Here is a 115,343-nt window from a genome sequence, read left to right on the forward strand (position 1 = left end):
TCGGGCATCTCCGTTCCCGGGGGTTTTTTTTGCCCCACCGGGGGGCAAGAAGGACTCAGGGGGGGGGGAGCCGCCCCCCTGGGGAGGGGCCCCCAACCCTTCTGTTCGGCCCCCCTTCGCCGTTTCTCACCACTCCCGATCGGGGGAGTGAGGGCATCTTCACGTCGACGCAACGTGCGAAACCAGCTGGTGACCGACAGACATTCCGGCGCAACAACTTCCGCCTACTGTCTGCATCCAACGGATACCGGGCCGTATACAGCGGCCGGATACCGGATTCACTGGCCCGTCTCGCCCCGCACGTTCCTCGACCGAAAGGCCCGCCCATGCGTCACCTCTCGAAGCGCGCCCTCGCCGCGCCCGCCGCCGTCGCCGCCCTCGGCCTGGTCCTCACCGGATGCGGCAGCAAGGCCTCGGACACCGCTGCCGGCGACTCCGCGGCCGCGTCCTGCGTCGACACCAGCGGGGACACCGTCAAGGTCGGTTCACTCAACTCGCTGTCCGGCACGATGGCGATCTCCGAAGTGACCGTGCGTGATTCGATCGCGCTCGCAGTCGAACAGATCAACAACGCGGGCGGCGTGCTCGGCAAGCAGATCCAGGTCGTCGGCGAGGACGGCGCCTCCGAGCCGACGGTGTTCGCGGAGAAGGCCGAGAAGTTGATCAGCAGCGACTGTGTCGCAGCGGTTTTCGGTGGCTGGACGTCATCGAGCCGCAAGGCGATGCTGCCGGTGTTCGAGGACCGCAACGCGCTCCTGTACTACCCGGTGCAGTACGAGGGCCTCGAGGACTCGAAGAACATCTTCTACACCGGTGCCACCACCAACCAGCAGATCATCCCGGCGCTCGACTACCTCAAGGAGAAGGGCGTCACGTCCCTCTACCTGGTCGGCAGCGACTACGTCTTCCCGCAGACCGCGAACCGGATCATCAAGGCCTACGCCGCGGCCAACGGCATGGAGGTCAAGGGCGAGGACTACACGCCGCTCGGCTCCACCGACTTCTCCACCATCGTCAACAAGGTTCGCACCGCCGACGCGGACGCCGTCTTCAACACCCTCAACGGCGACTCCAACGTCGCGTTCTTCCGCGAGTACAAGAACGTCGGCCTCACCCCGCAGCAGATGCCGGTGGTGTCCGTCTCGATCGCCGAGGAGGAGATCGGCGGCATCGGGGTGGCGAACGTCGAGGGCCAGTTGACGGCGTGGAACTACTACCAGACCGTTGACAGCCCGGAGAACACGGCGTTCGTCGCGGCGTACAAGGCGAAGTACGGCCAGGACAAGCCCACCTCCGACCCGATGGAGGCCGCGTACACCTCGGTCTACCTGTGGAAGAACACCGTCGAGAAGGCGAACTCGTTCGCGGTCGCGGACATCCAGGCCAACGCCGACGGCGTCAGCTTCGCCGCCCCAGAGGGCACCGTCACCATCGACGGCTCCAACCACCACATCACCAAGACCGCCCGGATCGGCGAGATCCGCGGTGACGGACTGATCCACACCATCTGGGACTCCGGTCAGCCGATCGTGCCCGACCCGTACCTCGAGTCCTACCCGTGGGCCGAGGGCATGGCGAAGCAGTAGACGACGCGACGAAACCGATCGGTGAGGGAGGAGGTACGCACGTGGACGTCGTGATCGGGCAGTTGTTCACGGGCCTGAGCATCGGGTCGATCCTGTTGCTGGCCGCGCTGGGACTGTCGTTGACGTTCGGCCAGATGGGCGTGATCAACATGGCCCACGGCGAGTTCATCATGGCGGGTAGCTACACGGCATACGTCGTGCAGCAGGTGATCTCGAGCGCGACCGGGTCCCTGCTGGTGTCCCTGCTTGTCGGCTTCGTCGTCGGCGGTCTGATGGGTGTGCTGCTGGAGGTGACGCTGGTTCAGCGGATGTACCACCGGCCGCTCGACACCCTGCTGGTGACGTTCGGTGTCGGTCTGGTGCTGCAGCAGCTGGCGCGCGACATCTTCGGGGCACCGGCGGTGAACGTTGTTGCGCCGCCGTGGCTCTCGGGTGGCGTGGAGATCCTCGGCGCGGTGGTGCCGAAGACCCGGATCTTCATCCTGGTGCTCGCGGTGGTCGCGGTCGCCGCCGTCGCGGTTGCCCTCAAACGGTCGGCGATGGGACGTCGGATCCGCGCCGTGGTGCAGAACCGGGATCTCGCCGAGACCAGCGGAATCTCCTCGCGCCGCACCGATGTCACCACCTTCTTCATCGGGTCCGGGCTTGCGGGTGTCGCCGGCGTTGCCCTCACTCTGATCGGGTCGACCAGCCCGACGATCGGGCAGAGCTACCTGATCGACGCGTTCCTGGTCGTGGTCGTCGGTGGGCTCGGACAGATGAAGGGGGCGGTGATCGCCGCGTTCGCCCTCGGGATCCTGAACTCGTTCGTCGAGTACTCGACGACCGCCTCGATCGCGAAGGTGATCGTCTTCGTCGTCATCGTGATCTTCCTGCAGGTCCGCCCCCAAGGCCTGTTCGCCGTCAAGACGAGGAGCCTGGTATGAGTGTCCTGACACATCCCCGGCTGCGGGTGTGGGGCGGTTTCGCGGTCGCGGCGGTGCTGCTGTTCGCGGTGGCGCCCGCGGTCCTGTCCGACTTCCGGCTCGGCCTGCTCGGCAAGTTCCTGTGTTTCGCGATCGTCGCCGCCGGAATCGGATTGGCCTGGGGCCGCGGTGGAATGCTCACCCTCGGTCAGGGCGTGTTCTTTGGCATCGGTGCATACGCGATGGCGATGCACCTGAAGATCGCGGACGCGCAGCTGACGGGTCAGGATGTGCCGGACTTCATGCGGATCGCGGGCATCACCGAGCTGCCCGGCTACTGGCAGCCGTTCGCATCGCCGATCGTCGCGATTCTCGCGGTGCTGGTGCTACCGGGGTTGGTGGCGCTGGTGCTCGGCCTCGGGGTGTTCAAACGCCGGGTCAAGGGCGCCTACTTCGCGATCCTGTCCCAGGCTCTCGCCGCGGCATTCGCGATCCTGCTGATCGGGCAGCAATCCATCGGAGGCAGCAACGGGCTCAACCGGTTTCGCACCTTCTTCGGGTTCAACCTCGCCGACCCGGTGAACAAGCGAATGCTGTTCTTCATCGCCGCAGGAGTGCTGCTGCTGTCGGTTGCGTTGATCCGGCAGCTGATGCGCTCGCGCTACGGGGAACTCCTCGTCGCGGTGCGGGACCAGGAGGAGCGGGTCCGGTTCCTCGGCTACGACCCGGCCAACATCAAACTCGTCGCCTACGTGGTCGCCGCGTTCCTCGCGGGCATCGCGGGTGCGCTGTTCGTACCGATCGTCGGGATCATCTCCCCGGCGGACGTCGGAATCGTTCCGTCGCTGGCGTTTCTGATCGGCGTCGCGATCGGCGGCCGCGGCACCCTGCTCGGCCCGGTGCTCGGCGCGATCGGGGTCGCGTTGGCGCAGTCCGTGTTCTCCGAGTCGTTCCCGTCCGGCTGGACTTACGCGCAGGGACTGCTGTTCATCGTGGTCGTCGGATTCTTCCCGGCCGGTGTCGCCGGCCTGGCAACGCTGCTGCGGCGCCGGCGCGTCGATCCACCCTCGGCCGAGCCCGACGCACCCGCCCCCGCGGCGATGCCCGAACCCGTGAAGGTGCCGTCATGACCGAGATCCTGTCCGAAGCACGGACTCCCGAGCCCGGTGGCAACGCGGGCATGTCCAGCGAGTACCTCGAGGTGCGCGGACTCACCGTCACCTTCGACGGGTTCACCGCCGTCGACGGGGTGGACCTGACGCTGCTGCAGGGCGACCTGCGGTTCCTGATCGGCCCCAACGGCGCGGGCAAGACCACCCTGGTCGACGCGATCACCGGGTTGGTCCCGGCGACCGGGTCGGCGACCAAGTCCGGGGTCGAACTGATCGGAAAGAAGGTGCACCACATCGCCCGGCTCGGGGTCGGCCGCACCTTCCAGACCGCGAGCGTGTTCGAGGACCTGTCGGTGCTACAGAACCTCGACATCGCGGCGGGTGCCCGGCGGTCCGCCTGGACCCTGCTGCGCCGCCGCGGGCAGGTGCTTCCGGAGGTCGAGGAGGCGCTCGAGACGATCGGGCTGACCGCGCAACGCGACACCCCCGCCGGGATCCTCGCCCACGGGCAGAAGCAGTGGCTCGAGATCGGGATGCTGCTCGTCCAGAACGCCGACGTACTGCTGCTCGACGAGCCCGTCGCGGGCATGAGCCTCGAGGAACGCGAGGAGACCGGACAGCTGCTGCGCCGCATCGGTGGTGCGCGGACCGTCGTCGTCGTCGAACACGACATGGACTTCATGCGCTCGTTCGCGACCTCGGTGACCGTGCTCGCTGCCGGGAAGGTGCTGTCCGAGGGGACCGTCGCGCAGGTGCAGGCGGACCCGAAGGTGCAGGCGGTCTACCTCGGCGCCGCACACCATGAGAAGGGGGAGTGAGATGCTCGAATTCGTCGATGTCCGTGCCGGATACGGCCGCACCGAGGTCGTGCACGGAGTGTCGCTTACGGTCCCGGAGGGTGGGGTCGCCGCGGTGCTGGGGCACAACGGGGCAGGCAAGACCACGCTGCTGCGGGCGGCCGTCGGGCTGGTCAAGGCGTCGGCCGGGAGGATCCTGCTCGGCGGCGAGGACATCACCGGACTGCGGCCAAGCGCCCGCGTTGCACGGGGACTCGCCTACGTGCCGCAGGGGCAGCAGTCCTTCGGCCAGCTGACCTGTGCCGAGAATCTGCAGGTCGTCGCCGACGGCCGCAGACGGGGGCGGGCACTGATCGCGGAGGCACTGGACCTGTTCCCGGCGTTGGCCGGCCTGCTCGACCGCCGCGCGGGCCTGCTCTCCGGGGGGCAACGTCAGCAACTCGCGATCGCCAGGGCGCTGATCACCGAGCCTCGGGTGCTGATTCTGGACGAACCGACGGAGGGCATTCAGCCCAACGTCGTCGCGGAGATCGAACGCACCGTCATCGACCTGACCCGGCGCGGGGACCTGAGCGTGCTGCTCGTCGAGCAGCACATCGGCTTTGCCCTGCAGGCGGCGCAGCACTACAGCGTCCTCGCCGCGGGCCACGTCACCTCCACCGGGCGGGGTGGCGCCGATTCCGGCGACGCGGTCCGCGCCGCGATGGCGATCTGACCGTGGCGGCGACATCCGAGGCCGGACCGACCGGTTCCCGACGCGAGCAGGTCTATCGCGCACTGCGCGCCGACCTGATGAGCGGGCGGATCGGCCCGGCCGAGCGGCTCAGCGAGGAACGACTCGCCGAGATGTACGGCGTCTCGCGGACCCCGGTCCGCGAGGCCCTGCTCCGGCTGCAGGCGGACGGCCTCGTCCAACGTGACGTGCGGGGCCTGTTCCCGTACCGGCCGCGGCTCGAGGACCTTGCGGACCTGTACGAGCTGCGGATCACCCTGGAGGTCCGGGGTATTCGCCGGATCCTCGACGGTTCCGGCGATCGGCACGACCCGGAGGTTCTCGGTCCCGAGCTGGCGCGGTGGTACGCGCTGCGAGACGAGACCCCGGAACCGGACGCCGGCTTCGTCGCCCTCGACGAACAATTCCACACCACCCTGCTCGCCGCGGCGGGCAACCGGGCGCTCAGCGACGCGCTGGCCGGCGTGAACGCGCGGGTGCGCCCGGTGCGGATGTTCGACTACCTGACCCCGGACCGGATGAGCGCGACCGTCTCCGAACACATCACGGTCGCCGAACTGATCCTCGACGGACAGCTGCAGCGGGCGCACGACGCCCTGCTCTCCCACATCGACGAATCCCGCGCGGTCGTCATCGACCGCGCCCAGCAGGCGCTCGCGATGGCGCGGATGGCCAGCGCCGTCCGCGACTGACCGGGACGTGCCCCACGAAAGGCGGAAAGACAATGACCACCCTCTCGTTCGACACCCTCCTCGTCGCAAATCGAGGTGAGATCGCCTGCCGCATCATGCGGTCCGCGCATCTGCTCGGACTCAAGACGGTCGCGGTGTACTCCGACGCGGACGCGTCGGCCGCCCACGTCGAGATGGCGGACGTTGCGGTGCGCCTCGGTCCGGCGCCCGCCGCCCAGTCGTACCTGCGTGCGGATGCGGTGATCGAGGCCGCGTACACGTCGGGAGCGGGCGCGATTCATCCGGGCTACGGATTCCTTTCGGAGAACGACGAGTTCGCCGCGGCCGTGGAGGCCGCCGGGATCGCCTTCGTCGGTCCGACCCCGCAGCAGCTGCGGGTGTTCGGCAACAAGCACTCCGCACGGGAGGCGGCCCGGGCCGTTGGGGTGCCGTTGGTCGCGGGCAGCGGCCTGCTCGACACCGTCGCCGACGCGGTCGCCGCGGCCGAGGAGATCGGCTACCCGGTGATGCTTAAGGCCGTCGGTGGTGGCGGCGGCATCGGGATGCAGGCCTGCTTCGACGCGGCGGACCTCCGCGGCGCCTACGACCGGGTGCAGCGGCTCGCTGCCGCGAACTTCTCCTCGTCCGGGGTGTTCCTCGAACGGTTCGTCGCCAGGGCCAGGCACGTCGAAGTCCAGGTGTTCGGTGACGGCGTCGGCCGCACCCTGAGCCTCGGGACCAGGGACTGCTCGCTGCAGCGCCGCAACCAGAAGGTCATCGAGGAGGCCCCCGCCATCGGGTTGTCGGATTCGGTTGTCGAGCAGATGCTCTCGTCGTCACGGGCGCTGGCGTCGTCGGTCGGCTACCGGTCGGCGGGCACCGTTGAGTTCGTCTACGACGTGGACCGCGGTACGGCGTCGTTCCTGGAGATGAACACCCGGTTGCAGGTCGAGCACCCGGTGACCGAGGAGGTGACCGGCGTCGACCTCGTCGACTGGATGCTGCGACTGGCGGGCGGCGACTCGTCGATGCTGGACGCGCTGCCCGACACCGGGCCTGCGATCCGCGGCCATGCCGTCGAGGCTCGCGTGTACGCGGAGGATCCGGGCCGTGGCTACCGGCCGTCCGCTGGCCTGCTGACCGGTGTCGAGTTCCCCGCCCACACCCGGGTGGAGACCTGGGTGGAGACCGGCACCGAGGTCAGTGAGCACTACGATCCGATGATCGCCAAGGTGATCACCTCCGCGGGCACCAGGACGGCCGCCTTCACGGCACTCGGCGCGGCCCTCGACGAGACCGCGCTGTACGGCATTGCCACGAATCTGACACACCTGCGGGCGATCTCGGAACTGCCTGCGGTGCTGGCGGGTGACCACACCACCGGAACCCTTGCCGACCTGACGGTCGGCGGCGCTCGCGTCGACGTGCTCCGGGCCGGGACGATGACGACCGTCCAGGACCACCCCGGCCGGCTCGGCTATTGGGAGGTCGGGATCCCTCCGTCCGGCCCGATGGACGATCTGTCGTTCACGCTCGTCACCGCCGCGGTCGGCAACGCCGCCGATGCCGCCGGGCTCGAATGCACCCTGCAGGGACCGCGGTTGGAGTTCGCGGAGCAGACGGTGGTGTGTGTCGGCGGCGCGCCTGCGCCGGTCACCGTGAACGGGGCACCGGTGCCGATGTGGGAACCGGTGACGGTCCCGGCCGGGGGTGTGCTCGACATCGGCAGCCCCGAGGATGACGGGCTGCGCACCTATCTCGCGATCCGCGGCGGGGTCGCCGCGCCGACCTACCTCGGCAGCGCATCGACGTTCACTCTCGGCGGCTTCGGCGGGCCGACCGGACGCGCCCTTGCCACCGGGGACGTGCTGAGTCTGGGGCGGGCCGACGGCGGCACCGCTCCCGCGCCGGTCCCGGCCGCCGACCGTCCGGTGTTCGCGCACACCTGGCATCTCGCGGTGACGGAGGGCCCGCAGCCGTCCCCGTCGTACTTCACGGCCGAGGACATGGCGCAGTTCTACGACACCACCTGGACGGTGGCGGCGCACGCCAACCGGACCGGCATCCGGTTGGCGGGCCCGAAGCCGCGCTGGTCACGCACCGACGGCGGCGACGCAGGCCTGCATCCGTCGAATCTGCACGACAACCCGTACAGCGTCGGCGCGCTGAACGTGTCCGGCGACACCCCGATCCTGCTCGGCCCGGACGGGCCCAGCCTCGGCGGGTTTGCCTGCCCGCTGACCGTCACGAGCGCGCACCGCTGGAAGCTGGGGCAGATCCGGCCCGGCGACGCGGTGCGGTTCGTCCCGGTCACCGATGCCGCGGCCGCACGGCTGCGCTCATCGAATTTGCTTCGGGCGGCGACTCTTCCCCCGTCCGATGCCCGCTCATGGACCTCCGACGGCGGCATTCTCGGGCGCCGCGACGCGATCCTGGACCGCCCCGCGGTGGCCTACCTGCGCGGCGGTGACGACAACATTTTGGTTGAGTACGGCGCGATGGAACTCGACCTGGGGCTGCGGATGCGGGTGCACGCGCTATCCGAGGCGCTCGCCGAGCGCAGGCTTCGCGGGCTGATCGATGTCACGCCCGGGGTGCGGTCCCTGCACCTGCATTTCGACCCCGACCTGCTGCCCGCGGGCCGCCTGCTCGACGTGCTCCAGGACATCGAGGACCTGCTGCCCGCGACCGCGGACCTGGTGGTACCCAGTCGCACCGTCCGGCTGCCGCTCTCGTTTGACGACCCGTCGATCGTCGAGGCGATCGACCGGTACCGGGCCGGCGTCCGCGACACCGCGCCGTGGCTGCCGTCGAACATCGAGTTCATCCGGCGGATCAACGGCCTCGGCTCGGTCGAGGAGGTGCGGGACGCCGTCTTTGACGCCGAGTACCTGGTGCTTGGGCTCGGTGACGTGTATCTCGGTGCGCCGCTCGCGGTTCCGCTCGATCCTCGGCACCGGCTGGCCACCACCAAGTACAACCCGGCCCGCACCTGGACCCCGTCCGACGCGGTCGGGATCGGCGGCAAGTACCTCTGCGTCTACGGGATGGAATCGCCCGGCGGCTACCAACTGGTCGGACGCACCGTGCCGATCTGGTCCGGATACCGTCAGCAGGGGCCGTTCGAGCAGGGCAAGCCGTGGCTGTTCCGGTTCTTCGACCGGATCGTCTGGGAACCGGTCACCCCCGACCAGCTGACCGAGTACCGGGCGCAGGCGCGGGCGGGCCGATTCAACGCCGAGATCACCGACGGCACCTTCGCGCTCGCCGATCATCTCCGCTTCCTCGCGGACAATGCAGACTCCATCGCCGCGTTCAATGCCCGTCAGTCCGTGGCGTTCGATGCGGAGAAGCGGGCCTGGCACGAGGCCGGGGAGTTCGACCGCGTCGAGGCAGCGGCGCCCGAGCCGGAGCTTCCCACCGAGATCGTGCTGCCGCCGGGGGCGGTCGCGGTCGAGGCCCCGATGGTGGGCACCGTGTGGCGGGTCGAGGTCGAGCCGGGGCACACCGTCGAGTCCGGCCAGGACGCGGTGATTCTCGAAGCGATGAAACTCGAGATGCCCGTGACGTTCCCGTGCGCAGGCCGGGTCCTCGAGGTACTCGTCGAACCGGGCGCGAAGGTGCAGCCCGGTACCCCGCTCGTCGTGATGGGAGCCGCATGAACATGAGCACGGTCACGACTCCGGCCAGCGACGCCCTCACGCCCACCGACCGGGTCGAGCGAGCGTTCCTCCGGATCGCCGAGGTCGATCGACCCGAGGTGTGGATCACCCTGCGGGAGAAGGAGGACGTGCTCGCGGACGCGCGTGACGTCGAGGCACGGGTGGCCGCGGGGGAGCGGCTTCCGCTCGCGGGGCTGCTCCTCGCGGTCAAGGACAACGTCGACGTCGCCGGGCTGCCGACCACCGCGGCGTGCCCCGAATTCTCCTATCCGGCAACGGTCACCGCGAGCGGTGTGGCGCGACTGGTCGCGCAGGGCGCGGTGGTGCTCGGCAAGACCAACCTGGACCAGTTCGCGACCGGGCTGGTCGGCACCCGCAGTCCGTACGGCGCGGTGCGGTGCGGCTGGGACCCCGACCGCGTCTCCGGCGGGTCGAGCTCGGGGTCCGCGGTCGCGGTCGCGCTCGGCATCGCCGATATCGGGATCGGCACCGACACCGCGGGATCGGGCCGGGTGCCCGCCGCGCTGCACGGCATCGTCGGGCTGAAGCTGACGCTCGGGGTGATCCCCACGCACGGTGTGGTGCCCGCCTGCGTCGACTACGACTGCCTCACCGTCCTCGCCCCGGACCTGGGCGGTGCGGCCACCGCTGCCCGCATCATGGTGGGAGCAGAGCCACGAGATCCCCGCAGCCGGGAGTGGCCCGCCGATGTGCGCCTTGCCGCCCCCGCCGCGCCGGTCGTCGCGGTGCCGCGGATCGAGGATCTCGCCGACCTGTGCCCCGAGTACCTCGCCGCCTTCTCCGACACCGTCGCCGGGCTGGAGGCCACCGGCGTGGAGACCCGCTTCGTCGACATCTCCGGGTTGCTTGAGGCGGCTCGCCTGCTCTACGACGGTGCCGTCGTCGCCGAGCGGTACGCGGCGATCGGGACCTTCCTCGGGAGCGGCCCCGCCGGGGCGGATCCCACCGTCGCCGCCATCGTTGCCGCCGCGAAGACGCCTGCGGCACACGAGCTGGTCGCGGACCAGGACGCGCTGGTGCGGGCCAAGGCGATCGCGGCGGCGACCCTCGCCGGGTACGATGCCCTGCTGCTGCCGACCACCACCGAGCACCCCACCATCGCCGCGGTGCAGGCCGACCCGATCGCGATCAATCGGCGGATGGGGACGTACACCAACTTCTGCAACCTGCTCGACATGGCTGCGGTCGCGGTGCCGGGAACGCCGACCGCGCAGGGGAATCCGTTCGGGGTGATGGTCGTGGTGCCCGCCTTCGGCGATCAGGTGGCGGTCGACCTGGCCGCCCGGCTCGCCGCGGTGGACGCCCCGACGCTCGTCGAGGGCGGCGCGGAGCTCGCGGTGTTCGGTGCGCATCTGCGGGGGCAGGCACTGCACTTCCAGCTCGAGGAGATCGGCGCCCGGTTCGAGGGGGAGACGGTCACCACCGACGCCTACCGGCTGTACGCGCTGGACACGGTCCCGCCGAAACCGGGACTGGTGCGTCGCGGCGCCGGCCTCGGATCACCGATCGTCGGGGAGGTGTTCCGGGTGTCGCACGCCGGACTCGGCCGCTTCCTCGCGGCGCTGCCCGCGCCGATGACGCTGACCGCGGTCGAACTGTCCGACGGCCGCAGCGTCGTCGGGTTCGGCTGCACCCACGATGCCGTCGACGGCGCCACCGACATCACCGACCACGGCGGCTGGGCGGCGTACCGGACGGCGTAGGCGGGCGCCGCGGGCGCGCGGTGTGTCACGGATGGCGCACGTCTGGGGACATCGCCGATCGCGCATGGCGTCAACCTCGTGGTCGGGTGTGCGCGCCGCGATCACCGCACGGAAGGCGAACGTCCGCGACTTAGTGCACCCCGACCGGAGCCGTGTCGGGCAGGTCGGACTTCGTGGCGCGCACCAGGATCGCCACGATCGGCGCGATGACCAGCAGGAGGACCGCGGCCCAGACGAACACCTGGCTATACCCGGCGACCTCGGCGCCGAGGGCGACCTCCCGCAGCGCGCCGGGATCGGTGGACGCCGGGGAGTCCGCCGCGAACACGGTCTTCGCGGACACGTAGATCGTGGTGAACAGGGCGGTTCCGAGCGCCCCACCGATCTGCATGGTGGCGTTGACGAGCGCGCTCGCCGCGCCCGCGTCGTGGTCACGGACCCCGACCAGGGCCAGGTTCTGCATCGGGACCATCAGCAGACCGAGACCGGCTCCGAGGACCAGCAGTCCCGGCAGCACCGCGGTCCAGTACGAGCTGTGCACCTCGATCCGGGAGAGCAGCAGCAACCCGGCGGCCGCGACGACGGGGCCCGTCGTCATCGGAAGCTTCGGGCCGACCCCGGTACTCAGCTGCGCCGCGACTGCCGCCGCGATCGTGATGGCAACCGACAGCGGCAGCGACGCAACACCGGAGACGAACGGGCTGTAGCCGAGCACGATCTGCAGGTAGAACGTCAGGTACAGGGTGCCGCCGAGCAGCGCAGCGCCGACCATCACCGAGGCGAGGAAGCTGGGCCCGCGATTGCGGTGCCACGGAACCGACATCGGCAGCAGCGGATTCGCGGACCGCTTCTCGACGACCACAAACACCACGAGCGCCACCAGCCCGAGCGCGATGAAGCCGATTGTCTGCGACGAGGACCAGCCGTGCTTCTCGGCCTGGGTGAACCCGTAGACGAGGGAGCCGAGCCCGACCGCGACCAGGACGGTGCCGGGCAGGTCGTAGCGGGTGTCGCCGTGCGCCTTCGTCTCCCGCACGATCGGCGCGGTGACGGCGAGCGCGAAGATCGCGATCGGGACGTTCACCAGCAGGCACCAGCGCCAGTCGACGTACTGGGTGAGCAGGCCGCCGAGAAGCAGGCCGATTGCGGCGCCGCCGCCGGAGATCGCGCCGAACACGGCAAAGGCCTTGGCCCGCTCCTTCTCCCCGATGAAGGTGGTGGTCAGGATCGCCAGCGCTGCCGGCGCGAGCAGCGCGGCGAACACGCCCTGGCCGGCGCGGGCGGCGAACAGTTGGATGCCGTTCTGCGCGATGCCGCCGATCGCGGATGCGACCGCGAACCCGATCATACCGACCATGAACGAGCGCTTCCGGCCCCAGAAGTCGGCAATCCGGCCGCCGAGAAGCAGCAACGCGCCGAACGCGAGCGCGTACGCGGTGACCACCCAGTGTCGGTCGGAGTCGGAGATGCCGAGTGCGTGCTGCGCCTCGGGAAGGGCGATCGACACGATGGTGCTGTCGAGCACCACCGTCAGCTGGGCGAGCGCCACGATGCACAGCACCAGCCAGCGGCGGTCGTGATTGGGGTTCTCGTGTGGGGCCGCGGCCGGGCGCGAGGTGTCCTGAACCTCAGTGGACATCGAAGAGTTCCTACCGATCGGTGGCGCGGACGACTGTCACGGCCGAAAGAAGCCACGGTAGCCGCGTTCGCATCGGCGCCGCCAACCCACTGGCCGGATCCGTTGGCATCCTCACACCGGCTTGCCCCGGAGGCATCCGGTGTGAGCACCACTCGGTACGCCCGTCCGGAGTCAGTGGAAGGTGTCCCGCTCGATCCGCAGGGTGTCGATGGTGGTCGCGAGCATGTCGTACTGGCCGACGAGGAGGACGAACTCGATCATCCCCCGGTCGTCGAGGTGCTCCGCCAGCGCCGCCCAGGCGTTGTCGGCGATGTTCCTCGTCGCGACCAACTCGTCGACCGCGACGAGCATCGCGCGGTGCCGGGCGCTCCAGCCGTCCGCGTCCGGGCCGACCAGGACCCGCGCGAGGAGTTCGGCGGTGACGCCCGCGCGCCGCCCGAGCCGGATGTGATGGTCCATCTCGTAGTCGCAGCCGCGCAGGTGGGCGATCCGCAGGATCACCAGTTCCGTTTCGTGGCGGGAGATCCGGCCGCCAGGGCGCAGCACCGTCCCCGCGAAGTGCAGCCACCCGCGGTAGGTGCCCCCGGCCCGGCCGAGGGTGCTGAACACCTGGGCGTCCGGTGTGCGCGACGCGAGCGAGACCACCCGCCACACCATCCAGTTCAGCGGACCGAGTCTGCGTAGCCGTCCGGGGGCGATCCGCGCGGTCACCGGGTGCGCTCCGGGAGATCGGTGGTGAACCGGGCCCGCTCGGTGCGGGCGATCGACAGTGCCGCAGCCATTCTCGGCTGGCGGCGAAGGTCGATCACTCGCTGGGCGGGCACGCGCAGGTGTACCAGGCCGGCCACCCACCCCGGCGCATAGATCCGTCGGCGGCGCAACACAATTCCCCTTTCCAATGCGGACACCGCGGTCTCCAGCGGTGACACCGCGGTGAACATGCCCGACCACCGGATCTTGTCCGCGGCGGCGCTGTCGAACCCGATGCTGATCATTTCGGTGTCGATCTCCCCGAGATAGCCGACACCCACCCGGGCGCCGAGGTGCCGCATCTCCACCCGCAGCGTGTTGCCGAGCGCCTCCACCGCGGCGGCGGTGGCGCTGTAGGCGCCGATCAACGGCAGGTGGACGGCAGCGGCGCCGGAGGTGACGATCAACGCGTAACCGCCGGGATGACCGAGGTGCTCACCCGCCGCCCGCAGCGTGTGGTAGGTCCCCATCAGGTTCACGTCAACGGTCTGCCGCATCACCTCGGTGTCGCCGCCGATCATCGGAAGTTGCGCACCGACACCGGCATTCGCGACCACGACGTCGAGCCCGCCGAGCTCGGCGACCAGCTCCCCGATGGCGGTCTCGACCGCGCCCGCGTCCCGGACATCGCAGTACCGCCACGGTGCCCGGCCGCACGCGACCGCGACCTGCTCGAGCAGTTCGGGTTCGAGTCCGAGGAGCGCGACCCGGGCCCCGCCGCGGTGCAGTCGTCGCGCGAGGGCGGCGCCGATGCTGCGGGCCGCGCCGGTCACGATGATCCGGCGTCCGGACAGCCGCGCGTCCAGCAGGTCTCGCGGCATCACGGCCCTCCGCCCCGTCGCTTCCGGTGATTTCCACCATCCGGTAGGCAACGTAGCACCGGATCCGGCCCGCCCGGACCAACATCGACACCTCTCCTGCCGAACCGGACACGGGCGGTCGGTTCGCCTCCTCGGCCGGGGGGGCACCGGGCGGGGACGGCGGCGCGGCCGACCGGGTGTTGTTGACCGCGGGTCGGCGATCGCCAACACTGTGGAGCGCGCGTCGTGACCCGACGCGGTGCGTGGAAGGAACGGATGGCGACGCTGTCGATCGACCCCGCCGAGAATCCCGTCGTGTTCACCGCGAGCGGCGTGCGGGAACCGAAGCAGGTCACGGTCGGGTGGAGCACGGCTTCGCTGGCACCGGGCCGGGTCACCCGGCGGATCGACGGCGGTCCCGAGGTCGCGCTCGGCTCGGGGGTGTCGGGATCGGTGACCGGCGAGATCGAGTTGAATCAGACGCACACGTTCACGCTCCGGTCGGCGCTGGGGCAGGTGCTGGCGACGCTGGTGGTGACGACGGTCCTCGAGTCGGCGCAGGTCCCGGTGACACCGGCGCAGCGGATCGACATCAGCCGGGTCGCCGTCCGTGCCGACCTGGTGTACCTGCGCTGGCGCACCGCAGTTCCGGTGGCCTGCTGGGTGGAGGTCGTCTCCGCGGGACGCGAGCACGGGTTCGCAGGCACCGAGGCGGGCACCGTGCACCAGGTGCGGTTCGAGGGACTGGATCAGGACACCGAGCACACGGTCCGGATCCTCCCGGAGGGCGGCATGGCGCGGTACATCGGGACCGTGCACACCGGCGTCCGGGAGGTGTCCGTCCGCTCCAACGGGGCGCCGGCCGGGTGGGGGGTCGAGGTGACCATTCCCAAGGCGCCCCGGCACCTGTGGATCGGGCGGGACGGGATCGCGGTCGACGGCGGAGCGTCCCGGGAGCGGGTCGACCTGCACCCGGACCTGGGGCCGGTCGCCTCGGGGCTGCGCGGTGTGGTTCCGGAGGCGGATATCCCGATTACCCTCCCCGCCGGAAACGCCGATGGCACCGGGACCGTGCTGGCCCGGGTGTCCGTCACGGAGGGGACGTGGATGCCGGATCCGGAGGTGTTTCGCCGGATCCGGCTGCGCCGGGCGCCGGACGCCCGCGACACCCGGGTGACCGGCTCCACGACGGTCGATACCCCCGGGGGCGCGCTCCGCCTGGACCTCTCCCCGGACGGCCTCCTGCACGCGCACGCACCGTCCGGGCCGGATCCGGTACTCGGCGGACCCTTTCCGGCGGGGGTGCACGCCTGCGCGGTGGACGGGGGTGTCCTGCTCGTCGGCACCACACCATCCGATGAGGTCGTCGCCGCCGTCGTCGACCCGGGCCGGGTGGCGGACGCCGATTGGTGTCGGCTCGGGCGGGCGCGCTCGGTGGTGGTGACGCCGACGAGAGGCGGCGCCGAGCTGCTCACGCTGTCCGGCGGCGGGGACCTCGGGCACCTGCCGGTGTGGGTGGACGACGGGGTGCCCCGCGCAGCCGCCCGGTCCGATGTTGGCAGCGACTGCGTCGGCGCGTGCGCGGTGACCCACGAGCGCCTCGGTCTGGTTGTTGTCGCGGCATTGCAGGGCGGGCTGATGCGACACCGCAGGCGGCAACCGGACGGTGCCTGGGGTGGGTGGACGGACGTCGGCCGGATCCCGCCGAGTCACTGTGCGGTGCACTGGGAATCGGCGGACTGCCTGGCCGTCACCGCCGTCGACGCCGACCGGACCGTGCGCGTGCTCGCGTGGCCCGGCTACCCGGCGGCCCGAGCCCGCGGCGACTGGACGGAGGTCGGGACCCTGGCCGGGCTTGAGGATCCGGATCCGCCCCGCGGACCGGCCCCCGGTCGGTGACCGCTCAGGTCCCGGCGATCAGGTACGGCGAGACGGAGCTGCGGTGCTCGTTGATGTCGAGTTCCTTGCCGAGCGGAGGGAACGCCCGCTGGGGGCAGTTCATTCGCTCGCAGACCCGGCAGCCCGCACCGATAGGGGTTGCCGCGGCATCGGATTCGATGTTCAGGCCGTCCGCGTAGACGGTCCGGTGGGCGTGCCGCAGCTCGCAGCCGAGGCCGATCGCGAACGTCTTGCCCGGCTGCCCGTAGCGGGTCGCGCGGCGCTCGACGGTCCGGGCGACCCACAGGTAGCTCCGGCCGTCCGGCATCTTCGCGATCTGCGTGATGATCTTGCCCGGGTACGCGAACGACTCGTACACGTTCCACAGCGGGCAGGTGCCGCCGCTGGAAGAGAAGTGGAATCCGGTGGCGGACTGACGCTTCGACATGTTTCCGGCCCGGTCCACCCGGACGAACGAGAACGGAACGCCGCGCAGCTTGGGGCGTTGCAGGGTGGACAGGCGGTGGCAGATCGTCTCGTAGGACTGCGAGAAGAACGCCGAGAGCCGCTCGATGTCGTATCGGAAGTCCTCCGCGATCTCGTGGAACTGCCCGTACGGGAGCACGGTTGCTGCGGCGAAGTAGTTGGCCAACCCGAGCTTCGCAAGGGAGCGGGAGGAATCGGAGGTGAAATTTCCCTCGTCGACCAGCTTCTCGATCAGGTCCCCGCACTCGAGGTACGCGAGCTCGGCCGCGAACTTGAACACCTTCTGTCCGCCCGACAGGTGGGGGGAGATCTCCAGGACCCGGGCCTGCGGATCGAAGCGGTGCAGCACCCCCTCCCCGAGGTCGATGCGCTGCACGATCTGCACGTCGTGCACGGCCTGCAACCGGTTGGCGATCTCGCCAGCGACATCACCGCGGTGAAATCGCATGCGGGCGGTGAGATCCTCTGCCGCGGTGTCGAGTTCGTGCAGATAGTTCTGCCGCTGATAGAAGTAGTCCCGCACCTCCTCGTGCGGCTTGGTGATCGAGCCGGAGCCACTGCCGTCGCTGTAACGGTCCTCGGTCGCCGCCGCGAGCTGCGCGGTGGTGTTGCGGTAGCGGCGGTGCATGTTCACCACCGCCCGAGCCAGGGACGGGTGCGCGGACACCATCTCGGCGAGCTCCTGCGGGTCGGCGTCGATCCCCATCTCCTGGTCGAGGGCCACCTCCCGCAGCTCGGCGATCAGGCGGGTGTCGTCCTGGGAGGAGAAGAAGGTGGCGTCGACACCGAAGACCTCGGTGATCCGCAGCAGCACCGGCACCGTCAGGGGGCGGACGTCGTGCTCGATCTGGTTGAGGTAGCTCGCCGAGATCTCGAGCGTCTTCGCGAGCGCGGCCTGGCTCATGCCGCGTTCGGTGCGCAGCTGACGCAGGCGGGCACCGACGAACGTCTTGGACATTCCACGAGATTAGGACGTACCCCCAACCTTCGCAAGGAGGGGTTTGCACTCTTAGCTGTTGGTGCTGCCCATCCGGTCGATGAGCAGTTCGATCGTGTCGAGCAATGCGCCGATGCGCAGGTCGAACGGGGTTGCGGCGTCGTCGAACGCGCCGACGGTCCACAGGTGGGTCAGCGTCGGGTACCGGGCGGGGTCGAAGGTGTTGGTCCAGAAGTCGTTTTGGGGAGCCCAGTACGTCTCGTAGTCCGTACCCTGCGCGCGGGTGTCGGCATCCTCCGCGGCGGCGCCGCGCGCGAACCCGGACACCGCCTGGTTCACGATGGCGACCGTCTCGATCACCTGGCGCGGGGTCAGGCCGGTGTCGATGAGGATGCGGTAGCCTGCCTCTTCCGCGTCGAAGACGTGTGGCGCCAACGGCATTCGCCAGGTGTTCACCGTCAAGAGCCAGGGGTGCGCCCGCAGCAGGGTGAAGAGGCCGTGCGCGTACGCCTCGAGTGCCGGCCGCCAGGTCAGCGTCGGGTCGGGGAGCGGAAAGTCGGCGTATGCGCGGTCGATCATCGCGTCGACCAGGTGTTCGCGGGCCGGGACGTGCGAGTACAGCGTCATCGTGCCGACGCCGAGCGCGCGGGCCACCGACCGCATCGAGACCGCGTCCAGGCCCTTCTCGTCGGCAACCCCGACCGCGGCGTCCACCACCTGGGCGCGGTTCACCCGGGCCGGTCGACCCCGCCGGGGTGTCGGCGCGGGCGGGGCCCAGAGGACGGCGAACCGTCGGTTGTCCGCGGGGGCGTGCGACGCGGCGGCGGGTTCGTTGGTCTCGCCCACGGGTGGATCTCCTCTGGAAACTGCCTTGCACGGATTTCTCGTGCAGCGTACCGTAAATCCCGTGACTGAATCGGTACGCCGTACGGAAAACGCGATTCGGGCGAGGGGGCTCACGAAGACCTTTCGTCGCAAGAAGGAGACCGTCGAGGCGGTCAAGGGCATCGACCTCGACGTCCAGCAGGGGGAACTGGTGGCCTTCCTCGGGCCGAATGGGGCCGGGAAGTCCACCACGATGCGGATGCTCACCTCGGTGCTGAGCCCCACCTCCGGCACCGCGGAGGTGGCGGGATGTGACGTGGTGCGCAGGCCGGCCGAGGTCCGGGCCCGCATCGGATACGTCGGGCAGGGCAACGCGGGCGGCTACTCGTACCGGGTGGGGGACGAGCTGCGCAATCAGGCGCGGTTCTACTCGGTGCCGGGTGAGGTCGCCCGCCGCCGCGCCGCCGACCTGCTCGAGGCGCTCGAACTCACCGGGATGGAGAAGCGAACGGTGCAGTCGCTGTCCGGCGGTCAGCGCAGACGGCTCGACGTCGCGATGGGACTGATGAACCACCCGCGGTTGCTGTTCCTCGACGAGCCGACCACCGGCCTCGACCCGCACGCGCGGGCCAACCTGTGGGAGCACGTGCTGCGGCTGCGGGAGGAGAACGCGATGACGCTGCTCCTCACCACGCATTATCTCGACGAGGCCGACGCGATGGCCGAGCGGATCGTGTTGATCGACAACGGCACCGTCATCGCCGACGCGACTCCGGCGGTGCTCAAACGCGACTTCGCCGACGACGTCGTGACCATCGAGGTGGCCGCGGGTGAGGGTGTCGCCGCCGCGCGGTCGGTGCTCCCGTCCGACGTCACCGGCGTCACCGAGACGGTCACCGACACCGGCGCGGTGCGGCTCGCCCTCACCACCCACAACGGTCCGGAACTGGTGCCGCCGCTGCTGCGGACCCTCGACTCGGCTGGCGTGCCCGTCGCGTCCACCGACGTCAAGCCCGCGTCGCTCGACGACGTGTTCCTGAACCTGACCGGACGGTCCCTGCGCGAGGAGGCGGCATGACCGAGGTGATCAACCGGATCGCGGCGGAGCCCGAGACGCTTCCGGAACGCTCGCGGCTGGGCAAGTGGTTCCACGACACCGGGGCGGTGTTCACCCGCGAGATCCTCGTCGTGCTGCGCGACCCGTTCACACTGATCTTCTCGCTGCTGCAGCCGCTGGTGTTCCTCGGCCTGTTCGGGCCGCTGCTGGACGGGATGCTCGGCGCGGGCGGCATCGACGGCGAATCGGCGCTGCAGTGGTTCCTGCCCGGCGTGCTCGTGATGATCGCGATCTTCGGCACCGGGATGGTCGGCGGAAACCTGCTGTACGAGTTGATGACCGGGGCGTACGAGCGGATCCTCGCGACCCCACTGGACCGGTCCTCGATCCTGGTGGGGCGGGCGCTCAAGGAGTTCGCGCCGCTCGTCGCCCAGGCGCTGCTGATCACCGTCGTCGCGATCCCGTTCGGGCTGGTCTTCTACCCGCTGCACGTGCTCGTCGGACTGCTCATCCTCGGTGTCTTCGGGATCGGGCTCGGCGCGCTGTCCTACGCGCTCGGTCTCGCCTCGAAGAACCGGGAGTGGGTGTTCTGGGGTGTGCAGCAGTCGGTGATCTTCCCGCTGCTGCTCCTTGCGGGCATGATGCTGCCGCTGGAGGCCGGGCCCGGCTGGATGCAGGCGGTGTCGAAGGTGAACCCGCTGACCTACATCGTCGATGCCGAGCGGGCACTGTTCACCGGAACGATGTGGGACGCCGACGTCGCGTGGGGATTCGTCGCCGCGGCCGTGACCTGTGCGGTCGGGCTGTGGGTCGGGATCCGCGCGGTCAAGCGCACCATCTGATCCCGAGTTCGCTCCCAACACCCCTGTGCACACGGATTTTCCGTCGTGCGCAGGGGTGTTGGGCGTGCAGTGGGGGTGTGCGTGCTGGAGGCCCCGTGTGCACAGGGGTGTTGCGGGGTGCGCAGGGGTGTTGGGCGTGCAGTGGGGGTGTGCGTGCTGGAGGCCCCGTGTGCACAGGGGTGTTGCGGGGTGCGGAAAGCGGACCCGTCAGCGGTTTTCCGAACGCGGTGCCCCGATGCCCGGGTCGATCTGCACCGGCCCGGCCGCGGACGGCGCCACCGGGAAGTCGAAGATCGCGGTCGGCAGGTACACCGTCGAGCAGGAGTTCGGCACGTCAACGACGCCGGACAGCCTGCCCTCGATCGGGGCGGCCCCGAGCAACAGGTACGCCTGCTCGGGGCTGTATCCGAACTTGGTCAGGTAGTCGATCGCGTGCAGGCAGGCCCGCTGGTACGACAGGTGCGAGTCGAGGTAGCGCTGCTCGCCGTCGAGGGTCACCGACGTCCCGGAGAACGCCAACCACTCCGAATACTGCGGGTCGGTGTTGCCGGGCATGAAGATCGCGTTCTCGGAGACCCCGTAGGTATCCATCCCGCCCCTGATCAGATCGACGCGCAGGTCGATGAAGCCGCCCATCTCGATGGCGCCGCAGAACGTGATCTCCCCGTCGCCCTGGGAGAAGTGCAGGTCGCCGACCGACAGGTTCGCCCCGTCCACGAACACCGGATAGAAGACACGACTGCCCTTGGTGAGGTTCTTGATGTCCTGGTTCCCGCCGTTCTCCCGCGGCGGGGCCGTGCGCGCCGCCTCGCCCGCGACCCGATCGAACTCGCCTGCGGGCAGCGACCCCAGCACCGCGTCCCTCGGTTCGGGCGGAAGCGCCAACGGCGGAACCCGGTCCGGGTCGGTGGCGATCAGGGCCCCCTCGCGCGCGTTCCACTTCGCCAGCAGCGCTGCCGACGGCGCGGTCCCCATCAACCCGGGGTGGACGATGCCGGTGAACTTCACGTGCGGCACATGCCGCGAGGTCGCGGTCTGGCCCGCGAAGTCCCAGACCGCCTTGTACGCGTCCGGGAACTGCTCGGTGAGGAAGCCGCCACCGTTGCCGCGGGAGAAGATGCCGGTGTATCCCCAGCCCTGGCCGGCGAGCGGACCGGCATCCTCCTGCGGGATCGGCCCGATGTCCAGGATGTCGACGATCAGCAGGTCGCCCGGCCGGGCGCCCTCGACCGCGAACGGTCCCGACAGGGTGTGCACGGTGGTCAGCGGGGCGTCGCGGATGTCGTCGGCGGAATCGTCGTTGCGGATGGCGCCGTCGAACCACTCCCGGCAGTGCACCCGGAATGCGTCGCCCGGTTTGACGGTGACGGCGGCCGGAATGTCCGGGTGCCACCGGTTGTGGCCGACGATCGCCTGATCGGTGAACTTCCTCGTGGAATCGAGCGGGAACAGCAGTTCGGGCATGGTTCTCCTTCCAACGACGAACGGTTCTACGGGCGTGGCAGTGTCCGGTGGCGTGGGTCCGTCGACATCGGTGTGCTGCGACGGCGGGGCGGCGGCGCGGACACCGTGTCCGGTTCGTGGGCGGAGCGTGCGGTGCGGTCGAGCAGCGCCATCTCGGGCGACCCGAGGTGCCCGAGGCGGGGCGCGGAGACCCGGCGAGGTGCCGGGCCGTCGCACTCGATGCACCCGGTCGCGGCGGGGACGGCCGTCATTGGGTGGGACTGCTCGAACGGTCCGCAGTCGGGGCATCGAAATTCGTACAGCGGCATGGGCCTCACACTCCGCGATCGTCGGGGGTGCACGTTGGACGCCACGCTAACGGTCGACGCGGATCGAGGCGGGGTGCGACACGGCCGGGGCCGCCGCGGAGTCCGGGTTCGCCGACCTGCAAAGGCGCACCGACGGTGACTGCACTCACAGTTGGCCTCCGGGGGCGGTGAGTGTCGTGGCGCAACGGGGCGGCGGGGCGGACCCGGGGTGCCGCGCGGCACGCGCGCCCGGCGGGGCCGCGGCCTGCGGATTTGCTACTTGGCGGTAACTTTCCCCGCGCTAGAACCTGTGTCAATCGGCGTGGCGTTCTTTGCAAAGTTGGCAAGTGGATTTGAAAAGCTAGCGAAGGTTGGCATTTGCAACAGGTAGACGGGGGTTTCCGCGTGTGCCACTCTCGATACGTACACAGGAAGGGCCTGGCAAGGATGCGAAGCCGTACAGACGTACTGGAAGCGCAGTCCCCGAAAGGCAGCAGAGAGAGTGGAGTCTTGATGTCGACCACCGGCACCCCGAAGACCGCAGCTGAGATCCAGAAGGATTGGGACACCAACCCTCGCTGGAAGGGCGTCACCCGCAACTACACCGCCGAGCAGGTTGTGAAGCTCCAGGGCTCCGTTGTCGAGGAAGCCACCCTCGCCCGGCGCGGCTCCGAGATCCTCTGGGACCTCGTCAACAACGAGGACTACATCAACTCCCTCGGCGCCCTCACCGGCAACCAGGCCGTGCAGCAGGTCCGCGCCGGCCTCAAGGCCATCTACCTGTCCGGTTGGCAGGTCGCCGGTGACGCGAACCTGTCCGGCCACACCTACCCGGACCAGAGCCTCTACCCGGCCAACTCGGTGCCGCAGGTGGTTCGTCGCATCAACAACGCGCTGCTGCGCGCCGACGAGATCGCCAAGGTCGAGGGTGACACCTCCGTCGACAACTGGCTCGCCCCGATCGTCGCCGACGGCGAGGCAGGCTTCGGCGGTGCCCTCAACGTCTACGAGCTGCAGAAGGCCATGATCGCGGCTGGCGTCGCCGGTTCGCACTGGGAGGACCAGCTCGCGTCGGAGAAGAAGTGCGGCCACCTCGGTGGCAAGGTGCTCATCCCCACCCAGCAGCACATCCGCACCCTGACCTCCGCCCGCCTCGCGGCCGACGTTGCCGACGTCCCGACGGTCGTCATCGCCCGCACCGACGCCGAGGCCGCAACGCTGATCACCTCCGACGTGGACGAGCGCGACCGCCCGTTCCTCGACGGCACCCGCACCGCCGAGGGCTTCTACGGCATCAAGAACGGCATCGAGCCCTGCATCGCCCGCGCCAAGGCGTACGCGCCGTACTCCGACCTGATCTGGATGGAGACCGGCGTGCCGGACCTCGAGGTCGCGAAGCAGTTCGCCGAGGCCGTCCGCAGTGAGTTCCCGGACCAGCTGCTGGCCTACAACTGCTCGCCGTCCTTCAACTGGAAGGCGCACCTGGACGACGCGACCATCGCGAAGTTCCAGCGTGAGCTCGGTGCGATGGGCTTCAAGTTCCAGTTCATCACCCTCGCTGGCTTCCACTCGCTCAACTACGGCATGTTCGACCTGGCGCACGGCTACGCCCGCGAGGGCATGACCGCGTTCGTCGACCTGCAGGAGCGCGAGTTCAAGGCCGCTGCCGAGCGTGGCTTCACCGCCGTCAAGCACCAGCGTGAGGTTGGCGCCGGCTACTTCGACAGCATCGCCACCACTGTCGACCCGAACACCTCCACGGCGGCCCTGAAGGGCTCCACCGAGGAGGGCCAGTTCCACTAGGAACCGGCTGGTTCCCCAGGGAACCTCCCGTGTCACCGCGATGGCGCTTCCCCCGGCGCCCTCGCAACGGTTGACCGACTCACCGTTCACCCCGCCGCGGGGCCCACAGCCCGGGCCTCGCGGCGGGGCTGGACAACCGCGAGACATCCAGCACGACCTGCTTCATGACGATGACGATCCACCACACGATGAGGAGCTGACGTGACCAGCGAAAAGATTCAGCGCGTCGGCGTGATCGGCGCCGGACAGATGGGCGCCGGAATCGCCGAGGTGTGCGCCCGCGCACATGTCGACGTCCTGGTGTACGAGCAGACCCGCGAACTCGCTGCCGCCGGACGCGCGCGCATTTTGCGCTCGCTCGACCGCGGCGTGAGCAGCGGGAAGATCACCGAGCGGGAGCGCGAACAGGCCGCCTGGCGGCTGCGATTCACCTCCGACCTCGGCGACTTCGCCGACCGGCAGCTCGTCGTGGAGGCCGTCGTCGAGGACGAGAAGGTCAAGAGCGCGATCTTCACCGAGCTCGACCAGATCGTCACCGACCCGAACGCGGTCCTCGCGTCCAACACCTCCTCCATCCCGATCATGAAGCTCGGCATCACCACCAACCACCCCGAGCGGGTCATCGGAATGCACTTCTTCAACCCGGTCCCGGTGCTTCCGCTCGTCGAGCTGGTCACCACGCTCAAGACCGGCGCCGCCGTCTCCGAGCGGGCGGAGGCGTTCGCGAGCGAGATCCTCGGCAAGCAGGTCGTGCGGTCCAGTGACCGCGCAGGCTTCATCGCGAACGCGCTGCTGGTGCCGTACCTGCTCTCGGCGGTCCGCATGGTTGAATCCGGGTTCGCCACCAAGGAGGACATCGACAAGACGATGGTCCTCGGCTGCGCACACCCGATGGGGCCGCTCGCGCTGACCGACCTGGTCGGCCTCGACACCGTCAAGTCGATCGCCGACTCCATGTACGAGGAGTTCAAGGAGCCGCTGTACTCGGCCCCGCCGTTGCTGCAGCGGATGGTCGAGGCAGGCCTGGTCGGCAAGAAGGCAGGCCGCGGCTTCTACGAGTACGGCGAGAACGGGCGCGTCGCCAAGAAGGCCAGCTAGCCACCCAAGCACCTTCGGCGCCCGTGAGTGATTTTTACCCCAGCCGGGGTGAAAATCACGCACGGGCGCGAAGCGCATCACGGAAGGGTCGACACGAATGTCACGCAGCGCAGCTACCTACGGTTCCAGCGTCCTGGGCTACCCCCGGATCGGACCCCGACGTGAACTCAAGCGGGCCCTGGAGGCGTACTGGCACGGCCGGTCCACCCAGGCCGAGCTGATCGAGGTCGGGCGTGAACTCCAGGAGCAGACCTGGAGTGAACTGGCCGCGACCGGTTTGACGCAGGTCCCCGGCAACACCTTCTCCTACTACGACCACGTCCTCGACAATGCACTGCTGTTCGGTGCGGTCCCCGCGCGGTTCGCGCCGCTGCAGGGTGAGCTCGACGAGCTGGACTTCTACTTCACGATGGCACGCGGCAGGCCGGACTTCCCGCCGCTCGAGCTGGTCCGGTTCGTGGACACCAACTACTACTACCGTCAGCCCGAACTCGATGCGGACACCGCCTTCTCGTTGCACGCGGACGCGCTGATGGACGAGTTCGAGCGCGCCAAGGAGCGCGGCATCGAGCTGCGACCGGTGGTGCTCGGCCCGGTCTCGCTGCTGCTGCTGTCCAAGGTGGGACCGGGTGCGGGGGAAGGGTTCTCGCCCCTCGACCTGCTCGACTCGCTGCTCCCGCAGTACGAGGCGCTGTTCGAGCTCCTTGCGAAGGCGGGCGCCACCTGCGTCCAGCTGGACGAACCGATGTTCACCCAGGACCGCAGCGCCGCGGAACTGGCCGCACTCGAGCGTGCGTACAGGACGCTCGCCCACGCGCCGCTGCGACCGCGGATCCTGGTCACCGGTCCGTACGGCAATCTCGGGGAGGCGCTGACGATTCTCGCAGGCACCTCGATCGAGGCCATCGGTCTCGACCTGGTGTACGGCAAGATGAAGGCGGACGAGCTCGCGACAATCCCCGGCCTCAAGCGCAAGCGGCTCTACGCAGGCGTTGTCAACGGCCGGAACGTCTGGCGCGCAGACAATTTCGTGACCCTGACCTACCTGTCACAGCTCAAGGATGTGATCCCCGACCTGGTCGTCTCGACCTCGTGTTCGCTGATGCACGTGCCCTACGACGTGCTCGCCGAATGGGACCTCGACGGCGACGTCGCGGACCGGATGGCGTTCGCGAAGCAGAAGGTCGGCGAGGTGGTGTCGCTCGCGAAGGCACTGACCGAGGGCCCATCCGAGCGGTGGCGGAAGAAGCCGACGTCGGTGCACTTCAAGCAGAAGCACGAGGTCCGGTCCCGGGTCAACGCGATCCGGCCCGAACACCGGGTTCGGGCACCCTACGAGGAGCGGCGGGTCGCGCAGCAGGCCCGGCTGGACCTGCCACTGGTGCCCGCGACCACGCTGGGATCGTTCCCGCAGACCGACGAGATCCGCAAGGTGCGGTACGACCTCGGGCAGGGCCGTCTCGAATACCCGGACTACGTCAAGCGCATCCAGGAAGAGATCGAGCGCACCATCCGCCTGCAGGAGGACATCGGTCTCGACGTCCTCGTGCACGGTGAGCACGAGCGCAACGACATGATCCAGTACTTCGCGGAGCTGATGGACGGATTCGCGTTCACCCACAACGGCTGGGTGCAGGCGTACGGGTCGCGCTGTGTGCGTCCGCCGATCCTCTACGGCGACGTCCGGCGTCGCGGTCCGATGACGGTCGAGTGGATCGGGTACGCGCAGTCGCTGACCGATCGCCCGGTCAAGGGCATGCTGACCGGTCCGGTGACGATGCTGGCGCGCTCGTTCGTTCGGCAGGATCAGCCGCTGCACGAGACCGCCGACCAGCTGGCGTTGGCGATCCGCGACGAGGTCGCCGACCTGGAGGCGGCGGGCATCGCAATCATCCAGGTCGACGAGCCCGCGGTCCGGGAACTGTTGCCGCTGCGGGCCGGTGGCCGATCCGAATACCTCGGATGGGCGGTCGACGCGTTCCGACTCGCGACCGGCGGTGCGAAGCCGGAGACGCAGATCCACACGCACCTGACGTACACCAGCCGCGCCGAGGTGGTGGACGCGATCGAGCGGATGGACTGCGACGTCACCGCGATCGTGGCGACCCGGTCGATCGGGTGGGTGCTCGACGCGATCAAGGAGCGCAAGCTGACCCACGGCGTCGGCCCGGGCGTGTACGAGTCCCGTTCCGCCCGCATCCCGGACATCGACGAACTCGATGACCTGCTCACCGAGGCCGCGGAGTCGGTGGACCTGGACCGGTTGTGGGCGAACCCGGACGGTGGCCTCAAGACCCGCCACTACTGGCAGCTCGAGCCGTCCCTGCGGAACCTCGTCGCCGCGGCGCGCCGATTGCGGCGCCGGGCGGCCGAGCAGGGGTGACGCCGCGACAAGTCGTGCGCTGCCGTCCGTGGCCCGTGAGTGGTCGCGGCCACGGACGGAGCGCTTCGAGGGGCCCAGACTGCACCGTCGTCTGGGATGGAAAGGCCCCGAACCGATGTCGGTTCGGGGCCTTTCTGTGTCGAGACCGGTCAGCTGCCCGCGGATCCCGACAGGCTGCCTGCGAACAGACCGTCGGTGCTGCTCGTCGTGCCGGGCAGATCGGTGCCGTCGGAGTCCGGCCGGTGGATCGACACCGTCACCGTTGCACCGGGAGTCGCCCGCACCGTGACGAGGCGGGCGTCGGGTGCGGAGGTGATTTCGCCGCCCTCGACGGTCGCCAGGTACCCGTCGGGGTAGTGCAGGGGGGAGGTGTAGATCTCGGTGGGGGCCGCGGACGCCGCCGCGGTATAGGTGTACCGGAAGTCGCCGCCGTCGGGGTTGAACTGAAGCCTGCCTGGGGTTCCCGCCGTCGCACGAGGATAGGTGCGCACCAGTTGCCGTCCGGTCTCACCGGTGAACGGGTCGGGCCTCGGGGTGGGACCGAACCGGGACGAGTAGTGCCAGTAGTGCCACCCGACGAAGCGATCGTCGGCGCGGGATGTCGTTGCCGACAACATTTCCGGATCCACGTCCCCGAACTCGGTCACCAGCAGCGGCCGGTCGGTCCGGTCGCGCAGCGCATCGATGTTCCGCCAGGTCGTGTCGTACTGGACCGGGCAGGCCGCCGTCGCGCCGCCGAGCACGCCGCCGTAGATGCTCAGTTGACTGGGGATGCAGTAGTCGTGCACCGACATCGCGATGTTCGGGTCCGCGATCGGGGGGTCGCCGAGGAAGCTCGGCATCGCCTGGTTCCAGGTCACGTTCGGCTCCCAGAACACCGGGATCGTCGGGCTGACCGCGCGGATGTGGTCGGTGACCCGCTGCATGGCCGCCTGGTACTTGCGGTCGAAGTCGGGGCAGCCGCGAGGGAAGCAGGTCAGGAAGGGGGTGCCCGGCCACGGCTCGTTCAGCACCTCGATCCCGAGCACGCCGGGCTTGCCGTCGACCCGGTCGGCGAGCGCCGCCAGCGCGGTGCCCAGATGGTCGAGGACGCCGCCCCGGTTGTTCCACACCTCGTCCCACCCGGCCAGCATGCTCGGCATCAGGTAGTTCATCGGGAATCCGGGGTTCGGTTCGCCGGGTCGCGGCCGGGACTCGATCGACCAGGCGGGAAAGCCGTTCCCGCCCCATGGTTTTCCGAGCGAGTCCTGGTGGTTGTCGAACAGCACGTGCAGGCCGCGCTCGGCGAGCACATCCGCGACGCCGACCAGGCGATCGAGGTAGTCGGTGTCGAGCACCCCCCGCTCGGGCATCAGCGCCTCGAACTCGACGCCGAGTCGCACGGTGTTGAAGCCGTACCCGGCCAGCAGGTCCGCGTCCGCCGCGGTGAGGGTGAGGCCGTCGCCGGGGATCACGTACGGCGGATCCTTGTCGACGTTGTTGACGCCGTGCAGCAGCATGGTCCGCCCGAACTCGTCGACGAAGTCGCGACCCTCGACGTGGATCCGGGTGGAGGGCGGGGGTGGCTCCGCTGCGGTCGCGGGGGCGGTGGTGGTGAACAGCGCCGCGACCGCGATCGCCGCTGCCCCGAGGGAGGATGGCCTGCGCATCAGACTCCTTGACCCGACTCTGTAGTTGGACGTTCGTTCAGTTCAGGCGAGGCTACTCACCGCGGCGGCGTTTCGTTGGGAAATCGGACGAATCACCCATGGGGTCCGCGTTGCGCACGGCTCCGGTGCGGGGATAGACATAGGGGCATGCTCACCGTCTCCGCATTCGCCGCGACCGCCCCCGACGCCCCGCTCGAGAAGACCTCCATCGAGCGCCGCGACCTCGGTCCGCTCGACGTCCTCATCGAGATCAAGTACGCGGGCATCTGCCACTCCGATATCCACACCGCCCGCAACGAGTGGGGCGGCACCCGCTATCCCGTCGTGCCGGGACACGAGATCACCGGGATCGTCACGGGCGTCGGCGTCGACGTGACCCGGCACCGGGTCGGCGACCGCGTCGGGGTCGGCTGTTTCGTGGACTCGTGCGGCACCTGCGCGCCCTGCGCGGCGGGCGAGGAGCAGTACTGCGCCAACCGGGTCACCGCGACCTATAACTCCGTCGGCCGGGAGGACGGGCTGGTCACGCAGGGCGGCTACTCGACGCACATCGTCGTCACCGAACGTTTCGTGGTGTCCGTGCCGGACGGTCTCGCCCTCGATGTCGCGGCGCCGCTGCTGTGCGCCGGGATCACCCTGTATTCGCCGTTGCGGCACTGGAACGCCGGGCCCGGCACGCGGGTCGCGATCGTCGGGATGGGCGGGCTCGGGCACGTCGGTGTCAAGATCGCGCACGCGATGGGCGCCGAGGTCACCGTGCTCAGTCAGTCGCTGTCGAAGCGGGAGGACGGGCTGCGGTTCGGCGCCGATCACTACCGCGCGACCGCCGACCCGGCGGTCTTCAAGGAGTTGCGCGCCAGCTTCGACCTGATTCTCAACACCGTGTCGGTCAACCTCGACCTCGACGCCTACCTCGGGACGCTCGCGCTCGACGGCACCCTCGTCATGCTCGGGCTGCCCGAGCAGCCACTGACCCTGCGCGGCTTCTCCCTCGCCGGCAACCGGCGCAGCCTCGCAGGCTCCAACGTCGGCGGCATCCGCGAGACCCAGGAGATGCTGGACTTCTGCGCCGAGCACGGCATCGCCGCAGAGATCGAGGTCATCGCCGCGGACCGGATCAACGAGGCGTACGACCGGGTGCTGCGCAGCGACGTCCGCTACCGCTTCGTCATCGACGCGGCGACGTTCTGACCCGGGCGAACCGTGCGTGATTCGTACCCCTATTGGGGTGAGAATCGCGCACGGGCGGCGTAGCCGCATCGCCCGCCGAGGGGTCATACTCGTGATGTAGGTCACAGCATGAAGGGTCGGGGCGATGGGCCAGCAACTTCACGGACGCCGGGTGGCGGTGCTTGCCGCGGACGGGGTCGAACAGGACGAACTGACCGAGACCCGCCGCGCAGTCGAGGAGGCGGGCGGCCGCACCGCGCTGCTCTCGATCGCGCCGGGCGAGATCCAGGCGTACCGCGCCGACGTGATGCTCGGCGACCGGTTCCCGGTGGATCTGCTCGTCGGCCGGGCCGACGTCGACGACTACGACGCGCTGATCCTGCCGGGCGGAACGCTCGGTCCGGACCGACTGCGCACCGACGACCACGCGGTGGCGTTCGTGCGGCACTTCATGCACATCGGCAAACCGGTCGCCGCGATCGGGCACGGACCCTGGCTGCTCATCGAAGCGAGGGTCGTCGACGGCCGGACCCTCACCAGCTGGCCCAGCCTGCGCACCGACATCGTCAACGCGGGGGGCACGCACGTGAACGAGAAGGTCGTCGTCGACCGGAACCTGGTCACCAGCCGCGGCCTGCTCGACCTCGGCTGCTTCTGCAACGCGCTGGTCGGCAAGTTCACCCAGCACCCCGAGCTCATCGGCCGGGCGTGAGGTTCCGCCCGCGGCGGCGGGCCCTGTCGCGGGCGGGCAACCGGGCGTAGCGTCGGTCACACCAGCCGAACCTCGCGACGAGGAGGTAGGAACGATGAAGCTGCATCTGTTCTCCGAATGGGCTGGCTACGCGCTCGGACTCATCGCCGTCATCAGCCTCGCGATGGCCGTCGTCGCGGCGGCATCGGGCTACGCCGGCTGGGCGGTGATCGCCGCGGTGGTGTTCATGATCGCCGTCGCGGTCGGCCTCGGACTGGTCGGAGGCGCGGTGCGCCACGACCACAGACAGCGTCGGCATACGCCGCGGTTCCCGCTGCCGGGCGGAACCGCGTGGCCGGTCAAGGAGTGATCCGTATGAGCCTGAACATCGTTGCTGGCTGGGTGGGGTTCGCGTGCGCCCTGTTGGCCGTCATCTCGATGGGGACGTTCCTCGTCGCGGCGGGCAGCGGGTACGGCGGCTGGGCGGCGCTCGCGGGCGGGGTATTCCTGCTCACGGTCGCGACTGCGGTCACCGTCGTCGGCGGGACCGTCCGGCACGACCGCAAGCTGGGCCTGGACGTGCCGCACTTCCCCTGACCGGTCTGCCGGGCGCAGGTCAGGACCGCGCCAGGCGACGCTTCTCGGTCTCGACGTCGAAGTTGGCGGCGGGCCAGTCGAGGTCCAGCCGTTCCAGCGCGTCGATCAACAGTTCGGTGACGGCGAGGCGGCTGTACCACTTCCGGTCGCACGGCACCGCGTACCACGGGGCATGCTCGGTCGAGGTGCGGTCCAGCATCGCCTGGTACGCCTCCCGGTACTCGGGCCAGAAGCCGCGTTCGGTGACGTCGCCCGGGTTGTACTTCCAGTGCTTGTCCGGACGTTCCAGCCGCTCGGAGAGCCGCTTCTTCTGCTCGTCGAGCGAGACGAACATCGCGACCTTCACCAGCGTGGTTCCGGACTCGACCAGGTCCCGTTCGAACTGATTGATCTCGTCGTAGCGGGGCTCCCACTCGCCCGGCGGAACCAGGTCGTGGACCCGCACCACCAGCACGTCCTCGTAGTGGGAGCGGTCGAAGACGCCGATCTGCCCCCTGCGGGGCAGTTCCTTCCTGACCCGCCACAGGTAGTGGTGCCGCTTCTCCTCGGCGGTCGGTACCCCGAACGAGGCGTGATCGACGCCCTGCGGGTCCACGTGCCCGATCACGTGGCGCATCATCCCGCCCTTGCCCGCGGTGTCCATGCCCTGCAGGATCAGCAGCACCGACCGGTGCTCGTCGGAGCTGCGGCCGTTCGCGAAGAGCTTCTCCTGCAGGCCGGACAGGACGGCCCCACGCTCCTCGAGGAGACGCTCACCCAGCGTCTTGTTGCCCGCGAAGCCGGGCATGCCGTTCGTGTCCAGGTCGGCGACCCGGGTGTCGGACGTGACGCGCAGCGCCTCGGTTGCCGGAACCTGCCAGCCCTCGCTCGTGCCCATGCCGCGACTCTGCCATTCGGCGCGCGCATTCGGCGGGAACGGCGCGGATCTAGAGGCCGTCCCGCTCCTCGAGCAGCGGGTGCGGAACGGACTTGAAGCGTGCCGGCGAGCCGGCGACCGCGGCGATCCCGGTCACCCCACCCCACGTCATCATCGCCAGGTAGTCGATCAGATCCTCCGCGGTCATCGACCGGTTCGAGATCCACCAGTGGGTGGCCAGCTGGACGGCGCCGACGATGCCGTACGCCCACGGCAGCGCGCCACCGGAATCCATCTCCATCTGCCGCAGCTTCAGCCCGAGGACGGCGGACAGCGCCTCGGCGATCATCCGCTCCGACTCGGCGACCACGTCACGGCTGGCTCCGGAACTGTTCGCCATCACGTAGAGGTACACCTCGGTGTCCTCGGCGACCGTCTCCACGTAGGCGGTGATCGCGACCCGGACGAGCGCGTACTCGTCCATGTCGGCGCCGATCGCCGCGTACATGCGGGGGGCGAGGACCGTCTCCACCCAGCGGGTCATCGTCGCGCTGGTGAGATCGTTCTTGTCGTTGAAGTAGCGGTAGAGGACGGTCTTCGAGACGCCGATCTCAGAGGCGATCTCGTCCATCCCGACCTCGCGGCCACGGGCCCGGATCGCGGCGAGGGTGCCGTCGACCAGCTCCTCCCGGCGCGCGATCTTGTGCTCGCGCCAGCGGCGCTTGCGCCCGTCGGGCTTCTCCGCCTTCGCCTCGGGTGCGGAGCCGGCGGCCTCGGCGGCGTCGGGGGCTGTCTTGTTCGACACTGGTGTATGCCACATCCGTTCAGATCGATCTTCGGTTCAGCTTACGGCGCACGCCCCGCGCGGAGCCGGTCCTCCCCGGTGACTCGCCGAATTTCGGCACAATTGTCGAGGTGATGCAGTTGTTGAGCGTCGACGACGCGGCCAAGCGGCGTGATCTGCGGCGAATGAAGGCGGTGGCGACGGGCTTTCTCCTGTTCGCGACCGTGGTGTACCTGTTCTGCCGGTGGCAGGAGTCCCGGGGCGCGGGGGAGTGGGTGGGGTACGTGCGGGCCGCGTCCGAGGCGGGCATGGTCGGTGCGCTCGCGGATTGGTTCGCGGTGACCGCGCTGTTCCGGCATCCGCTCGGATTGCGGATCCCGCACACCGCGATCATCAAGAAGAAGAAGGACCAGCTGGGGTCGAGCCTCGGCAGTTTCGTCGGCGAGAACTTCCTCGCGCCCGACGTGGTGTCGCAGAAGGTGCGGTCGGCGGAGGTGCCGTTGCGGGTCGGCACGTGGCTGGCCGAGCCGACCCATGCCGAGCGGGTGGCTGCCGAGACCGCGACGCTGCTGCGCGCCTTCGTCGGGGTGCTGCGCGACGAGGACGTGCAGCAGATCATCGACAGCACCATCGTGCGCCGGATCGCGGAGCCCGCGTGGGGACCGCCGATCGGGAAGGTCCTCGAGGAGTTGCTCGCCGACAACCGGCAGCTGCCGCTGCTGGACATGCTCGCGGAGCGGGCCCACCAGTGGGCCCTTGCCAGCCAGCCGACGATCGACCGGATCATCGACCGCGACAGCCCGTCGTGGTCGCCGAAGTTCGTCGACCTGCTGCTCGGCGAGAAGATCCACCGCGAGCTCGTCGAGTTCACCTGGAAGGTGCGATCAAACCCGGACCACGAGGTGCGGGTGGCCGCGAACCGGTTCCTGATCGATTTCGCGCAGGACCTGCAGCACGATCCCGCGACGATGGCGAAGGCGGAGAAGATCAAGACCGAACTGATGGGCCGCAAGGAGGTCACCGGGGCGGCCGAGGCCGCGTGGAAGGTGGCCAAGCGGATGATCCTCGAATCGGTCGACGATCCCGACAGTGCGCTGCGCGGGAAGACCAGGGACACGGTGATCCGTCTCGGTGAGCGGCTGCGGGACGAGCCGGAACTGCGGGCGAAGGTGGACGGCTGGCTGGACACCGCCGTGCGCTACGTCGCCGCGAACTACACCACCGAGATCACCGCGATCATCACCGACACCGTCGCCCGATGGGACGCCGAGGAGGCGAGCCGGAAGATCGAACTGCAGGTGGGGCGGGATCTGCAGTTCATTCGGATCAACGGCACCGTGGTCGGTGCGCTCGCGGGTCTCGCGATCTACACGGTGTCGCAGCTGCTGTTCGGGTGACGTGAGCGCGCCTGCTAGCACGAGTGCTTGCAAGAGCTAGCACCCTCCCGTACCGTGGACGGCGCACACAGGGGAGGGAGGCAGAGCATGACCGACGACACCCGATCGACCGGTGACAGTGCCGGCGACGTCGCGGCCCGGGTGGTCAGCTCTGCAGCGCAGGACATCGGCGGCTTCATCAGGTCGCAACGCGAAGCCGCGCAGGTGTCGCTGCGCCAACTGTCGCAGTTGGCGGGGGTCAGCAATCCGTATCTGAGCCAGATCGAGCGCGGGCTGCGCAAGCCGTCCGCCGAGGTCCTCGGCCAGATCGCGAAGGGCCTTCGGATGTCGTCCGAGGTGCTGTATATGCGGGCTGGACTGCTCGAGCAACGCCCAGCCAGTCCGGTGCGGGACGCACTGCTGTCCGACATCTCCATCACCGAGCGGCAGAAGCAGGTGCTCCTCGAAATCTACGAATCGTTCCGGCGTGAGAACGAGCCGCGAACGGAAACCCAGCCCGATCAACAGGAGAACGAAGATGACTGACATCAAGGGTCTCGACACCGTGATCACCCCGCTCTACGCCGCGGTCGGCGCGGGCGACGTCGTCGTGCAGGCCGTCGCCGACGTCGTCGCGCAGGTCCGCGAACGCGCCGCCACCGCCGGTGACGACCTCACCGTCGACGGCGCCAAGGAGCGTTTCGACAAGCTGACCGGCGACCTGACCGAGGGCGTCGAATCGCTGCGGGAGCGGCTCGCCGGGCTGCCGTCCGAGCTGCCCGAGGAGCTCGCCGAGCTGCGCGAGAAGTTCACCGCCGACGAGCTGCGCAAGGTCGCCGAGGCCTACCTCAAGGTGGCATCGGACATCTACACCTCGCTGGCCGAGCGCGGTGAGGAAACGGTCGAGCGGCTGCGCAAGCAGGCGGCCGTCGAGGAGGGGCTCGAGCGCGCGGAATCGGCGTTCGAAGATGCCGCGACGCTGACCGAGGAGGCGCTGGGCACCGTGGCTCGGCAGACCCGTGCCGTTGGTGAGCAGGCCGCGAAGCTCGCGGGCCGCGCCGCGGAGAAGATCAGCGACGTGGCCGACGAGGTGTCCGATGCCGTCGCCGACGCGGGCGAGCAGGTGGCCAGCCGGTTCGTCGGGGCGGGCGAGAAGGCCGAGGCGACCACGGAGTCGGCCGCCAGCAAGGTGGCCTCCGCCGCACCGAAGCAGGCCGCGAAGCCCGCCCCGGCTCCCGCGGCCAAGCCTGCCCCGGCCAAGGCGACCCCGGCGAAGGCCGCGCAGCCCAAGACCGCGGCCGCGAAGCCCGCCCCGGCGAAGACCGCAGCCAAGCCGGCACCGGCGAAGACCGCCGCCAAGCCGACCGCGACCAAGGCGCCCGCCAAGAAGGCCGCGCCGAAGGCGACCGACGCCTGACCCGTCTCGACGGACGAACGCACGGCTCCCTCGCTGCACCCGCGGCGGGGGAGCCGTCGCCGACTAGGATGGATTCGTGACCACGGCCTACAACCTGACCGCGCTGATCATGATCGCTCTCCGACTCCTCGCCCTGGGTGCGGGTGCCTTCGCGCTGTTTCATGCCGTCCGGCAGCGCACGGACGCGTTCACCGCGGTCGACAAGCTCAGCAAGCCCATCTGGATCGGCATTCTCGCCGCCGCCATGCTCATGGTGTTCCTGTTCGGTGTCGTGTCCCTGTTCGGGCTCGTCGCGGTCGTCGCGATCTGCGTCTATCTGGTCGATGTGCGGCCGCGGGTCGACGAGGTTCAGCGCGGCCCCCGCTGGTGACCAACTTTCTGAGAATGTAAGTCACAGATACCGTTGACAACGGGTATCTCGACGACGCATGGTTGAGGTGTAGGTCGGCGTACCGGGAAGGCGCCGACGGCGGCTGGCACAGTCGGCCGAGGCACTCGACGAGGAGGTCGCCATGCCGATCGTCCACGACAGTCCCTCCACCGCGATGCGGGTGGGCAACCGCCAGGAGACCGCGTCGCGGTTGCTCGCGTCGGCCGCCCGCAAATCGTTCGACCCGCTCGTCGAGATCGACTGGGATGCGCCCATCCCCGACGACCTGTACGGCATGACACCGGAGTGGTGCAGCCTCTATGGCACCGACCTGTGGGAGTCGATGACCGAGGAGCAGCGCGTCACCCTGACCAAGCACGAGGCGGCGAGCATCGCGGGCACCGGCATCTGGTTCGAGATGATCCTGATGCAGATGCTGCTCCGGGACGTCTACTCGCACGACCCCGCGACGCCGCATTTCCAGTTCGCGCTCACCGAGATCGCCGACGAATGCCGGCACTCGACGATGTTCGCGAAGGCCGCCACCCGATTCGGGGTTCCGTCGTACCAGCCGCGGGCCTGGATCCGGCAGTCCGCTCGCCCGTTCAAGGCCACCGCAAGCGGCTCGCTCGCCTACGGTGGAACGCTGTTCGCCGAGGAGATCCTCGACATGATGCAGCGGGACTTCATGAAGGACGACCGGGTCCAGCCGATCACCCGCACGGTCAGCAGGATCCACGTCCTCGAGGAGGCCCGGCACATCAAGTTCGCCCGCGAGGAGGCCGCGCGTCGCGTCGTCGGCCTCTCCCGATTCACCCGCGCCCGGATCCGGTTCATGCTCGGCGTCACCGCCTACTTCGTGGTGACCAGCCTGGTGAATCCGAAGGTCTACGAGGCCGCGGGCCTTGACCCGGCGCGGGCCCGCGCGGCGGCCCGGTCGAACACGCACTACCAGGACAGGATTCGTTCCGGCAGCGCGAAGACGATCGAGTTCCTCGACGAGATCGGGCTGATCGGCGGTCCGTCGACCCTGCTGATGCGCCGCGCCCACATCCTCTGAGTCCCGCAAGAAACCTGCTGCCGGAAGCCCTTCCGGCAGCAACTCGCCGTGAAGGAGTTCCAGTGTCGGTCAGTTCACGCGCCTCGGCGCGACGATGGTTCGTCGGAGCCGCCGCCCTCGCCGCGGTCGCCGGAGTCGGCGCTGCCGTCCGCTCGCGGCGGGGCGCCGCGTCCGCACCGACCGACGCGCCGAACCCGGCACTGTCCGACCCGATCCTGCATCCGGAGACGGTGCCGGTGGTCTCCGCGGACGGGCATCCGATCCACGTGCTCGCCTACGGCGACCCGAGCGCCCCCGCGATCGTGCTCTCCCACGGCTGGACCTGCTCGACCACCTTCTGGCACCCGCAGATCAACGCGCTCGCCGACGACTACCGCGTCGTCGTCTACGACCAGCGGGGCCACGGCAGGACGGGCATCGGGCCGACGCCGCTGACCCCGGAACTGCTCGGGGATGACCTCGACGCCGTCCTCGCCGCCACCGTCACCGACGGGCGGAAGGCGGTCGTCGTCGGCCACAGCATGGGTGGCATGTCGATCATGTCGTGGGCGCTGAAGTACCCCGACCACGTCGAGGCCATGGCGTCCGCGGTGATGCTGGCGAGCACCGGATCCGATCACCTGGTCGCCGAGACGACGATCATTCCGCGGCCGAAGCGCGGCCCGGCGATCCCGGTCCCGGTCGGCACCGCGATCCTCGGCTCCAAGGCGCCGCTCATCGCGAGCCCGCTCACCCGCAAGGGGGTCCAGTACGTCGCGCTCGCGCCCGGGTCGACCCGGCAGGAGGTGGACTTCTGCGTGCGGATCGTCCGCGAGTGCAGCCCGGCCACCCGCGGCGGCTGGGGCCGCGCGTTGAGCACCCTGGACATTGGCGCGTCGCTCGATCACCTGACGGTGCCCACCACCGTCCTCGTCGGGACCGCGGACCGGCTCACCCCGCAGATCCATTCGGTGCGGATGAGCGAACGCCTCGACGCCGACGAGCACCTGTCCCGGCTGATCCGATTGCCCGGCATCGGGCACATGAGCACCGTCGAGGCACCTGCCGAGGTGAATGCGGAGATTCGCCGCCTGCGGCAACTCTGAGAGCGCCGCGGCACCCTGCAACTGTGCGTGATTTTCACCCCGACCGGGGTGAAAATCACGCACGGGCGGCGGAGCCGCGTCAGCTGAAGACGACGGTCCGGCGGCCGTGCACCAGTACCCGGTCCTCGAGGTGCCAGCGCAGTCCGCGGGCGAGCACCAGCTTCTCGATGTCGCGTCCCTGTCGGACCATGTCGCGGACCTCGTCGGAATGGTCCACCCGGATCACGTCCTGCTCGATGATTGGGCCTGCATCCAACTCCGCGGTGACGTAGTGGCAGGTGGCGCCGATCAGCTTCACGCCCCGCGTGAAGGCCTGGTGATAGGGGCGGGCGCCGACGAACGACGGCAGGAAGCTGTGGTGGATGTTGATCGCGCGGCCGGCCCAGTGCTCGCATAGCTCGGCGGGCAGCACCTGCATGAACCGGGCAAGGACGACGGCGTCCGGGGCGTGGACGTCGACGAGCTTGCGGACCTGCTCGAACGCCGGGCCCCGGTCGGCCGGGTCCTTCGGGAACGACACGTAGTGGAAGTCGATGCCGTGCCTGCGGGTGACCTCCTCGAGGTCCGGATGGTTGCCGATCACCGCGGCGATGTCGGCGGGGAGCTCGCCGCCCGCGGCGCGGCCGAGCAGATCGTGCAGGCAGTGGCCCTCCTTGCTGACCAGCAGCACGATCCGCTTGCGCTGACCCGAATCGTGCAGGGTCCACTCGGTGTCCGGACCCAGCTCGGTGGCCACCGCCGCGAACCGTTCCCGCAGCTCGTCCAGTCCGAGCGCGATCGACGACGCGCGAACGGCCTGCCGGGTGAAGAACCAGCCGGAGTCCGGGTCGGCGTGATACGCGGCCTCGACGATCGACCCGCCGACGTCGGCGAGGAACGTGGAGATGCGGGCGACGATGCCGGTCCGGTCGGGGGTGCCGAGGGTCAGGACGTAGCGGCGGTCGTCGGTTTCGGAGGGCCTACTCATGCGCACAGTCTGGCAGGTGTCTGACCGGTCCGGCCCCCAACCCGGCGATCGCCGTCAGTGCACCACCACCGCGGTCGCGACGAGTGTCCCCGCGTCGACGACCTCGACATCACGCTCGGTCAGCAGCGCGAGGAACTCGACCCGAACCGCAGCAACGGTGTCGGCGGCCAGGGCGAGCAGCGGTGCCCGCAACGCGGTCCCGAGCACCAGATCCCACGCCAGCTCCGGGGTTGTGGGCAGAAGATTCGATAGCTCGGTGACCTCGACGGATCCCGCGCCATAGGCGGTCAGCCAGGAGCGAAGAGCGTCCGGGGTGTCGAGCCGCGTCGACGCCGTCGGGGGGTCCGGCGGCCGGGACCCCGGCGCCAGCCGGGCCAGCGCGTCCGCGAACGCGGAGCCGACCTGGTCGAGCGCGCCCCGCCGCCACACCGTGACCCCGACCTTCGCGACCGGACGCAGCAGCCGCACCAGCCGGGCGACGGCCGCCGTCGGATGGGGCAGGAGGTGGACGCCGTGCGAACAGGAGAGCACGTCGTAGCGACCGCGCGGCACGCTGCTCGGTGGCTCCCACGCGGCGGCGTCGGCCCGCACGAAATCGATGTTGTGCAGTGCCCGGTCGGAGGCGGCGAGGCGCCCCAGCTCGAGCAGGTCGTCGGCCCGGTCGACCGCGTGCACCAGCCCCGTCGGTCCGACCGCGGCCGCGGCGGGCAGCGCGGCGGCGCCTGCGCCGCAGCACACGTCGAGCACCGACTCGCCGGGCCGCAGCCGCAACTGGAATGCCAGGGCCGCACCCGCCGGACCCCACACCGTCGGTGTCAGCCTGCTGAACTCGGTCGCGCCCGCATTGCGCACGGCGGTGAGATCGTCGGCACCCATGCAGTCACGGTAGTCCTCGGCCCTCGCGGGCAGAACCGTCAGAGAGCGTAGAACGCTCGCGGATAACGGAACTCGCCGCGCAGCTCGGGCGTCCACGCGTCGAGGGCCCGCACCTGGAAGTGGCTCACCCAGTCCGGAACCCCGGGATCGATCGACAGGTCGGCGGCGGGCACGAAACCGAATCGCGGATAGTAGTCGAGGTGGCCGAGCAGTGCGACGAGGGGCTCACCGAGTGCGTCGGCGCCGCCGAGTCCGGCGTGCATCAGCGCTGATCCGACACCGCCACCCTGCGTGTCCGCCGCGACCCCGATCGGCCCGAGCGCGAGCGCCGGGCGTTCGCCGACGGTGCCGCGGGTCAGGCAGACGTGCCCGACCACGCGTCCGTCGGCGCCCTCGGCCACCAGCGACAGGGCGGGAATCCAGGCATCCGACGCCCGCAGCGCGGCCACCAGGGCGACCTCGACCGGTTCGGTGGCGCCCGGCGGGGTTTCGTTGGCGAACGCCGAGCGGTGCACGGCGGCGATGGCGTCGATATCGGTTGCTCGTTCACGGCGGATCAGCACCGGTCGAGTCTGGCCTCTCGAGGCGCGGGCCGCAACGGAATTTCGGGCGCGGCTGGCCCTCAGGACAGGGCGTCGGTGGCCGCGTCGGTGGCCGCGTCGGTGAACCCGGCGGCGAACGAGGCGTCCGGCGCGATCGGCGTGATCACGTCGATCAACACCCCGCCGGGGCCGGCGACGATGAAGTGCCGCTGCCCGAAGGCCTCCGAGCGGAGCGGCAGCACCGCCTCGAGGTCGCCGTTCGTCACCAGTCGGCGATGCACGTCGTCGACGTCGTCGACCTCGATGTTGAGGATCAGGCCGCTGGTGCAGGTGCCGCGCAGCGCGGCGGGAACCGTCTCGTGATCGGCGTCGAGGACGGCGAGTTCGTGGCCGTCGCGGATCAGGCTGACGTACCAGTCGGCCTCGAACGCCGGGAGGAAGCCGAAGTGCTCCCGGTAGAACCGGGCGGTGGACTCGACGTCGCGGGTCATCAGGACGGGGTACACGCTGGTCACGGACATGGCGGGGTTCCTCTCGGAGGTTTACATACAGTGTGTATGTATAAATCCATACATACACGCTGTATGTAAACTGGGCAAGCAGGAAAGGGGTGACGGCATGGCGCGCGCCAGCAGGCAGCAGAGTGAGGCGACGGCCGCGGCGATCCTCGACGCGGCCCGCGGCCAGTTCGGTCGGCGCGGGGTCGCCGACGTCGGACTCGACGAGATCGCCGCGGGCGCGGGCGTCACCCGCGGTGCGGTCTACCACCATTTCGGCAGCAAGCGGGGAGTCTTCCTCGCCGTCCATTCCGACGCCCAGGCGCAGGTCGCGGCCGCGATCACGGAGGCAACCGACGGGATGACCGACCCGTGGGAGGCGCTGGGGACGGGGTGCCGCGCGTTCCTCGAGGCCTCGGTTCGCGACGACGTCCGGCGGATCCTGCTCGTCGACGCGCCCGCGGTGCTCGGCTGGAACGACTGGCGCGAGCAGGACCTGCGCCACTCCGGTCGGCTGCTTGCCGGGGTGCTCGCCGACCTCGAGGCCGCGGGCCTGATCGAGGTCGGGAACGTGCAGGCCTGCCAGGCGTTGCTGTCCGGTGCGATGAACGAGGCGGCGTTGTGGGCGGCGTCCCTCGGCAGCGCCACCGAGGGAATCGAGCAGGCGTGGCCGCTGCTGCGGCGCATGCTCGACGCGCTGCGACCCTGACGACGGGGCTGCCCCGATCCCGGCGCGCCGCATGCGAAGCTCGTCCGGTGACCGAGAACCTCACCCGCGCCCGGGTCGCCGCGATGGTTGACCACACCCTGCTCAAGCCGGAGGCCACCGCAGTCGACGTCGCGTCCCTGGTGGCGGAGGCGGGCGAGCTCGGCGCGTACGCGGTGTGCGTGTCACCCTCGATGCTGCCGGTGCGTGCCGACGGCCCGAAGGTGGCGGTGGTCGTCGGGTTCCCGTCCGGGAAGCATCACTCCCTCGTCAAGGGAGCGGAGGCCCGGCTCGCGGTCGAGCAGGGGGCCGACGAGGTGGACATGGTCATCGACATCGGCGCCGCCGTCGCCGGCGACTACAACGCGGTGCTCGCCGACATCCTCACCGTCCGCGAGGGCATCGCCGATGTCACGATTCTCAAGGTCATCCTCGAGACCGCGGCACTGCCCGACGCGGCGATCGTCGAATGCTGCCTGGCCGCGGAGCGGGCGGGCGCCGACTTCGTCAAGACGTCCACCGGCTTCCATCCGGCGGGCGGCGCGACCGTCGACGCCGTGCGCCTGATGGCGGCGACGGTCGGTGACCGGCTCGGGGTCAAGGCCAGCGGCGGCATCCGGACCGCGGACGCCGCCCGCGCGATGATCGAGGCCGGCGCAACCCGGCTCGGCCTGTCGGGGACCCGTGCCGTGCTGGACGGGTTCCCGCCCTAGTCACATCAGGATCGAGCAGCTATCCGGCACCGCCTGGGTCTGCGCGCCGGGCTGCGGCGCGGGCATCGTGTACGCGCCACCCGCGAGCGACAACTGCAGGCCGCTGTCGGTGACGGTGAGGGACTGCGCGGTCATCCCCAGCGGGAAGGACTGCAGGCTGCTGGTCAGCATGTCGACGATGCCGCTGACCAGGTCGGTCGGCAGTCCGAGGCCGAGGATCTCCGCGCCGACGGTCTCCACCTGGACGACGCCGCCGGACACCGTCGGCCGGACGGTCAGCTGCGCGAGGTTGCCGAGAACCTGGAACTGCAGGGTGCCCGCGGCCGCGTCCGAGGTGACGGCGCTGACGAGCGAACCGAACGACTCGCCCTGAATGGTGGCGGCGATGCCCTCGGTGGACCAGTCGATGTCCGCGGTTGAACTGCCGACCGTGCCGCCGGAGGTGGCGGAGGTGGTCAGGTCGAGGTCGTTGACCCTGGCCTCGACGTGCATGTCCTTCGCCGGGCCGAAGCTGGAGTCGTCGCTGGCGATCGTGACGTACGGGACCTTCTTGTCGATCGCCTGCAGCAGCACCGGCTTGGGACTGAGCCCGAGATCCACCTGGGAGCCGAGCTGGCTCTCGAACTGCGATGCCAGGCACTGCTTGACGTTGTTCCTGAGGTACAACTCCCCGCCGATCAGGACGGCGACGAGAGCGACGATGACGACCAGCGCGATCGTCAGCGCCCGGGTGCGCTTGGTCCGCGTGCTCGCGGTGGGGGCCTGCGTCGTGGAAGCCATTGCACGGATTCTTCCGTAGATTCCTGAGTCCGTTCTGAGAACACACGGGACGATTTCGTGTGGAATCACCCACGCGCGTCGATGTGACGCACACCACAATATGGCCGTAGTCTGTCGACTATGGACGAGACCCCGGTAAGGGATGAACGCGACGGCATCCTGCGGGAGCGGGCAGGCGCGCAGGACGGCTACTTCACCCCGGCGCAGGCCAGGGCCTGCGGGTATTCGGCGGAGGAGATGGCCGACGCGGTGGTCGCCGGGGTGTGGTCGCAACCCGACCCGGGAGTGTTCCGGCTGATGCCGTGGCGGTCCGGTGACCTCGACGACGTCGCGCGGTGCTGCGTCCGGCTCGACGGCGCCGTCGTCTCCCACCAGAGCGCCGCCGAGCTGCACGGGCTCGGCCATCTGCATCCCAGCTTCCTGCACGTGACCGCGGCCGACGACGGGCATCCGCGTCTGGAACGGGTCGCGGTGCACCACAGCGAGCTGGCCCTCGGCGACACCGAGCACACCGGCGCCTTCCGGATCACGACACCGCTGCGGACGGTGCTCGACCTCGCGGACGGCGGGGTGTCGCAGTGGGTGCTCGACGAGGTGGTCGGCGACGCCCTCGCGATCGGCCGACTCGACCGCGACGAACTGGAGGCAGGCTCCGACGTGGGGACCACCCGGGTGCGTCAGCGGGTGCGGCGGGCGCTGTCGGCGTGGGCGTGACCGCGGGCAAGCGGGTCAGCTGCCCGACGGCGCGACGACCGACCACGGCACCGTGAGCACGTTGTCCCGCAGGCGCCTGCGCGGAACCTCCACCGGTATGCCCTCCGCGCGCAGCATGTCCAGGGTGGCGCGCCACCGGACCCGTGGCCCGAACGGGGCGTTCGGGGCCGCCGCCGCCCACGCGCGATCGGCGGCGCGCAGCAGCTCGTGCACCCCCTCGCCGGGGACATTGCGGTGAATCAACGCCTTCGGTAGCCGCTCCGCCACGTCACCGGGTCGGGTGACGTCGAACGGATCCCACGCCAACGTCAGCGACACCGGGCCGTCCTCGGCAACTAGCACCCACGCGCAGCGTCGCCCCAGTTCGTCGCAGGTGCCGTCGACGAGCAGCCCGCCGGGGGCCAGCGACGACCGGATCCGCGTCCACGCACCGGCGACGGCGTCCTCCGGGTACTGCCGGAGCACGTTGAACGCCCGAACCAGCACCGGCCGCAGGCCCGCGAGTTCGAAGCCGCCGCGGGCGAAGCTGACCCCGTCCCGGCCGGGCACCACCCGCGCCGGATCGATCTCCAGGCCGACCACTCGCAGGTCCGGCCGGACGGTCCGCAGCCGGGCGGCAAGCTCGAAGGTGGTGTCGGGACGGGCGCCGTACCCGAGGTCGACGACCAGCGGGTCGGGGGCGGACCGGAGCAGGTCCGCGATGCGGGGGCGGTGCATCAGCCAGCGGTCGCTGCGCCGTAACCGGTTGATGCCGGTGGTGCCGCGGGTGATGACGCCGTCCGGTTTGGCGGCGCGGTTCATGGTGGGCCGCGGCTACTGCTTGGCGAGCCAGTCGGCGGTGACCTGGGCCTCGGTCCGGAACAGGTCGACGAGGTTGACCAGCATCAGCTGCTCGAGCTTGCCGCCGACGAACGGGATGAACACTTTCGCCTCCGACGACGTCCGCAGGGTCGACCCGGTGTCGGTGCCGAACAGCGACATCGTGCCGGACAGGCTGCCCGGTCCCGCCGGGATGGATGCCTCGTAGGTGCCGGTGACCGGGTCCCCGAACGCGCTGTAGTGCTCCTTGCGGGTGATGATCATGTCCTTCTTCATCACCGTCTGCGCGATGTCGGGCAGGGAGCTGCGGGGAATCACGTGATGGAAGACCAGGTCGACGCCGGAGTCGGTGACCTCGAAGGACTCCACGTCGTTGTCCGAGAACTTCCGCAGTTCGATCATCCGCGCCTCCCAGTAGTCCCGGTCGGCCAGCGCGGCGTACACCTTCTCTGGCGAGTGGGTGTACCGGGCGGAGTAGTCGATGCGGCGAGCCATGACCGGCAGGTTACCGGCTCGGCACGCATCGACCACACCGGTCCGATGGCGGGATCAGGCGTTCGCGGCGACCCATTCCTCGACGGCGGCCTGGTCGCGGCCGAGGATCTCGACGACCTGGTCGGCGACCATGCCCTCGACGGCGCCACCGATCAGCTTGATCGCGACCTCGACGTCACCCTCGAGGGTCATCGTCGACTGCGCGCCTGCGTCGGTGAGGACGGCGGTGCCGGAGGCGGTGATCGGCAGCCCGGTGGTGGTGACGGTGAACTTGCCGTTGGCCTGGCCGTTCTCGAACGGGCCCCAGGCCTCGCCGCGGGTCAGGACCAGGTCACCCTTGACGGCCTTGGACACCAGCGACGGCAGCGAGTCCTTGTCGAGGACCTGGCTGATCTGGCAGTCGACCGTGCCCGGGCCGTCCTTGAGGTGGTCCAGGGTGACGCCGTTCTCGGCGTTCTTCTCGACGCGGGGGAGCCAGAAGTCGCGGCTGGTCAGTGCGTGGTGGACGGCCGCTGCGGGCGCGTTGTAGGTCAGGGTCAGTTCGATTCGGCGTGACATAGTCGGGCAGATTACATGCCCTTCGAACTACTTGTTTCCACTCAGCCAGGCGGCCGTGAACTCGTCCTCGTGCCGGAGCAGTTCCTCGATCCGGTCCGCAATCACCGCCTCGACTTTGCCGCCGATTAGCGGCAGCGACACCTGCACCCGGCCATCCAGGGTCACCGTCGCCCCGGTGGCGTCGCCGTCCAGCGTCAGGGTGCCGGTCAGCTCGCCGGGCAGCCCCGCGACCCGCGCCGTGAACGTGCCGGTCGCGCGGTCACCGGCGAGCGGCCCCCAGTCCTCGGTGCGGCTGATCTCGAGGTCGCCCGGACGGATCTTCGTCACGATCGACGGCAGCTGTTCGGCGGGAATCGTCTGCGTCATCTCGACGGCGATCGTGGCCTCGCCGACGTCGACACGATCCACCCGCGCATGCTCCCCGCCCGCCTCGGCGATCCGGTCCCGCCAGTACCCCTCGCTGGTCAGGGCGGCGTGGACCCGCGCCACCGGCTGGGGATAACTGGACGAATGCGGAATGCGGCGGGCCATGCCGGGCACGCTACCGTGTGCAGTCGTGCGGGTAGCGGAGGACGTGGCGGCCGAGTTCGGCGCCGAACTGGATGTGAACGTGCCGATGTCGCGGCTGACGACGTTGCGGGTCGGCGGCCCCGCCCGCGCGATGCTCACCTGCCGCACCGCCGAGGCCGTCGCCGGGGTGGTGCGGGCGCTGGACACGGCCGGGGTCCCGGTGCTGATCCTCGGCGGGGGCTCGAACCTCCTTGTCTCCGATGCCGGCGTCGACGCCGTCGTCGTCCGCGTCGCGAACGACGGGATCCGGCTCGATGCCCGGGTGGTGGCCGCGGAGGCGGGGGCAGGCTGGGACGACGTGGTCGCGGCAGCGGTCGCCGCGGGTCTCGGCGGGCTCGAGTGCCTGTCCGGGATCCCCGGCTCCGCGGGCGCGACCCCGGTGCAGAACGTCGGCGCGTACGGCGTCGAGGTCGGCTCCCTGCTGCGTCGGGTCCGACTTCTCGACCGCACGTCAGGGGAGGTGCGCTGGGTCGAGCCCGCCGACCTGGGACTCGGATACCGCACCAGCATTCTCAAGCACACCGACGCCGCGGTCGTCTTGGCGGTCGAGTTCGACGCCGCCGCCGACGGTCTCAGCGCGCCGCTGCGGTACCGGGAACTGGCGACCTCGCTCGGGGCGGAGGAGGGCGAACGGCGGCCGGTTGCGACGGTGCGCGAGGCGGTCCTGCGGCTGCGGTCCGGCAAGGGCATGGTCCTTGACGACGGCGACAACGACACCTGGAGCGCCGGTTCCTTCTTCACCAATCCGGTCGTGGCCGACGATCACCTGCCCGGCGTCCTTGCCGCGATCCGCTCCCGCCTCGGCGACGTCGCGGTGCCCCGCTACCCCGGCGCCGGTGGCACGAAACTGTCGGCGGGCTGGCTGATCGAGCGGGCCGGATTCGGGAAGGGGTACCCGGGCCCGGACGCGCCGGCCCGGCTGTCGACGAAGCACACCCTCGCGCTGACGAACCGCGGCACGGCGTCCGCGACGGATCTGCTCGGGTTGGCGCGGGACGTCCGCGCCGGGGTAGAGGACGCCTTCGGGGTACGCCTGGAACCGGAGCCGGTCACGGTCGGGTTCACGGTGTGACCAGGTAGGCACCGGTACCGGCGGTGATCGTCGGTACCGTGGATTGCGTGGCTGAACAGGGTATTCGGACGAAACGGACACGCCGGTTGACGGTGCTCGCACTGCTGACGGCGGTGGTCGCGCTGATCGCCGGGTGCGCCTCGGGTGCCGTCGACCCCTCGGCGCAGCCCGCGAAGGACCCGGCCGCCGTCGTCACCCAGACGCCGGCCGACGGCGCGGACGGGGTGAGCCCGACCGCACCGGTGACCCTGAGCGTCACCGACGGCACCCTGCAGGGGGTCGCGCTGACCAGCCCGTCCGGCAAGATCGTGCAGGGTGCGCTGTCGGCGGACCAGCGGACCTACACGGTCACCGAACCCCTCGGCTACGACGCCACCTACACCTGGTCCGGCACCGCCGTCGGCACCGACGGCGACTCGGCGCCCGTACGCGGCGCGTTCACGACCGTCGCCCCGCGCTCGGTGACCTCCCTGACCACCTACATCGCGGACGGGCAGGAGGTCGGCATCGCCGCCCCGGTCATCCTCAAGTTCGACGCCCCGGTCGCCGACAAGGCCGCCGTCGAGAAGGCGCTGACGATCACCACCACCCCGCCCACCATCGGATCGTGGGCGTGGCTTCCCGACGACGGCGGCTCGCGGGTGCACTGGCGCCCCCGCGAGTACTGGACGCCCGGCACCGCCGTGCACGTCGCCGGGAACCTGTACGGAGTCGACTACGGCGACGGCGCGTACGGCGAATCCGACTTCACCCTCGACTTCACGATCGGCCGCGGCCAGATCGTCAAGGCGGACGCCACCAGCCACCGCATGCAGGTCGTCCGCGAGGGCGAGACCATCATGGACATCCCGGTCAGCTATGGCGAGGGCAACGAGGACCGGAACGTCACCCGCAGCGGAATCCACGTGGTCACCGAGAAGTACGAGGACTTCCTGATGTCGAACCCGCCGTACTACGAGAACGTCCGCGAACGCTGGGCGGTGCGGATCTCGAACAACGGCGAATTCATCCACGCGAACCCGCTGACCACCGGGGTGCAGGGCGCAGCGAACGTCACCAACGGCTGCATCAACCTGTCGATGTCCGACGCGGCCGAGTACTTCGGGACCGCGCGGTACGGCGACCCCGTCGAGGTGACCGGCACCCGCATCGACCTGTCGGCCGCCGACGGCGACATCTACGACTGGGCGATCGACTGGCCGACCTGGCAGTCGATGTCCGCGCTGCCCGCCGCCGCGACCCCGGTCGCGGCGCCGGCAGGCTGACCCGCGCTACTTCCTGGCGAACCGGCCGGGGGCGGCCTGGTCCCGCGGCTTCATGATGATCTGGTCCAGGTTCACGTGCGAGGGCCGGGACGCGACGAACCCGACCACCTCGGCGACGTCCGCGGCCACCAGGGGCGTGATGCCCTCGTACACCTTCGCGGCCCGCTCCTCGTCGCCGTCGAACCGCACCAGGGAGAACTCGGTTTCGACGGCGCCGGGCGCGATCTCGGTCAGCCGCACCGGCTGACCGAGCAGTTCGCCGCGCAGGGTCCGGTGCAGGACCGCCTGCGCATGCTTCGCCGACGTGTAGCCGGACCCGTTGTCGTACGCCTCGAACGCGGCAACCGAGGTGATCGTGACGATCAGGCCGTCGCCCGACGCGATCAGCTTCGGCAGCAGCGCCTTCGTCATCCGCAGGGTGCCGAGGACGTTCGTCTCCCACATCCAGCGCCAGTCGTCGAGGTCGGCGTCGGTCACCGCGGCAAGGCCCTTCGCGCCGCCCGCATTGTTGACGAGCACGTCCACCCGCGGCACGACCGCGGCAAACGCGTCCACCGAGTCGTCGTCGGTGACATCCAGTTCGAGTGCGGTGCCGCCGATGTCCTCGGCGAGCCGTTCGAGCCGGTCAACGCGACGGGCCCCGACCACCACGTGGAAGCCCTGCGCCGCCAGCGTGCGGGCGGTGGCCTCCCCGATACCGGAGCTCGCTCCGGTGACGACGGCGACTTGATCCTGCGGCGAAATGGTCATGGCCCTCAGCGTAGGCGCCTCTAGTCGGCCGCGTACTCGGCCTCGCGTTCGATCTCCCGCACCGCGGCGGGTGGGACGCCGACCGGTCCGGGGGAGTACGTCACCGCGGTCAGCTTCCCGGTGTACCGGAACGGTCCTCGGCGTTCTCGCAGTTCCCACGACACCGGCCCGCGGGCGTCGACACCGACCGAGATGCCGGTCCACGGCGCCATCCCGACGAGCTGGACCTGCCCGAGCAGACGAGCGACGTCCTCGCCGTCGACGCGGATCGTGAAGTCCCACCGAAGCCGTCGGGCCACCACGGCGGACACCTCGATCCGCCGGGTGCCCGGCGGCAACGGCCCGGCGTCGACGCAGGCGTAGCGACCGTAACTGTTGACGCCGAACACCAGGTGACCGTCCTCGACATAGAGCAGGTACCCGCCCTGCACGTCGCCGTGGGCGACCAGCACGCCCTCGTCGCCGGCTACGTACGCCGTCAGATCCACCCGAATATCGAAGTCCCGGAAGGCGATCAACTGAGACGACCGGTACCGCTCCAGGGTCGGTGTCCCCGGCACGATGCGAACCGGACGGGCCAGCGTCAGCTCGGCAGGACGGCGGGTGGCCAACCCCGCCGGGGTGAGCAGCGGGAAGACGGTGTTCGCCCATGCCGACTCGTCCCACGCGGCGGCCAGCTCGGCCACCGTCTCCGGATACCGGTCCGCGACGTCGTGGATCTCGGTGGGGTCGGCCCGCACGTCGAACAGCTGCCACCGCGGGGCGTCGACGTCGCCCTCCGGCCGCAGGGCCAGCAGCTTCCAGCCATCACGGTAGAACCCACGGTTCCCGACCATCTCGGTGTACTGCTCGGTGTGGGTGCTCGATGCTGCCCGGTCGTGCAGCATCGCCGATGCGTCGACACCGTCGAATGCCTTGACCTGCACCCCCTTCCGGTGGCCGGGAACGCCGACACCCGCGAGCGAGAGCAGGGTGGGGGTGAGGTCGGTGACGTACGCGAACTGGTCCCGGACGCCGTTGTCCCCGTGCCCCTTCCGCAGACCCGCCGGCCAGGACAGCACGAACGGCACCCGGACCCCGCCCGCGAACGACTGCCCCTTGTAGAACCGGAACGGGGTGTTCGACGCCTGCCCCCACCCCCGCGGATAGTGCACGCCCAGCCGCGCCGATCCGATCAGCGCCTCGTCGTGGGGGACGTCGCCCGCCCACTCCGGGTCGGGGACGCGCGCGAACTCGGCGAAGTAGCTGCGCGTCCCCTCCGGGCCGCCCTCGGCGGTGCCGCCGTTGTCGGAGGTGAACACGACGATGGTGTTGTCGAGCTCGCCGAAGTCCTCGATGGTGTCCAGGATCCGCCCGACGGATTGGTCGACCGAGTCGACCATCGCCGCGTACACCTCCATGTACCGGGCAAACCGGGCCCGCCGGTAGGCGTCGAGGGAATCCCATTCGGGCACATCGAATCCGGGCTCGACGTTCCGGGGAACCTGCTCGGTCCCCGCCGGGAACAGGCCCTGCGCGAGTTGCGAGGCGAAGCGGCTCTGCCGCACCGCGTCCCAGCCCCGCGCGTACCGGCCCCGATACTTGGCGATATCGGAGTCCTTGGCCTGCAACGGTCCGTGCATCGCGACGTGGGCGAAGTACAGGAAGAACGGCTTATCCGCGTCATGGGCGCGCAGGTCCCTGAGGTACGACACCGCCTTGTCGGTTAGGTCGTCGGTCAGGTAGTAGCCCTCCGGGTACTCCTCGATGTCGACGGCCGAATTGTCCGACACCAGCTGGTTCGGGTGGAAGAACGAGTTGAGTCCCTCCAGCGAACCGTAGTAGCGGTCGAACCCGCGCTGCGTTGGCCACGAGTCCCGGGTCGCGCCGGGGCGGAGGTTTGCGTCCCGGACCAGGTGCCACTTGCCGACCGCGTACGTCGCGTACCCGCCGGCCCGGAGGATCTCCGGCAGGGTCTGGGTGTCGTCGGACAGTTCCAGCCGCAGTCCGGGGAATCCGGGGTCCGCGTTCGCCACGAAGCCGTAGCCGGCGCGGTGCGGGTTCAGGCCGGTCAGCAGCGCCGCCCGGGACGGCGAGCACAGCGGGGTGGTGTGGTAGTTCGTCAGTCGCACACCCGAGGCGGCAAGCCGGTCGAGGTGGGGGGTGTCGATCTCGGAGCCGAACGGGCCGATGTCGCTGAACCCCATGTCGTCGACCAGCACGACGACGATGTTCGGGGACCCCGGCGCTGCCGCCGGTGCATCCGGCCATGCGGGGGTCGAGTCGTCGACGGTGCGGCCGATGCGGCCGGTGAAGCCCTCGTAGCCTCGGGCGTGCGGGGGGACGGTCATCAGCCCGCGGCCCGCACCGGGGCGTCGATGGGTGAGTAGTGCGAGGCGTCGCCGGAGACGATCCGGCTGCGCTCGCCGTGCACGTCGACCGGGATATCGCCCGCGAGGGTGATCCGGGTGAGGCGCCGACGCTGGCCGTCGTAGTCGTCGATCGCGTAGTGCTGGGTGGCCCGGTTGTCCCAGATCGCGACGTCGCCTGCCTCCCAGTTCCACCGGGTGGTGTTCTCCAGCTTGGTGATCCGCGCCTGCAGCAGCTGGAAGAGCGCCTGCGACTCGGTGGTGCCGAGGCCGACGAAGCTCTTGACGAAGTGGCCGAGGAGGAGGGATCGTTCGCCGGTCTCGGGGTGCACCCGGACCACCGGGTGCCGGGTCTCGTAGTAGGTGGACTGGAACTCGTCGAGGTAGTCGGAGGTGGTCGCGTTCACGTCCTCTGCGGTGCTCGCGGCGTAGTCGTAGACGTTGGTGTGGGTCGCCCACAGATGCTCGACCAGCGCCTTGAGCGGGTCGGGGAGGGCCTCGTAGGAGGCGGTGGTTGATGCCCAGGTCGTTGAGCCGCCGTACGGCGGCAGCACCTCGGCACGCAGGATCGACGCCTTGGGGATCCGATCGACGAACGTGACGTCGGTGTGCCAGCTGTTGGCGCGGCCGTATTCGGAGTCGATCGGCAGGATGCGCTCTCCTCGGGAGGTGACGGTCGGGTGCGCGGTGGTCGGCTCGCCGAGCAGCCGAGCGAACTCGTACTGGCCGTTCTCGTCGAGATGCTGTTGGCCGCGGAAGAAGATCACCTTGTGCTCGAGCAGGGCGGTGCGGATCAGGTCGATCGTGGTCGGATCGAGGTCGCCGCCGAGGGTGATGCCGTCGATGCGGGCACCGATGCGGGCGCCGAGTCGGGTGACGGACGGGGTGGCGGGCCTGGCCGGGCGGGAAGCGAAATCGAGGGACATGAGGGACCTTTCGTCGTCGCTGAGCGGAAGGGCGGTTCGTGGTTCCCATGGAACCGGGGCGGGTGGCCGCGGCCAAGGGTTCCGGTCACCGTGATCCCAACCGCGGGCCGACACGGGTATTTCCCCTCGCTTGCAGGAGAATTCGGTGGGTGTTACGTTCTCGCCCATGACTTCCGGCAGCCGTACCCCGATGCGGGTCACCTACGTGACCGCCGCTCTGGGTTCCCGCTTGCCTCATGCGCGGGAACTGTGTTGTTCCCCCAGCGGTATTTCTCGCTAGCCCGCGCCGCCGCCTTCCTCTGCGACACCGCCCGCACTCGTCGGGCGTGACCGGCCGTTCCCGGGACCCCCAGGGACGCGGCCGGTTCCGTCGGCAGCGCGCTCCGACCGTTGGCCGTGTCCTGTTCAGGACGAAGCGCAAGGAACTCGTGTGTCCACTTCGACCCTGCCGTCCGCTGCCCGCTCGCCCCAGTTCGTCCGCCGCCCCGTCCGCCCCGTCCGTCGCCCCGCAGCACCCGCCCCGATCGTTCGACCCGACCTGTGGGTGGGAGATTCGCCTGCCGCTGCCGTGTTCCGGGTCGCCCGCGCGCGGGGGCCGGTGTCCCGCGACGCCGCGGCGCGGGCCACCGGGCTGAGTACCGCGACCGTGAACCGCCAGGTGGCCGCGCTGATCGACGCCGGCCTGCTCAGGGAGCGCGCCGACCTCGCCATATCGGGTGCGGTCGGCAGACCGCGGGTGCCGTTCGAGGTTGACCACGAGCCCTACCTGACCGTCGGCGTGCACATCGGGGCGGTCGTCACCGGGATCGTCGCGATCGACCTCCGGGGTCGGATCCTCGGCGGTGTCGAGGTTCCCACCCCGACCGGGCCGCAGGACCTGGCGCTGGCGCGAATCGCCAACAGCGCGCGGGCGTTCGTCGGCCGCTGGCATCGGCGTCGGCCGCTGTGGGTTGGCGTCGCACTCGGTGGCCGGGTCGATCCGGTGACCGGCCTCGTCGATCATCCGCGGCTCGGGTGGTCCGGGGCGCCGGTCGGGCCGGCCATCGGCGGGGGACTGGGCCTCCCGGTGTCGGTGGCGCCGCACGTCGAGGCGATGGCGGCGTCCGAGCTGCTGCTTGCGCCGCATCGCCCCGGTGACGACGCCGCGGTCGGCACCGGCCTGTACTTCTATGCGCGCGAAACCGTGGGAGTCGCAGTGACAATCGACGGTCGGGTGCACACCCCGACGAACGGACCCGGATCGATCGCGCACCTGCCGACCGGCTCGTCGACGCCGTGCCCGTGCGGCGCGCGCGGGTGCCTCGAGGCAACGGTGGGCGACCGCGCGACGATCACCGCCGCCGCCGACGCCGGGGTGCCCGGCATCGCCGCCGCCGACGCGAGCATCGGCGCGGTGTATCGAGCGGCCGCGTCCGGATCCCGTGCCGCGCAGGAGCTATTGGTCGAGCGGGCCCGGATCCTCGGCCGGACGGTCGCGATGCTGCGCGATCTGTTCAACCCCGACCGGGTGATCCTCGGCGGGCAGGCCTTCACCGAGCACCCCGCGGGAGTTCCGCACGTCGCCGAGGCCTTTGCGCGGACATCGACCCTGTCCCGCACGGACATTCGGATCACCGGCTTCGGCAACCGGGTTCAGGAGTTTGCGGCGGGCGTCGTCTCGCTGAGCTCTCTGTACGCAGACCCCCTCACCTCCATCAGAAGGACGAACCACCAGTGAGCACTTCACCTCTCGGCACACATCTCGATCGGCGCACCTTCTTCCGCGGCGCCGGGATCGCTGCCGCCGCGATCTTCGGTACCGGACTGCTCGGCGCCTGCGCGTCGGCCGTCGAGGAACAGCAGGCCGGTGCCGCGGGCGCCGCCGAACCGGTCCGCGGCGGAACCCTCAAGGCGGGGATCTCCGAGGACGTGCTGCCCGCGACCTTCCTGACCAACACCGCCGGGTCGACCGTCGTGATCGGGCTGGCCTACGACAGCCTGATCAGCTACCCGCACGACCGGGTCGAGCCACGACCGCGGCTCGCGACCGGGTGGCAGCTCGCCGCGGACGGGCTCTCGCTGTCTCTCGACCTGCGCGACGACGTGACCTTCCACAGCGGTCGCCCCTTCACGTCGGCGGATGCGGAGTTCTCGATCCGCACGTACGCGGACCCGAAATGGACGGCGCAGCTGCGCGGCACGGCCGCCGCGATCACGGCCTTCGACACCTCCGATCCGCACCGGCTGGTGCTCGCCTTCGCGCACCCTCTTGGCAACATCTTCGATCTGCTGGACACGGTCCCGATCCTCGACCGGGAGTCCATCGACAGGCTCGCCGCAGGCGAGGCCTTCATCGGGACCGGACCGTTCCGGCTCACCGCGCGCACCCCGAACACCGCGCTGACGTTCGAACGCAACGAGAACTACTGGATCCCGGAGCGGCCCTACCTCGACCGGGTCGAGGTGTCGGTGATTCAGGACGCGCAGGCGTTGCTCAGCTCGCTCCGCTCCGGTCAGGTGCAGCTGGCCAACGGACTGAACTACCGGGACGTCGAAACGCTGGGCAGCACCGCCGGCTACCAGGCTATCCCGCTGGAGGGGGCCGAACTCCAGGTGTACGTCGGCACCAATGTGACGCACCCGGCGCTCGGCGATCTCCGGGTGCGCAAGGCCATCGCCCATGCGCTGGACCGCGACCGGATCGTCACCGAGGTGTTCCGCGGCTCGGGCTACCCGGTGAACCTGCCGTGGCCGAAGTCGTCGCCCGCATACGACGAGGCCCGCAACTCCACCTATCCCCGTGACCTCGCCGCGGCGAGGGACCTGCTGACGGAATCCGGTGGTGCCGTGCCGAACCTGACCCTGTCCTACGGGGCGGGCAATCCGTTCTACGAGGCGACCGCGCAGATCGTGCAGGCGAACCTCGCCGATATCGGTATCGCGACCACGCTCGACCCGCAGGAGTACGCAACCTTTGTCAAGAATCTGATCGGTGCACGCTTCCCCGGGTTGTGGGTCACCTTCCATTCGTGGGCGCAGTACGTGCCGTCCACGCTGACGGTCAGCGCCTACCCGTTCAACGCCCGCAAGAACGCATCCCGCTTCGACAGTCCCGAGTACGTCGCGGCCGCCGACGCGGCCTGGCAGGTGCCGGACGGCACCAGCGCCGAGGCCATCGCCGCATACGGGGCGGTGAGCGACGAACTGCTCGACAACCTGTTCCTGATCGAGATCGGCGTGATCCTCAACCAGATTGCGGCGGCCGAAGCGGTGCAGGGCATCTCGTGGACCAAACGGTCCGAGCTCCAGCTGACCGACACCTACCTCGCCTGAGAAAGGAGCCTGCCATGATGCGCTACCTCGCGCGTCGGGTGCCCTCGGCTGTGGTGGTCCTCGTGGTGGCCTCACTGCTGATCTTCTTCGTGCTTCGACTCGTCCCCGGTGATCCGGCCAGCACCCTCGCCGGCCCGGATGCGACACCGGAAACCATTGCCGCGGTCCAGAATGCGCTCGGCCTGGATCGGTCGATTCCCGCGCAGTACCTGTCCTGGATCGGGGGCGTTGCGACCTTCGACCTCGGCAGCTCGTTCGTTCTCGGCGGTCCGATCGCCGACCTTGTCGGTGCCGCGCTCGTCAACACCGTCGTGCTGGCGGTCGCCGCCCTGCTGCTCGCGGTGGTGGTGAGCCTCGCGTTGTCCGTCGCCGTCGTCGTGTGGCCGACGCGCTGGCTCACCGGGTTGGTCGCTGGCGTCAACACCCTCGCCGTCGCCCTTCCCACCTTCGTGACCGGCGTCCTGCTGGTGCTGGCCTTCGCGGTGCTGGCTCCCGTGCTGCCGGCGGGCGGCGTCCCCCCGGACGGGTTCCTGGCCCGCCCCGACATCTCGCTGCAGTACCTCGCGCTGCCGACGATCTGCCTCGGTCTGCCCGTCGCCGCCGCGCTGACCCGTTTCCTCACCGAGGCTCTGCGCACCGAGATGCGGCAGCCGTACCTGCTGACCGCCCGCGCGCTTGGGGTCTCGCGCTGGAACCTGGTCACCCGCAGCGCATTGCGCAACGCCCTACCGACGATGCTGACCGTGCTCGGGCTGCAGACCGGGCAGCTGCTCGGCGGCGCGGTGCTCGTCGAGGCGATCTTCGCGTGGCCCGGCATCGGACAGTTGATCGAACAGGGCATCAGCCGCCGCGACTATCCGGTGGTGCAGGTGCTGCTGCTGATCGCGGTGTCGGTCTTCGTGATCGTTCAGCTCGTTACCGATGTTGTGCACGCCTACCTGGATCCGCGGGTCCGGATCGGGGGAGCGTCATGAGCGTGTCCGAGATCGAGAGCCCCGCGGTCGCGGACCGCACGCCACCCGCCGCACCGGCCCGACGCGGTTCGGCGCTCGTCGCCCTCACCCGCGGGCAGGGGCTGGCCGGCGTGCTCCTGGTGCTGGCGGTGTCGGCGGCGGGCCTGCTGGCGCACTGGATCGCACCGTTCGACCCGACCGAGCAGATCACCGGGGCCAACCTGCTTGGCCCGAACGGGACGCACTGGTTCGGCACGGACGAGGTGAACCGGGACGTGTACTCCCGTGTGCTGCACGGAATCCGGATCAACCTGCAGATCATCCTGATTGCCGTGCCGATCGGCGCGGTACTGGGTTCGCTGCTCGGCCTCGTCTCGACGCTGCACCCGGCGGCGGACGTCGTCGCGCAGCGGGTGTTCGACGTCGTGCTCGCGTTCCCCGCGCTCATCCTCGCGATCGCCCTTGCCGCGATCGTCGGCCCCGGCGCGGTGACCGTCGGGATCGTGATCGTGGTCGCCGAGATCCCCGCGTTCGGTAGGACCGTGCGGACCCAGGTACTCCGGATCCGGGAACTGCCGTTCGTCGAGGCGTCCGAGGTGATCGGGGCGTCCCGCTGGTGGACGTTGCGCACGCACGTACTGCCGAACGCCGCCGAGCCGTTGGCCGTCCAACTGGCGCTGGCGATGTCGGTGGCGGTGTTCGTCGAATCCGGGATGAGCTTCATCGGGATCGGCGTCCGGCCACCGGCACCGTCGCTGGGCTCGATCGTCGCCGATGCCGTCCCGAATCTCGACGCGAACCCGGCGTTCGTGGTCGGTCCGCTGGCCGTCGTCGCGGCGCTGGTGCTCGGATTCCTGCTGATCGCCCAGGCCCTCGGCTCCGCCCGCCGGTCCTGACCCACCCCCCACCCCTCCCATCCACCCATCCACCCGCCCCACCCCGCACCCACCCATCCCACCCACCCCGCCCGTCCCACCCGCCCGACCTGTCCCACCCATCTCACTCGCTCCACCCGCCCCACCCGCCCCACCCCGCCCTGAGCGAATGTGGGATTCGGTCACTCAGAGTGACCGAATCCCACATTCGGTCGGCGGGGGAGGGCAGGGCGAGGGAGGACAGGGCGGGGGAGGGCAGGGCGGGGGAGGGCAGGGCGGGGAGAGCAGTAGGAGTAGACGACGATGACCGACCCGATCCTCGACATCGCACAGCTGTCCATCCGGTTCGGACCACACGACCGGCCCGTCGTGTCGGATCTCGACCTCACTGTCCGCGCGGGCGAAATCGTTGCGCTGGTAGGCGAATCCGGCTCGGGCAAGTCCATGACGGCGCGGGCGGTGCTCGGTCTGCTGCCGGACGGCGCGGCGGTCGACGGCTCGATCCGGCTCGGCGGCGAGCAGGTCGTCGCCGCGCCGGAGGAGGCGCTGACGCGGCTGCGCGGGACCCGCGCCGCGATGGTGTTCCAGGAACCGCAGACGGCGCTGAACCCGGTCCGCACCGTCGGCTGGCAGATCGCCCAGGCGCTGCGGGCGCGCGGCAGGATCTCCCGCGCCGCGGCCCGGACCCGCGCGATCGACCTGCTGCGGCAGGTCGAGATCCCCGAACCGGAGGTGCGCGTCGACTGGTTCCCGCATCAGCTGTCCGGCGGGCAGAAGCAGCGGGTGGTGATCGCCCTCGCGCTGTCCGGCGGACCCGATCTGCTGATCGCGGACGAGCCGACCACCGCGCTCGACGTGACGGTGCAGGCCGAGATCCTGGCGTTGCTGCGGTCGCTGCGCGACGAGCGGGGGACCGCGATCCTGGTGATCACGCACAACATGGGTGTCGTTGCGGACATCGCCGATCGGGTTGCGGTGTTGCGGCGCGGTGTCCTCGTCGAGGACCGCGGTGTCCATGACCTGTTCTCGGCGCCACGGGAGCGGTACACCACCCAGTTGTTGGCCGCGGTGCCGCGACTGCCCGAGCCCGGTGACGGCACCCCGGTCGCGGACGTCGCGTCGGGTGCTCCGGTGCTGCGGATCCGCGACCTCGACGTCGTCTACCCTGCCCGGCACGGGAACACCGCGTTCCACGCGCTGCGCGGGGTGAGCCTCGAGGTGTCGGCCGGGCAGGTGCTCGGCCTCGTCGGCGAGTCCGGGTCCGGCAAGACCACCCTCGGCCGCACGGCCGTCGGTGCGGTGCGGCCGAGCGCGGGTGCGGTGACCCTGGACGGGACGGACCTGGGTTCGGCGACGCCGCGCGAACTCCGCGGTCTGCGCAGGGGAGTGGCCCTCGTGCACCAGGATCCGGCGGCGTCGCTGGATCCGCGTCGGAGCGTTGGCGATTCGATTGCCGAGCCGCTCGTGGTGCACCGTGCGGCCTCGGGCGCCCTGCTCCGGGCGCGAGTGGCGGACCTGCTCGATGCGGTGCGCCTGCCGCGTGATTTCGCGGGCAGGCGCCCGGCCGAACTGTCCGGTGGACAGCGGCAGCGGGTCGCATTGGCGCGGGCCCTCGCGTTGGTGCCGCGACTGCTCGTCGCGGACGAGCCGACCAGCGCGCTCGACGTGTCGGTGCAGGCCGAGATGCTGGCGCTGTTCGAGGACCTCCGGCAGGAGTACCGCTTCGCCTGCCTGTTCATCAGTCACGACCTCGCCGTCGTGCACCGGGTCGCGGACCGGGTTGCGGTGCTGCGGCACGGCGAACTGGTCGAGATCGGTGGCACCGCAGAGGTGTTCGGCAACCCGCGCGACGCGTACACCCGAGGCCTGCTGGACGCGGTCCCGGTACCCGACCCGGTGGCGCAGCGCCTCCGCCGCGACGGCGCGGTGGTGCTGTCCGCCGCGGGCTGACCCGGATCAGGCGGTGAGCACGGCCTGCGACTGCGTCACCTGCGCCACCAGCCGACCCTCGTCGTCGCGCACCTCGACCGCGACGGCGATGGTGGATCGCCCGACGTGTAGCGGTCGCGCGGTCGCGGTGACGGTGCCCTTGCGGACCCCGCGGGTGAAGACGGTGTTCGAGCTCGTCGTCGACGTCGCCGCCCCCGGCGGCAGGTTCAGGAACGCGCACACCGCACCGACGCTGTCCGCGAGGGTCATCACGGCGCCGCCGTGCATTCCGGCGCCCGCGGTGGTGCGGTGGGAGTCCCAGTCGAGGGTGCCGACGGTTTCCTCGGGAGCGGCCGCGGTCAGGGTCACCCCGGTGTGGACGGCGAATGGCATCGACGCGGTCAGCTGATCCAGATCCATGCTCGGATGGTAGCCGCGGATCCCCGCACGAAGGTGGTGATGGAGGCGTCGCCTCCGCTCCGCCCCCTTCACCATATCGCCGACCCCGGGGCTTGCGGCAAGGCCCCGGTGGTGCTGCAGACTCGCCTGCTGCGGGCAAGCGGACGCCTTGCCGGAGGAGGGGATCGCATGACCGATGTCATCGTTGTCGGTGCCGGACCGACGGGGTTGATGCTTGCGGGTGAGCTCCGACTCCGGGGCGTCGACGTCGTGGCGCTGGACAGGGAGCGGGAACCGACCCCGTTCGTTCGGGCCCTCGGCATCCACGTGCGGACGATCGAGATCATGGCGCAGCGCGGGCTGCTCGACCGCTTCCTGGCGCGCGGCACGAGGTATCCGCTCGGCGGCTTCTTCGCGGGCATCGCCGCACCGGCACCGGCGCATCTGGACACCGCACACGGCTACGTGCTCGGCATTCCGCAGCCGGAGATCGACGGCATCCTCGCCGATCACGCCACCGAGCTGGGGGCCGACCTTCGGCGTGGTCGCCGCGTCGTCGCGGTGCGCCAGGACACCGACGGGGTCACCGCCGAATTGGCCGACGGGACAGCACTGCACGCGCGTTATCTCGTCGGATGCGACGGCGGCCGCAGCACCGTCCGGAAGCTGATCGACGTCGGGTTCCCCGGCGAGCCGTCGACGTCCGACACGCTGATCGGCGAGGTGGCCGTGACCATGCCGGAGGAGGACCTGTCCGCCAGGGTCGCCGAGATCCGGGAGACCCAGAAGCGATTCGGCATCGGGCCGTCCGGGACCGGCGCGTACCGCGTTGTGGTGCCGGCGGCCGAGGTTGCCGACGCCCGAACGGCTCCGCCGACGCTGGACGACATCAAGGCGCGGCTGCGGGCCGTCGCGGGCACCGACTTCGGTGTGCACTCGCCGCGGTGGCTGTCCCGCTTCGGCGACGCCACCCGGCTGGCCGAGGCGTACCGCCGCGGCCGGGTGTTCCTCGCTGGCGACGCCGCACACATCCACCCACCGATGGGTGGGCAGGGTCTGAACCTCGGTATCCAGGATGTGTTCAACCTCGGATGGAAGCTCGCTGCCGCGATCAACGGCTGGGCGCCGCCCGACCTGCTCGACAGCTACGAATCCGAACGGCGCCCGGTGGCCGCGGACGTGCTGGACAACACGCGGGCCCAGGCCGAGTTGCTGTCCACCGAGGCGGGGCCGCAGGCGGTGCGCCGCCTGCTCACCGAGCTGATGGCGTTCGACGATGTGAACCGCCACCTGATCGAGAAGATCACCGCCATCTCGGTCCGCTACGACCTCGGCGCGGGCCACGACCTGCTCGGCAGGCGGCTGCGCGACATCGCGCTGTCCGGCGGCCCCCTCTACGACCGGATGCGCACCGGTCGAGGACTGCTGCTCGACCAGACCGGCGCACTGTCGGTCGCCGGGTGGAGCGACCGGGTCGACCACGTCGTCGACACCAGCGCCGAACTGGACGTTCCGGCGGCGCTGCTGCGTCCCGACGGTCATGTGGCGTGGGTCGGGAACGCGCAGGCCGACGCGGACGCCCACCTGGCCAGGTGGTTCGGCAGGCCGACGGTCTGAGCCCCGCCGTGCGTCGTTGTCGGGAAGGATCTGCCCCGCAATGCGGGGCAGATCCTTCCCGACTGTGCGGATCCGGCGTCAGCTGCGGGTGCGGAGCGCATACCGGACCTGCGGCCTGCCGGTGCGGCCGTACTCGGTGTGCCGGACCAGGACCCCGTCATCGGCGAGGCGTTCGAGGTAGCGCCAGGCCGTCACCCGCGACACCCCGACCGCGGCACCGACCTCCGCCGCGGTCCGCGGCGCGTCGGCCTCGCGGACACACCGCGCGACCGCGTCCAATGTCCGGGGCGCAACGCCTTTCGGGCTGGTGACCGGGGCCGGGGTGCCGCGCAGTGCGGCCATCGCCCGGTCGATGTCGTGTTGGCCCGCCGCGGTCAGCGGACCCCGCGCGTCGGTGATCGCCGCCCGGTAGGCGGCGTAGTGGTCGAGCTTGTCGCGCAGCGCGGCGAACGTGAACGGCTTGAGCAGGTACAGCACCACCCCGCGCGCGACCGCCGTCCGCACCACATCGAGTTCGCGGGCCGAGGTGACGGCGATGATGTCGGGGTTCGGGCGCAGCAGACCGAGCGCGGCCGCGACGTCGAGCCCGCTGGCGTCGGGCAGCCCGATGTCGAGCAGCACCAGGTCCACCGGTTCCGCGGACCGCGCCGCTGCCTGCGCGACCCGGACCGCGGCGTTCCCGGTGTGCACCACGTCGTGCACCGTGAACCCGGGCAGCCGGTCGAGGTACTCGCGGTGCGCCTGCGCGATCAGCGGTTCGTCCTCGACGATCAGCACCCGGATCACGGCGCGCCCCCGAACGGGATTTCCGCGACCACCAGCGACCCCAGCGACGGCTCGGTGCGGAGGGTGCCGCCGCGTCGGGTGATCGTCTGCGCCACCAGCGCCAGACCCAACCCGTGGTGGTCGGATTTGGTGGAATAGCCGCGGGTCATGGACCGCGCCAACGTGTCCGGATCCATGCCCGGTCCGCTGTCCGCGACCTCGATCACCACCGTCGACCGCTCCTGCCGCACCGTCACCTCCACCCACGCGTCCTCGGTCCCGCTCACCGCGTCGATCGCGTTGTCGACGAGGTTCCCGACCACCGTCACCAGGTCCCGGGACCGCAGCGGCACCGCGGCCAGCGCGGTGTCGTCGGTGACGGTCAACTCGACACCGCGCTCGGCCGCGGCATCGACCTTCCCGATCAGCAGGGCTGCGAGGGCGGGATCGGCGACGGTGGCCGTCACCCGGTCCACCAGCTGCTGGGAGAGCCGGAGCTCCTCGGTCGCGAACGCGACCGCCTCATCGGGCCTGCCGAGCTCGACCATCGTGATGATGGTGTGCAGGCGGTTCGCCGACTCGTGCGCCTGCGCCTGCAACGACTCCGCCAGCCCGCGCACCGAATCCAGTTCGCCGAGCACGGACCGCAATTCGGTGTGATCGCGCAGCGTCACCACCGTCCCGATCCGTCGACCCTCCCAGCGCACCGCGTCCCGCCCCACGACCAGCACCCGGTCCGCGGTCAGGTGCACCTCGTCGCGGGCATCGTCCCCATCCTCCGCCAGCGCCCGCACCGTCTCCGGCAGCGAGCCCATCGACACCGGGCCGTCCGCGGGCAGGCCGAGCAGCCGCCGGGCCTCGTCGTTGATCACGTCGACGCGGGGACCGTCACCCCCGGAGGTGCCGAACACCAGCAGGCCGTCGCCGATCGCCCGGAGCACCGCGTCGTGCTGCTCGTACAGTCGGCGCAGCTGATCGGGGGACAGCCCGAGGGTCTGCGTCCGCAAGCGCCTGCTGACCAGGACGGCGCCCGCCGTCGACACGGCGAGGCCGATCGCGACGATGCCGAGGAGGCCGGGCAGGCTGTCCCGGAACTGCTCCCAGCTCTTCTGCCGGGTCACCCCCACCGACACGAATCCGACGAGGGCGCCGGTGTCCTCGTACACCGGCGCGACCGCCCGGATCGACGGCCCGAGGCTGCCGGTGTACGTCTCGGTGAACGTCCGGCCCTGCCGCGCCGGTTCGGTGTGCCCGGTGTACGGCAACCCGATCCGGTCGGGGCGCGGATGGGTGAGCCGGATCTCGTCGAGGCCCATCACGACGACGAAGTCGACCCCGGTCGCCGCGCGGATCGCGGAGGCGACCGGCTGCAGGGCTCCGACCGGGTCGGGTCCGACGATGTCCGCCGCCACGGCGGGGATCTGTGCGGTCGTCGCGGCCACGTCCGTCACCGCAAGGCGGGTCGCGGCATCCGCGTCGCGTCGCTCCTCGACCGCGAACAGCCCGCCCGCGACGAGGACGACGACGGCGAGCGCCACCGTCTGCACGATCAGCAGCTGCCGCGCCACACTCATCGGTTCCCGACGTCGTCGCCCCACCCGTCGATTGTCGCGTGCGGACGGGGCGGTGAGCACGTTCACGACTGAACACAAGTTACGCAACCTTCACCCGCGGCGGCCCCCGCACCAGGATGTTCGTCGGAAGCTGAGGTGACACCGGACACGCGCGGGGCGCGGATCGTCGGTTTCCTCCGATTCGCACTCACAGTGAGGCAACCACCATGAGCAGTTCCACCGCATCGCCACGCCGGGACCGCACCCACTGGCTGTACATCGGCGTCATCGTCGCCGTCGTCGCCGGGGTTCTCGTCGGCTGGCAGGCGCCGGAGGTGGGCACGTCCCTCGGCATCCTCGGCACCACCTTCGTCGACCTGATCAAGATGATGATCGGTCCGGTCATCTTCTGCACCATCGTGCTGGGCATCGGGTCGGTGCGGGCGGCGGCGAGCGTCGGGCGGATCGGGGGCCTCGCGCTGGTCTACTTCATCGGGATGTCGACGGTCGCGCTCGGCATCGGCCTGGTCGTTGGCAACCTCCTCGACCCCGGCTCCGGTCTGAGCCTGACCCCCGACATGGCGGGCAGCGGCGCGGCGCTCGCGGACAAGGCGCACGACGCGGGCGGTACCGCCGGATTCATCGCCTCGATCATCCCGACGTCGATGCTGTCCGCGCTGACCGACGGCAGCGTGCTGCAGGCACTGTTCATCGCGCTGCTCGTCGGCTTCGGCCTGCAGGGGATGGGCGCGGCCGGTGAGCCGATCCTGCGCGGCATCGGGCACGTGCAGAAGCTGGTGTTCAAGGTCCTGTCGATGATCCTGTGGCTCGCGCCGATCGGCGCGTTCGGTGCGATCGCGAACGTCGTCGGCCGGACCGGTCTCGGCGCCGTCGTCCAACTGGGCGCGCTGATGCTCGGCTTCTACCTCACCTGCCTGGTGTTCGTGTTCGGTGTGCTCGGCAGCGTCCTGCGCGCGGTCGCCGGCGTGTCGATCTTCAAGCTCGTCCGCTACCTGGCCCGCGAGTACCTGCTGATCTTCGCGACGTCGTCGTCGGAGTCCGCGCTGCCGCGGCTGATCGCGAAGATGGAGCATCTCGGTGTGCAGAAGACCACCGTCGGTGTGGTGGTGCCCACCGGCTACTCCTTCAACCTGGACGGCACCGCGATCTACCTGACCATGGCCGCGATCTTCATCGCCGACGCGTTGAACCAGCCGCTCGCGCTGACCGAGCAGTTGTCGCTGCTGGTGTTCATGATCGTCGCGTCGAAGGGCGCCGCCGGTGTCACCGGCGCCGGGCTCGCCACCCTCGCGGGCGGCCTGCAGAGCCACCGACCGGACCTGGTCGACGGCGTCGGGCTGATCGTCGGCATCGACCGGTTCATGTCCGAGGCCCGCGCGGTGACGAACTTCTCCGGCAACGCCGTCGCCACCCTGCTGATCGGCACCTGGACGAAAACGGTTGACCGCGGGCAGGTCCGCGAGGTGCTGGGCGGCCGCCGTCCCTTCGACGAGGAGGCGTTCGCCGACGGCGAGGACCCCTCGATCAACCCGGTCGTCGCGGACGTCGATCCGCTGCCCGAGCGGGCACCGGCAAGGGTGCTGGACCGGGTCTGACCGACGTGCGCGAACCCGGTCCGGCGGGGTTCGCGCACAATGGCGTCCATGGCACTTCGCGAAGCTACCGGCATCGACGGCACCACCCTCGCCTACCGGGTGACCGGACCGGACGGGGCCCGACCGCTGGTGCTGCTGCACGGGTGGGCGCAGTCGATGACCTGCTGGGGCCCGGCGGTGCTGGCCGCGCTGGAACAGCAGTACCGGGTGATCGCGGTGGACCTGCGCGGGCACGGCTACTCCGGTGCCCCCGACACCGGCTACGACGACCCGAAGATCTGGGCGGGTGATGTCGCCGCCGTCCTCGCCGCCGAGGGGATCGAGAGAAACACGGTTCTCCTCGGCTGGTCCTACGGCGGCCTGGTGATCGCCGACTACCTCGCCGAGCACGGCACCGGCGCCGTCGACGGCATCATCCTGGTCGGCGCGATCACCAGCATCGGACGGGGCCAGAGGGGTGGCCACGTCGGCCCCGCGATGCGTGCCGCGCTGCCCGCGGCGCTGTCCGAGGAACCCCGGGATGCGATCCGGGCGCTCGGCAGTTTCGGGACCGCACTCACCGGCCCGGGGGAGCACGGCGTCGCCTCCCAGGCGCTGTTCGGGGCCAGCCTCGCCACCCCGCCGCGGGTGCGGGCGGCGCTGTTCGGGCGGGAGATCGGCCACGACGACCTGCTCGCGGGGCTCGACGTCCCGGCGCTGATCCTGCACGGCACCGACGACACCGTCGTCGACGTCGCCGCGGGCAGGCACGCCGCCGAGTTGATCCCGAACGCCACCGCCTCCTACTGGGAGGGATGCAACCACGGCCCGTTCGTCGAGGACCCGGACCGGTTCGTCGCCGAGGTGAGCGCGTTCATCGACGCGCTCTGACCCGACGCGGTGCCTCGGCTCAGCGGGACAGGGCCCGGGACCGTGCCACCGAGGTGAGCTTGTCCGGGTTGCGCACCAGGTACACCGCGGACACCAGCCCGTCGGACACCTCGATCATCGCGACGGTGTCGAGCACGTCGCCGGAGTAGATCAGCACCGACGGCACCGAGTTGACCACCCCGGCCTCGAAGCGGATGCCGGGGACACCGATCCGGCCGAGCCCGGTCATGAACTGCGCCACCCGCTCGCGGCCCAGCACCGGCCTGCGCGCGGCGTTGACCTTGCCGCCGCCGTCCGAAATCTCCACGACGTCCGGCGACATCAGGTCCATCAACGCCTGAATGTCGCCGGACATCGCTGCGCCGAGGAACCTCCCGGCCACCTCCTGCGCGTCCGCCGACGTGGGCGCGAACCGGCGGCGGCGGGCCTGCACGTGACCCCGGGCGCGGTGCGCGGTCTGCCGGACCGCCGTCTCGGAGCGGCCCACCGCCGCCGCGACCTCGGCGTGGCTGAAGCCGAACACCTCGCGCAGCACGAACACCGCCCGCTCGTCCGGGCTCAGCGTCTCGAGTACCAGCAGCATCGCCATCGACACCGACTCGGCGAGCAGAATGTCTTCTGTCGCATCGGGTTCGGTGCGGATCGGCTCCGGAAGCCAACTCCCGACATAGTCCTCCCGGCGGCGCCCGGTGGTGCGCAGATGGTTCAGCGCCTGCCGGGTCACGATCTGCGCGAGGTAGGAGCGCGGATTCCCGACCGTCGCCGGGTCCACCTCCGCCCAGCGCAGGTAGCTGTCCTGCAGCACGTCGTCGGCGTCGGTCGCGCTGCCGAGGATCTCGTACGCGACCGTGAACAGCAGCGGCCGGTACTCGGTGAACGTGTCGACGGCGCTCACACCATCGCCCCCTGTTCTGCGCGCGCCCGCCGCGGACCGCGCAGCCAGCGGTACCCGCCCGCGCCGGGTCCGATCCACCGCAGCGTGGTCCGGCAGACCTGCTCCTTCACGCGCGCGCCGGTCCGGCCGCGCAGCGCCCAGCGCCGCGGGCTGTCGTCGGTGCGGACGAACTGCACGACGCCGGCGCGCCGCCCCAGGCTGACGCATTGCAGCAGAAAGCCCATCGACAGCGGCTCCGGGTCGCGGCCGTCGAGGAGCGCGAGCACGGTGTCGGCGCCGTGCGCACCGAGCGGGATCGCGGCCTGGCAGCTCATCCGGATGTGTCCGGCGACGCTGTCCGGCGGTGCGACCGCGTCGCCGACCCCGACGATCGTCGGGTGGCCCGGGACCACCAGGGCCCCGTCGGTGCGCAGTCGGCCCTGCGTGTCGACCGGGAGCCCGCTGCGCCGCGCCAGGTCCGGGACCCGGAACTCGCCTGCCCACACCGCGACAGCGGAAGCGCACTCGGTGCCGTCGTCCAGGAGCACCCGGTCGGCCTCGATCCGGGTCGCGCGCGCTCCCTCCCGAATCCGGACCCCGAGCCGGGCCAGGGCGCGGGTGACGGCGCGGCGACCCCGCGGCGCCAGGCTCGCCGCGACCGGGCCGGACGACACCAGCCGCACCCGCAGGTCCGGGCGCTGCTCGGCGATCTCCGCCGCCGTCTCGACGCCGGTCAGGCCGCCGCCGATCACCACCACCGACGCCCCCGCGTCGAGATCCCGCAGCCGGGTGCGCAGCCGCTCCGCGTCCTCCAGGTCGCCGACCGCGAACGCGTGCTCGGCGCCGTCGGGTCCGCCGCCGGTGCTGCTGCCGACCGCGTAGATCAGGTGGTCGAAATCGATCACCTCGCCGTCGGTCAGCAGCAATTGGCGATCCTCGATCCGGTCAGCCGTGCCCACCCGCAGCACGACGTCGGGGTGCAGCACCCCCGCCAGCGGCACGGTGGCGTCACCGGAATCGGCGGCGTACTGGTGCAGTCGCACCCGCTCGACGAACTCGTCCCGCGGGTTGACCACCGTCACGGTCGCCTCCGGGCGTCCCGCCGCGATCCGGTTGGCGGCCATCACGCCGGCGTACCCCGCCCCGACGACCACGACCCGCCTCGTGCCGTTCATCTCCACCACGTCCTCCCTCGACTCGAGTGATCCTCATACCTGGGACACCGCTCGGGCGGAAGACGTGACAGTGAACTGCGCCACAATCGTTGGCGCCAGGACCGTTACCGGGCCGGACGGCGCCCGGAGCGGGGCAGGCGGGGCAGCCGCGGACGCATCGGGGGGTAGACGAGGGTGAGGGCCGCGAGCAGCGTGAAGTAGCTGCGCAGCACCCGGAAGCACAGGTAGCCCGGGATGTATTTGACCGCCCGCGGCTGCCAGTACAGGCACACCCCGAGCGTCACGAACAGCGACATGCCGAGCAGCGTTGCCACCACCGGCTGCCACTGCATCGTGGTGAACGTCGCGCGGAAGAACACCTCCGCGATCACCGCGAACAGCAGCAGCGGACCGAGCATCGCCCGGCGGGCCGCGTTCACCAGCTGAAACGGCAGGACGAACGTGCCGGTCATCGAGCGACGGTCGAACAGGATCGCGCGATTCCGTGCGGTGAGGTGGTAGATGCTGCGGAACCAGCGGGTGCGCTGCTCGCGCAGGTGGGCGTACGACGCCGGAGTTTCACTGTGGTACACCGCAACCGGGTCGGAGATGCTGTGATAGCCGGCGGCGGTCAACCGCATGCAGATGTCGGTGTCCTCGCCGTTCATCCCCTGGACCATGCCGCCGACCTCGACCAGGGTGCTGCGCCGGTACACGGTGAACATGCCGGGGACGCCGAGGACCCCCTGATAGCCGTCGAGCGACACCTGGAAGAACCCGTGCCGCATGTACACCTCGACCAGACGGACCTTGTCGATCCACGTCCGCTCCTCCGCGGGCATCGGAATGCCGCCGACGGACCCGACATTCGGGTCGGCGAAGTGGGTCATCGCGGTCTGCAGGCAGCCAGGGCCGATCACGGTGTCGGCGTCGATGCGGACGATGAACTCCTCGGTGAGGTGCGCGATGCCCATGTTCAGCGCGATCGCCTTGCCGGGGGTCGGGCATTCGAGCACCTCGCCGGTGATGTTGACGCATCCGTCGATCGCCAGCTGGGCGACCGCATGGGTGTCGTCGGAGGAGGCGTTGTTCACCACGCAGAGATGGATTCGGCCGGGGTAGGTCGCGGCGGCCGCGTCGACGGACGCGATGGTGGCGCCGATGCTATGCGCCTCGTTGTGGGCGGGGACCAGGATCGCCGCCGGTGGGACATGGCCCGCGCCCGCCCGGCGGGACCGGTCGAGGGCGCGGACCCCGAACCACGCGGTCGAGGCCGCGAACAACTGCTGGACCAGGAAGACGCCTGCGCCGATGCCACCGAGGATCGCCCACGCCTTCAACGCGTCCACGACCGCGGACAGGAAGTGCAGCGCGACCGCGGTCACCAGAATCGACGCCGCCAGGCAGCCGAACCACACCGCGAACGCCCGTCGCGGCGTGCCGGGGCTGGTCGGCACCGGACCCGGATCGGGGAGGTGCGCCTGCCGAAGAATGGTGTGCGGGAACAGGGCCAGCGCCGCCAGACCGGACAGCATCTGCAGCGCGAACGCGGAGATCGACACGATCCCGGAACCGTGCAGCACCCAGGCGCCGACGTCGACGACGGTGCAGAACACCGCGAACTTCCCCAGCAGCGCGGCGCCGATGAACAACCGCCGCCAGCGGTTCGAGTAGGCGAACGCCGCGTAGGTGACGAAGAAGACGACCAGGAACATGCGCAGCGGGAACACCACGTCCCCCCCGGCGCCCGCGAAGAAGATGAGATCACGCGGCAGGTCCCGGTCGACGGTGTGGACCAGCAGGGTCCGCAGGCACATGACGAGGATGCCGAGCGCCGCGAACGTGATCAGGAATCCGTTGGCCGCGCTGGCGGGCCGGTCGACGGCGTAGCCCTTCGGGGCGCTGTCGACGGACCGGAAGTGGTCGGTGATCGCCCCGCCCTTGGGGCGTGCCACCCCGGTCATCGTGGAGCGTCGCGGCGGACCGGGGTGGTCGGGGCGATCGTGCCGTCCGGGTTGACCACGATGGCGCCCTGCGAGGTCACGATCTGCGCGGACTCGCGGCCGAAGTCGGGCAGCCGGACGGCCCCGGCGTCGCCCGCGTACTGGACCACCAGTCCGGGGGCGCCGCCGGTGCCGGTCGCGGTCTCGACGACCAGGCCGGTGTCGAACGCCGAAATGTCCAGCGGCGTCGGGTCCGGGCCCGCGACGATGCGGCCGTCCGCCAGGCGCACCGGCGGCGCCACGTCGGGACTGTCCCCGACCAGGATGAACGGCTGCCCCGGCGCCGGCTGGCCGCCCCACCGGAACTCCGGATCGTACTGGGCGGGAACGAAATCGGTGAGGACGGGAGTGACCGCGTTGAGCTGCTCGACGGCGTTCGCCTCGGTCGCGTCGGGGAGAGAGACCGCGAACCCCGGCGCCAACTGGCGCGGCAGCGCGGTGAACCCGGCACCCGGATCGTCGCCCAACTGCAGCGCCGATTCGCCGCGCAGCTGGATCGGGTAACTCGTCACCCGCACGTTGCAGCCGCCGAGGTCGCGGTCGCGCTGCACGGTCAGCGTCAGCGTGTTGTCGAGCAGTTGGTCGGCGGGCGGCAGGTCGATCGTGGCGACCCCGCCGGTCGCGTTGAGCCGCTGACTGCCGAGGAAGCGGCCGTTGAGGTCGGTATTCAACAGCCAGGTCAGGTCGTCGGGGGAGTCGGGCAGCTGCACCGCGACCCGCACGGAGGCCGGCGCCCTGCCACCGGGGAGGTCGGCGAGGGAGTACCCGACCCGCCAGCGCCGGGTCTCGGTGATCTGGCCCCGCGACATGTCCGCGCCGAGCGACGCGAGCGGCACCTGGTCGCCGCCGGGCGTCGCCGGGGTGACGGCGCGGGGATCGGCGGTGTCGGAGTCGGCCGTCGCGACGGTCGGCTCGGTGAGGAAGGTGGACAGCAGATCCCCGCGCGGCTCGACGAGCCCGAGCACCGGTGCGCCGTCGATCCGGCCGACGGTGACGGCGGCCGCGTCGCCGTCGACGGGCCGCCATCCGGTGGCCTCGGTGAGGGTGGCGGCCGGGCCGAGCAGGATGGTGTTGCGCAGGTCGCCGTCCGGCGGGCTGTCCGTGTAGCTGACGTCGTGGCCCGCTCGGGTCAATGCCATGCCGAGATATGCTGCCGTGGTGCGCCATTGATCGCCGCGGTCGGTGAGGACGACGGTGAGGGCCCGGTCCCACGAGGCGACCGTATCGCGGACCGTGTGGATCGGCTGGTCCAGCGCCGCCTCGAGCACGCTGGCCGGGTCGAGGTGGACCTGCATCCCCGCCGAATGATCGGGGGTGCAGGTCTCGTCGTGGCGGGTGCCCTCGGCCCGCACCTGAACGCGGACCCGGCCGTCGCCCGCCGCCTGGTCGGGGACGTCGACGAAGGTGTCGAGGGGGTTGTCGCCGGTGGCGAGTTGCGTCTTGGACACCTGCTGGCCGTCCATGCTCACCACCAGGAAGACGGTGCTGTCGGCGGCGACCTGCGTGGACCCGGTCAGGTGCAGCCGGGTCTCGTCGCGCCCCGAATCCGCGGGCAGGGTCACCAGATAGCTCGTCGACGGGGAGTCGTCGGTCAGCCAGACCCCGTCGGCGTGACCGGAGCCGGCGAGGGTCTTCGCGAAGTGGCGTTCGGGTGGAACCTCGAGACTGGTGTCGTCGACGTCCTTGGTGAACCACGACGGCCGCACCACGATGAAGCCGGCCAGCAGGACCAGGGCGACACCGAGCACCCACCACGCCGATCTCGGGACGGTGCGCCCCTTTTCGCCCTTGAAGTAGCGTCCGGTGTCGTCGGGGCTCGCCCCGCCCGGCCGGTCCCGGTCGCTGCTGTCGTGGTCTGACGTGCCCGATCCGCCGGTGTCCTCGCCGTCGTTGCTCATCGTCGTCCTTCCCGCCGCAGCGTCGATCCGTCGCCAGGCTCGGTGGTCATCGTCGCCCGATGCTGGGTTCTCCCGTTGCGGCCCTGCGAGTGTCGTTCCACGCGGAGGTGCACGGGATGCGGGACGTGTCGACCCGGGTGGCGTACTTCTGCGCGATGTCCACCGACTCGGTGAGCAGTCCGGTCGCGAGCCGGGTCGGGGTCAGGCCAAGGCCGAGCAGCTGATCGTTGCGGGCGTCGAGGTCGTTCTCGTCGGCCTCCGCCCGCGGATTCGGCAGGTACGCGACGGTCGCCCCGGTCGTCGCCGCGACCAGCTCGGCCAGGTCCGTCACCCGATGGGTCTCGGTGACCTGGTTCATCACCCGGACCCGCGACGCGGACACCTCGGAGCCGGACTCGACGGCCAACCGGATGCAGCGGACGGTGTCCCGGATGTTGATGAACGCCCGCGTCTGGCCGCCGGTCCCGTGCACGGTCAACGGATGCCCGACCGCGGCCTGCACCAGGAACCGGTTGAGGACGGTGCCGTAGTCGCCGTCGTAGTCGAACCGGTTGATCAGGCGTCCGTCGCGGGCGGTGTCGTCGGTCTGGGTTCCCCAGACGATGCCCTGGTGCAGGTCGGTGATCCGGACGCCGTCGTTGCGGGCATAGAACTGAAACAGCAACTGGTCCAACGACTTGGTCAGGTGGTAGACGCTGCCCGGCTGGGTGGGATAGAGGATGTCCCTGGTGTGCGGATCGCCGTTGCGGTCCGGATAGGTCACCGTCAAATAGCCCTCCGGCAGGTCGACGGGCACCGATTCGTAGCCGTACACGCCCATCGTGCCCAGGTGCACCACATGCGCGTCGAGTCCGGTCTGCACCACCGCCGCGAGCAGGTTGTGCGTCCCGTTCAGATTGTTGTCGATCGTGTACCGCTTGTGGCTGGGCGACTTCATCGAGTACGGGGCGGCCCGCTGCTCGGCGAAATGGACGACGGCGTCGGGACGTTCGGTCGTCAGCAGGTCGACCAGCTCGTCGTAGTCGCGGGCCAGATCGAGGGCGACGGTGCCGATGGTGTTGCCGGTGACCTCGTGCCAGGCCCGAACCCGTTCGGCGAGCGGACGGATCGGGGTCAGTGACTGCACCCCGAGCTCATCATCGATCCGGCGCCGCACCCCGCTGTCGACGATCGTGACGTGGTGGCCGTGCGCGGACAGGTGCAGGGCACTCGGCCAGCCGCAGAACCCGTCACCGCCGAGAACGAGGACACGCATGTGAGGCACTCCCGTCGTGAGCAAACCGATCAGGACCGAGCGGTGAGGCCCTTCCTTCGGGAGGGCCTCACCGAGTTGGTCCGGGCGATTACGGTGTGACGATGGCGAAATCGGGGTCGGGTCCGTCGAGGTAGCCGACCAACGTGGCCAGCTTCGCGGCGTCTCCCTCGACCGCCACGCTGCCGCTTGCGATTTGCTCGCTCAGGTCCGCCCCGCCGAGCAGGAGGCGATGCAGGTCCGCATTGCTGATGGTGAACGTGGCGTCGGGCGCGGGCACCTCGCCGTCGACGTCGAAGTGCACCAACACCCCGTTGCGCAGCCGGCTGCGGTGCACGAGGTCGGCGTCCGTGACCCGCCAGTCGATCGTGATGTCGGCATCCCAGGATCGCGGACCGTCGAGCCGGAGCGCGATGGCGTCGAACAGCTGCTCGACGGTCAGCGCGCCCGCGATGTCCGGGGAGTTCGTGGCGAGTGGGGTTCCGATTCCGCCGTTGCGGAGCTCGTAGGCGCCCATCAGGAAGAAGTTGCGCCAGGTCCCGTTTTCCGAGCCGAAGCCGAGCTGCTCAAGGGTGTCTGCCTGCAGGGCGGTGGCCTCGGCGTTGGTCGGGTCGGCGAAGATCACGTAGTTGAGCACCTGCGCGACCCAGCGGAAGTCGCCCTCGGCGAACGACTGTCGTGCCTTCTCCAGGACCGTCTGCGCGCCGCCCATGAACTCGACGTGGCGCTTCGCGGACTCGACCGGGGGGTGCTCCCAGAGGGTCGCCGGGTTGCCCTCGAACCAACCCATGTAGCGCTGGTAGATCGCCTTGACGTTGTGGCTGACCGACCCGTAGTAGCCGTGCGTATGCCAGGACTGCTCGATCGCGGGCGGCAGCTGGATATCCTCGGCGAACTCGATCCCCGTGGAGCCCTTGTTGATTGCACGCAGCGTCTGGTCGTGCAGATAGCCGTAGAGGTCGCGCTGCACGGAAAGGAACTCGGTCAGCCGCTCGGTGCCCCACGTCGGCCAGTGATGCGACGCGAAGACCACGTCGGTGCGGGCCGCGTACTTGTTGATCGACTCGGTCAGGTACTTCGACCAAATGTGCGGATCACGCACCAGCGCGCCGCGCAGCGTCAGCAGGTTGTGCAGCGTGTGGGTGGCGTTCTCCGCCATGCACAGCGCCCGATGATCCGGAAAGTGGAAGTTCATCTCCGAAGGCGCCTCGGTGCCCGGCGTCATCTGGAACTCGATGCGGACACCGTCGACGGTCTCGGTCTGACCGGTGTGCGTGATGTCGAGGGTCGGGGCGATCAGCGTCGGGGTACCCGTCGAGTTGGTGGGTCCGAGTCCTGCCCCGACCGCGCCATGCGGCCCGCGCGGCAGCGCGGCCCCGTACATGTAGGCCGATCGGCGCGCCATTGCGGCGCCCGCGTACACGTTCTCGGCGACCGCGTGCTCGACGAAGCCCGCGGGCGCAAGCACGGGGCAACGGCCCGCATCGACGTCCTCCTGGGTGGTAACCCCCTTGACGCCGCCGAAGTGGTCGATGTGGCAGTGCGTGTAGATGACCCCGGTGACCGGTCGATCGCCGCGATGCTCGCGGTACAGCGCCAACCCGGCGGCGGCGGTTTCCGCGGAGATCAACGGGTCGATCACGATCACGCCGGTGTCGCCCTCGACGAGGGTCATGTTCGACAGGTCGAGGCCGCGGATCTGATAGATCCCGTTGGTCACCTCGAACAGGCCCTGCATGGCGCACAGTTTCGACTGCCGCCACAGGCTCGGGTGCACCGTGTCCGGGCACTGCTCGTTCAGGAAGCCGAAGGCGTCGCTGTCCCAGACAACCTTGCCGGCGTCGTTCTTCACCACGCCCGGGTCGAGCGCCGCAATGAAGCCGCGTCTCGCGTCCTCGAAGTCCTGCTCGTCGCCGAACGGCAACCGCTGCTGTGCGTCGTCGTGCTGGGCCTTCACGCTTGCCGACACGGTATCCGTCATGGCTCTCCTTCCACGGGACCGGGCTCGTCGCGGACTGCACCGGACGGAGCGATCGGTCTACTTGGCGACACCGGGCACCGCCTGGACGGCCGATGCCTCGTGACCCGACAGTGGCACCGGAAAGGGGACGGTGCTTCACCCGTGGGGGATGAGCCTTCGCGCGGTGCGATGCGGGGCGTCGGCGGGGACAGGGCAAGATGGAGTCGTGACGCCAGCACAGAATCATCGACTTCGACGGGTGGCCGTCCTGTCGGTGCACACCTCGCCGTTGGCGCAGCCGGGCACCGGGGACGCGGGCGGCATGAACGTCTACGTGCTGCAGAGCGCGCTGCAACTCGCGCGCCGCGGCATCGAGGTGGAGATCTTCACCAGGGCCACGTCGTCGGCGGACGCGCCGGTCGTGGAGGCGGCGCCCGGCGTGCTGGTCCGCAATGTCGTCGCCGGGCCGTTCGAGGGTCTCGACAAGCACGACCTGCCGACCCAGCTGTGCGCGTTCACCGCTGGCGTGCTGCGCGAGGAGGCGCACCACGAACCCGGGTACTACGACCTGATCCATTCCCACTACTGGCTGTCCGGGCAGGTCGGCTGGCTGGCCAGGGACCGCTGGGGGGTGCCGCAGGTGCACACCGCCCACACCCTCGCTGCGGTGAAGAACGCGTCCCTCGCGGACGGCGACACCCCGGAACCGGCGGCCCGGCAGATCGGTGAGCAGCAGGTGGTCGCGGAGGCGGACCGGCTGATCACCAACACCGCCGAGGAGGCGGGGCAGCTCGTCGACATCTACGGCGCCGAGCGCGACCGCATCGACGTCGTCGCGCCGGGCGCCGACCTCGGCCGGTACCGGCCGGGGGACCGCGCCGCCGCCCGCACCGAACTCGGCCTCGACCCCGCCGAGCTGATCGTCACGTTCGTCGGCCGCATCCAGCCGCTGAAGGCGCCGGACGTGCTGCTGCGGGCCGCAGCGGAACTGCACCGGCGTGAGCCCGGCCTTCCGGTGCGGGTGCTGGTGGTCGGTGGGCCGTCCGGCAGTGGACTCGAGCGCCCGGACTCGCTGATCGACCTGGCCGCCGAGCTCGGCATTTCCGCGCGGGTCACGTTCCTGCCGCCGCAGCCGCCGGACCGCCTGGTGCAGGTGTACCGGGCGTCGGACGTCGTCGCGGTCCCGAGCTACTCCGAGTCGTTCGGCCTGGTCGCGCTCGAGGCGCAGGCCAGCGGGACGCCGGTCGTCGCGGCCGATGTCGGCGGGCTCGGCGTCGCCGTGCGCAGCGGCCACAGCGGGCTGCTGGTGCCCGGCCACGACACCGGGGACTGGGCGGACGCGCTGCGGACCGTGCTGGTCGACGACGCGCTGCGGGCGTCGTTCGCGCGGAACGCGCCGGTGCACGCGGCGAACTTCTCGTGGGAGCACACCGCGGACGGACTGCTCGACAGCTATCACCGGGCGGTCGCCGGTTATCGGCGCAGCGGCGACCTCACCCAGCGGCGCGGCCGCGGCCTGTGGAAACTGCGCCGGCGGGGAGGAGTACGCGCATGAGCACTGCGGTGAACGAGACGGCGACCCTGATCGAGGCGGCCCTGACCGACCGCGACCTCGAGTTTTCGCGGCCCGCGCCCCACCAGTTCGTCGTCGAGCTGCCGGGGGAGCACAAGCTCAAGACGAGCTGCCTGCTCACCGTCGGCAACCACGGGGTGCGGGTCGAGGCGTTCGTGTGCCGCAAGCCGGACGAGAATTTCGAGGGGGTCTACAAGTACCTGCTGCGCCGCAACCGCCGCCTGTACGGGGTGCACTACACGATCGACAAGATCGGGGACATCTATCTCGTCGGCCGGATCAGCACCCACGCGGTCACCGGCGATGAGCTCGATCGGGTGCTCGGGCAGGTGCTTGAGGCGGCGGATGGCGACTTCAACATCCTGCTCGAGCACGGGTTCGCGAGTTCGATTCGGCGGGAATGGGAGTGGCGGGTCTCGCGCGGGGAGTCGCTGAAGAATCTGGAGCCGTTCCGGCACCTCGTCGAGGGTGGCGGCGTCGAGGGCGGCGGCGCGCCATGGCCCGGTGCGGGCACGCCTGGCGTCGCGGACCGGGGTGCGTCGGGGTAGGTTCGGGGAACATGAGCGAGCGCTTAGTTTCGCCGCCCGGACGAGGAGTGCCTCCGTGAGCTTCACCAGCCCGTACCCCGATGTGGACATCCCGAACCTCGGTCTCTACGACTTCCTGTTCGGGTCGATCACCGAACAGGACCTGGGCCGGGTCGCGCTGATCGACGGCGCCACCGGCGAGGAAACCGACTACCGGACGCTGATCGCGAAGATCAACGCCGTCGCCGGCGCGCTCGCGGCCCGCGGCCTGAGCGTCGGCGACGTCGTCGGCCTGCACTCGCCGAACTCGCCCGAGTTCGCGGTCGCCTTCCATGGCATTCTGCGTGGCGGCGGCACCGCGACCACGATCAACGCGCTCTACACCGCCGCCGACATCGCCAAGCAGCTGAAGGACTCCGGCGCCAAGGCGCTGTTCACGGTCTCGCCGATGCTGGCGCAGGCGGTCACGGCGGCCGAGCAGGTCGGCATCCCCGCCGAGCGGGTCATCGTCCTCGACGGCGCCGAGGGGCACCTGTCGCTGGCGGACCTGATCGCCGAGGATGTGTCCGCACCGACCGTCGCCTTCGACCCCGCCACCCAGGTCGCGGTGCTGCCGTACTCGTCCGGCACCACCGGCAACCCCAAGGGCGTCGAGCTGTCCCATCGCAACCTGGTCGCGAACGTCTGCCAGGTCGGGTTGCCCGTCCCGGTCCGCGCCGACGACCGGGTGCTCGCGGTGCTGCCGTTCTTCCACATCTACGGCCTGACCGTGCTGCTGAACCTGTCGCTGTACCAGCGCGCCAGTCTCGTCACGATGGCGAAGTTTGACCTGTCGAAGTTCCTGACTCTCGTGTCCGGGAAGAAGTGCACCTTCGTGTTCGTCGCCCCGCCGGTCGCGCTGGCACTGGCCAAGCACCCGATGGTCGACGAGCACGACCTGTCCAGCGTGCGCACCATCGTCTCCGGGGCGGCGTCCCTCGACGAGGAACTCGGCAACGCGGTCGCGGCGCGGCTCGGGACGCGGGTGCTGCAGGGGTACGGGATGAGCGAGCTCAGCCCGGTCAGCCACATCATCGGGGTCGACGAGCTGGAGGTGTCGCTGAGCTCGATCGGCAAGCCGCTGCCCAACACCGAGAACAAGATCGTCGACCCGGCAACGGGCGCCGAGATCGCCGTCCCCGCCGAGGGGCGCAGCGAGCCCGGCGAGCTGTGGGTCAAGGGCCCGAACGTGATGCTCGGCTACCTGAACAACGACGCGGCGACCGCGGAGACGCTCGACGCCGATGGCTACCTGCACACCGGGGACGTCGCGGTCGTCGACGCGGACCTGAACGTGTACATCGTGGACCGGCTCAAGGAGCTCATCAAGTACAAGGGCTACCAGGTGCCGCCCGCCGAGCTGGAGTCGCTGCTGCTCACCCACCCGCAGATCGCGGACGCCGCGGTGATCGGCGTGCGCGACGCCGAGGGCGAGGAGGTGCCGAAGGCGTTCGTCGTGCTGCAGGCCGGCGCCGAGCTGACCGCGGACGAGGTGATGGCGTTCGTTGCCGAGCGGGTGTCGCCGCACAAGAAGGTGCGCCGGGTGCAGTTCATCGACACCGTCCCGAAGTCCAGTGCGGGCAAGATCCTGCGCAAGGATCTGCGTGCCGGGGAGGCGCGCGGATAGGCATGTGCGCTGTCGTCGCGTGCGCGGTACCGAATGGGGCTTTCGGTCACATCAAGTGACCGAAAGCCCCATTCGGTACGGGGGCGGGGTGACGTCGACCACGCCGAGGTGTGGAACCACAAAACGGAGTACACTCATTAATGAGTGAAGTTCGGGAGGTGGATTCGATGGAAGCCGGTCGGCGCGAACGCGGCAAGGCCGAGAAGCAGACCCGGATTCGCCTTGCCGCGCAGGAGCTGTTCGCCGAGCGCGGCTACGAGGCCGTGACGACACAGCAGGTTGCGGACCGCGCCGACATCGCGCACGGCACCCTGTTCCGGTACGCGGCGTCGAAGGCCGAACTGCTGCTGATGGTCCACAACGAGGTGTTCGCCGCCGCCGTCACCCGGGGCGAGGCGGACGCGGCCGGGATCGCGGATCCGGTCGAGCGGGTGCTGACGCTGATCGCGCCGGTCATCTACTCCGGCCGCGACCACGACGAGAACATCGTCGCGTACGAGCGGGACCTGCTGTTCGGTCCGCCGGACGCCCCGTTCCGCCGCGCTGGCCTGCAGATCGTCACCCGGCTCGAGGCGTCGATCGCCGACTGCCTCGCCGGGGGTGGGCGGCACGACGACGACACCGTCGCCGCCGCGCGCGCCGTCTTCGCGGTCCTGCACATGGAGATCGCGCAACCCGTCGTCCGAGCGGACACGCCCGGCGTCGCCTCCGGCGCACTGCGTCGCCAGGTGAACATGATCGTCGCGGGCCATCGCGCTCGCGCCCAACAGGATTGACACCGCACCCGAAAGGAAGGGTCAGATGACCGCCATCACCAAGGTCACCGTGCTGGGGACAGGCGTCCTCGGCTCCCAGATCGCCTACCAGACCGCCTATCACGGCGTCGACGTCGTCGCCTACGACATCAATGACGACATTCTGGAGACCGCGAAGTCCCGGTTCGCGGGCCTGGCCGACACCTACCGCGCCGAGGTCGACGGCGCAGCCGACGGCAAGGCCGACGCCGCGCTGGGCCGGATCACCTACTCCGCGGACCTGGCGGCGGCAGTCGCCGACGCCGACCTGGTGATCGAGGCGATTCCGGAGAACATCGACATCAAGCGCGACACCTACACCCGGCTCGGCGAGGTGGCCCCCGAGAAGACGATCTTCGCGACCAACTCCTCGACGCTGCTGCCGAGCGACCTGATGGCGTTCACCGGCAGGCCCGCGAAATTCCTCGCGCTGCACTTCGCCAACCGGGTGTGGGCGCACAACACCGCAGAGGTGATGGGCACCACCGAGACCGATCCCGAGGTGTACCGCCGGGTCGCCGACTTCGCGTCCTCGATCGGGATGGTGCCGATCGAGATGAAGAAGGAGAAGGCGGGCTACCTGCTGAACTCGCTGCTGGTGCCGTTCCTGTCCGCCGCGGGCCAGCTCGTCGTCGACGGCATCGCCGAGCCCGAGATGGTCGACAAGACCTGGAAGATCGGCACCGGAGCCCCCGCGGGCCCGTTCGAGATCTACGACGTCGTCGGCCTGAACACCGCATACAACATCTCGATGGCGGGCGGGCCCGGTCAGCAGCGGTTCGCGCAGTACATCAAGGAGAACTACATCGACAAGGGCAAGCTCGGGGTCGCCACCGGTGAGGGCTTCTACAAGTACTGACTCGCGGCATTCAGGCCAGTGCGGACGGCAGCCCGACGTCGTAGATCGACAGCACGTCGGTGGTCCGCTGCAGGGCCTCGACCACGACCCCGGCCGGCGCGAGGTGGAACGTCGGGTAGTCGATCTCGCCGAGCGTCGGGTCGACCGTCCACGCGAGTCGTTCCCCGTCGACGGAGAATTCGGCGGAGATGTCCTCCCGATTCCCCCGCGGATCCTGCCGATGCCACGCACCGCCGAGGTGCACCGCGACGAGACCGTGCAGGACGTGCCCGTCGCCGTGCGCGAGGCGCTGATAGCACAGCGCGGTCGGGACGCCCTTGCCGCGCAGCACCGCCGCGAGCAGGTGCGACTTGGCGTAGCAGAGGCCGACCCGCTGCGCGAGGACCTCCGACGCCAGCAGCGTGACGCGGGGATCCTGCGCGTCGTACGAGTGCGCGACCTCGTCGCGCACCCATTCGAACGCCCGGCGCGCGAAGTCGACCTCGTCGGTGGACCGCGCCAGGAGGGTGTCGCCGAGCGCCAGCACCGCGGGGTGGTCGATCTCGACGATCGCGTCCCCGGCGAGGAAGGACGCGGGGTCGGGGACGTGGGTGGGGTTCATCGGTGTGGCCACGCGATGAACCTAGCCTCGCGCCGTCCCGCGGCGCGAGCTGTTTGTTTTGATGCTGATTCGGGCGGAATCGGTGGGAAACAATCAACTCGCGGCCGTCACCGGGGAGGGGTCATGTCGAGGCGGATGCCCAGCAGCCGGATCGCGCGGGACGGATCGAGGCGCTCGGTCAGGGCGAGCGCGGCATCGGTGATCGTCGGGACGTCGAAGGTCGGCTCGGGCAGGGCCCGCGAGCTGGTGTGCGTCTCGAACGGGGCATAGCGCACCTTGAGCGTCACCCGGGTCGCGGGACGCGCCTCGGCCCGGACGTCGCCCGCCACCCTCCGGGCCAGGGTGCGGACCGCGTCCTCGATGTCGGCGCGGTCCGCGAGATTGTGCTGGAACGTGGTCTCCCTGCCGTGCCCGCGAGCGATGTACGGCTCGTCGCTGACCCGGGTCGAGCCGCGCCCGCGGCCCAGCCGGGCCAGCCACGGTCCGGTGGTCGGGCCCAGCGCGTCGGCGAGCCGGACCTCGTCGGCGTCGGCGAGCTCCCGCACTGTGTGAACACCCAGCGCGGCAAGCTTTTTCGCGGTCTTCGTGCCGATGCCCCACAGCGCGGAGGTGTCCCGATCGCCCATCACCGTGAACCAGTTGTCCGCGGTCAGCCGGAACATCCCGCGGGGTTTACCGAAGCCGGTCGCGATCTTGGCCCGCAGCGTGTTGTCGCCGATCCCGACCGAGCAGTGCAACGCCGACGCCGCGAGCACGGCGTGCTGCACCCGACGGGCCAGGGCCTCCGGGTCATCGGTCTCGGCGCCGAGGAACGCCTCGTCCCAGCCGAGCACCTGCACCACCACGTCGAGCGCGCGCAACGTCGCCATGACCGTCTCCGACGCCGCCGTGTATGCGTCGGCGTCCACCGGAAGGAACACGGCGTCCGGCACCTCGGCCAGTTTGCGGGCCGCGACCCGCAGCGGCATCCCGGACCCGACCCCGTACTCGCGCGCCTCGTAGGAGGCGGTGGAGACGACCCCGCGTTCGGTGGGGTCGCCTCGCCCGCCGACCACGACCGGCCGCCCACGCAGCTCCGGGCGGCGCAGCACCTCGACGGCCGCGACAAACTGGTCGAGGTCGACGTGCAGCACCCAGGTGCCCATCGGCTCAGTCTGCGCCCGTCAGCGCGCGGCCGCCCGGTCCGCCCTGCCGACCGGGGCCTACTCGGCCGTCCCCGAGCAGGACACGACGGCGAACTGCCCGGTCGAGGTCTGTTCGCTGATTACCGTGCCGTTCTGACGGATCGTGCAGGTGATCGTTGTCGCGCTCGCGTCGGCCTGGGCGGTGAGGGACGCGATCTTGAGCCCGGATACCGTCACCTGGCGACTCCATGGCAGCGCGGCACCGTTGTCCTGCGCGGTGTTCGCGGAATCCCCACTGGTGTAAGTGATGTTGCTCGCCGTCGGGCCGTCGCTCGTCACCTCGTAGGTGATGCCGACGGACTCGTTGAACTCCTTGTCGATTTCGTTCACGGCACTGCCGAACAGAGCCATGCAGCCCCCGAATGCCAGGACACACACCAGGATGATTCCGCCGAGGATCCACGGCCACTTCTTGCGCTTGGGGGGTTGCGGCTGCTGGTAGTAACCGGGCGGGGGGTACTGGCCGGGCTGCGGGTATTGGCCCGGCTGCCCGCCAGCAGTTGGGTCCTGGCCGGGCTGCTGCGGGCCTTGCGGGGGAACGGACATGGGCGCTCCTCGGGTCGAAGACCGGCCCGGGGCGGTGCCGGCGCTGACCTGCACAGGATTCCACGTTCGAAACTGTCTGCACCGGAGCAGATGTCGCCCGCCGCGCATCCGAGATCGAAACGACACCTAGGGTCCCCGGTCGGCGGATGCCGGGGGAGGAGTCCTCACGTCGCGAGGAGGTGCGGCAGGCCTGCGGCGTGGCGCTGCGCGTCGATGGCGCGCAACGGGGCCAGTTCCGGCGGCTCGTGCAGCCGGTACATGCGACACGGCGGGGCGGGGGAGCCCGCCGCATCGAGCAGCGCGTTGACGGCGGCCCGCGCCGACTCGTTCGCCGATTCCATCGTCGCGAGGTCGATGTCGGTGCGGACGTAGTCGCCCGCGAGGAACAGGTTGCCGATCGCGGTCCTGGCCTCCGGTCGGTGTCGCAGCGATCCGGCCGTGTTCACCAGCAGCGGCGTGGCGTTGGTGTTGGCGCCGAGCGCGGAGTTCCAGGAGACGCCGGGGTCGAGGAACCAGTGCGCGAGGTCCTCGTCCCGCAGCACCGGCCGGGGTCCGTCGTCGAGGCATTGCCGCAGCTGTGCCCACGTCTCCTTCGCGATCTCCTCGCGGGTGCACTGCTTGGCGGTCTTGCCGAACAGGATGCCGGGGGCGTCCCAGTTGGAGATGTCGACGGACAGGCAGTCGTGGACGGTGCCGTCGCCGTAGCGGGCGGCGAAGTCGCCCGGCCAGAACTGCGCCTGGCTGATCGAGGTCAGCGCCCACGGCGAGCCCAGGTAGGCGACGTGCCCGTCCACGATCGGGGTCGGCCTGCGCAGGAAGTACTGGATGCCGACCATCCAGTCCACCGCCAGTTCCCGCAGTCCGGCGAGGGCGGGGTCGGCCGCGAGCAGTTGCGGGGTCAGCAGGTCGACGGCCCGCTCGACGGGGACCGCGAGCACGTACCAGTCGGCCTCGACTCGGGACCGGTTCCCTGCCGCGTCGGCCGCCGTGGCTCCGGTGATCCGGCCGCCGTCGACGTCGAGCGCGACCACCCGCGATCCCATCTCGAACCGCACGCCCATGCCGCGCAGCAGGTCCGCCCACGGGTCGATCCAGGCCTCGTTGGTCGGGCCGTTGAGCAGGCGGTCGAGGTGCCCGTACTCGGGGACGAGGCCCGCGGCGTTGAGGACGAACGCCTGCCCGATCCGGCCGATGGTCCGGGTGGACGCGCGATCCGGCCGCGCGGCGACGAGTTGCCGGGTCAGCGCGGACACCAGCACCGACTGGTACGCCTCCGACTTGCCGTCCGCTTCGAGCGTCTGCGCCCAGGTGGCGTGCTCCCATTCGCTGTCCCTGCGTTCGATGCTGCTGGTCAGGAACATCACCAGCTTCCGGAGGAAGACCTGCATCTCGGCGGGCGGCACCGCCGTGCCGAGGTTGAACATCGCCCCGAGCGAGTCCTGCAGGGTCGTCGCGTCGTACATGTCCAGGCGCACCGGTGCGGCGGGGCTCGGCGACATCAGGTCCGGTCCACCGGGTATCGACATCCGTAGTCCGCCCGCGGCGACGAGATTGTCGAAGACCCCGTTCGCGTTGCCGGGTACCGGGATTCGTTGCATCGTGTCCGGAATGTGCTGGTAGAAGCCGGGAAAGAAGCGGAATCCGTGCTCGCCGGGCAGATCGCCGCGACCGCCGGTGCCGGTCCCCGGTGCGGTGATGCTGCGGGCCTTGCCGCCGAGCGCGGTCGGCTCGTGCACCGTGACGTCGAAGCCGCGCTCGGCGAGCTCGTGGGCGGCGGTCAGGCCGGCCATGCCGCCGCCGAATACCGCGACCGTCCGCCCGGCGGGGCGCGGTGGTGGGGCGGACCGGGCCGTCGTCGCCCGGGTGGTGGCCAGGACCCCGGCGCCCGCCACCCCGGCCAGCACCGCCCGCCGCGTGACGCCCCGATTGCTTCGTGTGCCTACCTGCCGTTCGCGCATGCCACACCCCCGGTTGGGACACTGCGAGATTGTGACAACGGCTGTTGCCACATGTCAGGTATCTCACAGCCGGGACGGTTCGGGGGCGCGACCCGCCGACGGCGTGATCGGAGCGACGCGGTGGCCTGCTCACCACCCGCGGTCCACATGCCAGGATGGGCACATGAGTACCGGAACCCTTGTGCTGCTCCGCCACGGCGAGAGCGAATGGAACGCGATGAACCTGTTCACCGGGTGGGTGGACGTCCCGCTCACGGACAAGGGCATCGCCGAGGGCAAGCGCGCCGGCCAGCTCCTCCGGGAGCACGACCTGCTGCCCGACGTCCTCTACACCTCGCTGCTGCGCCGCGCGATCAGCACCGCGAACATCGCCCTCGACGCCGCCGACCGGCACTGGATCCCCGTGGTGCGGGACTGGCGCCTGAACGAGCGGCACTACGGCGCGCTGCAGGGCAAGAACAAGGCGCAGACCAAGGCCGAGTACGGCGACGAGCAGTTCATGCTGTGGCGTCGCAGCTACGACACCCCGCCGCCGCCGATCGACGCGGGCAGCGAGTACAGCCAGGACGCCGACCCCCGGTACGCGCACCTCGAGCAGGCGCCGCTGACCGAATGCCTCCTCGACGTCGTCAAGCGGCTGATCCCGTACTGGGAGGACACCATCTCCCGTGAGCTGCTCGCCGGCAAGAACGTGCTGGTCGCGGCGCACGGAAACTCGCTGCGCGCGCTGGTCAAGCACCTCGACGGCATCTCCGACGAGGACATCGCCGCGCTGAACATCCCGACCGGGATCCCGCTGCGCTACGACCTCGACGAGAACCTGAAGCCGCTCAACCCGGGTGGCACCTACCTCGACCCGGAGGCCGCCGCGGCGGGCGCCGCCGCCGTCGCCAACCAGGGCGCGAAGTAGTCATCACCGTGACGCGACCCGGGCCCGCGTGTTGCCCGCGGGCCCGGGTCGAACGCCAGGTGAACAGCCGGAAAACACCGGCTCTCGGGCCCGTGACGTGCAGTGAAATGCCGCCACCCGGCGCCGCCCGACCTTTTCGCGGCCGTACGATTCACTCGTGACTGTTGTTCAGGTCGTCGCCCTGGTCGCCGCCGCCGCGGTGGCCGGATATCTGGTCGGCGGGGTGCTCGTCCCGCGACTGCGGGCGCGCTTCAGCAGGCGGGAGGCCGAGCGGGCGGGCCTGACGATGTCCCAGGTCCTCGACCTGATCGTGCTCGCCAGCCAGAGCGGCATCGCCGTCGTCGACCGATTCCACGACGTCGTCCTGTTCAACCCGCGCGCCGAGGAGCTCGGCCTGGTGCACAACCGGACCGTCGAGCCGCGCGCCTGGGCGGCCGCCAACCGGGTCCTCGACACCGGTGAACCCGTCGAGGTGGATCTCGGCGTCAAGAACCCGGCCCGTGGCCGCGGCCACATCGCCGTGCGGGGTCTCGCGCAACTGCTCAGCGAACAGGACCGCCGGTTCGTCGTCCTGTTCGCCGACGACGACTCGGAGGTCGCGCGGATGGAGGCCACCCGCCGCGACTTCGTCGCCAACGTCAGCCACGAACTGAAGACCCCGGTCGGGGCGATGGGGTTGCTGGCCGAGGCCCTCCTGGAATCGGCCGACGACCCGGAATCGGTGCGGCACTTCGGGGAGCGGGTGCTCCTCGAGTCGCGGCGGCTGGGCAACATGGTCGGTGAACTGATCGCGCTGTCCCGGTTGCAGGGCGCCGAGAAGCTGCCCGACCTCGAGCCGGTCGCGGTGGACGAGGTGATCGACGAGGCGATCCGGCGCAGCGCGCTGACGGCCGAGACCGCGGGCATCACCGTCGCCGCCGACCGCCCGAGCGGCCTCGAGGTGCTCGGCGACCGAACCCTCCTGGTGACCGCGCTGTCGAACCTGGTGGAGAACGCGATCGCGTACTCGCCGCAGGGGTCGTCGGTGTCGGTGAGCCGCGCGCTGCGGGGCGGTGACGTGGCGATCGCCGTCACCGACCGCGGCATCGGGATCGCGAAGGAGGACCAGGAGCGGGTATTCGAGCGGTTCTTCCGCGTGGACAAGGCCCGATCCCGGTCCACCGGGGGCACCGGGCTCGGCCTGGCGATCGCCAAACACGTCGCCGCGAACCACAACGGATCGATCACCCTGTGGAGCAAACCCGGCACCGGGTCCACCTTCACCCTGATCGTGCCCGCGCACGCCGAGGAGCTCGATTCCCCCGACGACCCACCGGCGCCCGACTCGCTCGGGCGCCCCACCGGCACACCTGGAACCCCGGTGCCGACCACTCACTCAGACCGCGCCCATCCGGGCGCACCGAACCCCGCCCGTCAGGGCACATCCAGTATGGAGGCCAACCGGTGACGAACGTGCTGATCGTGGAGGACGAGGAATCGCTGGCCGATCCGCTCGCCTTCCTGCTCCGTCGGGAGGGGTTCGAGGCGACGGTCGTCGGCGACGGACCGTCGGCGCTCGCGGAGTTCGACCGCTCCGGCGCGGACATCGTGCTGCTCGACCTGATGCTGCCCGGCATGAGCGGCACCGACGTGTGCAAGCAGCTGCGCGCCCGGTCCGGGGTCCCGGTCATCATGGTCACCGCGCGGGACAGCGAGATCGACAAGGTGGTCGGGCTCGAACTCGGCGCGGACGACTACGTCACCAAGCCGTACTCGGCTCGGGAGCTGATCGCCCGGATCCGTGCGGTGCTGCGCCGCGGCGCCGACACCGAGGCCGAATCGGGGGTCGACGACGGGGTGCTCGAGGCGGGACCGATCCGGATGGATGTCGAACGGCACACGGTTCAGGTGGGCGGTGTTCCGGTGACCTTGCCGCTCAAGGAGTTCGACCTGCTCGAGTACCTGCTGCGCAACTCGGGGCGGGTCCTGACCCGCGGCCAGCTGATCGACCGGGTGTGGGGCGCCGACTACGTCGGCGACACCAAGACCCTCGACGTGCACGTCAAGCGGTTGCGGTCGAAGATCGAGGAGAACCCGGCCAAGCCGGAGCACCTGGTCACCGTGCGGGGGCTCGGGTACAAGCTCGAGAGCTGAGTTCGCCAGGACCGCCGCGAAACCGGTCGAAACGGGCAGCGCCGGGTCATAGCACGCCACGATCACGAAGACCAGCGCGAAGCGGTTTCGATTCGTGAACATGATGCGGGTGCGCGTTGTATTGTCGGCGCTCAAGGATTTCCCCGGATCATCGGATCGTTCCTGCTCGGAGCGGCCGATGGCCCGGAACAGCTCCGCTTCGTCAACGCGCAACAGCTCCGCGTCGGAGCGCGTCGTACGAAGGGGTTTTTGTGCTGAATCCGTCGGAGTCCCCTGCTGCCCGCTTCCCGGTGGTCGTCGGCGCCCCCGCTGAGCCGTTCCCGCTCTCGGCCGCGCAGCGCGGCATGTGGTTCGCCCAGCACCTCGTCCCGGACGTCCCGGTCACGATCGCCCAGTACATCGAGATCGAGGGCGACTTCGACGTCGAGGTGATGCGACACGTCGGCCGGATCGTCGCCCGCGAGTTCGGCACCCCACTGCTGCGGATCGTCGAAGTCGATGCGGAGCCGTTCCAGGTCGTCGACGAGACGCTCGACGACGAGCTGCCATACCGCGATCTGCGGGGCGAGGCCGACCCGCATGCCGCGGCCGTCTCCTGGATGCGGCAGGACCACTCCGCCCCGATGGACCTGCTCACCGACCGGCTGCTCCGCGGCGCGGTGCTGCAGGTGGGGGACCGGCACTACTACTGGTACTTCGCGATCCACCACATCGCGCTCGACGGGTTCGGTGCCGTCACGTTCATGACCCGGATGGCGGAGCTGTACACCGCGGCGGTCCTCGGCCGGGACGCGGCGCCCTCGGTGGCCGGGGCGCTGACGGCGGTCACCGACGCCGAGGACCGCTACCGCGAGTCGACCCGGTTCCACACCGACCGCGAGTACTGGCTCGCGCGGTCGGCGGACCTGCCGTCGCCGCTGAGCCTGTCCGCGCGCCCCGGGGCCGTCGACGCCCGCTCGCGACTGGCGGGCGGGGCACTGCCCGCCCCGACCCTGACGGCGCTCCAGGAGGCGGCGACCCGGCACGGGTCCGCCGACACCGCGATCACGGTCGCCGCGCTGGCCGCCTACCTCGCGCGCATGACCGGCGCCACCGACGTGGTGCTGAGCCTGCCGGTGTCGGCCCGGACCACCGCCGTGCTGCGCAGGTCCGGTGGCATGGTGTCCAACGTCGTCCCGCTGCGGATGTCGATCACCCCCGACACCACCGTCGGTGACCTGATCTCGGCTGCCGGCCTGGAGATGACGGGTGCCCTGCGGCACCAGCGGTACCGGCACGAGGACATCCGACGCGACCTCGCGGAGGGCCTCGGCGCCGGCGGGGACCGCGGGTTCTTCGGTCCCGCGATCAACATCATGAACTTCCATTCCGAGATCACCCTCGGCGCCGAGACCGGACGGTTCAACGTGCTCTCGACCGGTCCGGTCGAGGATCTGTCAATCAACATCTACCCGAGCGTGGTTGGGCGCAGCACCCGCATCGACTTCGAGGCCAACCCGAACCGGTACACCGACCGCGAACTGCGCGATCACCACGACCGGTTCCTGCGGCTGCTCGACCGCTTCCTGTCCGCGGACCCCGCCGACCGGGTCGCCGACCTCGACGTGCTCGACGCGGCCGAGCGGGCCGCGCTGGTGCCGTTCGTCGGCGGCGCTGCGCCGGAGCCGGTGCTGTTGCCGGACCTGTTCGCCGCCGGGGCCGCCGTTGACCCGGACGCGATCGCGCTGCGGCGCGGCCCCGACACGATCAGCTACCGGGAACTCGACGCCCGCTCGAACCGGCTGGCGCGACTGCTGCTGTCGCGGGGCGCCGGGCCGGGCAGCGTCGTCGTGATGGCCCTGCCCCGATCGGCGGAGTCGGTGGTCGCGCTGTGGGCGATCGCGAGGTCCGGTGCGGTCTACCTGCCGGTCGACGCCAGCTATCCGGTCGAGCGGATCGCGCACATGATCACCGACTCCGGTGCGGCCCTTGGCATCACCTCCACGTCGCACCTCGATCGGCTGCCCGGTGACCTCGAGTGGCTTGCCCTCGACACGGCTGCCGTCGAGGGCGGCTGCGCGGCGCTGTCGCCGGCGGCGGTGACCGACGCCGATCGACCGGCGCGACTGACTGCCGCCCATCCGGCGTACATGATCTACACCTCCGGATCGACCGGCGCCCCGAAGGGGGTCGTCGTCACGCACGCTGGGCTCGCGTCCTTCGCGGCCGCGGCCCGCCCGGAACTCGGGGTAACGGCGGGCTCGCGGATGCTGCGATTCTCGTCCCCCAGCTTCGACGCCTCGATGTTCGAGATGGTGCAGGCGTTCAGCGCGGGCGCGGCACTGGTGATTGCCCCCGCCGACCTGCTTGGCGGCGCCGAGCTCACCGAACTGATGCGCGCGGAACGGGTGTCGCATGTCATTTGTGCGCCGGCGATGCTGGGTACCGTCGATCCGGCGGGGCTGGACGCGTTGGAGGCGGTCGTCGTCGGTGGTGACGTGTGCCCGCCGGACCTGGTCGCCCGGTTCGGCGAACGGTGCCGGTTCGTCAACAGCTACGGCCCAACCGAGACCACGATCGTCATCACCACCACCGATCCGCTGCGCGACCCGCGCGACATCACGATCGGTGCCCCGATCCCCGGCGCCACCGCGGTGGTCCTCGACCGCTGGCTGCGCCCGGTGCCACCCGGCGTGGTCGGCGAGCTGTATCTCGGCGGACCCGGCCTTGCGCAGGGCTACCATCGGCGATCCGCGCTCACCGCATCCCGGTTCGTTGCCGACCCGTTCGGGGCGGTCGGGGGCAGGCTGTACCGGACCGGGGACACCGTCCGCTGGACCTGGCGCATCGGGCCGGACGGCGAGCCGACAGCGGTCCTGGACTACGTGGGGCGCAGTGACTTTCAGGTCCAGATCCGTGGCTTCCGGGTCGAGCTCGGCGAGATCGACGCGGTGCTCGCCGCGCACGCGGGGGTCGACTTCGCGGTGACGGTCGCGCACCGCCGCGGCGACACGGCGGTCCTGGTGAGCTACGCGCGGACCGCGGCCGGTCACTCGTTTGATGCGGAGGCGCTGACGGCGTTCGCTGGCCAGTTCCTGCCCGCCCACATGGTGCCCTCGACGGTCGTCGAACTGACCGAGATCCCCCTGACCGCGGCGGGCAAGGTGGATCGGGCCGCCCTGCCCGATCCCGGCGTGCGCACCACCGCGTTCCGGGCGCCGTCCACCCCGGCGGAGGCCACCATCGCGCGCGCGGTCGCCGAGGTGCTCGGGCTCGACCGGATCGGCGTCGACGACTCGTTCTTCGCCCTCGGCGGCGACAGCATCATCGCGATCCAGTTGGTGTCCCGGGCGAAGGCGGCCGGTCTTCGGTTCACCCCGCGGGACGTGTTCGAGCGCAAGACGGTTGCCGCGCTCGCCGAGGTGGCGCTGGCGGTCGACGCCGACCCGCAGCGGCTGCCCGAACTGCCGGGCGGCGGAGTCGGATCGATGCCGCTGGTCCCGATCGCCGCCGAGACGCTTGAGCGCGGCGGCGACATCGATCGCTTCTATCAGGCGTTGACGCTCACCGCCCCCGCAGGTCTCGATGTCGAAACCCTCACGGCGACCCTGGCATCGGTGCTCGATCACCACGACGCGCTCCGATCCGTTCTGGTCCGCGACGCCGTCCCCGCGCTGGTGGTGCGGCCCGCGGGAACGGTCGCCGCCGCGGACCTGATCGAGCGGGTGGTGACGGACTCGGCGCCGGGGACCGACGCCTTCGATGCGGAGCTGTCCGCCCGGTGCGCGTCCGCCGCAGGGCGTCTCGACGCCGCGGCCGGGGTGATGGTGCAGGTGGTCTGGCTCGACCCGGCCGATGCGTCGACGGCAGGCAGGCTCCTCGTTGTCGCCAACCACCTGGTCATCGACGGCGTCTCGTGGCGGATCCTGGTGCCGGACCTCGCCGCCGCGTGGGGGCAGATCGTCTCCGGTGAACAGCCGGCGCTCGACCCCGTCGGCACGTCGGCCCGGCGGTGGGCGCACGGCCTCACCGAGATGGCCGCCGGTGAGGTGATCGTCGGCGAACTGGCGGCCTGGCAGGCCATTCTGGACGGACCGGACCCGCGGATCGGCGCCCGCCCGCTCGACCCGACGCTCGACACCGGTGCGACCGCCGGGCGCGTGCACCTCACGCTGTCCGCCGACGCGACCGAGGCCCTGCTGACCACGGTGCCCGCCGCCTACCGCGGGGGTGTCGGTGACGGGCTGCTGACCGCACTGACCCTCGCCGTCGTGCAGTGGCGCGCGCGCCGCGGCACCGGGGAACCGTCGGTGCTGCTCACCCTGGAGGGACACGGCCGTGACGAGGACCTGATCACCGGCGCGGACCTGTCGCGGACCGTCGGCTGGTTCACCACCGCGCACCCGGCCCGGCTCGATGTCACCGGGATCGACCTGGACGACGCGCTGGCGGGTGGACCCGCCACCGGCCGCGCGCTGAAGCGGGTCAAGGAGCAGCTGCGCGCGGTTCCAGGCCACGGCACCGGATTCGGGGTGCTGCGACATCTGCGCGCCGACACCCGCCCGGTGCTCGCCGGGTACGCCGAACCGCAGATCGCATTCAACTATCTCGGCCGCGTCGCTGCCGCGGACATCCCCGATGCGCTCCGGGAACTCGGCTGGATCCCGGAGCCGGAACGCGCCGACCTCAATGGGGGCAGCGGGTCGGGCATGCCGACCCGGGTTGCCCTCGACATCAACGCGATCGTCACCGCGGACCCCGATGCGGGGGAGCGCCTGTCGGCGACCGTCGACTTCCCGTCCGGCGTGCTGACCGAGGCGGAGGTCGCCGAGCTGGCCGAGCTGTGGCGGACCGCGCTGCTGGCGATGGTCACCCACGTGCGGCGCGGCACCGCGGGCGGACTCACCCCGTCCGACGTCCCGCTGGTGTCCGTGACCCAGGATCGAATCGACCTGTGGGAGAACGAGTACCCGTCGATGACGGACATCTGGCCGCTGTCGCCCTTGCAGTCCGGTCTGCTGCTGCACGCTGGCCTGACGGCCGACGCCGTTGACGTGTACACCTCACAGATCGTGCTGCGGCTCGGCGGCACCGTCGACGCCGCCCGCCTGCGCCGTGCCGCGCAGCGACTGCTGGACCGGCACGACAACCTCCGTGCCGCGTTCGTGTACGACGGTGACGGCATCCCCGCCCAGCTGATCCAGGATCGGGTGACGGTGGACTGGCGGGAGCTCGACGCCGCGGAGACGGACCTCGCCGGGATCGTCGACGCCGAGCGCGATCGGCGCTTCGACATGGCGGTACCCGCGCTGCTGCGGTGGCTGCTGGTCCGGCTGCCCGACGGCACCGCAGCCCTGGTGGCGACCAATCACCACATTCTCCTCGACGGGTGGTCGATGCCGCTGTTCGTCAAGGATCTGCTGCTGCTGTATGCGACGGATGCGCCGATCACGGTGCCCGCCAAGGCCTACCGCGGCTACCTTGCCTGGCTGGACATACAGGATCGGGCCGGTGCGGTCGACGAGTGGGTGCGGGCGCTGGACGGGGTGGGGGAGCCGACCCTGCTCGCACCGGACCAGGCAGGCAGGCAGGTCGCGTCCGTGCCCGCGGACATCGACGCGCCGATCACCGCGGAGCTGACCGCCGCGCTCGCGGACCTGGCCCGCGAGCGCGGTGTCACCGTGAACACGGTGATCCAGGTGGCGTGGGGAATCCTGCTGTCCCGGACGACCTCCCGCGACGACGTGGTGTTCGGCGCAACCGTGTCCGGCCGCCCCGCCGACCTCGCCGGGGTCGAGGAGATGCTCGGCCTGTTCATCAACACCGTCCCGGTGCGGGTGCGGATCGATCCGGTCGAATCGGTGAGCGACCTGCTCACCCGGGTGCAGAACGAGCAGGTGCGGCTGCTCGACCGGCACCACCTCTCGCTGGCCGAGGTGCAGGCCGCGGTCGGGGCGGGCGCCGTCTTCGACACCCTCACCGTGTTCGAGTCCTACCCGATCGACCGGGCCGGGCTCGACGAGAACACCGACATCGCGGGGCTGCGGGTCACCGGGATCGACGTCGCCGACGCAACCCACTATCCGATCGCGTTGGTCACCCTGCTCGAGCCGGAACTGCGTCTCACGCTGGAGTACTCCCCGGAGATGTTCTCCGCCGACGAGGTGCATCGACTGGCCGAGCGACTGACCCGGGCCCTTACCGCGCTGGCCGCCGACCCGGACGCCCCGGTCGCACGACTGGACCTGCTGTCGGACGCCGAGCGGGCGGCGACGCTGGTCCGGCCGAACGCGACCGCCAACGACGTCGAGGCCGTCACCCTGGTGGACCTGCTCGTCCGGCAGGCCGCGGCGACACCGTCCGCGGTCGCGATCACCGCCGAGGGAATCTCCTTGACCTATGCGGAGTTCGACGCGCGGGTGCATCGGCTGGCCCGCCACCTCGCCTCGCGCGGCGTGGGTCCGGAGTCGCTGGTGTGCGTCGCGATGCGCCGCTCCATCGACCAGGTCGTCGCGCTGCACGCGGTGGTCCGGGCGGGCGGCGCCTATGTGCCGCTCGACCCCGACCATCCGGCGGAACGGAACCGGCATGTCCTCGACACCGCGGCACCGGTCCTGGTACTGACCGGCGCCGCGGATGCCGCCGCGATTCCGGTGGGTGTCGATGCGGTGGTCCTCGATGACCTCGACCTCACCGGAACCGACGACGCACCCGTCACCGGGCGGCGAACGCCGCTGCGCCGGAGCAACCCGGCCTACGCGATCTTCACCTCCGGGTCCACGGGCCGCCCGAAGGGCGTCGCCGTCACCCACGACGCCATCGTCAACCGGCTGCTGTGGATGCAGGACACCTACCCGATCGACGGCAGCGACGTGGTGCTGCAGAAGACGCCGGCGACCTTCGACGTGTCGGTGTGGGAACTGTTCTGGCCCTTCATTGCCGGCGCGCGGTTGGTGGTGGCTGCTGCGGACGGTCACCGGGACCCGCACTACCTGTCCGCACTGATCCGGGACCACTCGGTCACGACCGCACACTTCGTGCCGTCGATGCTCGACGTCTTCCTCGACCACGCCGACCCCACCGCCTGCACCTCGCTGCGCCGGGTGTTCGCGAGCGGTGAGGCGTTGCCGCGCACCACCGTCTCCCGCTGGCACGAGCGACTGCGCGCGGACCTGCACAACCTGTACGGCCCCACCGAGGCCGCCGTCGACGTCACCTACCACCCGACCGATCCCACGGGCACGGGCCCGGTGCCGATCGGTGCACCGGTGTGGAACACCCGGGTGTATGTGCTCGACGCCCGACTTCGACCGGTCCCGGCGGGCGTGCCCGGCGAGCTGTACCTCGCCGGTGTGCAGCTGGCGCGCGGCTACATCGGCCGCCCGGACCTGACGGCGGACCGGTTCGTCGCGGACCCGTTCGATCACGGGCGGCGGCTGTACCGGACCGGTGACCTGGTGCGGTGGAGCGAGAACCTGGAGCTGGAATACCTGGGGCGCACCGACTTCCAGGTCAAGCTCCGCGGCCTGCGGATCGAGCTCGGCGAGATCGAAGCCGCGTTGCAGCGACACCCCGCGGTCGCGCAGGCGGCGGCAACGGTCCGCGGCTCGGGCGCATCCGAACGGCTGGTCGGCTACGTGACCGCCGCCGCAGCGGCGGCACCGGACGCGGGACCGCTCGACGTGGCGGCGCTCGGCGCGCATGCGGCCGCCGAACTGCCGTCCTACATGGTGCCCTCGGCGTTCGTCATTCTCGAGTCGATGCCGCTCAGCGCCAACGGCAAGCTGGACCGGCGGGCGTTGCCCGAACCCGAACGCGCGGCAACCGAGTTCCATGCCCCCGCCACCGCGGCCGAACTCGCGATTGCCCGGGTGTTCGCCGAACTGCTCGACGTGCCGGACGTCGGTGCCACCGACAGCTACTTCGACCTCGGCGGGAACTCGTTGACCGCGACCCGCGCGGTGGCCCGGATCAACGCCGAGCTCGGTGCCGCGATCGGGGTGCGCGAGCTGTTCGAGGCTCCGACCGTGCGCGCGCTCGCCGCCGCGGCCGAGGCGGCGAATCCCGGTGCCCTGGCACCGCTGCCGCCGGTCGCAGGCCCGCGCCCCGACCGGCTGCCGCTCTCGCCAGCGCAGTCCCGGATGTGGCTGCTCAACCAGCTCGACACCGCGTCCGGCGCATACAACATCGCGGCGGCCCTGCGCCTGTCGGGGGACCTCGACCTCGACTCGCTGCACGCCGCGATGCTCGACGTCCTCGAGCGGCACGAGGTGCTGCGGACGGTGTTCCCGGACTCGACGGCCGGGCCGGAACAGCTCGTCCTCCCGGTCGGATACGCGACACCGGACCTGGCGCCGGTCGACGTCGATCCGGCCGACCTGCCCGCCGCGGTCATCCGCCTCGTCGCCGACGGCTTTGACGTCACCACCGAGGTGCCGCTGCGGGCCGCGCTGCTTCGGCTCACCACAACCGAGCACGTCCTGGTCATGGTGGTGCACCACATCAGCGCCGACGGCTGGTCCATGCGGCCGCTGGCACGGGACCTGATGGTGGCGTACACCTCCCGGATGCGCGGGTCGGCGCCGGACTGGACCCCGCTACCGGTGCAGTACGCGGACTACGCGCTGTGGAAGCTCGACGCCCTCGGATCGGACCGGGACGCCGACTCGGTCGCGTCCCGCCAGCTCGGCTACTGGACCGCGGCGCTGGCGGGGCTCCCGGAGCGTCTCGACCTGCCCACCGACCGCCCCCATCCGACGCAGCCCACCCACCGGGGCGCGGCGGTCGAGACGACGATCGACTCCGCGCTGTTCGGTGCCGTCCACGACCTGGCCCGCCGGACCCGGTCGACGCCGTTCATGGTGCTGCACGCGGCGTTGGCCGTCCTGCTGGCCCGGCTGGGGGCGACCGCCGACGTCGCGATCGGTACCCCGGTCGGGGGCCGTGGCGACGCGGCACTCGACGACGTCGTCGGCATGTTTGTCGGCACCCTGGTGCTGCGCACCCGGATCGACCAGGACGCGTCCTTCCTCGACCTGCTCGAGCGGGTGCGCGCAACGGATCTCGACGCCTACGCCCATGCGGACCTGCCGTTCGAGCGGCTGGTCGAGGTCCTCACCCCGACCCGGTCGTCGGCATACCATCCGCTGTTCCAGGTGATGCTCTCGGTCGAGGATGCGCCGCCGCCGCGCGTCGACCTGCCCGGCCTGATCGTGTCGCCCGAGCGGGTCGACGCCGCGATCGCCAAGTTCGACCTGCAGGTGGCGGTGACCCCCACCGGGTCCGGTGGCGCCGAGGTGGCGTGGACCTACGCGACGGACCTGTTCGACCGGGCATCGGTGGAGGCGTTCGCCGAGCGGTACGTGCGGGTCCTCGAGTCGGTGGTCACGGACGCGGCCGTCCCGGTCGGCGACGTGGACATCCTCGATGCTGGCGAGCGCGCGGCCGTGACCGCCGAGGCCGAACCCCAGGTTCCGCAGGCAACGCTTCCGGAGCTGCTTGCGACCGGGACGGGACTCGCCCGCGGGGGCACCGCGATCGTCAGCGACGACGGTGAACTGTCGTATGCGGAGCTCGACGCACGGTCGAACCGGTTGGCGCGGTTGCTGATCGGCAGGGGCGCAGGCCCGGAGCTGGCGGTGGCGGTGGCGCTGCCCCGGTCGGTGGAATCGATCGTCGCGGTATGGGCGGTTGCGAAGTCGGGTGCGGCATTCGTGCCGGTGGACCCGACCTATCCGACGGACCGGATCGCGCACATGCTCGCCGATTCCGGTGCGGTGCTCGGCGTGACGGATCTCGCGTCCTCGGCCACCCTGCCCGGCTCGGGCGAGGTGGACTGGGTCCGTGTCGACGACACCGTGGCGGCGACGTCGGACCTGTCCGCGGCGCCGGTGACCGACGCGGACCGCCGGTCGGCGCTGCGCCTGGAGCACCCCGCGTACCTGATCTACACCTCCGGATCGACCGGCGTCCCGAAGGGCGTCGTGGTCACCCACGCAGGCCTCGCCGCCTTCGCCGCCGAGCAGAGCGAGCGCTACGGCATCGACTCCCGCTGCCGGACCATGCATTTCGCGTCACCGAGCTTCGACGCGTCGATCCTCGAGTTGCTGATGGCCTTCACCGCGGGCGCCAGCCTCGTCGTGGTGCCGGTCGGGGTGTACGGGGGTGAGGACCTCGCCGAGCGGATGCGCCGCGCCGGGGTGAGCCATGCGTTCGTGACCCCGGCCGCGCTGGCCACGCTCGATCCCGCCGCCCTTCCCGACCTCGAGGTCGTGGTGGTCGGCGGCGACGCCTGCGACGCGGCCCTGGTCGCGGCCTGGGCGCCAGGGCACCGGATGTTCAACGCATACGGGCCGACCGAGTCGACGATCATGGCGACCCTCGCCGGACCGATGACCGCCGGTGCACCGGTGCGGATCGGCACCCCGATCCGGGACACCGGGGTGCTGGTGCTCGACGGGCGACTGCGCCCGGTGCCCGCCGGTGCCACCGGTGAACTCTACGTCGCGGGCCCCGGACTCGCCCGCGGGTACCGGGACCGGGCCGGCCTGACCGCGGACCGGTTCGTGGCGAACCCGTACGGCGGCCCCGGGGACCGGATGTACCGCACCGGCGACCTGGCCCGCCGCGACCGGGCCACCGGCGAGCTCGAGTACCTCGGCCGCAGCGACTTCCAGGTGAAGATCCGGGGACACCGGATCGAGCTCGGCGAGATCGATGCCGCGCTCGCCGGCCACGCCGACGTCGAGTTCGCGGTCACCGTGGGGCACACCGGATCCGGAGGGGCGGTGTCACTCGCCTCGTACGTCGTCCCCGCCGCGGGCCGGGCGGTCGCGCCGGCCGACCTGACCGCACACCTGGCCGCGGCGCTGCCCGGGTACATGGTTCCCGCCTCGATCACCGTCCTCGAGAAGATGCCCCGCACCCCGGCGGGCAAGGTGGATCGGCGGGCCCTGCCGGAACCGGTGTTCGCGGCGCGCCCGTACGTGGCGCCGCGGACGGTGACGGAATCGCTGATCGCGGACATCTACGTGGAGGTGCTCGGAACGACGCGGGTCGGCGCCGAGGACGACTTCTTCGACCTCGGCGGCAACTCGCTCAGCGCCACCAGGGTGGTCGCACACGTCAACGCGGCCTTCGGCACCGCGCTGGCGGTGCGGTCGGTGTTCGACGCCGCGACCGTTGCCGCGCTGGCCGTCGCGGTCGACTCGGCGGGCGTCTCGGACCGGCCCGCGCTGACGCGGGGCACCCGGCCGTACCGGATTCCGCTGTCGCCCGCGCAGTCCCGGATGTGGATTCTCAACCGCTACGACCCGGCGTCGGTGGCCTACAACATTCCGCTGGTGCTGCGCCTGTCCGGTGACCTCGACGTCCCCGCCCTGCGGTCCGCGGTGGGGGACCTCGTCGACCGGCACGAGGTGCTGCGGACGGTGTACCCGGACTCCGCGGCCGGGCCGACGCAGTGGATTCTGCCCGCAGCCGAGGCGACGGTGCTGCGGGACCCGGTCGAGGTGGCCGATGGCGCGGCCCTGCGATCGGCGATCCTCGCCGAACTGTCCCAAGGGTTCGACGTCACCACCTCGGTCCCCTTGCGGGGCAGCCTGTTCCGCTGCGCGGGGGAGCACGTTCTTGTGCTGGTCATCCACCACATCAGCGCCGACGGTGCGTCGGTCGCGCCACTGGCCAGGGACCTGATGCTGGCGTACACCGCCCGCACCGACGGACACGCACCGGGCTGGGCGCCGCTGCCGCTGCAGTATGCCGACTTCAGCCTCTGGCAGCACACACTGCTCGGAGCCGACGACGACCCGGGCAGCCGGGCCGCCCGGCAGATCGCCTATTGGCGCGAACAGCTGCGTGGTGCACCCGAACTGCTGGAACTGCCGGTGGACCGGCCGCGGCCCGCGGTCGCCTCGATGCGCGGCGATGTCGTCGACCTCGACCTCGACCCGGCGTTGCTCGGGCGCCTCGACGTGCTGGCGCGCAGGCACGACGCAACCCGGTTCATGGTGCTGCACGCGGCGCTCGCGGTGCTGCTCGCCCGGCTGAGCGCGAGCACCGACATCGTGGTGGGTACACCGATCGCGGGTCGCACGGAACGCGACCTCGCCGATCTCGCAGGCATGTTCGTCGGCACCCTCGCGCTGCGGACCGACATCGACCCCGCCGCGAGCTTCACCGACCACCTTGCCGCGGTCCGTGAGGTGGATCTCGCCGCCTTCGACAACGCGGACCTGCCGTTCGAGAAACTCATCGACGTGCTCCGGCCGGTGCGGTCGCAGTCCCACTCGCCGATCTTCCAGGTCGGCCTGTCCATCGAGGACCAGGACGTGAGCAGCCTCGAACTGCCCGGCCTGCGCATCGACACGGTCGATCTCGGCATCGTGCCCGCGAAGGCCGACCTGCAGGTGACCCTGCTGGCGCGTCCCGGCGGCGCCTCGGTGGCGTGGACGTACGCGACGGACCTGTTCGACCGGGCGTCGGTGCTGGGATTCGCCGAGCGATTCGTGCGGCTGCTCGACGCGGTGGCGACGGACCCCGCGGTGCCGGTGGGCGACGTGCAGATCCTGTCCGCTGACGAGCGGGCCGGACTGCCGGTCGCCGCGTCGGCGGCGGTGCCCGCCGCGCTGCTGCCGGAGCTGCTGACCGCGGGCGTCGATGTCGGCGGTGTCGCCGTCGCGTGCGCGGGCGTCGAGCTGTCGTACCGGGAACTCGACGAGCGGTCGAATCGACTGGCGCGCCTGCTGATCGGGCGGGGCATCGGCCCGGAGCGCGCGGTGGCGGTGGCGCTGCCGCGGTCGGTGGACTCGATCGTCGCCCTGTGGGCGGTCGCGAAGAGCGGCGCCGCGTACGTGCCCGTCGACCCCGGCTATCCGGCCGATCGCATCGCGCACATGCTCGCCGATTCCGGTGTGCTGCTCGGGCTCACCGACCCGGCCGGTGCCGCCGCGCTGCCCGGCGGGGTCGAGTGGCTGACATTGGGGGCCGCCGACGGGTTCCCGTCCGGGGCCGTGACCGATGCCGACCGGACCATGCCGTTGCTGCTCGAGCACGCGGCGTACGTGATCTACACGTCGGGTTCGACGGGGGTGCCGAAGGGCGTCGTGGTCACCCATGCCGGGCTCGGCGTGTTCACCGCGCAGGCGCGCCCCGAGATGGCCACCACCGCGCGGTCGCGGGTGCTGCGGCTGTCGTCCTCGAGTTTCGATGCCTCGCTCTTCGAGATGATCCAGGCGTTCAGCGCTGGCGCAACGATGGTCGTCGCGCCGCCGGAGGTGATCGGCGGCGGCGAACTGACCGATCTGCTGCGCCGCGAGCGGGTCACGCACGTGCTGACCGCGCCAGCCGCGCTTGGCACGGTCGATCCGACGAACCTTCCCGACCTGGAATTGGTTGCCGTCGGCGGCGACGTGTGCCCGCCCGCGCTGCTCGAACAGTTTGGGCCGGGACGTCGATTCCTCAACGGGTACGGGCCGACGGAGACCACGATCGTCGTCACCCTGACCGATGCGATGGCGGTCGGGGAGCGGATCACGATCGGTGCCCCGCTGCAGGGGGTCGCCGCGGCGGTCCTCGACACCCGGCTGCACCCCGTTCCGGCCGGTGTCGTTGGTGAGCTGTATCTGTCGGGCCCCGGACTGGCGCGCGGCTACCATCGGCGGGCCGCGCTGACCGCGGACCGGTTTGTCGCGAACCCGTACGGCGACAACGGTTCCCGAATGTATCGGACCGGTGACCTGGTGCGCCTGGACGCGCTCGGTCTGCTCGAGTACGTCGGCCGCGCCGACGCCCAGGTGAAGATCCGCGGACTGCGGGTCGAACTCGGCGAGATCGAGGCGGCGCTGTCGCGGCATGCCGCGGTCGCCGTTGCGGCGGCGACCGTGCACCGGCATCCCGTCCTCGGCGATCAGCTGGTCGGCTACGTCGTCCCCGCCGACGGTGCCCCGGTCGACGTGACCGCGGTGCTCGAGGCCGCGGCAGGGCGCCTGCCGCGGGCGTTGGTGCCGTCTGCCCTGGTCGTGCTGGAGACGATCCCGACGACGCCGGCGGGCAAGGTCGACCGACGCTCCCTGCCCGAACCCGAATTCGCCTCGGGGGCATCGTCCTACCGTGAACCCGCCGACGGGACGGAGGCGCTGGTCGCCGCCGTCTACGCGGAGGTGCTCGGCGCCGAACGGGTCGGAGCGGACGACGACTTCTTCGCCGTCGGCGGCAACTCGCTGACCGCGACCCAGGTCGTCTCCCGACTGAACGCCGCCGCTGGCACGTCCATCGGGGTGCGCGCGCTGTTCGACGCGCCGACCGTGCACGCCCTCGCCGCACTGGTCGCCGCCGCACCGACCGCGGCCGGGAACCCGTCCGCCCGGCCCGCACTGGTCGCTGGCGCCCGGCCCGCGCGGATCCCGCTGTCCCCGGCCCAGACCCGGATGTGGTTCCTCAACCGGTTCGACCCCGGCTCGGCCGCCTACACCATCCCGCTCGCGCTGCGGCTGACCGGCGAACTGGACGTCCCCGCCCTGCAGGCGGCGGTGCGGGACGTGCTGCAGCGGCACGAGTCGCTGCGCACCGTGTTCCCCGACACCGGCGAGGGGCCGCACCAGGTGGTGCTGCCCGCCGACGAGGTCGACCTCGACCTGACCGCCGTCTCGGTCCGCCCGGACGACGTGTCCGCGGAGGCGGTTGCCGTGCTCGGCAGCGGATTCGACGTCACCGCGGGCATTCCGATGCGCGGCAGGCTGCTGAGGGTCGGTGACCGGGAGCACGTGCTGCTGATCGGGGTGCACCACATCGCGGCCGACGGCTTCTCGGTCGGTCCGCTGGCCCGCGACGTCGTCATCGCCTACGGGGCGCGGCGCAACGGTGCCGCACCGGGGTGGGCACCGCTTGCGGTGCAGTACCCGGACTTCGCGCTGTGGCAGCGGACCGTCCTCGGGTCGGAGGACGACCCGCGGTCGGTGGCGGCGCGGCAGATCGAGTTCTGGCGCACCACCCTCGGCGGACTTCCCGACCTGCTCGAACTCCCGACGGACCGGCCGCGTCCGGCGGTCCGGTCGGGGCGCGGTGACCGGATCGGCTTCACGATTGAGGCCGCCGTCGTGGAGCGCCTCCGCGGGTACGCGGCCGACCACGGCACCACGGTGTTCATGGTTGTGCACGCGGCGCTCGCGGTCCTGCTGAGCAGGCTGTCCGGCGCCGCCGACGTCGCGGTCGGCACCCCGGTCGCCGGCCGTGGTGAGCGTGCCCTCGACGATCTGGTCGGCATGTTCGTCAACACCCTCGTGCTCCGCACCCGAATTGACCCGGCCGCATCCTTCGAGGAGGTGCTCGGCGGCGTGCGGGACGGTGATCTTGCCGCGCTGTCCAACGCCGACCTGCCGTTCGAGCGGCTGGTGGAGGTGCTTGCCCCGACCCGATCGAGCGCGTACACGCCGCTGTTCCAGGTGCTGCTCTCGTTCGAGAACTTCGATGCGGCACCGGTCGACCTGCCCGGCCTCACGCTGACCCCCCTCGACACGGAGGTCGCCACCGCGAAGTTCGACCTGTCGGTGACGGTGTCCGAGCGCGCCGACGCCGCGGGCGCGCTGTCCGGCACCATGGTGTTTGCCACCGACCTGTTCGACCGCGCGAGCGTGGCGACGCTCGCCGATCGGTTCGTCCGGGTGCTCGCCGCCTGCCTCGACGCCCCGCACCGCGCGGTCGGCGAGGTCGAGCTGCGTGCCCCCGACGAGATCGCGTCCACCGAGCTGTGGAACGCGACCACGGTGCCGGTTCCGGACCGGACCCTGTCGGATCTCGTGTCCGCGCAGGCGGATCGGACGCCGGACGCGCGCGCGGTGACCGCGGCCGACGGGTGCCTGTCGTACGCAGACTTCGACGCGCGGGTCAACCGGCTGGCGCGGCTGCTGATCGCGGCGGGCGCTGGCCCGGACACGGTCGTCGCGGTCGCGATCCGCCGCTCGGTCGACTTCCTCGTCGCGGTGCACGCGGTGGTGCGGGCCGGTGCGGCCTATGTCGCCGTCGACCCCGACCAGCCGGCCGACCGCAACGCGCTCGTCGTCGCGGACGTGTCGCCGCTGTGCGTGTTGACCGCGGGTCCGGTGGACGTCCCGACCGGTGCGGTCGCGGCCCTCCCGATCGACGGCCTCGACCTCGACGCCGTCCCGGCGGGCCCGGTCACCGACGCGGATCGTCTCGCGCCGCTGCATCCCGACCACCCGGCCTATGTCGTGTACACGTCCGGGTCGACCGGCAGGCCGAAGGGCGTCGTCGTGACGCATCGGGCGATCGTGAACCAGATGCTGTGGCGTCAGGGCGAATACGGACTCGACGGCACCGACGTCGTCCTGCAGAAGACGCCGGTGACATTCGACGTGTCGGTGTGGGAATGCTTCTGGCCGCTGCTGTCCGGCGCCCGCGTCGTGGTCGCCGAACCCGACGCGCACCGCGACCCCGCCCGGCTCGTCGACCTCATCGTCGCCGAGAACGTCACCACCGTGCACTTCGTTCCGTCGATGCTGGCGCTCTTCGTCGCCGCGCCGACCGCGGGCCTTGCCGACTGCACCGGCCTGCGGCGGATCTTCTCCGGCGGGGAGGCGCTGCCCGCCGAGGTCGCGGCGCGGGTGCGTCGCGCGCTGCCGGGGGCGGTGCTGCACAACCTGTACGGCCCGGCGGAGGCCGCGGTCGACGTGACGTACCACCGCGTCGACGACGCGGACACGTCGGTGGTGCCGATCGGTGCACCGCTGTGGAATACCGGTGTCCGGGTGCTCGATGCCCGGCTGCGGCCGGTGTCGGTGGGTGTCGCGGGTGAGCTGTACCTCACGGGCATCCAGCTGGCCCGCGGCTACCTGGGCCGGGCGGACCTGACCGCGGACCGGTTCGTCGCGAACCCGTTCGATGAGGCGGGCGAACGGATGTACCGCACCGGCGACCTGGTGCGGTGGAACCGGGACGGCGAACTGGAGTATGTGGGGCGCACCGACTTCCAGGTGAAGCTGCGCGGACAGCGGATCGAGCTCGGTGAGGTCGAGGCCGCGCTGCTCGCCGACCCGTCGGTCGGTCAGGCCGTCGTGGTCGTCGCCTCGACGGCGGTCGGGGAGCGGCTCATCGGCTACCTCGTCCCGACCCCCGACACCCCGATCGACACCGAGCGGCTGCGATCCGCCGTCGCCGCGTCCCTCGCGTCGTACATGGTGCCGTCCTCGCTGACCGTGCTGGACGCCCTGCCGCTCGGCCCCACCGGCAAGCTGGACCGCCGGGCGCTGCCCGAGCCGGTGCTCGCGGTCGCCGACTACCTGGCCCCGTCGACGCCCGCCGAGGTCGCCGTCGCAGGCATCGTCGCCGACCTGCTCGGCGTGGATCGGGTCGGCGCGAGCGACGACTTCTTCGTGCTCGGCGGGAATTCGCTGGTGGCCACCCAGCTGGTGGCCCGGGTGAACACCGCGCTCGGCACGACCATCCGGATCCGGGACGTGTTCGAGGCCCCCGGGGTCGCGGCACTGGCCGCCCGCGCCGACGCGTCGGACCGCGCCGCCGGGCCGCCGCTGGTGGCGGGTCCGCGACCCGACCGGATTCCGCTGTCTCTGGCCCAATCCCGGATCTGGTTCCTCAACCGGATCGACGTCACCTCGGCCGCACAGAACATTCCGTACGCGCTGCGCCTGACCGGCACCCTCGACGTCGACGCGCTGCAGGCCGCGGTGCGGGACGTGCTCGCGCGACACGAGGCCCTGCGCACCGTCTACCCGGACACCGAGGACGGACCGATCCAGGTGGTGCTCCCGGTCGAGCGGGTGGCACTGGTCCTCGACCCGGTGCCGACCACCGAGGAGACGCTCCTCGCCGACCTGGCTCGGGTGCTCACCGAAGGATTCGACGTCACCGCGGAGATCCCGGTGCGCGGCACCGTCTTCCGGCTCACGCCCACCGACGACCGGGAGCCGGTGCACGTTCTTGCGCTCGCGCTGCACCACATCAGCGGCGACGGGTTCTCCACCCGGCCGATGATCCGCGACCTGATGCTCGCGTACACGGCCCGCACCTCGAGGCAGGAACCCGGCTGGGAGCCGCTGCCGGTGCAGTACGCCGACTTCGCGCTCTGGCAGCGCGCCGCCCTCGGATCGGAGGACGATCCCGAGTCGACCATGGCGCGGCAGATCGCCTACTGGCGCGACACCCTCGCCGCGCAACCCGACCAGCTCGAACTGCCCACCGACCGGCCCCGACCCGCGACGATGACGCAGGCCGCGGCCACCGTCGAGTTCCACCTCGGGGCATCGGAACACCGCGCCCTCACCGACCTCGCGTCCCGGCACCGGGCCACCCTCTTCATGGTCCTGCACGCGGCGTTCGCGGTATTCCTCTCCCGAACGGCGACCACCGACGACGTGTCCGTCGGCACCCCCGTCGCGGGGCGCGGCCACGCCGACCTCGACGACGTGATCGGCATGTTCGTCGGAACCCTGGTGCTGCGCACCGAGGTTCGCGCGGACGGCTCGTTCACCGACCTGCTCGCCGAGGTTCGCGATCGGGACCTAGCCGCGTTCGCCAATGCGGACGTACCGTTCGAGAGGATCGTCGAGGCGCTCGACCCGATCCGCTCGACCGCGCGGCATCCGCTGTTCCAGGCCGGATTCGCGCTGCAGAACCATCGTCCCGGCAGCCTTGAGCTGCCCGGCCTGCGGATCGAGCCGGTCGACCCGGGCATCGCGCTGTCGCCCGTCGACCTCCAGCTGACGATCCGGGACCGCACCGACGAGTCCGGCGCCCCGCTCGGGCTCGGTGCCGTGTTCACCTACTCGACGGCACTGTTCGACGAGGACACGATCCGCGCCTTCGCCGACCGCTTCGCGCGGCTGCTGCGGGCCGTCGCCGCGGATCCGGGCCTCGCCGTCGGCGACCTCGAGATGCTCGGCGCCGACGAGCGTGCCGCGGTGTCGCTGCCCGCTCCTGCCCTGCCGACGATGCTGCTGCCGGACCTGCTCACCGCAGGCATCGCGGCCGGGGACGTCGCGGTGGTGTTCGACGGCGGGGGTGCGTCGTTCTCCGAGCTGTCCTACCCGGAACTGGATGCGTGGTCGAACCGGTTGGCGCGGGTGCTGATCGGTCACGGCGCAGGCCCGGAACGTCCGGTGGCGGTCGCGCTGCCGCGGTCGATGGAGTCGATCGTGGCGCTGTGGGCGGTGGCGAAGTCGGGTGCGGTGTACGTGCCCGTCGACCCGGCCTACCCGGAGGACCGGATCGCGCACATGATCGCCGATTCGGGGGTGACGCTCGGCCTCACCGACGCCGCCGGACGCGCCGCGATGCCCGCCGGGGTGCAGTGGCTGACCCTCGATGCGGCCCGCGTCGACGGCGTCTCCGCCGCGGCGGTGACCGATGCGGACCGCCGCGGTCCGGTGCTGCCCGAGCATGCGGCCTACATGATCTACACGTCCGGCTCGACCGGCATGCCGAAGGGTGTCGTGGTCACCCACACCGGCCTGTCCTCGTTCACCGCGCAGGCTCGCCCGGAGATCGCGGTGACGGCCTCGTCCCGGGTGCTGCGGTTGTCGTCGGCGAGCTTCGATGCATCACTCAGCGAGATGCTGCAGGCGTTCAATGCGGGCGCCACCATGGTGGTCGCGCCGCCGTCCGTGCTCGGCGGCGAGGAACTGACCGAGCTGATGGCACGGGAGCGGGTCACGCACGTGCTGACCGCCCCCGCGGCCCTGAGCACGGTCGACCCGGCCCGGCTTCCTGACCTGGAGATGGTCGGCGTCGGCGGCGACGTGTGCCCGCCGGCGCTGGTGGAACAGTTCGCTCCGGGTCGTCGGTTCCTCAACGGGTACGGGCCGACCGAGACCACGATCATCGTCACGCTGACCCAGCCGCTCGCGGTGGGTGACCGGATCACGATCGGTCCGCCGATCCAGGGCGTCGAGGTGATGGTCCTCGACACCCGACTGCACCCGGTTCCGGTGGGGGTCGTCGGTGAGCTGTACCTGTCGGGTCCGGCGCTGGCTCGCGGCTACCATCGCCGCAGCGCGCTGACGGCCGACCGGTTCGTTGCGAACCCCCACCGCGACAACGGTTCCCGCATGTACCGCACCGGTGACCTGGTGCGGCTCGGCGGGGACGGCCTGCTGGACTACATCGGACGGGCCGACGCGCAGGTGAAGGTGCGCGGACTGCGGGTCGAACTCGGCGAGATCGAGGCCGCCCTTGCCCGGCACGAGCGGGTGGCGGTCGCCGCGGCGACCGTGCACCGGGACGGCGCGCGCGGTGACCAACTGGTCGGATACGTGGTCCCGGTCGACGGCGCAGACGTCGATGTCGCGGAGGTGCTGGCGGACACGGCACGACACCTGCCCCGGGCACTCGTGCCCGCGGCGGTGATCGTGCTCGAGTCGATCCCGATGACACCGGCAGGAAAGGTCGACCGGCGTTCGCTGCCCGCACCCGAGTTCGGCTCCGGTGCGGCCGAATACCGAGAACCGTCCACCGGGTCCGAGCATGCGGTGGCCGCCGCCTACACCGAGGTGCTCGGCGCCGACCGGGTCGGCGCCGACGACGACTTCTTCGCGATCGGCGGCAACTCGCTGTCCGCCACCCGCGTCGTCGCCCGGATCAACGCCGACCTCGGCATCACCCTTGGCGTCCGCGACCTGTTCGAGGCACCCACCGTCGCGGGCCTCGCCACCCGCGCCGCGGCCGCGGCGGCCGCCCCGTCCCGGCCTGCGCTCGTCGCCGGGCCACGCCCGGACCGGATCCCGTTGTCGGCAGCGCAATCCCGAATGTGGTTCCTCAACCGATTCGACACCACCTCCGCCGCGTACAACATCCCGTTCGCGGTCCGGCTGACCGGTGGGCTGGACACCGGCGCGCTCCAGGCGGCGGTGCGCGACGTGCTGGCCCGGCACGAGTCGCTGCGCACGGTGTACCCCGACGCCGCGGACGGCCCGCACCAGGTGGTGTTGCCCGCCGACCGGGTGCGCCTCGACCTCGACCCGGTGGACGTCGCGGAGTCCGACGTGGCCGCGGCGGTGGTCGCCGTCCTCGGCGCGGGCTTCGACGTCGCGGCCGACGTCCCGATCCGCGGGCGCCTGCTCCGCGTCGCCGCCGACGACCACGTGCTGCTGCTGTCGGTGCACCACATCGCCACCGACGGATTCTCGGCGGGCCCGCTCGCCAGGGACGTCGTCGTCGCCTACGAGGCCCGCCGGAACGGCACGGCCCCGGCCGTTGCGCCGCTGCCCGTGCAGTACGCCGACTTCACGCTGTGGCAGCGGGACGTGCTCGGGTCCGAGGACGACCCCGACTCGACGGTGTCCCGGCAGATTGCCCACTGGCGACGGGTGCTGGCCGGGCTGCCCGAGGTGATCGACCTGCCGACGGACCGCCCGCGCCCGGACACCCGGACCGGGCACGGCGACCGCGTCCACTTCACCATCGGTGCCGACCTCGCGACCCGGCTGCGGGACCACGCCGCCGAGCGCGGGGTGACGGTCTTCATGGTCGTGCACGCCGCCCTCGCGGTGCTGCTGAGCCGAATGACGGGCGGCACCGACATTGCGGTCGGCACCCCCATCGCGGGCCGCGGCGAGCGGGCCCTCGACGACCTCGTCGGCATGTTCGTCGGCACCCTCGTGCTGCGGACCGACATCGCTCCGGGCCGCTCGTTCCGGGACGTGCTGACCGAGGTGCGGGACGCCGACCTCGCGGCCTTCTCCAACGCCGACCTGCCGTTCGAGCGGCTCGTGGAGATCCTGGCACCGGTCCGCTCGAGCGCGTTCACCCCGCTGTTCCAGGTGATGCTCTCGTTCGAGCACTTCGGATCGACGCCGTTCGAACTGCCGGGCCTGACCCTCACTCCGCTCGAATCCGATGTCGTGACAGCGAAGTTCGACCTGGCGGTCACGGTGTCGGAGAGCGCGGACGCCGACGGTGCGCTCCCCGCCGCCATCACCTACGCGACCGACCTGTTCGACCGCGTCACCATCGAAACCCTCGCGGCCCGCTTCGTTCGGATCCTCGACTCCGCGTTGACGACGCCGCACGCCGCGGTCGGGGACATCGAGATCCTCGACGCCGACGAGCGGGTGACGCTGCCGGTGCGCGCGGGAGCCGATGCGCCAGCCACCGCGCTGCTGCCCGACCTGCTGACGGCCGGTGTCGGTGTCGGAGACGTCGCGGTGGTGTACGACGGCGGTGGCTCGTCGTACGCCGAACTGTCGTACCCGGACCTCGACGCTCGGTCGAATCGGTTGGCGCGGGCGCTGATCGACCGCGGAGCCGGGCCCGAACAGGCGGTCGCCGTTGCCCTGCCGCGGTCGGTGGAGTCGATCATCGCCCTGTGGGCGGTCGCCAAGACCGGCGCCGCGTACGTGCCCGTCGACCCCGCCTACCCGGCCGAACGAATCGCGCACATGATCACCGATTCCGGTGTGCGGCTGGGTATCACCGATGAGGTCGGGACGGCGGCACTGCCCGCAGGAGTCGACTGGGTGACCCCCGGCCACGCCGATCCGTTCACGGCAAAGCCGGTGACCGACGCCGAGCGCACGACAGCGTTGCGTCCCGACCACGCGGCGTACGTGATCTACACATCCGGATCGACGGGCGTGCCGAAGGGCGTCGTCGTCACCCACACCGGGCTGGCCGCCTTCACCGCCACGGCCCGCCCCGAGCTCGGCGCCACCGCGGCCTCCCGGGTGCTGCGGTTGTCGTCGGCGAGCTTCGACGCGTCCATTTTCGAGATGATCCACGCCTTCAGCGCGGGCGCCGCGATGGTGGTCGCGCCGCCCGACGTGATAGGCGGCGCGGAACTCACGGACCTGCTGGCACGCGAACGCGTCACCCACATCCTCACCGCGCCAGCCGCGCTCGGCACCGTCGACGCGGACCGGCTTCCCGAGTTGGCGACGGTCATCGTCGGTGGTGACGTGTGCCCGCCGATGCTGGTCGAACAGTTCGTCGGCGACGGAGCAGGGGTGCGTCGCCGCTTCTTCAACAGCTACGGGCCGACCGAGACGACAATCGTCATCACGATCGGCGACGACCTGCACCCGGCCACCCGTCCGAAGCAGAACGTTCCGAGCGGCTCGCCGCGGCGTATCCCGATCGGCTCGCCGATCCAGGGCGCCGAGGTGATGGTCCTCGACACCCGGCTGCGGCCGGTGCCGGTCGGGGTGACGGGTGAGCTGTACCTGTCGGGCGCGGCGCTGGCCAGGGGATATCACCGACGCGGCGCGCTGACCGCGGAACGGTTCGTCGCGAACCCCTACCGCGACAACGGTTCCCGCATGTACCGCACCGGCGACCTGGTGCGGCTCGGAGCGGACGGCCTGCTGGACTACGTCGGCCGGGCCGACGCGCAGGTGAAGGTGCGCGGGCTGCGGGTCGAACTCGGTGAGGTCGAGGCCGCGCTGACCCGGCACCCGGCGGTCGCGGTCGCCGCGGCCACCGTGCACAGGCACCCCACGCTCGGTGACCAGCTGGTCGGGTACGTGGTCCCGGTCGCCGACGCGGTGGCCGAGGCCGCCGCCGTGCTGGCCGAGGCGGCGCGGCACCTGCCGCGGGCACTGGTGCCGTCGGCGGTCGTGGTGCTGGACACGATCCCGACCACACCCGCCGGGAAGATGGACCGCCGGGCACTGCCCGCACCGGAGTTCGGGTCCGGCGCGGCGGACTACCGCGAACCGGTCGGCGCCACCGAGCTGCTCGTCGCGGCCGTCTACGCCGAACTGCTCGGGCTGGAGCGGGTCGGCGCCGACGACGACTTCTTCGCCGTCGGCGGCAACTCGCTGACCGCAACGCGTCTCGTCGCCCGGGTCAACGAGGCGGCCGGTGCGGGAATCGGGGTTCGGGACGTGTTCGAGGCGGCCACCGTCGCCGCGCTCGCGCTGCGCGTCGAGAACTCGACCGGATCGGCGCTCCCCGCGCTCGTCGCGCGGCCGCGTCCGGCGCGGATCCCGCTCTCGCTGGCGCAGTCCCGGATGTGGTTCCTCAACCGCTTCGACCCGGAGTCGGCCGCCTACAACATCCCGGTCGCCATCCGGCTCGACGGCGACCTCGATGTCGCGGCGCTGCGGGCCGCGGTCGACGACGTACTCGACCGGCACGAGTCGCTGCGGACGGTGTACCCGGAGGACGGGGACGGCCCCGTCCAGGTGATCGTGCCCGCGACCGAGGTCGGTCTCGACCTCACACCGGTGGAGGTGACCGAGGCCGAGCTGACCGCGCGGATATTCGACGTGCTCGGTCGGGGCTTCGACGTGACCACCGCGGTACCGGTCCGCGGCCGGCTGCTCCGCACCGCGCCGGACGCCTTCGTGCTGGTGCTGGCGATCCACCACATCAGCAGCGACGGCTTCTCCGTCGGACCGCTCGCCCGTGACGTCGTCGTCGCCTACGAGTCACGGCGGCGTGGAGCCGCTCCCGGGTGGGAGCCGCTGCCCGTGCAGTACGCCGACTTCGCGCTGTGGCAGCGGGAGGTGCTCGGGTCCGAGGACGACCCCGACTCGGCGGTGTCCCGGCAGATCTCCTTCTGGCGCCAGGCACTGGCCGGACAGCCCGACCTGCTCGAACTACCCTCGGATCGGCCGCGGCCCGCGGTCGCGTCGACCGCTGGTGGGAAGGTCGGCTTCGACATCGACGCCGACACCCACCGGCTGCTGGCCGACCTGGCCGCCAGCGCGAGTGCCTCACTGTTCATGGTGGTGCACGCCGCGTTCGCGACCTTCCTTGCGCGAATGTCCGGCACCGACGACATTGCGGTGGGCACCCCGATCGCGGGGCGCGGCGGGCACGCCCTCGACGGGATGGTCGGCATGTTCGTGAACACCTTGGTGTTTCGGTCCGCGATCCGTCCGGGGTGGGCGTTCGACGAAGTTCTCGCTCGGGTCCGGGAGGCGGACCTGGCGGCGATGGGCAACGCGGACGTGCCGTTCGAGCGACTGGTGGAGGTCGTCAATCCGGTGCGGTCGACCGCCCGGCACCCGCTGTTCCAGATCGGGTTCTCCTTCCAGAACCAGGAGGCGGCGAGCCTGGAGCTTCCCGGCCTCACCGTCAGCGGAGTGGACTACACCTCCAACCTCACACAGTTCGATCTGCACCTCGTTGTCACCGACCGGTACGGCACGTCCGGTGAGCCGCTCGGCATGTCGGCGGCGTTCACCTATTCCGCGGCGCTGTTCGACGAGGCCACCGTGCGCACCCTCGCCGACCGGTTCGGTCGGCTCGTCGCGGCCGTCGCCGCCGACCCGTCGACGACCGTCGGTGACATCGACCTGTTGGACGGCAGCGAACGTGACCTGATGCTCGTGGACTGGAACGACACCGGCCGCCCGCTCCCCGCGGATCGCACCCTGGTGGATCTGTTCGACGAGCAGGTCGCTCGCACACCCGACCACCCGGCACTGGTGTTCGAGGACCACCGGCTCACCTACGTCGAGTTCGACGCTCGTGTGAACCGGCTTGCGCGGCACCTGATCTCGCTGGGTGTCGGTCCGGAGTCGTCGGTTGCCCTTGCGATGCGCCGCTCGATCGACCTGGTGGTCGGCATGTACGCGACGGCGAAGGCGGGCGGCGCCTACGTGCCGATCGACCCCGATCATCCCGCCGACCGGATCGGGCACATCCTCGCCACCGCGGCACCGGTGTGCGTGCTCACCACCTCGGTCGATCGGGTCGCCGTGCGTGGCGTCGCACCCGTGCTCGACATCGACGACCTCGACCTGTCGGGATACCCGGACACGCCGATCGAGGCGGCGGAACGTCGGGCGCCGCTGCGCGGTGCCAACACCGCCTACGTGATCTTCACGTCCGGGTCGACCGGAACTCCGAAGGGCGTCGCCGTCGGGCACGCCGCGATCGTCAACCAGTTGCTCTGGAAGCAAGCAGAATTCGGACTCAATTCGACCGACTCGGCCTTGCTCAAGACCGCCGCGACCTTCGACCTGTCGGTGTGGGAATTCTGGTCCGCACTCACCTCGGGTGGATGCCTCGTCGTCGCGGCCGCGGACGGGCACCGCGACCCGGACCACCTGCTCGAGCTGATCGAGGAGGAGGGCGTCACCACCCTGCACACCGTGCCGTCGATGCTGTCGATGTTGCTCGCAGCGGCGGGCGGCACGCTGCCGTCGTCGCTGCGGCGGGTGCTGGCGATCGGCGAGGCCCTCCCCGCGGAGACCGCACGCGAGTTCCGGGCAGGCAACCGAGCCGAGCTGGTCAACCTGTACGGGCCAACCGAGGCCGCGGTCAGCGTCACCGCGCACCGGACGAGCGACGAGGACGGCGTCACCATCCCGATCGGCGTGCCGGAGTGGAACACCCGGACCTACGTCCTCGACGAGCGGCTGCGGCCCGTCCCCGTCGGTGTCCGTGGCGAGCTGTACCTGGCCGGTACGCAGCTCGCCCGCGGCTACCACGGTCGGGTCGGTCTGACCGCGGACCGGTTCGTCGCGAACCCCTTCGGCGATGCCGGCGAACGGATGTATCGGACCGGCGACGT

At 70.8% G+C, this 115,343-nt stretch carries 81 protein-coding genes (1 of these 81 cut by a window edge); 46 read left to right on the top strand and 35 right to left on the bottom strand.

Annotated features, from left to right (window positions below; all coding sequences use genetic code 11):
• Positions 1–326: 326 nt before the first annotated feature.
• The 8 genes from urtA to atzF are packed head-to-tail and all read left to right on the top strand — an operon-like array spanning position 327 to position 11,190.
• Positions 327–1,586, top strand: coding sequence for an urea ABC transporter substrate-binding protein (gene urtA, locus ACFWQG_RS03115; RefSeq protein ID WP_378506126.1), 1,260 nt, complete (start codon positions 327–329; stop codon positions 1,584–1,586).
• Positions 1,587–1,627: 41 nt separating this feature from the next.
• Positions 1,628–2,512 (top strand): urea ABC transporter permease subunit UrtB, encoded by an 885-nt coding sequence (gene urtB / locus ACFWQG_RS03120; protein WP_378506127.1) that lies wholly within the window; start codon positions 1,628–1,630, stop codon positions 2,510–2,512.
• Positions 2,509–3,621 carry an urea ABC transporter permease subunit UrtC gene (gene urtC / locus ACFWQG_RS03125; RefSeq protein ID WP_378506128.1) on the top strand — a complete coding sequence of 371 codons (1,113 nt, stop codon included), beginning with the start codon at positions 2,509–2,511 and terminating at the stop codon, positions 3,619–3,621. The genes urtB and urtC overlap by 4 nt, the downstream gene beginning before the upstream one ends.
• Positions 3,618–4,421 carry an urea ABC transporter ATP-binding protein UrtD gene (urtD, locus tag ACFWQG_RS03130; protein ID WP_378506129.1) on the top strand — a complete coding sequence of 268 codons (804 nt, stop codon included), beginning with the start codon at positions 3,618–3,620 and terminating at the stop codon, positions 4,419–4,421. Before urtC ends, urtD begins: the two co-directional genes overlap by 4 nt.
• Before the next feature lies 1 nt (position 4,422).
• Complete coding sequence (gene urtE / locus ACFWQG_RS03135) at positions 4,423–5,115, top strand: urea ABC transporter ATP-binding subunit UrtE (RefSeq protein ID WP_378506130.1); 693 nt, start codon at positions 4,423–4,425, stop codon at positions 5,113–5,115.
• Positions 5,112–5,825, top strand: a complete 714-nt coding sequence (locus ACFWQG_RS03140) for a GntR family transcriptional regulator (RefSeq protein ID WP_378506394.1) — start codon at positions 5,112–5,114, stop codon at positions 5,823–5,825. The genes urtE and ACFWQG_RS03140 overlap by 4 nt, the downstream gene beginning before the upstream one ends.
• Positions 5,826–5,857: 32 nt before the next feature.
• Entirely contained in the window at positions 5,858–9,466 is a 3,609-nt protein-coding gene (gene uca / locus ACFWQG_RS03145) for an urea carboxylase (protein WP_378506131.1), read from the top strand.
• Between the two features lie 2 nt (positions 9,467–9,468).
• The gene (gene atzF, locus ACFWQG_RS03150) at positions 9,469–11,190 is read left to right on the top strand and encodes an allophanate hydrolase (RefSeq protein ID WP_378506132.1); all 1,722 of its coding nucleotides are present in this window, start codon (positions 9,469–9,471) and stop codon (positions 11,188–11,190) included.
• A 130-nt stretch (positions 11,191–11,320) separates the two neighbouring features.
• Here atzF and ACFWQG_RS03155 read toward each other — a convergent pair whose 3' ends face one another.
• The 3 genes from ACFWQG_RS03155 to ACFWQG_RS03165 all read right to left on the bottom strand — a co-directional run bounded on the left by ACFWQG_RS03155 (position 11,321) and on the right by ACFWQG_RS03165 (position 14,400).
• Entirely contained in the window at positions 11,321–12,829 is a 1,509-nt protein-coding gene (locus tag ACFWQG_RS03155) for an MFS transporter (RefSeq protein ID WP_378506133.1), read from the bottom strand.
• 171 nt (positions 12,830–13,000) lie between these two features.
• Positions 13,001–13,540 (bottom strand): carboxymuconolactone decarboxylase family protein, encoded by a 540-nt coding sequence (locus ACFWQG_RS03160; protein WP_378506134.1) that lies wholly within the window; start codon positions 13,538–13,540, stop codon positions 13,001–13,003.
• A complete protein-coding gene (locus ACFWQG_RS03165; protein ID WP_378506135.1) occupies positions 13,537–14,400 on the bottom strand; it encodes an SDR family NAD(P)-dependent oxidoreductase in 864 nt (287 codons plus the stop codon). Before ACFWQG_RS03165 ends, ACFWQG_RS03160 begins: the two co-directional genes overlap by 4 nt.
• A 225-nt stretch (positions 14,401–14,625) precedes the next feature.
• Here ACFWQG_RS03165 and ACFWQG_RS03170 point away from each other — a divergent pair, with 225 nt between their 5' ends.
• Positions 14,626–16,278: a hypothetical protein gene (locus ACFWQG_RS03170; protein ID WP_378506136.1), complete on the top strand. Its 1,653-nt coding sequence runs from the start codon at positions 14,626–14,628 to the stop codon at positions 16,276–16,278.
• A 4-nt stretch (positions 16,279–16,282) separates the two neighbouring features.
• Here ACFWQG_RS03170 and ramB read toward each other — a convergent pair whose 3' ends face one another.
• Together ramB and ACFWQG_RS03180 are read right to left on the bottom strand one after the other, a co-directional pair.
• Positions 16,283–17,701 (bottom strand): acetate metabolism transcriptional regulator RamB, encoded by a 1,419-nt coding sequence (gene ramB, locus ACFWQG_RS03175; protein ID WP_378506137.1) that lies wholly within the window; start codon positions 17,699–17,701, stop codon positions 16,283–16,285.
• Positions 17,702–17,752: 51 nt separating this feature from the next.
• The gene (locus ACFWQG_RS03180) at positions 17,753–18,526 is read right to left on the bottom strand and encodes a TetR/AcrR family transcriptional regulator (RefSeq protein WP_378506138.1); all 774 of its coding nucleotides are present in this window, start codon (positions 18,524–18,526) and stop codon (positions 17,753–17,755) included.
• A gap of 61 nt (positions 18,527–18,587) precedes the next feature.
• Here ACFWQG_RS03180 and ACFWQG_RS03185 point away from each other — a divergent pair, with 61 nt between their 5' ends.
• Both ACFWQG_RS03185 and ACFWQG_RS03190 read left to right on the top strand, forming a co-directional pair.
• Entirely contained in the window at positions 18,588–19,583 is a 996-nt protein-coding gene (locus tag ACFWQG_RS03185; RefSeq protein ID WP_378506139.1) for an ABC transporter ATP-binding protein, read from the top strand.
• A complete protein-coding gene (locus tag ACFWQG_RS03190; protein WP_378506140.1) occupies positions 19,580–20,404 on the top strand; it encodes an ABC transporter permease in 825 nt (274 codons plus the stop codon). The genes ACFWQG_RS03185 and ACFWQG_RS03190 overlap by 4 nt, the downstream gene beginning before the upstream one ends.
• A gap of 207 nt (positions 20,405–20,611) precedes the next feature.
• On the opposite strand, the gene fmdA is transcribed toward ACFWQG_RS03190, so the two are convergent.
• Both fmdA and ACFWQG_RS03200 read right to left on the bottom strand, forming a co-directional pair.
• Positions 20,612–21,868: a formamidase gene (gene fmdA, locus ACFWQG_RS03195; protein WP_378506141.1), complete on the bottom strand. Its 1,257-nt coding sequence runs from the start codon at positions 21,866–21,868 to the stop codon at positions 20,612–20,614.
• Positions 21,869–21,894: 26 nt separating this feature from the next.
• Positions 21,895–22,176, bottom strand: coding sequence for an FmdB family zinc ribbon protein (locus tag ACFWQG_RS03200; RefSeq protein ID WP_378506142.1), 282 nt, complete (start codon positions 22,174–22,176; stop codon positions 21,895–21,897).
• A gap of 492 nt (positions 22,177–22,668) precedes the next feature.
• On the opposite strand from ACFWQG_RS03200, the gene aceA reads away from it, so the two are divergent.
• The 3 genes from aceA (at position 22,669) to metE (ending at position 27,439) form a co-directional block, all read left to right on the top strand.
• The gene (gene aceA, locus ACFWQG_RS03205) at positions 22,669–23,958 is read left to right on the top strand and encodes an isocitrate lyase (protein WP_378506143.1); all 1,290 of its coding nucleotides are present in this window, start codon (positions 22,669–22,671) and stop codon (positions 23,956–23,958) included.
• A gap of 201 nt (positions 23,959–24,159) precedes the next feature.
• The gene (locus ACFWQG_RS03210; RefSeq protein WP_378506144.1) at positions 24,160–25,056 is read left to right on the top strand and encodes a 3-hydroxybutyryl-CoA dehydrogenase; all 897 of its coding nucleotides are present in this window, start codon (positions 24,160–24,162) and stop codon (positions 25,054–25,056) included.
• 97 nt (positions 25,057–25,153) lie between these two features.
• Positions 25,154–27,439 (top strand): 5-methyltetrahydropteroyltriglutamate--homocysteine S-methyltransferase, encoded by a 2,286-nt coding sequence (gene metE / locus ACFWQG_RS03215; protein ID WP_378506145.1) that lies wholly within the window; start codon positions 25,154–25,156, stop codon positions 27,437–27,439.
• 149 nt (positions 27,440–27,588) lie between these two features.
• On the opposite strand, the gene ACFWQG_RS03220 is transcribed toward metE, so the two are convergent.
• The gene (locus tag ACFWQG_RS03220; RefSeq protein WP_378506146.1) at positions 27,589–29,088 is read right to left on the bottom strand and encodes a cellulase family glycosylhydrolase; all 1,500 of its coding nucleotides are present in this window, start codon (positions 29,086–29,088) and stop codon (positions 27,589–27,591) included.
• Positions 29,089–29,235: 147 nt separating this feature from the next.
• On the opposite strand from ACFWQG_RS03220, the gene ACFWQG_RS03225 reads away from it, so the two are divergent.
• From ACFWQG_RS03225 to ACFWQG_RS03240, 4 genes are all read left to right on the top strand, one after another.
• On the top strand, positions 29,236–30,279 hold the full coding sequence (locus tag ACFWQG_RS03225) for an NAD(P)-dependent alcohol dehydrogenase (protein WP_378506147.1): 1,044 nt from the start codon (positions 29,236–29,238) through the stop codon (positions 30,277–30,279).
• A 124-nt stretch (positions 30,280–30,403) separates the two neighbouring features.
• On the top strand, positions 30,404–30,970 hold the full coding sequence (locus tag ACFWQG_RS03230) for a type 1 glutamine amidotransferase domain-containing protein (protein ID WP_378506148.1): 567 nt from the start codon (positions 30,404–30,406) through the stop codon (positions 30,968–30,970).
• Between the two features lie 94 nt (positions 30,971–31,064).
• Entirely contained in the window at positions 31,065–31,319 is a 255-nt protein-coding gene (locus ACFWQG_RS03235; protein ID WP_378506149.1) for a hypothetical protein, read from the top strand.
• 5 nt (positions 31,320–31,324) lie between these two features.
• Entirely contained in the window at positions 31,325–31,546 is a 222-nt protein-coding gene (locus tag ACFWQG_RS03240) for a hypothetical protein (RefSeq protein ID WP_378506150.1), read from the top strand.
• Positions 31,547–31,565: 19 nt separating this feature from the next.
• On the opposite strand, the gene ACFWQG_RS03245 is transcribed toward ACFWQG_RS03240, so the two are convergent.
• Positions 31,566–32,423, bottom strand: coding sequence for a polyphosphate kinase 2 family protein (locus ACFWQG_RS03245; RefSeq protein ID WP_378506151.1), 858 nt, complete (start codon positions 32,421–32,423; stop codon positions 31,566–31,568).
• Between the two features lie 49 nt (positions 32,424–32,472).
• Positions 32,473–33,222: a TetR/AcrR family transcriptional regulator gene (locus tag ACFWQG_RS03250; protein ID WP_378506152.1), complete on the bottom strand. Its 750-nt coding sequence runs from the start codon at positions 33,220–33,222 to the stop codon at positions 32,473–32,475.
• 98 nt (positions 33,223–33,320) lie between these two features.
• Between ACFWQG_RS03250 and ACFWQG_RS03255 the strand changes: the two genes are divergently transcribed.
• The 6 genes from ACFWQG_RS03255 to ACFWQG_RS03280 all read left to right on the top strand — a co-directional run bounded on the left by ACFWQG_RS03255 (position 33,321) and on the right by ACFWQG_RS03280 (position 38,494).
• The gene (locus tag ACFWQG_RS03255; RefSeq protein ID WP_378506395.1) at positions 33,321–34,583 is read left to right on the top strand and encodes a DUF445 domain-containing protein; all 1,263 of its coding nucleotides are present in this window, start codon (positions 33,321–33,323) and stop codon (positions 34,581–34,583) included.
• Between the two features lie 87 nt (positions 34,584–34,670).
• Positions 34,671–35,108, top strand: a complete 438-nt coding sequence (locus ACFWQG_RS03260) for a helix-turn-helix domain-containing protein (protein WP_378506153.1) — start codon at positions 34,671–34,673, stop codon at positions 35,106–35,108.
• Positions 35,101–35,979 (top strand): heparin-binding hemagglutinin, encoded by an 879-nt coding sequence (locus ACFWQG_RS03265; RefSeq protein ID WP_378506154.1) that lies wholly within the window; start codon positions 35,101–35,103, stop codon positions 35,977–35,979. Before ACFWQG_RS03260 ends, ACFWQG_RS03265 begins: the two co-directional genes overlap by 8 nt.
• Before the next feature lie 76 nt (positions 35,980–36,055).
• Positions 36,056–36,349, top strand: coding sequence for a DUF2516 family protein (locus ACFWQG_RS03270; protein WP_378506155.1), 294 nt, complete (start codon positions 36,056–36,058; stop codon positions 36,347–36,349).
• A 142-nt stretch (positions 36,350–36,491) separates the two neighbouring features.
• Entirely contained in the window at positions 36,492–37,409 is a 918-nt protein-coding gene (locus ACFWQG_RS03275) for a diiron oxygenase (protein WP_378506156.1), read from the top strand.
• Between the two features lie 62 nt (positions 37,410–37,471).
• Positions 37,472–38,494, top strand: coding sequence for an alpha/beta fold hydrolase (locus ACFWQG_RS03280; protein WP_378506157.1), 1,023 nt, complete (start codon positions 37,472–37,474; stop codon positions 38,492–38,494).
• Positions 38,495–38,573: 79 nt separating this feature from the next.
• On the opposite strand, the gene purU is transcribed toward ACFWQG_RS03280, so the two are convergent.
• From purU to ACFWQG_RS03300, 4 genes are read right to left on the bottom strand one after another with little or no spacing between them, the layout of a single operon-like run.
• Complete coding sequence (gene purU / locus ACFWQG_RS03285; RefSeq protein ID WP_378506158.1) at positions 38,574–39,461, bottom strand: formyltetrahydrofolate deformylase; 888 nt, start codon at positions 39,459–39,461, stop codon at positions 38,574–38,576.
• Positions 39,462–39,515: 54 nt separating this feature from the next.
• Positions 39,516–40,337 carry a class I SAM-dependent methyltransferase gene (locus ACFWQG_RS03290; protein WP_378506159.1) on the bottom strand — a complete coding sequence of 274 codons (822 nt, stop codon included), beginning with the start codon at positions 40,335–40,337 and terminating at the stop codon, positions 39,516–39,518.
• A gap of 38 nt (positions 40,338–40,375) precedes the next feature.
• Complete coding sequence (locus ACFWQG_RS03295; RefSeq protein ID WP_378506160.1) at positions 40,376–40,900, bottom strand: GNAT family N-acetyltransferase; 525 nt, start codon at positions 40,898–40,900, stop codon at positions 40,376–40,378.
• A gap of 59 nt (positions 40,901–40,959) precedes the next feature.
• Positions 40,960–41,400 carry a VOC family protein gene (locus ACFWQG_RS03300; protein ID WP_378506161.1) on the bottom strand — a complete coding sequence of 147 codons (441 nt, stop codon included), beginning with the start codon at positions 41,398–41,400 and terminating at the stop codon, positions 40,960–40,962.
• A 97-nt stretch (positions 41,401–41,497) separates the two neighbouring features.
• Here ACFWQG_RS03300 and ACFWQG_RS03305 point away from each other — a divergent pair, with 97 nt between their 5' ends.
• Both ACFWQG_RS03305 and deoC read left to right on the top strand, forming a co-directional pair.
• Positions 41,498–42,085, top strand: coding sequence for a TetR/AcrR family transcriptional regulator (locus ACFWQG_RS03305; protein ID WP_378506162.1), 588 nt, complete (start codon positions 41,498–41,500; stop codon positions 42,083–42,085).
• Between the two features lie 83 nt (positions 42,086–42,168).
• Positions 42,169–42,795 (top strand): deoxyribose-phosphate aldolase, encoded by a 627-nt coding sequence (deoC, locus tag ACFWQG_RS03310; RefSeq protein WP_378506396.1) that lies wholly within the window; start codon positions 42,169–42,171, stop codon positions 42,793–42,795.
• Here the strand turns inward: deoC and ACFWQG_RS03315 are convergent, their stop codons facing one another.
• Positions 42,796–43,575, bottom strand: a complete 780-nt coding sequence (locus ACFWQG_RS03315) for a DUF2993 domain-containing protein (RefSeq protein ID WP_378506163.1) — start codon at positions 43,573–43,575, stop codon at positions 42,796–42,798. It abuts the gene before it with no gap.
• A 120-nt stretch (positions 43,576–43,695) separates the two neighbouring features.
• Between ACFWQG_RS03315 and ACFWQG_RS03320 the strand changes: the two genes are divergently transcribed.
• The gene (locus ACFWQG_RS03320) at positions 43,696–44,289 is read left to right on the top strand and encodes a hypothetical protein (RefSeq protein WP_378506164.1); all 594 of its coding nucleotides are present in this window, start codon (positions 43,696–43,698) and stop codon (positions 44,287–44,289) included.
• Between the two features lie 15 nt (positions 44,290–44,304).
• Here the strand turns inward: ACFWQG_RS03320 and ACFWQG_RS03325 are convergent, their stop codons facing one another.
• Genes ACFWQG_RS03325 through ACFWQG_RS03340 form a run of 4 tightly spaced genes read right to left on the bottom strand, consistent with a single transcriptional unit; the run spans position 44,305 to position 46,692 of the window.
• Positions 44,305–45,090 (bottom strand): class I SAM-dependent methyltransferase, encoded by a 786-nt coding sequence (locus tag ACFWQG_RS03325; protein WP_378506165.1) that lies wholly within the window; start codon positions 45,088–45,090, stop codon positions 44,305–44,307.
• Between the two features lie 12 nt (positions 45,091–45,102).
• Positions 45,103–45,603 carry a DUF2505 domain-containing protein gene (locus ACFWQG_RS03330; protein WP_378506166.1) on the bottom strand — a complete coding sequence of 167 codons (501 nt, stop codon included), beginning with the start codon at positions 45,601–45,603 and terminating at the stop codon, positions 45,103–45,105.
• Positions 45,604–45,657: 54 nt separating this feature from the next.
• On the bottom strand, positions 45,658–46,161 hold the full coding sequence (locus tag ACFWQG_RS03335; protein ID WP_378506167.1) for a DUF2505 domain-containing protein: 504 nt from the start codon (positions 46,159–46,161) through the stop codon (positions 45,658–45,660).
• Between the two features lie 27 nt (positions 46,162–46,188).
• Positions 46,189–46,692 carry a DUF2505 domain-containing protein gene (locus ACFWQG_RS03340; protein WP_378506168.1) on the bottom strand — a complete coding sequence of 168 codons (504 nt, stop codon included), beginning with the start codon at positions 46,690–46,692 and terminating at the stop codon, positions 46,189–46,191.
• Between ACFWQG_RS03340 and ACFWQG_RS03345 the strand changes: the two genes are divergently transcribed.
• Both ACFWQG_RS03345 and ACFWQG_RS03350 read left to right on the top strand, forming a co-directional pair.
• A complete protein-coding gene (locus ACFWQG_RS03345; protein WP_378506169.1) occupies positions 46,691–47,803 on the top strand; it encodes a UDP-N-acetylmuramate dehydrogenase in 1,113 nt (370 codons plus the stop codon). The two genes, ACFWQG_RS03340 and ACFWQG_RS03345, sit on opposite strands and share 2 nt — an antisense overlap.
• A 47-nt stretch (positions 47,804–47,850) precedes the next feature.
• Entirely contained in the window at positions 47,851–49,068 is a 1,218-nt protein-coding gene (locus tag ACFWQG_RS03350) for an Ig-like domain-containing protein (protein ID WP_378506170.1), read from the top strand.
• A 6-nt stretch (positions 49,069–49,074) separates the two neighbouring features.
• Here the strand turns inward: ACFWQG_RS03350 and ACFWQG_RS03355 are convergent, their stop codons facing one another.
• From ACFWQG_RS03355 to ACFWQG_RS03365, 3 genes are read right to left on the bottom strand one after another with little or no spacing between them, the layout of a single operon-like run.
• A complete protein-coding gene (locus tag ACFWQG_RS03355; protein ID WP_378506171.1) occupies positions 49,075–49,818 on the bottom strand; it encodes an SDR family oxidoreductase in 744 nt (247 codons plus the stop codon).
• 20 nt (positions 49,819–49,838) lie between these two features.
• Positions 49,839–52,148: an arylsulfatase gene (locus ACFWQG_RS03360; RefSeq protein WP_378506172.1), complete on the bottom strand. Its 2,310-nt coding sequence runs from the start codon at positions 52,146–52,148 to the stop codon at positions 49,839–49,841.
• Positions 52,148–53,092, bottom strand: coding sequence for a TauD/TfdA dioxygenase family protein (locus tag ACFWQG_RS03365; protein ID WP_378506173.1), 945 nt, complete (start codon positions 53,090–53,092; stop codon positions 52,148–52,150). The genes ACFWQG_RS03360 and ACFWQG_RS03365 overlap by 1 nt, the downstream gene beginning before the upstream one ends.
• A 430-nt stretch (positions 53,093–53,522) precedes the next feature.
• Here ACFWQG_RS03365 and ACFWQG_RS03370 point away from each other — a divergent pair, with 430 nt between their 5' ends.
• The 5 genes from ACFWQG_RS03370 (at position 53,523) to ACFWQG_RS03390 (ending at position 60,182) form a co-directional block, all read left to right on the top strand.
• A complete protein-coding gene (locus ACFWQG_RS03370) occupies positions 53,523–54,809 on the top strand; it encodes an ROK family protein (RefSeq protein ID WP_378506174.1) in 1,287 nt (428 codons plus the stop codon).
• On the top strand, positions 54,806–56,404 hold the full coding sequence (locus tag ACFWQG_RS03375) for an ABC transporter substrate-binding protein (RefSeq protein WP_378506175.1): 1,599 nt from the start codon (positions 54,806–54,808) through the stop codon (positions 56,402–56,404). Before ACFWQG_RS03370 ends, ACFWQG_RS03375 begins: the two co-directional genes overlap by 4 nt.
• A gap of 14 nt (positions 56,405–56,418) precedes the next feature.
• Complete coding sequence (locus ACFWQG_RS03380; RefSeq protein ID WP_378506176.1) at positions 56,419–57,378, top strand: ABC transporter permease; 960 nt, start codon at positions 56,419–56,421, stop codon at positions 57,376–57,378.
• On the top strand, positions 57,375–58,253 hold the full coding sequence (locus tag ACFWQG_RS03385; RefSeq protein WP_378506177.1) for an ABC transporter permease: 879 nt from the start codon (positions 57,375–57,377) through the stop codon (positions 58,251–58,253). Before ACFWQG_RS03380 ends, ACFWQG_RS03385 begins: the two co-directional genes overlap by 4 nt.
• 282 nt (positions 58,254–58,535) lie before the next feature.
• A complete protein-coding gene (locus tag ACFWQG_RS03390; protein WP_378506178.1) occupies positions 58,536–60,182 on the top strand; it encodes a dipeptide ABC transporter ATP-binding protein in 1,647 nt (548 codons plus the stop codon).
• 6 nt (positions 60,183–60,188) lie between these two features.
• Here the strand turns inward: ACFWQG_RS03390 and ACFWQG_RS03395 are convergent, their stop codons facing one another.
• Complete coding sequence (locus ACFWQG_RS03395; RefSeq protein ID WP_378506179.1) at positions 60,189–60,581, bottom strand: PaaI family thioesterase; 393 nt, start codon at positions 60,579–60,581, stop codon at positions 60,189–60,191.
• 168 nt (positions 60,582–60,749) lie between these two features.
• Between ACFWQG_RS03395 and rox the strand changes: the two genes are divergently transcribed.
• Entirely contained in the window at positions 60,750–62,177 is a 1,428-nt protein-coding gene (gene rox / locus ACFWQG_RS03400; protein WP_378506180.1) for a rifampin monooxygenase, read from the top strand.
• 78 nt (positions 62,178–62,255) lie between these two features.
• On the opposite strand, the gene ACFWQG_RS03405 is transcribed toward rox, so the two are convergent.
• Complete coding sequence (locus ACFWQG_RS03405) at positions 62,256–62,963, bottom strand: response regulator (protein WP_378506181.1); 708 nt, start codon at positions 62,961–62,963, stop codon at positions 62,256–62,258.
• On the bottom strand, positions 62,960–64,516 hold the full coding sequence (locus ACFWQG_RS03410; protein ID WP_378506182.1) for an ATP-binding protein: 1,557 nt from the start codon (positions 64,514–64,516) through the stop codon (positions 62,960–62,962). Before ACFWQG_RS03410 ends, ACFWQG_RS03405 begins: the two co-directional genes overlap by 4 nt.
• A gap of 206 nt (positions 64,517–64,722) precedes the next feature.
• Between ACFWQG_RS03410 and ACFWQG_RS03415 the strand changes: the two genes are divergently transcribed.
• Both ACFWQG_RS03415 and ACFWQG_RS03420 read left to right on the top strand, forming a co-directional pair.
• The gene (locus ACFWQG_RS03415; RefSeq protein WP_378506183.1) at positions 64,723–66,111 is read left to right on the top strand and encodes a cation:dicarboxylate symporter family transporter; all 1,389 of its coding nucleotides are present in this window, start codon (positions 64,723–64,725) and stop codon (positions 66,109–66,111) included.
• A 48-nt stretch (positions 66,112–66,159) separates the two neighbouring features.
• Complete coding sequence (locus tag ACFWQG_RS03420; protein ID WP_378506184.1) at positions 66,160–66,981, top strand: alpha/beta fold hydrolase; 822 nt, start codon at positions 66,160–66,162, stop codon at positions 66,979–66,981.
• 19 nt (positions 66,982–67,000) lie between these two features.
• On the opposite strand, the gene ACFWQG_RS03425 is transcribed toward ACFWQG_RS03420, so the two are convergent.
• From ACFWQG_RS03425 to ACFWQG_RS03450, 6 genes are all read right to left on the bottom strand, one after another.
• Complete coding sequence (locus ACFWQG_RS03425; protein ID WP_378506185.1) at positions 67,001–67,876, bottom strand: RNA polymerase sigma-70 factor; 876 nt, start codon at positions 67,874–67,876, stop codon at positions 67,001–67,003.
• Entirely contained in the window at positions 67,873–69,030 is a 1,158-nt protein-coding gene (locus ACFWQG_RS03430) for an NAD(P)/FAD-dependent oxidoreductase (protein ID WP_378506186.1), read from the bottom strand. The genes ACFWQG_RS03425 and ACFWQG_RS03430 overlap by 4 nt, the downstream gene beginning before the upstream one ends.
• Before the next feature lie 104 nt (positions 69,031–69,134).
• Complete coding sequence (locus ACFWQG_RS03435; RefSeq protein ID WP_378506187.1) at positions 69,135–70,973, bottom strand: glycosyltransferase; 1,839 nt, start codon at positions 70,971–70,973, stop codon at positions 69,135–69,137.
• The gene (locus ACFWQG_RS03440; RefSeq protein WP_378506188.1) at positions 70,970–72,910 is read right to left on the bottom strand and encodes a hypothetical protein; all 1,941 of its coding nucleotides are present in this window, start codon (positions 72,908–72,910) and stop codon (positions 70,970–70,972) included. Before ACFWQG_RS03440 ends, ACFWQG_RS03435 begins: the two co-directional genes overlap by 4 nt.
• A 46-nt stretch (positions 72,911–72,956) precedes the next feature.
• On the bottom strand, positions 72,957–74,165 hold the full coding sequence (locus ACFWQG_RS03445; RefSeq protein ID WP_378506189.1) for an NAD-dependent epimerase/dehydratase family protein: 1,209 nt from the start codon (positions 74,163–74,165) through the stop codon (positions 72,957–72,959).
• Positions 74,166–74,253: 88 nt separating this feature from the next.
• A complete protein-coding gene (locus ACFWQG_RS03450) occupies positions 74,254–76,143 on the bottom strand; it encodes an alkyl/aryl-sulfatase (RefSeq protein WP_378506190.1) in 1,890 nt (629 codons plus the stop codon).
• Positions 76,144–76,291: 148 nt separating this feature from the next.
• Between ACFWQG_RS03450 and mshA the strand changes: the two genes are divergently transcribed.
• From mshA to ACFWQG_RS03475, 5 genes are all read left to right on the top strand, one after another.
• Positions 76,292–77,677 carry a D-inositol-3-phosphate glycosyltransferase gene (gene mshA, locus ACFWQG_RS03455; protein WP_378506191.1) on the top strand — a complete coding sequence of 462 codons (1,386 nt, stop codon included), beginning with the start codon at positions 76,292–76,294 and terminating at the stop codon, positions 77,675–77,677.
• Complete coding sequence (locus ACFWQG_RS03460) at positions 77,674–78,243, top strand: YbjN domain-containing protein (RefSeq protein ID WP_378506192.1); 570 nt, start codon at positions 77,674–77,676, stop codon at positions 78,241–78,243. The genes mshA and ACFWQG_RS03460 overlap by 4 nt, the downstream gene beginning before the upstream one ends.
• Before the next feature lie 55 nt (positions 78,244–78,298).
• Positions 78,299–79,888, top strand: a complete 1,590-nt coding sequence (locus ACFWQG_RS03465) for an AMP-binding protein (protein WP_378506193.1) — start codon at positions 78,299–78,301, stop codon at positions 79,886–79,888.
• Positions 79,889–80,028: 140 nt separating this feature from the next.
• Positions 80,029–80,664: a TetR/AcrR family transcriptional regulator gene (locus tag ACFWQG_RS03470; protein WP_378506194.1), complete on the top strand. Its 636-nt coding sequence runs from the start codon at positions 80,029–80,031 to the stop codon at positions 80,662–80,664.
• 25 nt (positions 80,665–80,689) lie between these two features.
• Complete coding sequence (locus ACFWQG_RS03475; RefSeq protein ID WP_378506195.1) at positions 80,690–81,541, top strand: 3-hydroxyacyl-CoA dehydrogenase; 852 nt, start codon at positions 80,690–80,692, stop codon at positions 81,539–81,541.
• Between the two features lie 10 nt (positions 81,542–81,551).
• Here ACFWQG_RS03475 and ACFWQG_RS03480 read toward each other — a convergent pair whose 3' ends face one another.
• From ACFWQG_RS03480 to ACFWQG_RS03495, 4 genes are all read right to left on the bottom strand, one after another.
• Positions 81,552–82,154: a transglutaminase family protein gene (locus tag ACFWQG_RS03480; protein ID WP_378506196.1), complete on the bottom strand. Its 603-nt coding sequence runs from the start codon at positions 82,152–82,154 to the stop codon at positions 81,552–81,554.
• Positions 82,155–82,249: 95 nt separating this feature from the next.
• On the bottom strand, positions 82,250–83,287 hold the full coding sequence (locus ACFWQG_RS03485; RefSeq protein WP_378506197.1) for a DNA polymerase IV: 1,038 nt from the start codon (positions 83,285–83,287) through the stop codon (positions 82,250–82,252).
• A 57-nt stretch (positions 83,288–83,344) separates the two neighbouring features.
• Complete coding sequence (locus tag ACFWQG_RS03490; protein WP_378506198.1) at positions 83,345–83,872, bottom strand: MmpS family transport accessory protein; 528 nt, start codon at positions 83,870–83,872, stop codon at positions 83,345–83,347.
• Positions 83,873–84,036: 164 nt separating this feature from the next.
• Positions 84,037–85,830, bottom strand: a complete 1,794-nt coding sequence (locus ACFWQG_RS03495; protein WP_378506199.1) for an FAD-dependent oxidoreductase — start codon at positions 85,828–85,830, stop codon at positions 84,037–84,039.
• Positions 85,831–85,993: 163 nt separating this feature from the next.
• Here ACFWQG_RS03495 and ACFWQG_RS03500 point away from each other — a divergent pair, with 163 nt between their 5' ends.
• From ACFWQG_RS03500 to ACFWQG_RS03515, 4 genes are all read left to right on the top strand, one after another.
• Entirely contained in the window at positions 85,994–86,740 is a 747-nt protein-coding gene (locus ACFWQG_RS03500; protein WP_378506200.1) for a phosphoglyceromutase, read from the top strand.
• 157 nt (positions 86,741–86,897) lie between these two features.
• Positions 86,898–88,187, top strand: a complete 1,290-nt coding sequence (locus ACFWQG_RS03505; protein ID WP_378506201.1) for a sensor histidine kinase — start codon at positions 86,898–86,900, stop codon at positions 88,185–88,187.
• Positions 88,184–88,873: a winged helix-turn-helix domain-containing protein gene (locus tag ACFWQG_RS03510; RefSeq protein WP_378506202.1), complete on the top strand. Its 690-nt coding sequence runs from the start codon at positions 88,184–88,186 to the stop codon at positions 88,871–88,873. The genes ACFWQG_RS03505 and ACFWQG_RS03510 overlap by 4 nt, the downstream gene beginning before the upstream one ends.
• Positions 88,874–89,124: 251 nt before the next feature.
• On the top strand, positions 89,125–115,343 hold the 5' portion of the coding sequence (locus ACFWQG_RS03515; protein WP_378506203.1) for a non-ribosomal peptide synthase/polyketide synthase. The gene runs 1,441 nt beyond the window's last position; 26,219 of the gene's 27,660 nt are visible here — the first part of the coding sequence; it begins with the start codon at positions 89,125–89,127; the stop codon falls past the right edge of the window.

The sequence above is a fragment of the Rhodococcus sp. NPDC058532 genome, assembly GCF_042719255.1.
GTDB lineage: Bacteria > Actinomycetota > Actinomycetes > Mycobacteriales > Mycobacteriaceae > Rhodococcus_G.

Coding starts and splice junctions, on each gene's coding strand:
- urtA (WP_378506126.1), top strand. CDS start 327: ATGCGTCACCTCTCGAAGCGCGCCCTCGCCGCGCCCGCCGCCGTCGCC.
- urtC (WP_378506128.1), top strand. CDS start 2,509: ATGAGTGTCCTGACACATCCCCGGCTGCGGGTGTGGGGCGGTTTCGCG.
- urtD (WP_378506129.1), top strand. CDS start 3,618: ATGACCGAGATCCTGTCCGAAGCACGGACTCCCGAGCCCGGTGGCAAC.
- urtE (WP_378506130.1), top strand. CDS start 4,423: ATGCTCGAATTCGTCGATGTCCGTGCCGGATACGGCCGCACCGAGGTC.
- uca (WP_378506131.1), top strand. CDS start 5,858: ATGACCACCCTCTCGTTCGACACCCTCCTCGTCGCAAATCGAGGTGAG.
- atzF (WP_378506132.1), top strand. CDS start 9,469: ATGAGCACGGTCACGACTCCGGCCAGCGACGCCCTCACGCCCACCGAC.
- ACFWQG_RS03155 (WP_378506133.1), bottom strand. CDS start 12,829: ATGTCCACTGAGGTTCAGGACACCTCGCGCCCGGCCGCGGCCCCACAC.
- ACFWQG_RS03165 (WP_378506135.1), bottom strand. CDS start 14,400: ATGCCGCGAGACCTGCTGGACGCGCGGCTGTCCGGACGCCGGATCATC.
- ramB (WP_378506137.1), bottom strand. CDS start 17,701: ATGTCCAAGACGTTCGTCGGTGCCCGCCTGCGTCAGCTGCGCACCGAA.
- ACFWQG_RS03190 (WP_378506140.1), top strand. CDS start 19,580: ATGACCGAGGTGATCAACCGGATCGCGGCGGAGCCCGAGACGCTTCCG.
- fmdA (WP_378506141.1), bottom strand. CDS start 21,868: ATGCCCGAACTGCTGTTCCCGCTCGATTCCACGAGGAAGTTCACCGAT.
- ACFWQG_RS03200 (WP_378506142.1), bottom strand. CDS start 22,176: ATGCCGCTGTACGAATTTCGATGCCCCGACTGCGGACCGTTCGAGCAG.
- aceA (WP_378506143.1), top strand. CDS start 22,669: ATGTCGACCACCGGCACCCCGAAGACCGCAGCTGAGATCCAGAAGGAT.
- metE (WP_378506145.1), top strand. CDS start 25,154: ATGTCACGCAGCGCAGCTACCTACGGTTCCAGCGTCCTGGGCTACCCC.
- ACFWQG_RS03220 (WP_378506146.1), bottom strand. CDS start 29,088: ATGCGCAGGCCATCCTCCCTCGGGGCAGCGGCGATCGCGGTCGCGGCG.
- ACFWQG_RS03225 (WP_378506147.1), top strand. CDS start 29,236: ATGCTCACCGTCTCCGCATTCGCCGCGACCGCCCCCGACGCCCCGCTC.
- ACFWQG_RS03230 (WP_378506148.1), top strand. CDS start 30,404: ATGGGCCAGCAACTTCACGGACGCCGGGTGGCGGTGCTTGCCGCGGAC.
- ACFWQG_RS03235 (WP_378506149.1), top strand. CDS start 31,065: ATGAAGCTGCATCTGTTCTCCGAATGGGCTGGCTACGCGCTCGGACTC.
- ACFWQG_RS03240 (WP_378506150.1), top strand. CDS start 31,325: ATGAGCCTGAACATCGTTGCTGGCTGGGTGGGGTTCGCGTGCGCCCTG.
- ACFWQG_RS03245 (WP_378506151.1), bottom strand. CDS start 32,423: ATGGGCACGAGCGAGGGCTGGCAGGTTCCGGCAACCGAGGCGCTGCGC.
- ACFWQG_RS03250 (WP_378506152.1), bottom strand. CDS start 33,222: ATGTGGCATACACCAGTGTCGAACAAGACAGCCCCCGACGCCGCCGAG.
- ACFWQG_RS03255 (WP_378506395.1), top strand. CDS start 33,321: ATGCAGTTGTTGAGCGTCGACGACGCGGCCAAGCGGCGTGATCTGCGG.
- ACFWQG_RS03260 (WP_378506153.1), top strand. CDS start 34,671: ATGACCGACGACACCCGATCGACCGGTGACAGTGCCGGCGACGTCGCG.
- ACFWQG_RS03265 (WP_378506154.1), top strand. CDS start 35,101: ATGACTGACATCAAGGGTCTCGACACCGTGATCACCCCGCTCTACGCC.
- ACFWQG_RS03275 (WP_378506156.1), top strand. CDS start 36,492: ATGCCGATCGTCCACGACAGTCCCTCCACCGCGATGCGGGTGGGCAAC.
- purU (WP_378506158.1), bottom strand. CDS start 39,461: ATGAGTAGGCCCTCCGAAACCGACGACCGCCGCTACGTCCTGACCCTC.
- ACFWQG_RS03290 (WP_378506159.1), bottom strand. CDS start 40,337: ATGGGTGCCGACGATCTCACCGCCGTGCGCAATGCGGGCGCGACCGAG.
- ACFWQG_RS03300 (WP_378506161.1), bottom strand. CDS start 41,400: ATGTCCGTGACCAGCGTGTACCCCGTCCTGATGACCCGCGACGTCGAG.
- ACFWQG_RS03305 (WP_378506162.1), top strand. CDS start 41,498: ATGGCGCGCGCCAGCAGGCAGCAGAGTGAGGCGACGGCCGCGGCGATC.
- deoC (WP_378506396.1), top strand. CDS start 42,169: ATGGTTGACCACACCCTGCTCAAGCCGGAGGCCACCGCAGTCGACGTC.
- ACFWQG_RS03315 (WP_378506163.1), bottom strand. CDS start 43,575: ATGGCTTCCACGACGCAGGCCCCCACCGCGAGCACGCGGACCAAGCGC.
- ACFWQG_RS03320 (WP_378506164.1), top strand. CDS start 43,696: ATGGACGAGACCCCGGTAAGGGATGAACGCGACGGCATCCTGCGGGAG.
- ACFWQG_RS03325 (WP_378506165.1), bottom strand. CDS start 45,090: ATGAACCGCGCCGCCAAACCGGACGGCGTCATCACCCGCGGCACCACC.
- ACFWQG_RS03330 (WP_378506166.1), bottom strand. CDS start 45,603: ATGGCTCGCCGCATCGACTACTCCGCCCGGTACACCCACTCGCCAGAG.
- ACFWQG_RS03335 (WP_378506167.1), bottom strand. CDS start 46,161: ATGTCACGCCGAATCGAACTGACCCTGACCTACAACGCGCCCGCAGCG.
- ACFWQG_RS03345 (WP_378506169.1), top strand. CDS start 46,691: ATGCCGGGCACGCTACCGTGTGCAGTCGTGCGGGTAGCGGAGGACGTG.
- ACFWQG_RS03340 (WP_378506168.1), bottom strand. CDS start 46,692: ATGGCCCGCCGCATTCCGCATTCGTCCAGTTATCCCCAGCCGGTGGCG.
- ACFWQG_RS03355 (WP_378506171.1), bottom strand. CDS start 49,818: ATGACCATTTCGCCGCAGGATCAAGTCGCCGTCGTCACCGGAGCGAGC.
- ACFWQG_RS03360 (WP_378506172.1), bottom strand. CDS start 52,148: ATGACCGTCCCCCCGCACGCCCGAGGCTACGAGGGCTTCACCGGCCGC.
- ACFWQG_RS03365 (WP_378506173.1), bottom strand. CDS start 53,092: ATGTCCCTCGATTTCGCTTCCCGCCCGGCCAGGCCCGCCACCCCGTCC.
- ACFWQG_RS03380 (WP_378506176.1), top strand. CDS start 56,419: ATGATGCGCTACCTCGCGCGTCGGGTGCCCTCGGCTGTGGTGGTCCTC.
- ACFWQG_RS03385 (WP_378506177.1), top strand. CDS start 57,375: ATGAGCGTGTCCGAGATCGAGAGCCCCGCGGTCGCGGACCGCACGCCA.
- ACFWQG_RS03390 (WP_378506178.1), top strand. CDS start 58,536: ATGACCGACCCGATCCTCGACATCGCACAGCTGTCCATCCGGTTCGGA.
- ACFWQG_RS03395 (WP_378506179.1), bottom strand. CDS start 60,581: ATGGATCTGGATCAGCTGACCGCGTCGATGCCATTCGCCGTCCACACC.
- rox (WP_378506180.1), top strand. CDS start 60,750: ATGACCGATGTCATCGTTGTCGGTGCCGGACCGACGGGGTTGATGCTT.
- ACFWQG_RS03410 (WP_378506182.1), bottom strand. CDS start 64,516: ATGAGTGTGGCGCGGCAGCTGCTGATCGTGCAGACGGTGGCGCTCGCC.
- ACFWQG_RS03415 (WP_378506183.1), top strand. CDS start 64,723: ATGAGCAGTTCCACCGCATCGCCACGCCGGGACCGCACCCACTGGCTG.
- ACFWQG_RS03420 (WP_378506184.1), top strand. CDS start 66,160: ATGGCACTTCGCGAAGCTACCGGCATCGACGGCACCACCCTCGCCTAC.
- ACFWQG_RS03430 (WP_378506186.1), bottom strand. CDS start 69,030: ATGAACGGCACGAGGCGGGTCGTGGTCGTCGGGGCGGGGTACGCCGGC.
- ACFWQG_RS03435 (WP_378506187.1), bottom strand. CDS start 70,973: ATGACCGGGGTGGCACGCCCCAAGGGCGGGGCGATCACCGACCACTTC.
- ACFWQG_RS03440 (WP_378506188.1), bottom strand. CDS start 72,910: ATGAGCAACGACGGCGAGGACACCGGCGGATCGGGCACGTCAGACCAC.
- ACFWQG_RS03445 (WP_378506189.1), bottom strand. CDS start 74,165: ATGCGTGTCCTCGTTCTCGGCGGTGACGGGTTCTGCGGCTGGCCGAGT.
- ACFWQG_RS03450 (WP_378506190.1), bottom strand. CDS start 76,143: ATGACGGATACCGTGTCGGCAAGCGTGAAGGCCCAGCACGACGACGCA.
- mshA (WP_378506191.1), top strand. CDS start 76,292: ATGAGCCTTCGCGCGGTGCGATGCGGGGCGTCGGCGGGGACAGGGCAA.
- ACFWQG_RS03460 (WP_378506192.1), top strand. CDS start 77,674: ATGAGCACTGCGGTGAACGAGACGGCGACCCTGATCGAGGCGGCCCTG.
- ACFWQG_RS03470 (WP_378506194.1), top strand. CDS start 80,029: ATGAGTGAAGTTCGGGAGGTGGATTCGATGGAAGCCGGTCGGCGCGAA.
- ACFWQG_RS03475 (WP_378506195.1), top strand. CDS start 80,690: ATGACCGCCATCACCAAGGTCACCGTGCTGGGGACAGGCGTCCTCGGC.
- ACFWQG_RS03485 (WP_378506197.1), bottom strand. CDS start 83,287: ATGGGCACCTGGGTGCTGCACGTCGACCTCGACCAGTTTGTCGCGGCC.
- ACFWQG_RS03490 (WP_378506198.1), bottom strand. CDS start 83,872: ATGTCCGTTCCCCCGCAAGGCCCGCAGCAGCCCGGCCAGGACCCAACT.
- ACFWQG_RS03495 (WP_378506199.1), bottom strand. CDS start 85,830: ATGCGCGAACGGCAGGTAGGCACACGAAGCAATCGGGGCGTCACGCGG.
- ACFWQG_RS03500 (WP_378506200.1), top strand. CDS start 85,994: ATGAGTACCGGAACCCTTGTGCTGCTCCGCCACGGCGAGAGCGAATGG.